Raw genomic sequence first — 92,089 nt, 5'->3', positions numbered from 1 at the left:
CCTTTGCTCTACCGACTGAGCTACTGAGCCAACTTCATTATGTAAATGGCGGTCCGGACGGGACTCGAACCCGCGACCTCCTGCGTGACAGGCAGGCATTCTAACCAACTGAACTACCGGACCATTTTATTGTGGGAATAATATTTGAAGCTGCGACCTTCGCGTTATGAACCCTTCAAGTTACCAGACTTCTTCACCCCGCAACGCTATAAATATTGCTTTAGATAATATATGGCGGTCCGGACGGGACTCGAACCCGCGACCTCCTGCGTGACAGGCAGGCATTCTAACCAACTGAACTACCGGACCATTTATTGTGGGAATAGTATTTGAAGCTACGACCTTCTGGTTATGAACCTTACAAGTTACCAGACTGCTCCATCCCGCAACGCTATAACTATTGCTTTAGATAATATATGGCGGAGGAAGAGGGATTCGAACCCCCGCGCGGTTTAACCCGCCTCCCGGTTTTCAAGACCGGTCCCTTCAGCCAGACTTGGGTATTCCTCCATATATATAATAAACCTTGTAGGACTCGAATCTATGACAGAACGATTATAATCCGTATGCTCTAAACAACTGAGCTACACCGCCAAAACCAAAATCCTATTGGGTTTAAATTAGTCTTGGGTTTAAATTAGTCATGGTGGAGCCTAGCGGGATCGAACCGCTGACCTCCTGCGTGCAAAGCAGGCGCTCTCCCAGCTGAGCTAAGGCCCCATTTTGTTATGAAAATGGTCGGGAAGACAGGATTCGAACCTGCGACCCCTTGGTCCCAAACCAAGTGCTCTACCAAGCTGAGCTACTTCCCGCAAAAAAATGGCGCGCCCGAGAGGAGTCGAACCCCTAACCTTTTGATCCGTAGTCAAACGCTCTATCCAATTGAGCTACGGGCGCATTCTGCAAAAACTAGTGCCGAGGGCCGGTCTCGAACCGGCACGGTAGTCACCTACCGCAGGATTTTAAGTCCTGTGCGTCTGCCAATTCCGCCACCCCGGCATATCACTTGGCATTGGAGCGGAAGACGGGATTCGAACCCGCGACCCCCACCTTGGCAAGGTGGTGTTCTACCACTGAACTACTTCCGCATAATAAGTGCGGGTGAAGGGAGTCGAACCCCCACGCCGTAAGGCGCCAGATCCTAAGTCTGGTGCGTCTGCCAATTCCGCCACACCCGCATGTTTATAGATGGTAAGCCATGAAGGACTCAAACCTGCAATCCTCGAGCTTCTAATTGATTAATTTCAAACTCTCTCGTTGACTGCTTTATTATTTTAATCTGTATTTATCTATATTTCAATAAGAAATATATGGAAATATTAATTTATTTTTCTTCCTATATCAAAAAGATTAAACATCTATGAATGCATTTATCCTACACAGGAATACAGGTTCTTTTATACGGTGTTAGAGCCCTTGTTTATAGCTATATAAACAACTCAAGATCCTTAATATCCCTTTTATTTTCAAATTATCTTAGAAGACATAACTATCATTTTACTGTTTGAAACGGAAAGAGTGATATTCCCAGCACCATTAGAAATATAGATACCAATTCTAGTATAAAAAATCTCCTATCTTCTCCATTTAACTTTTGAAGATCTAATAAATTGAATTTTAGCTTTTAGAGATTTTTACTCGCTTTTCCAATTAACTTTTACCTACTTAACAATGCCTTTAATGATTCTGATATCAAAAACCAAAAAGTTGCCGTGTATTTTCTTTAAAATATGTAGATATATTTAATTCATCTGGTCATAGATAATTGCTTTGAATATCTGTTTGAGTTCTTTTGATGTTTTTCCACGAAGCCATTCGACCTGGTCAATTGGCAGCGTAAGCTTAAGGGTGATCTTTTCATCAGGCATCTCGACTTTCCTGATGTCGGCAAGGGAAATCCCCTTATCAATGTCTGGAAAATCAATCTGGTTCTCATCGATATGGTCAATGCCCTGGTGCTCAAAGGGATCATCGATCACGCAATTCAAGTTCAACTGCGGTAGACGGCCAGGAATTGATTTTATGTACATGAATGAGCTGATTACTCGACTATCGCTCAGCTCAATTTCAGCGATAATGCTCTCGCGACTGCGATATTTCTTTAAGGCAACCTCGCTCACAATGATGTCGAGCTCCAATGAAAATCCGGATGAAGTTTCCAATATATATATCGCACTATTAAAAATATAGATTTCTTCACCGTCAAGATTCACCGTTTTTACGCCAACCATGTCATTCCCCTCCAAAGAGACCGTCGGGAACATTCCCCCACCCGGCTTATTTTCTTTTATTCTACTAAATCATGGTAGTTCCTCCAAGCGTAGCTTCTCGGCGATGGCAATGACATTCGGATGCTCCTTCAAAACCAAAGCGGGAAGGCCTCAGATATTTCGCCTTCAAATAGCTGTTTTACTATGGCACCTTCTTTTTACAAAAACAAACAGATGCATCACTCTGCTTTCCATGATGGTGTTGAACACCTTAGTGATTGCTTGCTCCGGCACATCTATAAAATTGGTGAAAAAACCGGCGTTTGCCTTGCGCTTCGATTCAGCGAACGATGTAGACTTACAATTCTTACTTGATTAAGAAACCGAATTACCTGCTTTATGCTTTAGAAAGAATTTATACATAGCTTAGAAGCTCTTATGCTAAAATTGAAATTGTATATCATTTATGAAAGAGAAGAAGGCATTTTATGAAGAAGATTATTACTATTAGCTTAGGTATATTATTGATTATTTTTGTGTTGGGTCTTACCGGCTTCTATTTTTGGTCCCAACAAACGTACAAAGCATCAGAAGAAGTTACATCATACATAAATCTAGATGACATTCAGACGGAAGAAAACTGGCTTGTGTTCGAACCAATAGAAAAACCAAAAAGCGGGATCATTCTTTATCCTGGTGCAAAAGTAGAGCCTGAAGCATATAGCTACTATGCCCAGGGTTTAGCGGATAAAGGTTATTTGGTGATTGTCCCGAAAGTTAACCTGAACTTTGCCATACTCGATATTAATCAGGCGGATCTAATTATAGATGAGTTCAGTGATATAACGAATTGGTATGTAGGCGGGCATTCACTTGGCGGCGTAGCCGCAGCATCTTATGCATACGATCATCTCGAAGATGTAAGAGGTTTAATCTTATTGGGTTCCTATCCGAGCGATTCCAATAATTTTTCAGAAACTGACCTCCCCATCCTCTCCCTGTATGCCGAGTTTGATGGGTTAACGACAACTGATAAAATAGCTGATACAAAACATTTGCTTTCGTCTGAAGCAACTTTATATGAGGTTAAAGGCGGAAACCATGCCCAATTCGGAATGTATGGAACGCAAGATGGAGACGGAAAATCCACGATTTCAGCAAAAGAACAGCAGGATGAAATAATAGAAGAAACGTTAAAATGGCTGACTCAATATCAAAGATAAGGGCCCAGTTTCTTTTAACACATCTGATACTGTAATAGCCCACCCGTTTTACGGGCGGGCTATTTTAAACTTTTATCTTTCATTTGAGGTAACCGCGCCTCACAAGCGCTATTATTTCTGACTATTTTAAATAAAACCCATAGTCTCTTCACAGATGTTTTTCAATTATTCAATTACACTACTAATAATCTCGAACCATTATTCCTTTTACTAGTATGATTCCCCATAGATTCAGATATTCGTTCTGAAACAGTAAATTTTGCAATTTAAAATCACCTACAAGCTCTAATTTAAACAGTAAAAAAGCTGTGCCAAAACAACTCATTTTTGACACAGCTTCTCTTTTAATTTTTCACAATGCGCTTGTACCCTGAATATGTTGCTATGAAATAACCGCCATATACAATAATCATAATTAACGCCGTAAACAAAGCCGGTATGAAAACGGAAGGTTGACCCATCATCAGAAGTTCCTGATTGACCACTTTAATTCCAAAAATCGAATGGATGATTGCTAAAGACAATGGCATCATGAAGTAAATAAATACCTGACCGAATATCGCCTTGTTAATTTCCTTACTTGTTACACCTATTTTTCTTAGCATGCTATAGCGCTCCATATTATCACTCGCTTCAGATAACTGCTGAAGCGCCAGTACAGCTGCACTTGAAATGAGGAACACAATCCCAAGATAAATACCAATAAAGACAATCATTGTAGACGATCCAATACTTTGGTCATACAACATTTGCTTAGTCATTACGTTGACATAAAAACCATATTTAGAATAAACTTCTTCATTTTGAGTTAAATGATAAAGCTCGTCTTCATTTACTTGACTATTACTACTGTAATTAACATTAGACAGTGACATATTAGGTGTCATACCTTCAATAGCTTGATCTGGAACAATCACGGTAAATGCAACTCTTCCTGGATAATCATTTATATATTGTACGTACTCTACTTGACGATTAACAATCGTATAATCCATAGCGTTCAATTGAATGGACTGATTTTCTTTAATATAGGCATTCACTGCATCAAAATAAGTCTCATCATCTGATATGAGGAGTACTTCTCCTTTATTAAACTTTTTCGGTTCAATGTCTTGCATTTGCAAAAGCTTTACATAATCAGATTCTTTCATCAATAAGATTTTTTTACGAGAGATTGCCATATCAAAGTATTGTTCTAACTCTGCATTTGCAAAAGGACGCAATAATTCGTTATACGTAGAATCCGCTTCATATAATTCAAAGGAACTATTTTCACCCATCTCATCCAAGTCCATACCCAATATTTCAATCGCTTGATCTATATTCTTTATTTGCGTATCTTCTTTTCCATACAGGTAGAATGTTGCATCATACGGCACTTGATTTACAAGCTGTTTTTCTCCCGCCGTCTTTATGCTAAATCCTGTTGATAAAACACCAATTGTGAAAAAGAGCATTAAGCAAATGATAGTCATGGATACAAAGGTTGTATTTACCTTGCTGCTTATTTGGCGTAGAACAAACATATTTAAGCCTTTAAAATATATAGTATTATTTCTTTGCAGCATATTAAGAGCAAATCCAGAAAGAGACATAAAAAACAAAAACGTTCCAAGTGACCCCAGTCCAACGCAGGTCCACGTGACAGTCAAACTTTCTGTTAAACCATACTTTAAAATAACAGTATAAGCGATCCCAAGAGTAATGAAGGATAAAACAAAGAACGCGATTGATGTTGATATTTTTCGGATCTTCAGGCTTTCATTTTTTCTAGCGGCTGTTAGCAAGTCGATGAGCTTATACTTCGAAATCACTAAACTATTAAAGATCATAACGAACAGAAAGATAATCCCAAAATAGCTCATTGTTTTGAACATCGCTTCACTGGAAAAGACGACTTCGAACTTAGTCATATCTGCCTTAAATAACGAAACCACTAGAACGGACAATCCTTGAGATATAAATATTCCCAGTAATAATCCGGCCATTAACGATAAAACACCTATAAAAAGTGTTTCCATTACAACTATTAACGATATACTATATTTACTCATACCTAGCGTCATATAAATTCCGAGCTCTTTTTTTCGTCGTCTGATTAAGAAATTGTTTGCGAATAAAATCAGAAACCCTAACACAATCGAAACAAAAACAGATACTATTGAAATTAATTGTGTTATCGATTGAATCGTTTCCGACTGACTGGCACTTAAACTAGACATAGCTGCCGAAGCTGAAATCGAATTAAAGCTATAAAATATACAGACTGCAAATGTTAATGTTAAGAAATAAATTGCATAATCCTTGAAGCTTCTCTTCACATTGCGAGCAGATAATTTAAATAACATTATTCGTGTCACCTCCGAGAAGTGTTACCACCTCAATGATACGGCCGAAAAATTCTTTCCTCGTATCATCACCTCTCACCAGTTCATTAAAAATTTCCCCATCTTTAATAAACAAGATCCGATGTGCATAGCTTGCTGTAAACGCATCATGTGTGACCATTAAAATTGTAGCCTGCAACTCCTTATTTAATTTCTCAAATGAATCTAGCAGTAATCGGGCAGATTTTGAGTCAAGTGCTCCTGTCGGCTCATCAGCGAGAATTAATGACGGGTTCGTTACAATTGCTCGGGCTGAAGCAACACGTTGTTTTTGTCCACCCGACAGTTGATATGGGAACTTATTTAATACCGCCGTAATCTCTAATTTATCGGCAACTTCATTTACTAGCTTTGTAATATCAGCCGGCTTACGACCTTGTATCGTTAAAGCGATCGCGATATTTTCAAACGTTGTTAATGTATCGAGCAAATTAAAATCCTGAAAGATAAATCCTAGCTCATCCCGGCGGAACTTCTCAAGCTTTCCAGCCTTTAATGTCGTAATATCCTGACCATTTATATGAATATGACCCGTTGTTACATGATCAATTGTAGAAATACAATTCAACAGTGTCGTTTTCCCGCTGCCTGAAGGACCCATAATACCAACAAATTCCCCTGGTTTTACATCAAAACTTATATGATTAATGACTTTTGACACATTTCCTTTATTACCATAGTATTTTTCTATATCTTTTACTTCCAGAACTGTATTCATAACAACCTTCTCCTCTCTTTTATGCTTTTAGTATATCCCCCCTACAGCAATACAAATATTGAAGTTGGTTGCATAAACCTTACATTTTTGAAACTTGCACTGGAGATTAATGGCGAAAACCACCATACAAATTCATACCACAAATCATTAATAATCTTATTTTCGTAATAAAAAAGAGCCTTTCTCTCAAGACTCTAATAAAACCAATTTACTTTTCGGGAAAATGATATTTACCTCGGTTCCTACATCCTTCTGTGATTTGATCGTAATCCCTAAATGCAGCTTATCTACCAACATTTTGCAAAGATATAGACCGATGCCTGTTGACTTTCTGTATATGCGTCCATTTTCTCCTGTAAATCCTTTTTCAAATACTCTTCCGACATCCTTTTCATCAATACCAATGCCATTATCAACAATATGAAGTATAAGATTATGCTCATGATTAGTCGTATAAATAGAGATGAAACTATTTTCTTTATAACAATAATTAATACTGTTAATGATTACTTGATTCACTATGAACTCAACCCACTTTTCGTCACTATAGACCACATCATCTATCTCTGATAACTTAAGCTGAATCTTTTTATGAATAAACGCTTTTGCATTTCGCTTAATTACTTTGGAAACACATTCTTTTAAACGAAATTCCTTCACAATATAATCCTTGCTGGCACTGCTGCTTCTCGCATAATACAAGGCCTGTTCAATATAATCCTCAATCTTCGTTAATTCCTCAGTTAAGCCAACAATCGGACCACCTTGATAATTCTCAATTATTAGCTTACTAGATGCAATCGGTGTCTTAATTTCATGGACCCACGCTTCAACATACTCTTGGTATTCCGATTGCATAGTCTTGTAGTGGTTGACATATTCATGCACCTGCTTGTCACTCGTCCGTAAAATGTCATATAAAATCTTTCCTTCTAAAAAATCAGGCTCATCCATAATTTCAGATAGCAAATATTTTTGATCAAGATTTTCAACATTTTCTATTACCCCATCATAAAAAGGTTTTTTCTTCATAAATTCAAGAAAATAAGAAGTAAGCAGCGGACCAAACCAGCATAACCCGACTATAACAATAACACCCTTTTGTATAGAAATAAAAGCTAAAAATAATGCTACCGTCATAAAAAGAAAAACATTAACCGTAATAAAAACGACTATTTCCTTTAAAAATGCCCACAATGTCATGACATGATATACCCCAATCCTCGTCTCGTTTCAATCGGGTTTTCCATACCGATTGCCTCTATCTTTTTACGAAGTCGAGTAATGTTAACAGATAGCGTATTGTCATCCACAAATAAATCAGATGACCATAGATCCTCCATCAGCTGTTCTCTAGAAACAATAATTCCATTATTTTTCATTAAACAATGTAAGATTTTTATTTCATTTTTTGTTAGTTCCTCTTTCTTGCCTTGATAGGAAATTGTCCCATTAGCCAAATGCAGCTTCAAATCCTTGTAAGTCATTACAGCACTTTCTTGTTTTGCATATGTCCTTCTTAAAATATTTTCAATGCGTGCCAACAAAATTTGCGTGTTATATGGCTTCGTAATGAAATCATCTGCGCCTATATTCATGCTCATCAATTCGTCCACTTCCGTGTCTCTGCTTGTCACAATAATAATGGGTACCTGAGAATATTTGCGGATTTCGCGACAAATATAATAACCGTCGTACACAGGCAAATTAATATCCAATAAAATCAAATGAACATCATCCTGACTTGCATAGTTCATGACATTTTGAAAATCATCCGGTGCTTCCACTTCATAACCATAATTTTTTAAAAATGCGGTTAATTCTCTACGAAGCGTCTCTGCATCCTCAATGATTAATATTTTTGCGTTTTGCATAGTGATCACCCCTTAACGAGCTTTTCAATTGTTCATTCTTGAGCAACAAAAATCCTGCACCCTACAATGAAGCTAGGCTGTATTTTATATTTAGTCAATAGCTCATTTTTCATTATATTACTTTGAATATTGGATTATCGTGTAGAAAAACCCAAATAAATGATGTTTATCTTATCACAAATCAGATAAGGTTTGGAATTCTGCAATTCAGGAAATGTCCCTGCTCCGTTACTGTAAAGTAACTAATATTTCACACAAATGATTATCAATCATTTGTGAAGTATATCTTTCTATAATTGGTTGTTCTCTAATGGATAGATTATTTCTTTCTATCTCCGAAAAAATATTGCCCCAAAAATTAACTGACTGCCTCTTTTGTATGATCAAGCAAGAAAACAGCATATTTCCCACCAGGAAATTTACCAACATGAGCTGGTTTTACCACATTAAAATCTTTATTTTTAACAACGCAAACTTCATAACGATATTCCTCTTTAGGAGTAATCTCTGGGTTATCTTACGGTATACCTAAAATTGTAGAATTATCAAATACTCCATTCAATTTTGCCGACTTTTTAATAATTAGAGTATGCTTTAATTAATCAGTTTCTTTGTCAACTGCCCGTTGATAAGCCTTTTTAATTCTGCTACATTTTATTTTAAAACTGGATTTCTTGTTGCTCCAAACATTTCCCAACCTATTTGTTCATTTACAAAAATAAAAGGAGAAACAGCATCTTTTGCCATTCTCCTTTTTATCATTTCATTCCTTGCATTTCTACTTCCGAATAAAGAGAAAGAGTGAATTTTCCATAAATTCGTCGGCTCAGCATCAAATAAGTCGTTAAGTTCATATCATTTAATTAAATTTCTTGCTAATCAAAACATTTTCACGGTATACACAAGGCTTTCTACCTGTATCTTGTTTAGCTCTTATGCAATTGCTAATAATCTTAATCAGAAAAGGACTTTGTATACTTAGGTAGCAAGTACCGGAATATCACCAACGCATGGACAATCCCAATTCCTGCAAAAAGAGCCCTCACAAACCATTCCTGCCAAAGCAGTAAGATACCATTCATATCGCCACCACCAAAAAATCCACAAAGTACACTCAAATATAGCGGATCAAGCAGTAGCATGACTAGTGAGGTATACCATGCGATGGTCCGGAAAACCTTTGATTTTACTGAACAGATTGGTTTACAAAATATAATAAGAAGCCAACTGAAAACAAGAGTTGCAATCGCACCCGCCAGACAGAAAATTCCCATCTGAATATCTGTCATCAGGGTATGATATACATCCACCTGAACCCCGAGACCCATGAAATTGATTTGCTTAAAAACCCCGTAATAAAAAGCTACTAGGAGGTGCGCCCCCTCATGGATGATATAGTAAATGATAATAGCCGCAATAATTCCAATATATTGTCTTACACTTCTGCTCATAATAGTCACCTATCTTACTTACCGTTATACTTTTATGAATGACAAATCTTTAAGCTGAACAATGCCTATTCTACAAACTCTTAGCCAATCATCAGCCTGTGATTGGCTAATGATCATGTGCATTGTTTTTTTCATTTGTATGTTAATTCACAAAGGTAGTATATTGCATATAGGCACCTAAAACAATACATTTTTCTATCTACACCTCTTTTTGCAGATTCACTAGAGTACTCTTTAAATATAACCACAATACCGTAACCCCAGTAATAGCTATAGCAATTATTAATCTAATCCAATTAGAAGAGATTGGTGTAATAAAAATTACTGGTAACGAACAAATGTTATTAAAGATAAACCCTCCTAATCCACTTTAAAAGGTGATTTAATAGCATACTAGAGCAGATAAACTGAAAATATTGTTAAAAGTGTCTCTACTAAAAAAGCCGCCCACTAAGGACAGCTCTTCTACTTATTTACCTCTAAAAAGAAGGATTTTTATTCTCCATATGTAACTTTCGGGTTACAGCTACAATTCTTTCTTTAGGAATATCCGGATGCTTGTCCTTGATTATCTTGACACATTCAACCCAATTGATTTCAGATTTTAACAAAGATGCGATTTCGTTTTTAATCATTGGATCTATTTGATAAATATCACTATCGGTTTCATCCGTTTCATTCTTTCCATCCACACTTTGGTCAATTTTATCAAACAGCAGCGAAGCAACAAGATGAATAGATATGATAATTATTTTCACAGTTGTAGAAAGATCGATGAGTGTAAAAAAGTAATCTAGTGCGCTAATAACTATATAACTACCAGCGAAAGTTAAGATACTCGCAATCAACTTATTGACAAAGATATCCTTATAAATGTCCGTTACGGCATGAAGAAAGCTATCAATAATAGTCCCCACTCCCATATCTATAAGACACAACAGAAAAAGAAACAGAATTAAATAGATTAAATTCTCATAATACTGGCCTGTAAAATGAATAATCAAAGCATAAATAACCATGAGAGGTAGAAACAAGAATAAAACAACCGTCATAAGTAAAGAAGTGGATAGAAAAAAATTCTTCACAAGTATAGACTCCAGTCTCCATAGCTCTTCTCCGTCTACGGAGGTTTTTGTTAAATTATAACAATTATTTCGCATAAAGTCAGCAACTGCATATGAATATCCTGCCTTTTCAGTTTTAGTTTCTACTTCCAGCTTAATCAAAATTTTGCGAGAGCCACCCACAGCCTCTACTAAAATAAGACTTTCACTTTAAGGACGACGTATCTCTACTTCACTTACGTTTAACACTTCAAAACTAATGCCATTCTTTCATTAGAGATAGGTGAATCTGATTAAGCACTCTCATCCTTTCCCAATAATTTTACGATGATTGTATCCTTCACAATGAAGGCCACTTGTCCCATGCATAAGTACTCGAATGTATCATAGATCCTGCCGGCACTGCGGGTTCCTTTTGCAACTGTCTGATAACTATTAGCCACATAACCAACCTTACCAATTGTATCGAGCTCGGCTTGAATTGCTTCATCATCATGCTTATTATCCAAGTCTTTTCTTAAGATTATCTTCTGACCAACCTTGAAAATATCCGCTCCAAAATAATGACAAACACCTACAACGGATATATATTTCTCTGCCATTTCTATCCCCTCCATGTGACACTTTTTATTACTTTACTCTCTATATATTTACGAATTTCACAAAAATAAGTTTCAGTGATCCCTTGTAGAAAGCCTTTTAGATTGTCACATAAAAGAGATAAGGCAGCTCACAGAGTCCATAATTATAAATATCAAATCTTGCTTAAAATAAAACCTATTTTGTAGCTCTTTCACCTACAAAATTAAAAGCCTTAGAAAATCAACGATTAATTGATTTCTATGACTTTTAACATTCCTATACCTTATTAATATGATTCTGAATTTAAATTTTATAAGAAATACACTTATTGGATTACTATTTTACTTAATAATATATACCAATTACTTTGTATAACTATAAGACTTTCTGTAACTTCAATTCTTTTTCAAGCGCCTCTAAACCTAGTTCTGTTACACCTGTATATTGTCCGTCTTTTCCTATTTCAATGACTGGCACGTAGCGGACACCATATTTTTCTTCTAAAATATCACGGCGATCATCATGTTCTGTCACATCAATCACCTTATAGGCGATTTTCTTTTCTGCGAAAAAATCTTTTACATCCTGACAATACGAACAACCATTTTTTGACCACAATAATACGTTTACATCACTCATTATCTTTCCTCCTTACAAAGTTTGCACAACGCCTTGACGCAAATGTGCCGTTAATTTTTTTTCTAATTGATTGGCCGATAATTCAATCAAAATAGTCACAACCCAATAAACAATTCCTACAGCAATAAACGATTCTAGGTATTTAAGATTACTGGATGCAATAATGTTCGCTGCGCCAGTAATCTCTTTAACCGATACTAGAAAAGCAATAGAGGAAGCGTGTAAGAACGAAATAATAATATTCGTGAGATTCGGTATAACCACTACAAAAGCCTGCGGTAAAATAATGCGCCTGTATACCTGGAATGTCGTCATGCCTAATGATATAGCTGCATCTATTTGCTGGGTAGTAACACTCATAATACCTGAGCGGATAATTTCAGATAAAAAAGCTCCTGCATTAAGCGTCAACGCAATAATAACGAAAATAACAATCGGCCAGCCATTAAGCGAAATGTCAAACCATTCCTCTGCGATGATTGGCATGCCAAAATAAATTAAGAATATGTGCAGGATAACTGGTGTCCCCCTATAAAACGAAACATAAAAATTCAAAATGGCCTTACTAATCTTCCAATCACTCAAGCGTACTAAAGCTACAATAATACCAATTATCGATCCCAATAGCAGCGGCACAAAGGCAATCAGGAAAGTCATGGGTAAAGCCGGCAAAATACTTTGCAGTGCTGTCCATATAAATGATATATCTAGTTGCATGCCTATCCCTCCGATACTGAGCCATGTATATGCCGGCTATAATATTTTTCAATCCGTCTAAATAGTCCTTCCAAAAGCAGCACAATAAGATAATAGATAATAGCTAAGCCAATATAAATTTCAAATGTCCGCATTGTTGCTGCAATCAAGGTTTCCCCTCTTCCCATCATATCCATCACACCAATCGAAAAGGCCAGCGATGTATCTTTCAAAGAACTGACAGAAGCACTGCCGATATTCGGTAAGGCGATGCGGAATGCCTGTGGCAAAATAATTCGGAAAAAAGTTTGACGTGATGACATCCCTATTGAGTAAGCTGCCTCTGTTTGGCCGTAATCAATTGACTTAACAGCTGCACGAAAAATTTCTGCGAATTGACCTGCATTGTTCAATGTATACGTAATGATCACAAATATCATGGCCTCCATACGAGATATGTCAATACCGAACAAGCCAACGACAAATGGCAGCCCATAGAAAATCAAGAACAATTGAATCAATATCGGAGTGCCACGAATAAACGAAATATATACCGTCGCAAACTCTTTAAGGATGGGAATGTTATATAGTTTTGTTACAGCAATCATCAGTCCGAGCAGTAATCCCAAGAGTATTGAGGATAAAAAGATTACTAGTGTAACGGGTAAATAGCTAAGTAAAGTCGGTATAAATTCCGCAATATAGTGGAATTCAATCATGGCAATTTGCCTCCATTTTATTAATCCTTCAGTTGATCGGAATAATCTTCATCAAACCATTCAACTAATAAATCTGAAATCGTACCATCTTCAATTAACTCTTTCACAGCTCCATCTATTTTCGCAGCCAGCTCTTTATCTTTTTTATTAAATAGAAAATAGATGTCCGTGTATAACAGGGCATCGCCAACTATTTTTTGCTGGGCATCTGCTTGTTCGTTATTGGCCTTTACAGAGAATGGGAAAGATAGCAGAGCATCAATACGTCCCGTTTTCAATTGATTGGTTATATCTGTATTTGTCGGAATATATAAGATTTCTGTATCTAAGTTATGCTCTTTTTTATATTGTTCAATAAATAGCGAAGCATTGCTTGTAGGTACAACCCCTACTTTTTTTCCTGCTAAATCGTCAATGGATTGAATATCTGTATTCTTTTTATTTACAACTACATGTGTTGGAATTGCGTTATAATGCTGTTCATTGAATAAGAATTTTTCTTCTCTCTCTTTATTTTTTGCCATGTTATGTGCAATCATGTCGATTTTACCTGTTTCCAAGTTCAATAAAAGATTTGAAAAATCCATCGATTCGAATTTGAAGGATACATCCTCGAGACGTTTATCAATCACACGCAACAGCTCAACATCGTATCCGGTTAATTTGCCTTTTTCATCAATATAGGCAATATCAAGCATATCGTTCCCTGTCCCGATAATAATTTCTTGAACTTTCTCTTTTGATCCACCCGAAGCATCATCGCTTCCGCATGCAGCCAGGACAATAACACTTATTGATATTAAGGTTGTTAGCCATGCTTTTTTCATTATCTTCATTTTATCTCCCCCATGTTCTTATTTATAATGTCACAGCATTACGCTTACTTAATAATTCGATTGACCGAAAACGTGCCTCTTCTTCCAAAATTGGTGTGTGAATAATGAATTCATCAATCCCACTTTCATGTAACTTATCGAGCTTTTCAAAAATATCTGCGGCAGTGCCAGCAATAGCAGGTGAAGAAACTGTTTCTACGGTGAATGTTTTACCGGTTTCTTGTCCAAAGCGTTCTGCACTCTCATGACTAGTCAATGTGAATTTACTGCCATCCTCTATATGGACACGAAAAAGATCCGTGTTTTTTAATAGATTTTTTGCTTGTTCCCTAGTATCGGCAGCAATAACGGCAATTCCAACAGCAAAAGTACCAGCCGGTTTACATTCCTTGTAGACACGGACAGCTTCAGCCAAATGTTCTTCATTGCTATTGATAAATTGTGCAAATGCATAGGTAATCCCTAATTGTGCGGCATATTCAGCACTGCTGGAACTGCCTCCAAGCAAAATCATTTCTGGCTTTATTTGCGGAGACGGTTCGGCAGCCAATGAATGGGCTCTATTTATATAAAACTGCAATTCTTTTAAACGGGTATAAAAATCATGTGGATCACTTAAGGCGTTATATTGAAGAGCTTTTGTTGCAATTGGCAAACCACCCGGTGCCTTGCCTACTCCTAAATCAACCCGTCCAGGGGCTAAGCTCGCTAATACATGAAAGTTCTCAGCAACTTTATACGGACTGTAATGTGTGAGCATCACTCCGCCTGAACCAATGCGGATATTATTTGTCTTGGCCAGTAAATGGGCTACCAGTACTTCTGGAGAAGATCCTGCCAATTCCTTTGTTTGATGATGCTCAGATACCCAGAAACGCTTAAACCCTTTTTCATCGGCAAATTGGGCCAGTTTAATCGTCCTTTGCAAGGCTTGCTCTGCCGTATCACCTTTCAAAATTGGGCTTTGATCTAAAATGGATAATGTATACATGTCAATCACTCCTTAAATCTCAAACGTTAGCTCTGGAGTCAATCGTTTTAGAAACTGTTTTGTCCGTGTATGTTTTGGATGATCAAATATTTGTTTTGGAGTGCCGGATTCAACAATGACGCCGCTATCCATGAAGATAATATGATTAGAGACCTCACGCGCAAAGTTCATCTCATGCGTCACGATAATCATCGTAATTCCCTCTTTCGCAATTTTACGGATGACTTGGAGCACTTCCCCTACCAGCTCCGGATCTAAGGCAGATGTAGGTTCATCCAATAAGAGGACCTGTGGATTCATCGCTAAGGCGCGAGCAATCCCGACACGCTGCTGCTGTCCTCCGGATAATGAACTTGGATAAGCATCTGCTTTATGTGATAAGCCTACTTTCTCTAAGAGATTGCGGGCCATTTCTTTTGCCTCTTCCAGATTGCGATTTTGTACGATGACCGGTCCTTCAATTATGTTTTCAATGACTGTTTTATGCTGGAACAAGTTATAATTTTGAAATACCATCCCCGTCTTTTTACGAAGTTCAATAATATTCTTTTTGGTGGCAGTTTTTACATTAAGGGACAGGTTATCTATTGTCACTGTACCGCTCGTCGCTTTATCCAAAAAGTTAATGCAGCGCAGCAGTGTTGTTTTGCCTGAACCACTAGGCCCTAAAATGGAAATAATATCACCTTTGTGGACCTCTAAATCAATTCCTTTTAAAACTTCATTTTTCCCAAACGATTTTTGAATGTTTTCCAGCTTAATCATCCTGTAACCTCCCTTGTGTTATACGGAAACATTCTTATATTTACTGGGTTTATTCGGTAAACCCAGATGTTCACGCAACGTATCTGTTTCATACTTGGTTTTATAATGGCCACGCTGTTGGAGAATTGGTATAACATGCTCAACAAAATCCTCCAATGAATGTGGGACATCCGCCAAGATCATAAACCCATCTGCTGCACCTGCTTCAATCCATTTAATAACTTCATCAGCAACAGCCTCAGCTGTACCAACAAAAGGCCCTTTCGGCGTTGCCTCACGAATAGCCACTTCATACAGCGTTAACTTTTCCTCTTTGGCATATTGTTTTATACGGTCTGTTACTGATTGGAAACTATTGCGGCCAATATCACCCAGCTCCGGAAACGGATCATGCAAATCGTATTGCGAAAAGTCATGATGGTCAAAATACCGACCCAAAAACGCGATAGCTTTCTCAGGAGAAACCAATTCAGCTACTTCCCTATACTTTTCCTCAGCTTCTTCTCTTGTTTGGCCAATAATAGGGGAAATACCTGGCAACACAAGCAATTGATCAGGATTCCGTCCATTCTCTATGGCAGCCTTCTTCAATTTTTGTGAAAGCTTTTTATTTTCTTCAATCGAAACGGCGTTAGCAAAAATGGCTTCTGCTTCCCGTCCGGCAAACGCAATTCCGGCAGGCGATGAACCTGCCTGAAAAATGACAGGCTCTCCCTGTTTCGACCTTTGGATATTCAGCGGTCCAGCTACAGAGAAATACTTGCCCTTATAATTTAATTTGTGCATTTTAGATGGATCAAAAAACTGGTCATTTTCAACATCATATGTAAATGAATCTTCTTCCCAGGAGTTCCATAACCCATGCACAACATCTAAATACTCTTTTGCTATCTCATAACGTTCTCCATGTTTCGGATGTTCCTCACTGGTTTTGCTGTAGTTCAGTGCTGTATTTTCCAAAGGTGTTGTAACGACATTCCATCCCGCTCGGCCGCCGCTTATTAAATCTAACGAAGCCAATTGACGGGCTACCGTAAAGGGTTCACTGTAAGATGTTGAAATCGTTCCTACTAAACCGACCTTTTCAGTTACCATGGCAAGCGCAGATAAAATAGTGATCGGTTCAAAGCGATTTAAAAAGTGCGGCAAAGACTTTTCATGAATATACAGCCCATCAGCAATAAATATGGCATCGAATAATCCTTTCTCAGCCACTTTAGCCTGTTGGACATAATAAGATAAACTGACGCTTTGGGATGGTTCAATTTCCGGATGCCTCCAAAGAGACATGTGCCCGCCTACACCATGGATCATAGCGCCAAAGTGAAATTGTTTGTTTGACATACCCACCAATTCCTTCAATTCAAATTTGTTTACTTGGTTTTATTTTTATCTTTGATTTTAAAGGAAATATTAGGCATAAGCAAGATTTAATTTAAAATATTCAGATAATTATTATGCTATTAAGTTCGAGTTCTGAATCGACGCACCAATTAATCCTGTTTCAGAACCAAAGTTGATGATGACACCAAAACCTTGCTCCTTCATTACGTTGAATGCAGTTTGGTTTGTTAAAATGGTTCCTTTTACATTAATATGTATACAAAATTAAAAAAGCCTTAGAGAATCGACAATGATTCCTGAGACTTTTAACGTTTCTTTACCTTTATTATAATTCTGAATTTAACTCCTTCAATTTATGAGAGTAATGCTTTTTTTGATTAAAGTATACATATTCTAGTCTCTCACAATAGCTTAAATCACCATCCATGATAGTCGTACCATCAAATACAAAGGAATCCAGTTTTTCTAAGTCCTTGATAAAGGATATTGAAGGAACACTACCACAGTCTAGTAAACGTATTTCTCTCAAGTCTTTAAGATTTTTTATTACATCAAAGTCTTGAATACTCTTACACTTCTCTACAGAAAAAATTTCGACTGGAGCAGTAAGAAATTGTAATGCAGTGATGTCAGTTAAATTTCTCATTCCATATAAAGAAACTTCCTTTAAACTCTTCATCTCTTCTATTCCTCTTAGTGTTTCTATATTGGCTTGAGATAAGGACAATTCTTTTAAATTTGCAATTTTGGAGAGCTCTAAAAGAGACTTTGATTGAGGTTTATAACTGAACAAATGAAGTCTGGTCAAATTCCGTAATTGATTAAAACCTATTGTCTCACTTGGTATCCAACCAGTCAGTTCCTTTAATTCTACTAACTCCCCAATATCTATCTTAACTTTTGGATTTATATCAAGGCTTAACAGCTTGAGATTTTTTAAATACTTTATGCCATCAAATTTATTAATAACGGTATTTGAAATATCCATCTTCTCTATAGAAGGACAATATTTTAGGAATTCAATATCCTTTTTGTAATAACTCCTGTCAATATGGATGTTTCGAAAGTTATGCATATTGATAACTTCAATTGCTTCTTCCAGATTGTCTGATGATACAATAACTGTTTCATCTTGATCATCTGGGTATTTTATTAGTTCTAGATTTCCAAGTTTTCTTTTTTTCAAAGTCACATTCCACCTTTCCTTAACTAAATATCTCCCCGTATCCTTTAACATGGTGAGGGTCAACTGGTACGCCCTTTGTAGGAATGAAGAAGCGACGGAAATTTTATTCCATTATATAAAAAAGATGACCATTCATTAGGTCATCTTATATTATTTCTTCTGTTGAGTCTCTTTCTAGTTTTGTGATTAACACTTTATCTACTCGAGCACGATCCATGTCCACAACTTCAAGTTGCAAGTCATCTACTTGAATGGTGTCTTTGATTTTTGGTATATATCCAATTTTATTTATAATAAATCCACCTAATGTGTGGAAGTTTTTACTTTGGTTAAGAATCGTAAAGTCTTCTAAATCAAAATACCTAATAAACGTATCAATCGAAACAAGACCATCTGCCAACCATGAGTTTCCATCTCTCTCTATAATTTGCGGCTCTTCTTCATTATCCTTTTCAGGCATTTCTCCAATAATATTTTCCATAATATCATGAAGAGTGACAAAGCCCTCAATTCCTCCATACTCATCGATAATAACGGCTTCATGCTGGCCGGATTTTTTCAATGTTTCCAATGCCCGATATACTTTCATTTGTTCTGGCAGAACAAGTGTATCTTTGACTGAATCCGCTAAAGAAAAATTCTCTCCTGCCACAATTCTTGATAAAAGATCTTTTTTATGAATGATTCCTTGAAAATCATCTAAACTTCCAATCCCAACAGGAAATTTGGAGTAATAACTTTCATTAATTTTTTTCATGTTTTCTTCAAACGAATCCTCTAAATCAATGTAAACAAGCTGCGCACGAGGTGTTAAAATATCACTAAGACGTTTGTCCCCTAAATAGAAAATTTGTTCTACCATATCCTGTTCTATTTCTTCAACAATCCCACTATGAACTCCTTGTTCAATTAATTGGGTTATTTCTTCTTCGGTTACATTCGGTTGGTTTGTGGGTTTTATTCTTAATAATTTTAATGCAAAATCAGTAGACTTACTTAAAAACCAAATAATTGGACGTCCAACTTTTGAAAAATAATACATTGGTTTTGCTACTGCACATGCTACTTTTTCTGGATTTCCCATACCAATCCGTTTTGGAACTAACTCACCAATAATTAATGATAAGTAAGTTGAAAGCCCTACAACCACGATCAGACTTAGCTCATTACTGAAAGAAGCAAGAACATTAATTTGTTCAATATAAACAGCTAGCTGGCTTGCAATAGTTGCACCACCAAATGCACCTGTAATTACCCCAATTAATGTGATTCCGATTTGAATAGTCGACAATAATTGATTTGGGTCATCCGCTAATTTCAAAGCATAACTAGCACTGGAATTCCCATCATCTCGCAATTTTTCTAGTCTATTCTTCTTAGATGTAACAATTGAAATTTCGGTCATAGCAAATATACCATTTGCTACGATAAGTATTAACAAAATTACAATTGAGGTCCAAATGCTGTCCAAAAAAATCTTCACCGTTCCTTTATTATATTTTTCAATTGGTATAACGTATACCACACACCATAGTCTATTTCCCTATTATGTTCAAAACAAAATAATACATTACCTTATATATCATTTAAATGTATCTTTTGCAGAATTATTTTATATATTTTTTAAATATCGCCTTTTTAGCAGCTTAAAATAAGACCTGCCCATATAGCTGCCTCTCATCTAAGTATCCATTACTTTATCCATCAATCCTATTGAATCAATTTGATTTCACGGGCTTGGAGGTTAGATACATTCTGGAATGGCCATCCCAACTCATCTATAAAAATCATCATTCTCTGCTTCAAATTCTTTAGTTTCGATTACTTGTTTATACCAGTAAGCGGATTTCTTAAGTGCTCGATTGCGGTTATCGTCTAAATTAATTTCTACTAAACCATACCGGTTTTTAAATGCATTCATTGGTGAAACATTGTCGGTGAATGCCCATAGCATATAGCCTTTACAGTTGGCTCCTTCTTCGATTGCCTTTAAGAGCCATTTTAAGTGTTCGCTTATAAACTCAATTCGGTAATCATCCTGAATGATTTGTTCTTCATTCTTAAATCTGCCTTCGTTTTCTACACCCATTCCATTTTCAGCAATAAACCATTCAATGTTTCCGTACTCTTCTTTCAATCTGACCGCCATATCAAACATAATTTGCGGGTAGATTTCCCAGCCACGATATGGGTTCATTTTCTTACCTACTAGCTCGTGTTTTTCATAATAGTACTCAGGGTGGAAAGGTGTTTCTTCATTCCATGCAGTTGTACGTGCTTTGACGCGGTGTGGGAAATATAGATTAATGCCTACATAATCAATCGTATTTTCCTTAATGAGCTGCAACTCTTCGGTTGTATGTTCAAAAGTAATATCATGTTTTTCCATCAACTCAAATAATTCCTGCGGGTACTCACCCTTAATGGCTGGATCTAAGAATACACGATTGAAGAATAGGTCATACATTCTAGCTGCTTTTTGGTCGTGTTCAGAGGAAGAACGAGCATATGTAACCTCTGGGTTTAGGATGGTCCCAATTTTGGCTCCTGTCTGATCCTTTAATCTCATTTCCTTAAATAACTTCACCACTTTAGCAGTAGCAAGCCCTTTATTATAGTTCCACTGCATCCATTTTTTTGTGTTCTGTTCATATGGCCAACGAATCGCATCTAAGTATATGCGTGTTTGAACTACAACTGGCTCATTAAATACGAACCAGTGTTTCACACGATTTCCATAACGTTCAAATACTTTTTCCGCATATTTTACAAATAGTTCAACCACATGCTTTGAGCCCCAACCGCCGTATTTTTCAAATAAATAAGCAGGCAATTCATAGTGCTCCAGACAGATCATTGGCTCTACACCATTTTTAATTAATTCATCAATAACGTTTCCGACAAAGCTTGCGTATTCTTCATCCACAATAGCATTCTCATAATCCACTAAAAAACGGGACCAATTAATCGATGTTCTAAAATGGGATAAACCAATTTCCTTCATATAACTGATATCTTCTTTATAACGCTTGTAAAAATCAGTTGCATAAGCAGGTCCATATCCGTTATGCCAAACATTCTTATTCTTTTTGTACCATAGGTCTAAATATGAATCCTGAGACTCTTTTTTATCGGTCCAGCCTTCAGTTTGCCATGCAGAAGATGATGCTCCTAAAATAAAGTCCTTTGGTAGCTTCCATGTTATTTTTTCCATCTACTATTATCTCTCCCCAGTTTTTCTATCTTGCAGGTTTCTAAATTTCCGATAGTCCGTCGCAGTCATTCCTGTCAGTTTCTTAAACACTCCCACGAAATACTTATATTCATGGAATCCTACTTGTTCGGATATTTCGTTTACCTTAAAAGGAGTCTCTGCAAGTAAGATCTTTGCTTCATCCACTCTTAATTGGTTAACGTATTCATTGAAATTAACGCTTGTTTTATGCTTGAATAGAGAGCTAAAGTAATTTGGGGTTATATTAAGGACCTCCGCTACTTCATGAACTCTAATATTCGTTCTGTAGTATTCATGTATGTATTCCTTCGCGTGATTGATTAACAAATCTTGTTTGTCAAAATTCTTCAGCTCAGATTGGTATTTACAGATGGAGGAAAGGTCCAGATAAAAAAGTTCTTTCAACAATTCGTATGAGTTATATTCATGAACATTTAGGCTCTCGCTGTAATAAAGATCCCATTTCCTTACGTTTTTCCCACTCAGAGACTTATAGTGATCCAAAATTTTATTAAGCATCTCTCTGCAAACCTGAACAACTTCATCCAGGAAAAATTCATGTATTATAAAGTATCCGAATAATTCATTCGTAAAAGTATGTAGGTCCAAATCTTTCATCTGGATAATAGCATCTATTAATTGCTCTTCAAGTTTAGTTGGGTAAGATTGAACGGTATCCCGTCTCAATTGATCTGAAACTACAAGGCTAGTACACTCCGTGAAAGCTAAATACCTTCCTTTATTTAGTAGTTCTGTTAGTACAATCATGAGATCCTCAACAGGAATCCACTCATCGCTCCAAACAAATTGAACGGGAAATCCATCATTTCGAGTCAAACTTTGTCGAATATCAGACGTCACTTTCCGACCATCATCACTATGAACACAGGTGACTAATATATTTTTTTCCGTAAAGAATGAATAAGAGGCAAGTCCATAATTTTGTAATTTCCTCTCAATGCTTTTCTCCCATCCACTTAAAAGCTCTTCATATTCCCCTTCTGATAAACTATTTATTTTTCGAATATAATTTTGATGCATACTAATAAATGGATAAATCATGAAGCCTTTGTAATCGTCTGATTTAACAGGTGAAGACCTCTGTAAATTTGTTACTTGTTGAAGGATCGCATTTCTCAATCCTATTTTGTCCCGTTCTTTTTTTTGCTGCCGCTTTTGCTTCATTTCGTTGGTTATATCTTTAACATTTTCCATGAGCTCATTAATATCAACCGGCTTAAGAAAATAATTATCTACACCCAATTTAATAGCTTGCTGGGCATATTCAAATTCTTCAAATCCACTAAGAATAATTGTCCGAATATGAGGATAGTTTGCATACAGAAAACGCGCCAGTTGCAGTCCATCCATTTTTGGCATCCTTATATCTGTAATAACAAGATCAATATCGCCATATTGTATGACCTTCTCGATGGCATCCTCTCCATCATGTGCTGTGTCTACTACTTCGACGTCAATGGTCTCCCAGGGAATCGTTAAACGCAGACCACGGGAAATAATAGGTTCATCATCCACTATTAACATTTTAAAAGTCACGAGTGTTCACCTGATTTCTCCATGTTTATGGGCTGCCAAAGTAGTGGCAGGATTAGTCTTACCAATGCTCCGGATTCAGCTTCTAACACCAGCAAACCATAAGGTTCTCCAAACGCAATCTCTAAACGTTCCTTTAGGTTTTTCATTGCATAACCAGTTTCTTGCGCACCTTTTTCGAAACCCTTACCATTATCAATCACATCAATCCATAACTGATCTTCCGCTTGATAACAGCGAATGGTAATGATTCCTTGCCTTGGTAATTCTTTAAAACCATGCTGGATGCAATTTTCAACTAGTGGCTGCATTAATTGTTTCATTATGTAAGAGCGTTTGATTTGCTCATCAATAAAAATGTAAAAAGACAGACGTTCTCCTAAGCGGCTTTTCTGTAATTCTAAATATGATTCAATATAGGCTATTTCCTCTTCTATTGTAACCCACATTTTACCATTATTTAAATTCATACGGAACACTTTTGAGAGTTGTTCAATTTGCTGACCTGTTTCCATTGCATTTTCAAGGCGTGCTGTCCATCGAATCATGTCCAATGTATTGTAAAGAAAATGTGGATCAATTTGATTCTGAAGCGCCTTTAATTCAGATTCCTTTTGTTTAATAGTCAGTTTGTATTCTGTATCAATATGTCTTTGGATTGTTTTGACCATTTTATTAAATTGCTTACCCAGTTGACCAATTTCATCATTTGTTGAAACACCCACATTCGCAGAGAAATCCCCCTTCTCAAGCTGGTGTGTTTGGCCAGTTAATTCAATTACTCTTTTTATATTAGAGCGATAGAATCCATAAAAAGCGATGATTCCACATACGAGAAGAAGAAAAATCATATTACGAATCGAATTTCGAACGGTATATAGTTCCTTGACTAAGTGCTCCTCATTTACAATCACGATAGATGTCCAATTTGTCCCACTCAGCTTTTTTTTAACAGCTTTGTAGGTATGGTTGTTTTTTGTAAAATCATAGGCTAGGTTCTCACTATGATTGACCCAATCGATAAAGGCAGGATCATTGTATTTTTTTCCTATTAACTCTTGATTTGAATGAAGAATAACTTCACCGGACTTTGACATGACCAGGTAATTACCTTGTTTTACTTCTAAATTTCTCTTAATTTTTTCCTGATCAAGACGGATTCTTACGATGCCAATTGGTTGATTAATCTTATTTAAATCGTTAATGACTCTAGAGAGGCTAATAACATATTTTTTCCCATCCCACCCACTTGTAACCCCATAGGTATCACTCCAAATGGGAGATCCTTTTCCGTCTATGGCAGCCTGATCTAACTTATCCTCGTTTCCAAAAACAGGTTCACCAAATGCCAGCTCCTCACCATTGCCTCCTTTTAATAAGATGGAGGATATATACTCATTTGACATCAATTGAAAAGTAAAATAGCCTTTTATCCCGTCCATACTACTTTTATCCGCAATAGGGATTTCATCTGTAGTTTTAAAAAATGTTCGAAAGTCCTCGCTGTAAATCATATAGGAGGACATACTTTCAACATCTCGTATGATGGACAAAAGGCTCTGTTCATCTTTTTCTAGTATTTCAAGGATATCCTCTTCCAGCTGTCTTTTAAGTACTTCCGTTGTTTGGTAGTAAATGAGAATTCCATAGCATACTGTTGGTAGTGTGATGAATACAAGGAATATAATCATAAACTTCTTTTTTAGGCCCCAATTTCGAATCATATTCATTTACCCTTTTACCGCACCAGCTGTCATACCTTTAACAATATTCTTTTCAAAAATCATGTAGAAAATGACAATTGGAATTAAAGACATCGTTAAACCAGCCATTTGGGCACCATAGTCGGTTGTAAATTGACCTGCAAAGTTTGCTAAACCTAGTGGCAATGTTTGAAGCTCTGGGTCATTAATTAACACTAGCGCAAATGAAAATTCATTCCAATTGTAGATGAAATTAAGAATGACAGTTGTAGCGATTGCCGGACGTGACATGGGCAGGATGATGGACCAAAATATTCTAAAAACTCCGCACCCGTCCATGATTGCCGATTCTTCAATATCCTTAGGAAATCCTTTCATAAAGCTTGTGAGAATAAAGATTGTAATAGGTAAATGAAAAGCGATATACGGAAAGAGTAAGGTGATGGGTGTATTCAATAGTCCTAAATTTTTCATTAGAATAAACATAGGTACTAATGTGGCATGAATCGGAATTAATAATCCAAAGATGAAAAACCCATATAACCACTTGCTCATCTTGAAATCAAATCGAGATAAGAAATAAGATGCTAAGGCCCCGATAAAAACCGTTAATACAGTTGCCGTTACAGTAATAAAAATACTATTTTTAAACAGGACACCCAAGTTAGCAATATCCCAAGCAGCAGTATAGTTTTCTACTATAAATTTTTTAGGAAACCCAAATTGGTTTGTTGCAAACTCCTTCTCGGATTTAAAGGAGTTGATTGCCATCCAAATAATTGGATACGCATTAATGATTGCAAATATGATTAATGCTATATAGATGCTTACTTTTTTGAAGCTTCTTTTCTTAGGTATTTCGTTTGTTTTCGCCACCTATACCCACCTCCTAAATCATTTTCTTTCCTAATACTTTGTTTACAATCGCTATTAAGATCAGACTAAAGAAGAAAATAAATACAGACACTGCACTACCATAACCATACTGTAATTTTGAAAATGTTTCATTAAACATATAGAGCGCCATAACATCCGTTGAATGTGCTGGACCACCATGTGTCATGACATAGATTAAATCAAATGTTTTTAAACTACCTGCAATACAAAGCGTAATTGCAACGAGAATGGTTTCCCATATCATTGGAATCGTAATCTTCCAGGTTGTTGCCCATTCTGATGCACCATCCATTTTAGCGGCTTCTAATACTTCAGTAGGTATATTTTGTAATGCGGCCAGAAAAATAATTAAGTATAGACCAACAAACTGCCAAACAACAACTACTAAGACAGATGCCATTGCCCACTTTGTATCTCCTAACCAATTTTGTGCGAGTGAATCTAACCCGATTGATCGTAGAAATTCATTGATTAATCCATTACGGGAATTGAAAATCAAACTCCAAGTTAAGGAGATCACTACGGTTGATAAAACAACTGGCAGAAACCCAATTGTTCTAAATAATTTTGCGCCCTTCATTTTACGGTTCAATAAAAGGGCAAAAAATAAAGCAAGTGGAACTTGGCCTAGCACAGAGACTAATACTACGTATATATTATTTTTGACAGAGTTCCAAAATAGCGAATCCGCAAATAGCTTTTTAAAGTTATCTAATCCTACGAAGGTCATTTCATTGAATCCGTTCCAATCCATGAATGAATAATAGAAGGATTGGAGAATCGGATAAATGGCAAAAACAATATATAGTAAGAAAGCAGGCAGTATACCTAGTATAAACGCCCCTTTAGTCTTCTTAGTTAACTTCATTTTCTTCCCCCCTAAACATTCACAGGTTACTTGCATGAAGTAACCTGTGAAAGAACTTATAGACGATTATTTACTTTTGTTTTCTTTTTGCATCTCTTCCGCTAATTGTTCAGGTATTTTGTCACCTAAGGTAATAGATTGCAAGCCATTGTTAATAATATCAGTAAGTTCAGGAGTTAATGTTGCATCATATACTGGCACTAATCCACCTTGAGCAAAGCTGTTAGCATCCTGGAATATTTGTGGAATGCTGTCATCCATTTCAACAGTAGCTGGAACGATAATATTCGCTTTGATTAAGCCTTGGTATAGTTCATCACCATAGTAGTATTTTAAGAATGTGAAAGCAGCCTCTTGCTCTTCTTTACTTAACTTGCTGTTAACGGCGATTCCCCCGCCAGCTGCCCCAGCAATCTTGGCAGGATCCCCTTTACCACCTTCAAATGTAGGGAATGGAGCTACACCAATGTTATCAATATTTTCTACACTGTCTAAAATTGGCCCAAGTGCCCATGAACCAGCAAAGTGGAGTGCTGCAGTTCCTTTAATGAATTCATTTCGTGATTGAGCTTCATCAAGGGTATTCATATCCTCATTAAATGCCTTTAATTTTGTTAATTCGTCGATTACAGATAAGGCATTGATAAATTGAGGATCCTCGAAGCTGCCATCTCCGTTTAATGTATTCTCTAAGAAATCACTTCCAGTAAAGCGATCAGCAATTGTAGAGATATAAACAGATTGCAATGGCCAGATTGCTTTGTTACCTAAAGAGATTGGAGTCGTTTCTTTATCATTAAGTGCTTTTACAAGTTTTTTAAATTCCGCATATGTTTTAGGAAACTCATCAAAACCTACATCTTGAAGAATGTCCTTATGATAGTAAATTAATCCTGTAATACTAATGTTTGAAGGGATTGCGTAATAATTATCATCTAACGCATAGTCTTGTAGAATGGCATCAGGAATGACCCCATCCCAGTTCTCAATGATGGGGTTTAAGGGAAGGATCGCTCCACCTTCAGCTAGAGGCTCTGTCCTCGCCCCAGGCCATACACGCATCATATCAGGTAATTGATTTCCAGCGGCTTGCGTTCTTAATTTTGTTTCATATTGATCATGTGGTATGGCCTCTACCTTAACCTGAATATCATCGTGTTCTTTATTGAATTTAGAAATAATGTCTTTGTAAAGTGTATTTTCCGGCCGATCCTCGGTCCAGTCAGTCCAAAGTGTAAGCTCAATTGCCCCGTCCTTCGTGGATTGACCTGCTTTTTTATCATCATCGCTACACGCAGCTAAAGCTAGCACCGTCAGTAACCCCATTAGGACTAAACCTAATTTCTTCATCGTCTTTTCCCCCTTTATCATATAAATTAAAGCGCTTACAAAATTCATTATAACGCTTACCTATTGATTGAAATATCCTACAAACCTATAAAAATATCTAAAATTCTTGGGAAAGGTGTTTGGGATGCTGAGGGTTAAGCATAAGGAGGGTTTCCTCATCCCCTATTTCAGTCTAAATGAGAAAGAGTGCTTGTACATCTTATACGGCCAAGGGTCTATAGACTCATTAAAAAGCGTCTTTCTAGGTTCTGTATAATCTCCAGTACTAATCTGCAACTGTAAGTTCGCAACTCCTCTATACACAACAGTCGTTTTGTTATAGAAGGATTTTCTAAGTTCTCAACCAAATTTAACTTTATACACAAAATGAAGAAACTGCTAATACAGAGGGTACTTTTAAATAATTATCTTTATAGAATGAAGGTATTTAAAAGAAAACGATTAATAGGATGTTGTACAAAAAATTCCCTAATTTGAAAGCTGGGCAGATTGGGTTCGCTATCAATAGTAAAGCAAAATGTATGGAACCTCAGAATTATTAATGATTCTATTAAAAATATGGATAGTTATCCGCAAGCGCTGCAGAGACTAGTTTTGATAACAATAATATCAATATATCTAAACAATTAGCAAAATCAAATAAATAACTTATAATATTAGTATAATACTGAGAGGTAAGGTGAATATATAGTGGACGAGAAAAAAAGATTAACCCACGATGCTATAATGAATGCCTTAGATTGGTCTTATGATAAAGCAATTAATGGCGGAATAGCTGGAATGGATACAGCCATAGAGTTAGCTGAAAGTTATTTACAAAAAAGTGGTACACTTGAACAAAAAGTTCAAAGTTTAATTAATTGGCAAAATACTAAAAGTGCCACAAGTGGCTTCTTAACAGGAGTAGGAGGACTTATTACTTTGCCAGTTGCTGTCCCTGCAAATATAACTAGTGTTATATTCGTACAAATGAGAATGGTAGCAGCTATTGCACATATGGGTGGATATGATCTAAAAGATGATCAGGTTAAAACTTTTGTTTATGTATGTTTAGCAGGAAACGGAGCTAAAGACATTCTTAAAAATACAGGTATTCAAATTGGTAGGAAGCTTGCAGTAACGGGTATAAAAAAAATACCTTTTGAGGTTATTAAAAAAATTAATCAAGCTGTAGGATTTCGTTTACTAACAAAGTTTGGAGAAAAAGGAGTCATTAATTTAAGTAAAATGGTTCCTGTAGCAGGTGGAATTATTGGAGGAACTGTAGATGCTTTTGCAACCAATACAATAGGTAACTTAGCCAAGAAGATGTTTATTCAAGAGCCTAAATCATATAATGATGACGAACCTGATATTATTGATATGTTGTAATAACCTTACCTTAATGTACATTTTAATGTTAGATAAATACTCGGTTTTCCAAGTAACGTATTCTACCTCTATTCTCTAATATTCATCATACAGAGGTAATATAATATGTATTTTTTATCTTCAATTATTACACTCTAGAATGCCAATGAATGACCTATTACCTTTCAATGGTATTCTTAATTTATAATTTGTTGAATGAACTCACCAATATAAACCTAAGCACAAGTATCCTAATATTCACAATTAGCATCTTCAATATTTTTAGGAAAATGAAATATTATCTCGATATCACGACCGTACTTAATATATTGTACATACTCAACGTTTTGAAAAGACAGATCAATAATATGAATATCTTTTTACAAAAAAATACTCCTCCCAAGGTAGGCTGATTTTAAACAAATCAACTCTCTTAGGCGGAGTATTTTAAACTTCTTTATTTCAACTATTAATATGAATCTGAGACGATACTGCGGAAATGGTTTCTTGATAGATTTTTTTTCTATTGGGATCTTCCAGAAAATGCATACTAATTAAATCGATGAGGTAAAGCGCGCTTAAATCAAGACCGGTCGACAGATAGGCATTGCGAACGGGATGGACGGTCCATAGTACTTCATCCGATAATTGCGTAAGATATGTATGGTCATAAGCCGTCAGAGAGATTAATTTAACATCTTTTTTCTTCGCTTCATTAACTGATGAAATTAACTCCCGGGTTTGCCCAGAACGTGAAATAGCTAATAATAAATCCCCCTTTTTTAATAAGGTACTTCTAATAATCATTAAATGTGGATCAGTTACAGCTTCACTGGCAAAGCCCATCCTACTCAATCGATAATTTAATTCCTGTGCGGCAAGTCCCGAACTTCCTAAACCATAGATAAAAATCCGCTTAGCATTTGTAACTAATTTGAGTGCTTTCATTATCGATTTGCGGCTGTTTAATCCTTCTATATCGCGGATTACATCCATATACTGACTTCTTATTTTGGAATCCATATCTTCCGCTTCTTCATGGTGCGTTTCTCTCGCCAGGTTCATTTTTAATTCCACGAAATTTTTACAGGATACTTTTCTACAGAATCGTGTAATCGTTGCAACGGATACATTCGTCTTTTCTGCTATTTCTTTGATCGTGCACTTGGAAGCTTCTGATGGCGAAGAAAGCAAATAATCAGCTAAGCCTTTTTCTTTATCGGAGAATGAAGAATATTTCGATTGAATTTCCTTCAAGAGCGTAACCATAGATGACTCCTTCCTCCTTAAGTTTGATCAGCAACCCTTCTTTATTTCTTCAACAAAGCGACTTGTTATTTGCTGCGGCCGAGTGATTGCTCCCCCGACTACAACGGAATAAGCTCCAAAGTCAAGTACCCTTCCCGCCATTTCAGGAGTGATAACATTTCCTTCAGCTATAACAGGGATTGAGACATTTTTTAAGACTGTTTTGATAAATTCAAAATCATTCTCATATAATTTACATCCTTTTGTCTCATTTGTATAGCCATAAAGGGTTGTGGAAACACAATCAAAGCCCAATCGTTCCGCATTCATTACATCTTCCAACGAGGAGATATCTGCCATCAACTGAACCCCTGGATAATACTCTTTTACATATGAAACTAGATCAGCTAATGTTTCTCCATTCGGACGTTCTCTTAGTGTTGCGTCCATCGCAATCATTTCACAGCCTGTCTCAATTAGTTCATTGACTTCTTGTTTTGTTGCTGTGATAAAAACTTCACTATTTGGATAATTTCGCTTTACAATTCCTACGACAGGTAAATCTACTTCTTTTTTAATCGCGATAATATCCGGTTTCGATTCTGCCCGAATACCAGCCGCTCCACCTTGCTTGGCAGCCAGAGCAAGCTTTGACATGATAAATGAGCTATGAAGAGGCTCACTCTCTTGAGCCTGACATGAAACTACAAGACCCTTTTTTATTTGTTCCAACATTTTTATTCACCTACTATTTCTGTTTTTCTACCTTGATGATTACAATTGGAGCACGATTCTCCAGCAGCAATCCAATTAACGAAACTTAAATAGTGGAGGTAGCTTAGCATTAATATATAGATTAAAGAAAGAAAAAACATAATACCGCTACAGCTCCACCTATTAACCTTTTAGGATTATTTAACGTTGTTTATCTCATTCTTTAAGATCTCTGCGAGGGCTCCATATACGACTTGAACACCCTTGCCTTTCTTAAAGAGTCCCTTTGCCTTTAGTTCATCTTTCCAGACGGAATCTTCTGCAACTTTATCGATATCCTTGACGGTTACTCTTAATCTAGTTATACATGCATCCACGTCCACTAGGTTTTCTCTTCCACCTAAGGCTGTGATTACATCCTCGATATCAATATCTTTTAACAAAGCATCTTTCTTCGTATATAACTTATTCTCAGAATCCTCCCCACGACCTGGAGTTTTTAGATTCAATTTTAGAATAAGTGTTTTAAATACAAAGTAGTAGATTAGTGCTGTTGGAATTCCGAGAATGAGAATCCAAATATAATTCGTTTTATCATTACCCTGCAATAGACCGAATAATGTAAAATCAATAATACCCCTTGAGAAAGTAACCCCTACCGATACATCTAAAGCATATAAAGCAGCATAGGAAATTCCCTCTAGGATGGCATGAATCCCGTAAAGTAATGGTGCTACAAAAAGGAATGTAAATTCGATTGGTTCAGTAATCCCTGTTAAGAAGGATGTTAAGGCTGCTGAAAATAGAATACCACCTACAATTTTCTTGTTTTTACTGTTAGCAGTATGATACATAGCAAGGGCAGCTGCTGGTAAACCAAACATCATTGGTAAGTATCCACCTGTGAAATACTTCGTTGCTTCAGCTGAAAATTTGGTAACAGTCGGATCAGCCAATTGGGCGAAGAAAATGCTTTGTCCACCTTGTATGATTTTCCCTGCAACCTCTAATTCTCCACCAAGTGAGGTGTACCAGAATAGTGGATAAATAGCATGATGAAGTCCAAAAATATTGAGAAGTCTCATCAGAGATCCATAGAAGAACATTCCGATCGGGCCTGTTCGTCCAAAGAATTCTGAGAAGGTTGAAATTCCAAGGTGGACATATGGCCAAATAAATGGAATTATCACCCCTACTACACTGATTGCAAATACTGAAATAATCGGAATAAACCTTACTCCAGAGAAAAACGAAAGTGCTTCTGGAAGCTGCTTGTTGTAATATCTATTAGCTAAAAAGGCTACTAATAAACCAACAATAATTCCTCCAAGCACGCCAATTCTAACTGTAAAAATACCAAGCTCGTATCCATATACGTTTGCCTGCTTTGCTGCTTCAACCGGATCTAGACCCTGAGATAAGAAATAGTCTACCGTTGTCGTCTCTGGTGTATGGCCCAGGAAACCTAGAATGGTACCAACAATAACATGCATGACAAGAAAAGCAATTGCTGCTGATAAACCCGCTGCGCCTTTTTCCTGTAATGCTAACCCCGAAGCAATCCCAACAGCAAATATCAAAGGTAAGTTAGCAAATACAATATTACCAATTGCAGACATGGTGCTTAAAATATAAAACAAGATTGTGCCTTCTCCTAGGATTCCTTCCAACCCATAGGTTTCTACCATAAGGGGGTTGGTAAAAGCTGCCCCAATACCTAGCATGATCCCCGCTATTGGCAAAACAGCAATAGGAATCATAAAAGCTTTTCCTAAACGTTGCAGTTTTTCAAACATTCTTATCCCTCCATTTTCAATCAAATATAAAACCCTTCGACCAAACATTTGTTACTTTTGAAAATTATTATCATAAATCACATTTTATGTAATTTATTATCTTCTATTATATGAGAGTACCAGATTAATATGCAAATAATTTTTAGAATTATTTTACTATATTGATAAATTTTATAATTTTTCCAAATTCCACATGTAATGTTCGTCCCTTTGGTAGATTATTTGTAGGGCAATAGATATGGATATAGGACTAGAAAGGAACTGAACTCAAAAAATATATGTATTTTGATTGGTTATTTTTGCTTTTGGTAAGATCACTGATTAAATTTGTCAGTAACACATTTCTAGGATCAACACTCTCGATAGTTTAAGAACATACGTTCACAAACTATACAAACAAACACCAGATGTTTATGATCCATCTGGTGTTTGTTTGAAAATATATTTTATTTCTCTCATTATGATTTATTTTTTTACTGCAGGTGGTCCAAATAATCCGCGCTGAAAATCGCGGAACGCCTCCCTGATTTCTTCCTGTGTATTCATTACAAATGGTCCACCAAGAGCTATTTCTTCCCGGATCGGAACGCCTGAATAAATCAATACTTTAGAACGAGATAATGCTTTTATTTTTAATTCACTTGAGTTAGAATCGGAGCCTTCCTCAATAAAGGATAGTGTAGCCGCTCCTGTTTTGGCTATATTTGTCTTACTTTCTCCGTACTCCATCTCACCCGCCAACATATACAAAAATGCATTATGATTCTCAGGCAAAACATGTGTGTATTCAGCCCCTTCACGGAGGCTAATTTCTGTCATCGTAATAGGAACCAAACTATTCATAGGTCCCGTTACCCCTGCAACATCACCTGAGTAAACACGAATGGAACCCCCTTCAACATTCACAACAGGAGCATCTTCTACATAGATGTTTTGATAACTTGTTTCTGTATGCTTCAGACTTTTTGGCAGATTCAGCCACAGCTGTAAGGTATGAATAAGATCATCGTCAAAAGCCTCTTCCGCATGCCTAGCTGCCCAACCAGCATTCATGTATTGGGCATCACCAGCATCCAAAATGCTATACCCTCCTGCATTATCTATATGTTCAAGCCTTCCATCAATAACATACGTTATAGTTTGAAAGCCTCTGTGGGGATGGTCGGAGAAGGTTCCACGCTTAAACCAGTCTTCAGCCATTAGAATAAACGGGGAAAATTCCTCATTCCTCTCAGGATTTAAAATCATTCCTTGTTGAACATGCGGGTATCCATTTTTGTTGTATACTGGATACCAAAAATCTTTTACTTCTCTCTGAAATGTTGATTCATTAGACATTTCAATACCTCCTTTTGGACTTTTAAACATATGAATAAATTTATTTTCGTGCAGCTTTAAACTACTTTACAAAATTTCAATTGGGTTTCTTTTTAGCTCTTATTAGAAACTTTGCAATTAATTTTTCAGGCTGTTTCCGTGTAGCATGAATTGGAATTCCTTAAAGAAGTCATCAACGATCATTTCAATAATCCCTAAGGCAGTTTCTTTTGGTAGGCATTTGGTTCTTGATTTAAAACCCCGAGCCCTTGTATTCTGTGATTGTTTCTTCACCAAATACTTTTACTGTAAACTCTTTTTTATTTCAGAATCATTACTTTTTCCCTTATTGATATCCCACTATCTTACCATTAACATATTACCATAATATTCCGATTTGTCGTCAGAATATCACTGTATAATCCGGTTTAAATTAGTGATTATAAACCACTGTGCTATACTTAGCCTACCATTTGATATTACTAGTTTCATACGTTTGTTACAGAGGCTCTATTCATTTCTTGAATTGAATAGGGCTTTATTTTTATTCTCAAAATTATTGATTAAACAAAAAATAGACCCTACTAATGTAGGGTCTATCTATTAGCTGTTATTAAGCTTTTTGAACGTTTGTAGCTTGTGGGCCACGTTGTCCTTGTTCTACTTCAAACGTTACACTTTGACCTTCGTCTAAAGATTTGAAGCCTTCGCTTTGGATTGCTGAGAAATGTACGAATACGTCTTCTCCACCTTCACGTTCAATAAATCCAAAACCTTTATCTGCATTAAACCATTTCACTTTACCTTGTTCCATAATTGTTGCCTCCTAGTGTGTTTCCACACAATGTGTTACTATCCTTGCTCAAAAACCTTAGACGAAAATCAAAATCGCTTCTCAATCTGAAAACGAACAAAAATAATTCTTCTTTAGAATAACAGATAAATTCTAAAATAGCAAATTATTAGACTTATACCTTCTATATCACACTAAACATGTGAGTTAATATTCTTCAAGGAGAAATGTTTACATTTGGTAATTTCAGGCGTATCACCAAATAAATCAATGATTCACTAGTGAACTGAGATAATTATAGTCATTGGCTCTCAGTCTTCTGTGAATTTTATTACTTAAAAACCTTCATTAACGTAAAACAAGGTAAACCATTAGATTTACCCTGCTCTCTTTAAACATTATACCGGTAAGCTTAAATCATTTTCTTAATCTTACCTTTTTTCTTCTATTATATTTGTTTCTCCAACGCATTTTTAGCAAGTAAGGTCAGCGTAGAATCATCCATAGGAGGATTATGCAGACCTGCCCGAACATCACGATAATATCTTTGCATTGGACTTTTCCGTTGCAGGCTTTGTGCGCCGACTATTCGCATGGCTGTATCGACAATCGAGATTGCTTGATTGGTTATAGCCGTTTTAACAGCTGCCAATTCAGGACCCATTTGTTCACGTTTCTCAGGATACTGCTCCCATCTTTGAGCAATAGAATATAAAAAGCTCCTAGACTGCATCAGCTCAAGCTCCATTTGACCAATCTTTGCCTGAATATGCGGCAGTTCAGAGATTGTGCCCTTTAAACTGTTTGGTGAATACGTTTTTGCAAATTGAATCGCATAGTTACGCGCTCCCATTGCAATGCCTAAATAACACGCAGGTATATGTAAAAGCCAGCCTGAAGCTTTTCTAGCAGAAGCTCTTTCCACAAAATCTTCTTCACGAAGCACTACATTTTCCATAAGTAAATCATGGCTGCCAGTTCCCTGCATCGAGATCATATCCCATGTTTCATCAATACTCACACCGCTCTGGTTTTTGTATACTTTAAACCAACCAATCGTTTCCTCGTCAGGAATCCATGCACTTACAAGAAAAATATCCAAAACCGGAGCCAGTGAGGTGTACGTTTTTCTTCCGTTAAGAATCCATTTATCTCCTTTTCTAAGAGCGATCGTCTCTGGTCTACCTCCCCTTGTTGGGCTACCTGTCGCTGGTTCAGATGCGGCACGATTAACCAAAGCTCCGTCAGCGATTTCGTTAAATAGTTTCTTTTTATTTTCTTCTGTCCATGTTTTATTTTCTAAGAGCTCCAGGATCACCATATTGTGCCACCCAATTGCTAGTGACGTTGAACCGCAATGCTGGGCGATGATCTCCTGGCCAAGCAAAAAAGTCGTTAACCCTTCCCCTGCTCCTCCAAATTCCTGTGGCAAGGTTAAGGTTGTATACTTCATTTTTTTCAAATCGGTAATATTCTCGGCTGGAAATGAGCGTTCCTCGTCATATTTTTGTGCTCTTACAGAAAACTCTTTTGCTACGTCTTTTAATTGCTGCAAAATAGTTTCTTGTTGCTTTGTTAAATATTCCTCCATGTTGCCAGCTCCCTTATCGAAAAAACTATTCTGGGTTGAATAGTATGGTTTATATGTTTATCATATCACTTTGCCGTTTCTATACCCATTACCAAACTATAATTATTCCCCTATTCCCTAAGCAAAACACCTATGCAAATGATCTATAACGTGCATTAACTAATTATAAAGAGAGGGGAGACTACATTTGAGTAATGAAAGTGATAAAGATTTTTTTGATTATGCTTCTGATCTAATTGGTGAACAAGTCCAGGTTATTACAGTTGAAGGTTCATATTACGGGGAATTAAAGGCGTTAAAGAGCGACTTTTTGTTGCTGCTTACCACAAATAGAGGTCAAACTAGCATAATAGCCATCCGCTTCAAGAAAATAATTGGCATTTCAAGAAACCTATACAAGGAAAGAAGACGTCCATTATTCTTCGGTCAACAATGGAACCAAGAGCAGGATCATACAGACGACCAATATGATGATCATGTAGAGGATCATTATGAACATTCAGCAGACAATGATCATGATGAGCATGAAAATCATGATTTTCATGACGAAAAATAATTCAAAAGAAGTAAGGACTCTGCTTTTACCTCCGCGAGTCCTTTCTTTGTTTTACTAATTGCCTTAGAGCAGACCTTAAATCCGGATAGATAAATGAGTATCCGGCTTCGATTAATTTTTTGGGTATCACCTTTTGCCCTTGCAGTATTAACGTACTCATTTCTCCAAGAGCTGTCTTCATGAAAATAGAAGGAATGGTTGTCCAATGCGGTTTATTAAGTACCTCACCCAGAGTTTTACCGAAATCCTCCATTCTCTTTGGATGCGGAGCGGTAAAATTCACCGGGCCATTTATTTGGTTATTTCGGATACAAAATAAAATTGCATTTGCCACATCCTCAACATGAATCCACGAATACCATTGTCGGCCTGAACCTAAATTACCTCCGACAAATAGCTTATAGGGCAAAATCAATTTTGGAAAAGCCCCTTCTTTGGCACCAAGAATTAGACCAAAACGGGCAAATACGACTCGCATTCCAAAATCTGTTACTTTTTGGGCTCCCTGCTCCCACTGAACAACAGTTTCCGCCAGAAAATTGTCACCTGCTTGTTTCCAGTCCTCATGATAGGTTTGTTCTAGAGATGGCTCATAACAACCAATAGCACTTGCATTGATTAAAATTCGAGGTTTAGGGTCAAGCTTTGCTATTATCCTATAGATCTCATTTGTAGCATTTATACGGCTTTTTAAAATTTGCTTTTTTCTTTTCTCCGTCCAACGACCAGAATTCAGGGATGTGCCAGCTAGATTAACAATAGCTTCAACCCCCTCCAATTCCTCTTCTGGTTTACTATATTCATTAAGCCATTCGACTGGTTTAACAGTTGACATTGTCAGCTTATTTTTATTACGGGTCAAAATATAAACCTCGTGACCTTCCCTGACTAATAATGCAGCAAGTTCCTTCCCAACAAAACCGCTACCGCCGGAAATCGCTATCTTCATCCTCCGCACCCCATTCATTTGCGACTATCAATTCAGAAAGACTTTTAATCTATTTTTGCTTACTTTTCTACTTCCCTCATATGAAAAAGATGTAAACATTATAATAAGCACAACGTGTTATTCTCTCTATAAGTCTTCCTTTCCTAAATAAAAGGGTTCCAGGATTTTTTCCTCAATGCCATCTTCAGAAATTTTAACACTATAGGCGGCGGCGTTCGGTCTGGAGCTCACTACTTTTACCAGCTCTCCATTTACATAATGAAGCCCTACTCCATCATCAGCAGCAATACCTGGATTTATTAATCTATCTTTAACCATTTGTAAATAGGCAGGTCTTCTATTCATTTCACCGTCGTAGTGAGGTGAATGACTCCCCTTTAATATCCCCAATGCCTTTATTGGTTCACGTGTATCTCCAAATGAATCGGTCAATCCTTCCTCATACCAGCAAATTGCACCTGCACTTATACCGCACAATAGGATTCCTTGGTCATAAGCAGTTTTCAGTATTCGATCCAATCCCCACTCTTTCCAGAGAATTAATAAGTTCTTCGTATTACCTCCACCTACATAGATAATATCCTGTTCGAGTATGTAATCCTGCAAATTTTTGGTTGGAGGCTTAAATAATGATAAGTGAGTTGGTTCGCACTCCTGCTCATTAAAAAAGGTATAAAACCTTTGTACATACCCGTCCGCATCCCCGCTGGCAGTTGGTACAAAGCATATTTTTGGCCTATTTACAGTAGCCTGTTTTAAAATATATCGATCCAATAACGGATTATCCGGTTCCATTGAGAAACCTCCGCCTCCTAAGGCAATAATCTGTCGCATAGCTCAATCCTCCCTTACTTTTGACGACCAATAACGTTCAGGCAAAACTTAGTCTATAAATAACGTTTAATATATGTTTGTTAACAGCGTTTATAATGAACAAATGCATAAAAAAGCCTTACTTAAGGCTTCTTTAAAACTTCAGTACTATTGATTTACCATCATCCTTAGAATGAATAGTTACTTGTTTTTGTACAGAGCGATTTTTTTCTAAATGGACATCATATGAACCAGGTTCTATGGTCAACTCATATTCACCTTTACTATTAGTTTGAACATTTAAGGGTTTCTTGTCTTGATTCTTAGAGTTTTTCTTAATCAAAATATCAGTTTCACCAAGTGCATGACCGGATGAATTCAAAAGGATAAATTTTATTTGAACATTTCTTCTGATATCCTCATCCGAGGAAGCAGTGATTTGTTTACTAGACGTGTGATTTAAATTCAAATCATGATCCCCAAAAGAATAGAAAATGGCATACAGATAAATCGAAAATACGATTACTGCATAAAATATGAGTTTAACCTTCGCCATCATATTCACATCTGATCGCCCCTTCATTCCCTTTAAAAAGTAATCATGAGCCTGCCTACTACCATTATATTTCCATCCTTAAGCTATCATTCCCTTCCAGTATTTAAAATTTGTTAAGAAAATACTAATAAGTGGCTCTAATAATCAGTTTGATAAACAGTATTGGAAGAGCAGAAAAAATGAACGAATTTGAACATTTAATTAGTCTATTACAACATGGAGCGATCTGGTCCATATTTACAACCATAGGATATTTATTTTTATTAGTTTGGTGGTTTTTGTTCTTATTCAAAAGTAAAAATAAAAGATAAATTATAAATTATAAATTATAAATTTACAAACTGGTTCAGAATCCCTTTTGATTCTTCTTGAAGAGATTGTATTAATTCTTTAACCGATACTTCCCTGCTTAATCTTGGGCTCTGCCCAGACCAAAGTGACATATATTCCTTATTATTTTGTTCACTTGCTACCCTTCTTATTTCTTTAGTTAATGTATTTTGATAAGGATAAGCCGGCAATTCATTTTCGTACTCTCTCATATTTTCCATGAATTTATTGTTAACACCCCGGGCTGTCTTACCAGAAAAGACCCTGGTTAATAATACATCTTCTTCTGATGCATTAAGAATAGCCTTCTTATGTAATGGATGTGCTCCACTCTCTTTTGTAGTTAAAAAAGCTGTGCCTAATTGAACTGCTTTTGCACCAAGACATAAAGCCGCTGTGACACCTCTTCCATCCATAATCCCTCCTGCAGCAATAACAGGTATGGAAACATTATCTACAACTTGTGGAATTAAAGACATTAACCCTATTAAGCTATCTGGATTCATAAATGATCCTCTATGTCCTCCTGCTTCGCTGCCTTGAACAACCACTGCATCCATTCCTATACTCTCAACTATTTGGGCTTCTTTTACATTTGTTGCAGTACCTATAACAACTGTTCCGACCTTTTTTAATTCTTTCACAATCTCTTTACTTGGAATACCAAATGTGAACGAGCAAACCTTCAATTTTTCTTTTAATACTATTTCAATTTGTTCATCGAATTCTGATTTAGTAGAAATCGACAAATCATCCTTTACTATCTGAAGTTCTTTTCGATATTGGTCTAATAAACTATTCGTTTTTAAAATTTTATCTTCTATTAATTCATGATTTTCAGGTACAAAAAGATTTATACCAAATGGATGTTTAGTTAACTTTTTTACATTATGTATGAATTCTCTTGTTTTATCTGCTGTTAAATAACCGGCTCCAATACTACCTAAACAATTATTATTTGAAACTGATGAAACTAGTTCCGGAGTGGTCACGCCTGCCATAGGAGCTTGTAAGATGGGATATTTAATCCCTAACTCTTGAATCAATTTATTCTCCATAACGAGTTCCCCCTCATTTTTTTGAATTTATAATAAAGTTTTTCCCCAGGATGTATTGTATTTTTTACTTTTCATTGCTAGGTTGCCAAACGTTGAATAACCTTGAATGGATATTGCAATAATTCTCTGATAAAACAAGAAATATTTAGCTTTTGTAGCTTCTTAACTGATTAATGCTAATATCAATTAACCGTTTGATAACGGTTGATAGGCCGTCCTATCCCGCCATACTGTAATACAATTTCTACTTTGTTTTGCTTTTCGAGATGTTCCAGATAACGACGAGCTGTGACTCTTGCAAGTCCAGTCCCTTCGGCAACTTCTTCTGCCGAGATTGGTTTCTTTTTCTCTTCGATGAATAGAAGTATTTTCTCCATTGTTGCCGGGTTAAGTCCTTTAGGGAGTACTTCCTTCTTCATTTTATGCCCCTGTTCAGGTTGGCTGCGCAAGAGACGGTCCAATTCATCCTGAGTCAACTCCTCTTTCTGTTTGAATTGCTCCCTGTATGCCTTATAGTTTTCGAGCGCTTGCTTCATTCGCTCAAAGGTGAATGGCTTCATGACATAGTCAAAAGCTCCAAACTGCAGAATTTCCCGAATTGTCTGCTGGTCATTAGCTGCCGTAACGACGATGACCTCTGTCGAAATGGCCTTTTCCCTGATTTTGCGGATAGTAGCAAGCCCATCCTGTTCAGGCATGAATATATCCATTAAAACAAGTTCTGGCTTCAAGATTTCTATTTGTTCAAGCCCCACCTTACCGTTCGGGGCAAAACCGACGACATGGAAGCCTTCTATTTTCTCAATAAACCCACGATTAACCTCGCGTACCATTGGATCGTCCTCAATTAGTAATACAGTAACTGTTTCCATTTCATTTCCCCCTTAAAAAGTAATGACAATGCTGGTCCCTTCACCAGGAGAACTATCCACTTCAATATTGCCGCCGCCTTTGGCGACAATTTCATGAATCAAGTACATCCCAATCCCATGTCCTTCTTCTTGTTTGGTGGTGTATCCATTTTTGAATAGATTATTGATGACGGCTTCATCCATCCCAATTCCATTATCCTCCACCAAAATTGATGTAGATTCATCCGTTTGGTCCAAGCTAATAGACACTTTACGCTCTTTTTGGATAGATTTCTGTACAGCCTCGAATGCATTTTCAATAAGATTTCCGATAATGACGACAAAATCATGATGGTCAAGCCCATTTGGAAAATGAGTCCAATTGCTGTTCTTATCTATTTCGACTTCGATACCTAGTTCTTTCCCATGGCTAACCTTACTTAAAAGCAAACCTGATAGATTGTCATCTTTAATGCGTTCATGTAGGAAATCAGTGAGCATTTCTTGTTCTTCTTTAGCTTGGAAGATATATTCAGTTGCTTTTTTATATTTACCAAGCTGAAGCAAGCCTGCGATTGTATGCATCTTATTTTTATGTTCATGATTTTGAACACGGAGAGCCTGAACAAAAGCCTTTACGCCTGTAAGCTCCTCGGCTAGCTTCTTCACGTCTGTCCTGTCCTGAAAGACTGCGACGGCTCCAATCGTTTTGCCCCTTACCTGAATAGGAATACGATTACTCAAAATGGAATGCTGGTTGACCAATAACTCCTTATTATAGACCGGGTGATTAAAATCAATGATTTCTGGCAATCTTGTATCAGGCAGAACATCATAAATATTCTTGCCGATTAGATTTTGCTTATCTACACCAAGGATACGATAGGCCTTTTCATTAAAAACCGTAATGGTCATATCATTATCAATAGCGATAATTCCTTCATGCATGGCATTGAAGGTTTCATTCCGTTCGGCATAGAGACGAGCTATTTCATGTGGCTCAAGCCCAAACATTTGGTTTTTAACATGCCGTGCCAGTGACCATGCTCCCCATGCGCCAAGTAGCAGCGAAAAACCAATAGCCAAGAAGATTTCAATCCTTGTCCCCCATACAATTTCCCATAGAGTTGGGGTCAGATATCCTGTGATAACCACCCCTACCTGATTATGTTCATCATCCATAATAGGAACAAATCCGCGCATAACTGTGCCTGCTTCTCCATTCGCTTTAGAGACATAGCTGTGTTCCGTAAACGCAGCATCCTCATCTGCCGTTTTTGACACTGTACCTATCATCCTTTTGCCAGGATGGGACAGTCGGATACGATTATTATTGAGCACAACAATATAATCAGCATTATTGATAACCCTAATCCGCTCAACAACTGGGTTTATTTCTTCCGCTCTGCTTTTGTCACCGCCTTCTGAAAGCAGCTTCCTCACCTCAGGCAATTCAGCAACCGTTCTTGAGAGGAGCAGGCTCCGTTCGCTGATTTCTGCCTCCTTCTTTTCCATGAAACTTCCGAGCACAAAGATACCTGCAACAGCAAAAGAACAGATAATGATGAAGAAAGTCATAGTCATAATCTTCCAATGGATAGATATTTGCTTCATGCCCAAAACTCCTCGAGTAACTTTTTTCCATTGTACCACCAAAAAACATGGTAGAATATTGAAAAGAATAATATGGCGGGGATATGATATGAAAAGTTTTTTAATAACAGCTGTTTCCATCATTGCCGTATTGGTGATATACATGGGGGTTCAGCATGATTTTGGGCAGAAAGCAAGCTTACCGCCTGATTTTGAACAAGAGGGCTTAAACGAACAAATTGTCATCAACTTTAGTCATGTTGTTGCCGAAAATACACCAAAAGGGCTCACCGCTGATAAATTTGCAACGCTAGTCGAGAAGAAGACTAACGGAGCTATCCAGGTAGAGGTATATCCAAACAGCACACTCTACTCAGATGGGGAGGAACTGCAAGCTTTGCAAAATGGCGATATCGAGATGATTGCTCCCTCCTTCTCAAAAGTGACAGATTGGATTCCCGAATGGCAAGTTCTCGATCTGCCGTATTTATTGAAGAATTATAAAGATATAGAAGAGATTTTCACAGGTCCCATAAAGGGAGAGCTATTAGGGATGCTTGATGAGTATGGTGTAAAGGGCTTGGCCTTTTGGAATAATGGATTTAAACAAATTACAACGGCCCATTCTCCTGTTAAACTGCCAGATAATCTTGAGGGACTTACTCTGCGTACCATGCCAAGTAACATGCTCAAAAGGCAGCTGAACCTTGTTGGTGCAGAGAACCGAAGCGCTTCCTTTGACCAGGTTTATAGTTTATTAGAAAGGGAGAAGCTTGACGGCCAAGAAAATACGATCTCTAACATTGATTCTAAGGGTTTCTATCAAGTGCAAGATCATATGATACTATCCAACCATGGTATTCTTGGATATGCAGTCATGATTAACAATGAGTTTTGGAACAGTCTTCCAAAGAATTTACAGCAGGCAGTCATCGAAGCAATGGACGAAGCGACAGCTTGGAACTTAACGCAATCCGAGCAAATGAACAGAGAATCCTTAGCGAAATTGGAAGCTTCCGCTGAGCTTGAAATCTATCATCTAAGTGACGAAGAATTACGGCAATGGCAGCAAACTTTCTTGCCACTGTATGATTACTATAAGACCCAATTCGACGAAAAACTATTAAAAAAGATTCAAGAGTCGATTGACTGATGAGGCCTTCCCCTACGGAAGGTCTTTCTTTTTCATATAGATTGGATGCTGATTAAAGAAATATGCTCATTCTTTCGATTAAGATAATTATCCTGGTGACCAAAAAGACCAAAAAGAACATTAAAACCATAATCCCACAATTCCTTCTTTATCCTTTAAGATAAACACAATAAATTGTAAGCGCTAACAATAAAACAGAAAGAAGGGTTGGCTTTGAAAATCTTTAAGAATCTAACTGTCCAAGTTGTCACCGGTATCATTTTAGGGATTATGGTAGGGGCAATTTTCCCTGAGTTCGGTGCCAGTTTAAAAATCCTTGCTGATTTATTCATAAAATTAATTAAAATGTTGATTGCTCCAATTATCTTTTTGACAGTAATCATTGGGATTGGAAGCATGGGCAACCTAAAGAAAATCGGGAAGATTGGCGGCAAGGCTTTATTGTATTTCGAAATTGTATCCACTCTTGCTTTAGCAATCGGTATTCTTGTCGTCAACTTTGTTCAGCCTGGAAGCGGGCTTAATACAGAGAATTTAAAAACTGGCGATGTATCACAATATACGGCACAGGCTGCTGAATCGGATCAGGGCTTCGGAGCATTCATTCTGAACTTGATTCCTGAGAATGTTGTCGGCGCCCTTGCTTCAGGGGAACTGCTTCCGGTCTTGTTCTCAGCAATTCTATTCGGACTGGCTGCTGCTTCTGTCGGCGAAAGAGCCAAACCAGTCATCACCTTCTTTGAAATAATAGCTGATATATTCTTTAAGATTGTCAATATGGTTATGAAAATATCCCCTATCGCCGCGTTTGCCGCAATGGCCTATACAATCGGAAATTTCGGTCTTGGATCGCTTGTTTCACTCGGAAAATTGATGGGCTCTGTGTACCTCACTATGTTTTTATTCGTCGTCTTGGTCCTCGGCTCAATTGCAAAATATTACGGTTTTAATATCTTTAAGTTCATGGCCTATATTAAAGAAGAGATTCTGCTGGTTCTTGGTACATCATCTTCCGAATCTGCCCTGCCGGGAATGATGCGAAAGCTAGAAAACTACGGCTGTTCAAAGCAAGTCGTCGGTTTGGTCATCCCTACAGGGTACTCCTTCAACCTTGATGGTACATCTATATATCTATCAATGGCCGCCATCTTTATCGCCCAGGCCTATGGGATTGATTTGACCATCTGGCAAGAACTGACCTTGCTTGGCATATTGATGCTAACCTCAAAAGGCGCTGCAGGGGTGACAGGATCCGGCTTTATCACACTGGCCGCCACTTTGGCTGCCTTCCCAATGATTCCGGTAGAAGGAATGGCGTTATTAATTGGTGTCGATCGTTTCATGTCTGAAGCACGTGCAATTACGAACCTAATTGGCAACGGTGTGGCAACTGTTGTTGTTTCTAAATCAGAGAAAGAATTCAATGCGGATTTTGTGCCTGATGAACAACCAAAGAGGTATGATGCCACTTCTCCTGCAGACAATCTATAAAACAAAGAGAAAGACAAGCCGTGCCTCCATCTGCCAGCTTGTCTTTCTTTTTAAATACTTTTTCTAATTTTCCATTCATATACGGATGATCAACCTGTGATACTTATTATTTTTCATTTTCAGGTTAATTTAATTATTGCTCTTAATCCATACCTGAGAAGATAGCTGCATAATTAAAAGACTGCCTATCTGACGTCCCGTCTCTGAAGAACAGTTAAATAAAAAAAACGCCGAATCAATCGGCGTTTCAGTAGTATATTCGATTTCCTTTTTCCTTCTGCTTTTTATAATACTTGTCGTATGCAACCAATGTTAAGACTGCTAGGATGGGATAACACAGTACCATGGAGTTGTATGAAGTGTATCCTGCAAAATTAAAATGGAATAGCAGGAAACCAATCGTATTAATGACAAGCAACCTCATTTTCAATGAATGGTTTTCTTTCATTTTCATAAAGAATAAGCCAAATAAAAGAATTGTAATCCCGATGGACATGGAAATATAGGAACCCAGGAACATTCCGAATGAATCAAAGAATACCACTGGTATCAATCCACTAAACATCACGGTCAAATAACAGGTTAGCAGCAAGAGAGAATATCTAACATATTGCATGGTTTCTTCCCCCTTATTGATTTAATAACTTCGTTTTCATTTCTCTGTTCATATCATCCAGCTTCGTTACAAACTCTTTACTGCTGGCGATAATCCTTCTGCTGGATGCTTCCTGGGTCTCAATAGCAGAATAAATATCCTGGTAAGCCTTTTGAAGCTTTTCAATCGAGATAGATGGATTCTCCAGGAGCTTCGTTGTTTTTTCTGTGTTTTCTTTTAGCATTTGCGCGTTTGCCAAAATCATGTTTTCTGTAGCTTCATTTACGTCATTGATTGCTGTAATGATTCTTTCCTGATTTTGCAGTGCCAAATGAATAGCAGATGTAACGGGAGCTAAGTTCTTAGTCGTATCAATTGCATTCCGAATGGCTTCTTTCAATTTATCATTATTTTTCTTGATAATATCAACAGAAGCAAGGGATTGCTGTAGCACATTTACCATAGAGCTCATATTCTTTGTTCGCACAATAATTTTCTCCTGTGCCTCCATGACAAGCTGCTGCTTATTCTGCCATTCTGGATCGTTCTTTTTATCCTCAATCATTTGGAAAAGATGCTGACCCATATAGATTTGTTTATCTAAGAGATAAATTTTTTCATGGACATCTTTTTTGATGACATCAAGCTCAGCATTATCCTCCTGAAGCATATCTCTTCCTCTAAGTAAGGACTGGACGATTTCATCAATATTCTTTTCCACTGTTTGATACTTTGCAATAAACTTTTCATTTGAACTCTTGCGCAAAAACTTTGGAACAATCTTTGCTATTCCTTTTGTCTGATAGGCATTTGGATTTAGGTCAGAAACCGCCTCGCGAAGCTTGAGCAGATTAGTTGGTATATCGTGATTGTCCTTGTTGTCCATCATGTCTTTGACTGGTCTGCGTAGACTGTTTAATGATTCCCCAGCCATACGTTGCTCATTGCCGCCGAAATTGCTTAAATGCTCTAGGACGGAGTCAATATTATGTGCATCCGTGTCAGATATTTTTTTGACGACCTGAGTTGCTTCATCATTTAATTTTTTCATATCTTCGGGATTTATGAATGATTGAATCGCTGTTTCATCAAATTCCCTATTTTGTTCACTCATCGGTTTTCCACCTCTTGTCCAACATTATTTTTCGTATCTTTGATCGATTGTAGTCAATGTTTTCTTTAAGTCAAATTCCCTTGTATTGTCAATATGTCTGCGAATTTGTGTAATTCGCTCCTGTATGATAATCAGTCGATTTAATGTATCATGTTCATACTTTTCTTGTTGTTTGGATTCCAATTGACTAAAGTCAGCTATCAGCTTTCGTAAATCTTTAATTATTGTCTCCTTAACCTGATGCTCATAATCAACATCAGAGATGAGATCCACATGCTCCAGTAAATAACCCAGGCTTGGGATAATTTGAGTAAAGGCATGATCAATCGGTGATGAGAGATAGTTTCTTTTTCTCGCATCTTCCAGCTCGTTTATAAGAGCAGTAAAGTTATTGTTATTTTGATATATCATTTTCATTTTTTCCGGCTGAAAACTCATAATGGCCCATCTTAAAAACAGGTCAATCTTTTCTAGATCGCTTTCTTTCTTTAATAACTGTTCAGAGATTTTCTTTTCTGTATAAACTCTCGATCTTGTATCGTATCGAACATCAAGTAAAGGCTGTTTGGTTTTAGCTTTTTGCGCATTAATCGTAATGTAATCCGGTCCAGCCAAGATAGATAGTATATTTGAATCCAATTCATATACATAATGGGCATAACGATCATCCAATTGAGTGCATACAAACTGGTCTTTTTGATTTTTACCTGCTATTCGCTTCATCACATTTGCCAAACGTTCCTGTTTTGGTCCTGCTGGTTTTGCGTCCTGCAGAAAAACTACAGCTGTAGCTCCTACCAATCCAAGAAGGATCATATAGAACATAAACAGTCACCCCTTTCTAAGGCAATTTTACCATACTATACATACGAACAAACAGACAGATAGTTTCAAAAAACATTGGTAATTTTCATTTCCTGTAGCACTTTTATCAAAAATAATGGATATCTCAAGAAAAACTATATTTATATATTATTTCTTTCCCTAAGCGAATATCTTAATTTAAAATTTCAGAATAGAAACTATTTTACACACCTAAAATATGGATTGTTTTGGTAAAATACAAATTGAAAGCTGACCCAAATCGTAAAACGGCCAATCGACGGCGAATTTCCATTAATTCACCTGTTAATTTGAAGGGTAAATTACATCTACATACGTACCACCAAGAAAGTATAAATTCAAACGAATAGAGGATGATAGCATGTATTTTTCATCAAAAAGAGACTTATGGATAACCGCTACCATTTGGTTATTCGCATTTATTTTTATTCTTTCACCCATTTTCTTTCCAGACCTTGGTGTTTGGATGACCCCTGAGTTCTTAGACAAGCAATGGATTAAAATCGTACTCTTAGTACCAGTTGGTTTTTGTTTAATGTGGATATGGCTTAAAACGGGATATACAATTGCGGAAAATCTCCTCACCATACACTACGGTCCATTTAAGAAGGAAATTAAGATTGATACGATTAGTAGTATAAGAAAAACCAGAAATCCTTTTACAGATCCTGCCCAATCTATGAATAAAATAGAAATTAATTTTACAGGATTTAATACGATTGCCATTTCACCAAAAAACCAAACTGAATTTGTTCGTCAATTATTAAAGCAAAATCCACATATAAAAACGGATTACCATTTTGAAAATCGTACGGAGAGTTAGGATAAGAATTAATAGATTAGCCTTTTTAAGTGCAATCTGCCTGCAGCGTCGGTCTAATACCATGAGCACATAAAAAACACCGGAAAACACCGGTGTTTTAATTAATTATCTATTTGTTGTCGATTAGCTTAAAAGGAAAATGCAGTTCAAAATTGGCTTTTCTTTTTTCAGGCTCTTTCTTAATCACTTCCCCTGTATTCAGCCAAGATGCTACATCAAAGTATTTCTTATAATCCGTTAGCTCATTTTGTAATTTGGTTTCTATGTGTTGATTTGAAAAACAAATCACATTGTCTAAATGTCCCATTGGCCTAGCCGTAAAACAAACTTTGTTTTTTAAAGGCAACTGATTGAACGTTTCAATACATTCTTTTCTGCACTGATACTGATCGCTGAATTTAAAAAACAACTGATCCCAATTTATGCGTTTAACTCTTTCATTCCAGTCATTTAATGCTGTCTGTTTATACTTATAGGAATAGAAATGGATCTCCACTTTCTGGTCCAACAGCCCAATGGGATAGATATCCGTTATTCCATCATATTTTGAATGGAGTGTAAATTTAAGGGGAGATTTCATATAATGCTCAAAGTTAGATAAAAGCTCAATATAGTCCGGTGCAAATATGAACATTCCAATAAATGGAGAGTTGTATTCCATACCTAAATCATCGTATACTTTCTTGCCCCAATCATTGTCTGAGACAATCGTGAAATGACTGTTTTTCACTTTCTTTTTCATATCCAGATGAAAACAATAACTAGATATCTTTTTCGTTATTTTTTGTAGATAACCTTCCATTTTATCTCCCCCTTTCTACATTATTATTACCTTTATTCCTTTTTTTAATGAAAAAATAACATCTAAATTATGGAATCTTACATTTCTCGCTAAAGATTTCCCAAATTATGCCGATATGTGATATAGCACCCTCTATGACATTTTATGATGGAGACATTTTTTAGTTACTCATTTTATCCTTAAATTTGTTTGGGATTGATTTAACTGGTCTTTGCAGTTGTCTGACAAAAATATATGCCATACAGCCTTGTAAAACTGAGGGAGAATAAAGGAGGATGTACATTTGCAAAATCAAAAGGCAAGCCATAAGCCATTGGTCTATAAGGGTACAACACTTTTATTATCTGCAGGATTTATCCTATATAGCGGGGATACATCATTAAAATTATTGGACACCAAAAAGGCAGAAGCATCTAGTGTTACGTATTACGAAACCACTTCTAATTTAAATTTACGAGTCAGTAATTCTACTAAAAGCACTGTACTCTTAACCATCCCTAAAGGGGAAAAGATTAGCTACCTTGCAAAAAGTGGTTCTTGGTTCAAAGTGAAATTTAACAATCGCACAGGATGGGTCAATAATAAGTATGTGAAGAAAGCTGAAAATATTACTTCTAGTAAAGCAATTGTGTCTGGCTATCAAACTACAGCTAATCTTAATTTACGATCCAAAGCGTCAACCAATGGGAAAATCCTGAAAACCATACCTAAAGGGAAAACCCTAACCTATATTTCCACTAGCGGTTCTTGGATTAAAGTAAAATATCAAACTACTACGGGCTGGGTTAGTTCAGATTATGTAAAAAAAATAAATGAGAAAGCTAAGGTTGAACCTGCTGTGGTGAAATCTGCTGTTGTTACCAGCAGTTCATCAGCCTACACAACGAAAGCTAACCTTAATTTACGATCATCCGCTTCAACAAAAGGAGCTATTTTAACGACGATTCCTAAAGGGAAATCCGTTACTTATGTTTCCAAAAGCGGTTCATGGTTCAAAGTAAAATATGGCGGTAAAACCGGTTGGGTCAGCTCCAGTTATTTAAAAGCTAACTCAGCTGCTGCTAAACCAACGAGCAGCACCCCTTCCGCTGTGGCAAAACCACAGCAAGAGGTTACGTACCAAGCAACAGCTAATTTAAATTTACGATCCTCTTCTTCCACAAAAGGATCTATTCTTACGACGATTCCTAAAGGGAAATCCGTTACTTATGTTTCTAAGAGCGGTTCATGGTTCAAGGTGAAATATAGCGGTAAAACCGGTTGGGTCAGCTCCAGTTATTTAAAAGCTAACTCAGCTGCTGCTAAACCAACAAACGGTACAGGCACACCATCTACCGTGGCAAAACCACAGCAAGAGGTGAAGTATCAAGCGACAGCAAATTTAAATTTACGTTCTTCTGCTTCAACGAAAGGATCCATTTTAACGACAATTCCTAAAGGGAAATCTGTTACTTATGTTTCCAAGAGTGGTTCTTGGTTCAAGGTGAAATATAGCGGTAAAACTGGTTGGGTCAGCTCCAGTTATTTAAAAGGTGTTACACCGGTTAAAAATGAGAGTCCCTCCCCTTCTGTTGAAAAACCAAAGGCGAATTTGACTTATCAAACTACTGCTAAACTGAATCTAAGAACTGAGGCTTCTACCCAGGGGTCCGTATTAACGCTTATACCAAAAGGAGAGAAAGTTACCTATCTATCAAAAAACAGTTTTTGGTTTAAGGTGAAGTATGGAAACAAAACAGGTTGGGTCAGCTCTGAATTCCTAAAGGAAACAACTGAAGATAAAAAAGAGGAAGTAAAGAATAAAGAGATTTATACGACAACTGCTAATTTGAAGTTTCGAATTTCAGGCTCTACCAGTGCAACAGTCATTACTACTATACCTAAAGGAAAGCAGGTTACGTATTTATCCAAAAAAGGGGCATGGTATAAGGTTTCCTTTAACTCACTTACAGGCTGGGTCAACTCATCCTACCTGGTAAAAGGAGCATCTACCTCCGATTCCTCTAATCCAATCAGTTCAGATTCCTATGTAACGATGGATTTAAGGACAAAATCATCCGTAACAGCTGCTCAGATTAATACGTATATTGCGAAAAATGCAACCTCCTCCAACAGTGTTCTATATAACAGGGGAAGCATATTTATTGATGCAGCAAACAAGTATGGCGTGAACGCTTTGTATCTTGCAGCACATGCCATTCATGAGAGCAATTTCGGTAAATCGACTATATCATTGGCAAAAAATAATCTGTTTGGTTACGGAGCCTACGATGCAGCTCCATTCGTGGGTGCTGTCAAATTTAATACAATCAAATCAAATATTGAATTTATTGCTCAAATGATGAAAGCAACGTATTTAAATGAAGGATACTGGTCCTATAAAGGTGCTTATCTTGGTTCTACCGTTAAAGATAGTAATGGGAATAGAATCGACAGCCTAAGCAGCGGGATGAATTTTTATTATGCGACCGATTCAAATTGGGGAAAAGCGATTGCCAAACATATGTCGGCAATGCTTGATTACAGTAACGAGGGTGCAAAAAATGCCAACCCGAATAAAAAGGTGCCAAGCAGACCCTCTTATCCTGATGCAAAAGATGTCTTTCCTACCGGTACTCTTGCTGTAGCCCATAAAACAATTAATCTGACATCAGCAGATAACACAGGTTCAACCGTTTATCAGACAACTTCAAACCTAAATTTGCGATCAAGTGCTTCAACAGATGGTTCTATTCTGCTCACCATTCCTAATGGGAAAACGATAACCTATCTTAGTGCAAGTGGTAGCTGGTGTAAGGTTCAATATAACGGAAAAACCGGCTGGGTCAGTTCTGAATATGTCACAAAAACAAACTCAGGATCTTCTGTCAGCATTCAAGCAGGAGAAACCTTTAATTTACTAGAAAAACATAACAATGAGTCTTTAAAAGTAAAATACAAAGTGAAAATGTATTATACATCCAGTTTTGGATTAAGCAGTTATTATAAATACATGTCCGTTAAAAATCTGGCGCGTGTGGATGCTACATCCTTAAATGTCCGTTCTGCTGCGAATACAGGCAGCAGTATAGTCGGTACCCTATCTAATTATCAATATATTGAGCTATCGGTTGATTCAAAAAACAATCCGGAAACCAGCAATGGATGGTATAAAGTGAAACTTTCAAATGGTACACAAGGATGGGTTTCCGGAATGCATATTATCCGTGAATTGAATAAATAATAGATTGTGAGATTGTCATATCTTAGTTTTTAGCCCAGAGATTCACTCTGGGCTTTTTTCTATAAGGATATATTTGTTTTGTCACAACAGCCCATTAGAAAACAAAAGGAAACATTCACTATTTATCCGCCCTTACGTTTTGTCCGACTCCTCATATATTAATTATAAAGATTTATATGGAGGTGGAAGTATGCAAAGAAGAAGAAGACGTGCAGGCAAAGGACTATGTTATCCAGGATATAATTGGTGCGGTCCTGGCTGTTCCGGTCCATGGGGACCTACTAATCAAGTAGACTCATGCTGCAAGAAACATGATGACTGTTATAAGAGATTTGGACCCACCAAACAGTGTGACGAGATGCTGTTAAACTGCCTTCAATCACAAATAAATCCTCGAACAAAAATGGGACGAGATGCTCGATTGTTTTACAATGTCATGCGCCTTAGGTATGATCTCCGATAATTTAATCAGAAACTATAAAAAGCCTCTCAAATCTTTTTGATTAGAGAGGTCTTTATTTTTACCTATACATTACATCAGTACTATTAGATCTGGAAATTTTATATTTAACTCCATATTTCCCTCAGCTATAATCACTCTTAAATATTATGTAAATTGCATTCCCTCTTGTTCTATTCTTTTTATTATGCCGTGTTGCTTTATCGGAATGTTTAATATCTATATATATGGGCAAAACATTTAATATACCTAGAGAAATGAGGCGGAATTTATGTATTTTGAGTTGAAAGAAACGAAACATCGCCCTTTCCCTTTACCGAAATCACCGTGGGTACTGACCCAGGTATGGAATGATATGCTATTTTTACATTATCAAATAGATCCCACCCTTCTCCGTCCATATGTGCCGGAGGAATTGGAGATTGATTTATATGAAGGAAAAGCATGGATTTCGATTATTCCCTTTAAGATAACTAAAATGAGAGCAAGAGGGCTTCCACATTTTCCATATCTTCATACTTATTTAGAGCTGAATGTACGTACATATGTTAAATACAAGGGTGTTCCTGGTATTTATTTTTTTAGTTTGGATGCTGATAAACTATTAGCCGTCTTGGGAGCACAAGTGGGCTTGGGCCTACCTTATAAAAAAGCACATATGTACTTTCAACAAGATAGGGATCAATTTTATTTTCAAAGTGTACGAGAAAGCAGTAAACAAACCTATCAACTCGATGTTCATTATGAGCGTAAACAGATTTTATACGAACCCCTGCCGGACTCTTTGGATTTTTGGTTATTAGAACGATACAGTATGTATAGTATTTGGGGCGATTTAATCATACGCGGAGATATTCATCACGATCAATGGAAAGTATGTATGGTTCATGCGCATATTTCAACTAATACTATGCTCGACTTTTTAGGAGATGAAACACTCGATCCTGCACCACAGCATATGCATTACTCGAGAAGAAAGCGATTTTTATTTTTCCCTCCAAAAATTGTGGGCAAAATTAAACACTCCACAGACAAATAATCTATACAATAGGTGTAATCTCGACTATATTATGTTAAACGAAAATATACTCTCTTTAGTCTGGTTAGATAAAAGTATTTAACTGAATTCTTCTTAATTCATTCTCCCTTTTATCATACCCATCAGTTGGGTAAATGATTGCTACCATAACTTACTCCTATCTTTTCGGTAAATTGGCTTTCTTTTGACTTCTTAATAATATTAAAATGTAAACTCCTATTAATCTATTCGTAACATTGTAACTATATAATGGTACTATAATAGTTTTCCAGAAGGATAGATGCTAAAAATGGACATAAAAGAGCCAACGAAAAAAACGAATTCAATAACCATACCTCCGGTGATTAAAGATTATATCGGAAATAAAACTACATTAGAAGATTTAGAGCAACTGAAGCATTTGGTTGCAAAAAGATATGCTGAACTTAAAGTACCCCGTCTCGATTAACGGGGTTTTTTATTTGCCTACATTCAACCTCTATTCATACTTTTCCTACTTAGTGTTTTCTCTTCATTTTTTCTATAATTCTTACCCCGTATTTTCCTATCCTAGTTCATCAAATCTGCACCTTAACTTCATTAAGATGTTAATCTAATGAAAATAAAAAGCTCTCTCCTAGGCTCATTCTGGCTATAGTATTCTCTCAGCCCTATATTTAATAGAAGAAACTCGATATTTTTTACTAAACGATATTTCTAACTTCAAAAAATTGAGGATTCAGAGTCAATACCTTTCTAAAAAACAATAGAATCATGACTTTTTACTTATATTGACTATAACTTTCAATTGAAAGATGAATCTAACCACCCTGTACTAATTGCCCTCTTTTTTGTAGTATATGGGAGAAATGATAGAAATTTAAAGGAGAGTGTCGAATGTCAAAATCCAATATTAATCGTTTCTTCGTCCCAGCCTTTCTCGTGTTCCTGCTCCTCTTACCGTTCATTCCTGCGGTAACACCCAAGGCAGATGGACCAATTACTGTAACAGAGGCAATAGCAAACAATACAGGCAATGCTACTGTTGAAGGCTATATCGTTGCCCATACGACAGGAAATAATAGCTACAATTTTGAAGCACCATTCAGCAGTGATTTTAATATTGCGCTAGCTGATTCACCCAATGAAACGGATAAAGAAAAACTGCTTCCTATCCAGCTCCCGGCTAAATTCCGAGCAGAATTTGGGCTTCAGTCTAATCCATCCATCATCGGGAGTAAAATTCACGTTACTGGAAATCTTGAGGCTTACTATACAGTGCCTGGATTAAAATCACCTACCTCCATTGTTTTTGCAGAAGAACATGATCCAACTCCGAAAGCTGCCGCTGCTGCGAGCTCAGTCTCTCCAGGACCAGTATCAGCTGGAACAGCTATTTCCTTAACTACAGAGACGGAAAACGCAACCATCTACTACACAACAAATGGGATGGAACCTACCATAGACAGCGAAGTGTACACGACCCCTATCATCATCGCAGAAAACACGACAATTAAAGCAATCGTCGTAGCAGACGGCTATAAAAACAGTGATATTGTATCACTAGCCTATTACATTGCCACTAGCGGTTTACAGATACATGACATTCAAGGTGCCGAGCACCACTCTCCATATCAGGATCAATATGTGGCAGATGTTGAAGGCATCGTAACTTATATTGCCGATGCTAACAACTTTTACATGCAATCTCTAACGCCTGATAAAAACCCTGCCACCTCAGAAGGCATACTTGTCTATAAAAGAAACCATGCTGCACAAGTTGGTAATACCATTAAAGCAAGCGGTCAGGTTAAAGAATGGGTACTTGAAGGTTATGCAGAAAAATTAACAACGGATTTACCGGTTACAGAAATCAATGCTACTAACATTACGATTGTAAATGACTCACAACCGCTCCCTAAGCCGATTGAGATTAGCCCGCTTAAAGGACAGCCAACACGAATCATCGATAACGACCAGTTCAGCAAGTTTGATCCATATCAGGACGGGATTGATTATTACGAGAGCCTAGAGGGAATGCTCGTAAACATTAAACAGCCGAAGGTTATTGCACCGCAGGATTATGGCGAACTATATGTAGTGTCAAAATATACTTTACTCAACACCCTGGCTAAAGGCTTGAGGATTTCAGAAAACGATTATAACCCTGAGCGACTCATCATTGATACTGGTGATTCAAGCTTTGTTACCAAGACAGGCGATTCATTTACTGGAGATATTCATGGTGTTGTAAGTTATGGTTTCAGCAATTACCGAATCTTATCTGATAAAGAAAATTTACCAGAGCTTAAAAACGGTAGCCTGAAACAAGAGGTAACGAAATTTAAGCAACATGCCAAAAAACTGACAGTCGCTTCCTATAACGTAGAAAATTTCTCCCCGAAGGAAAGCGACGAGAAAACTACTAAACTTGCAAAAGCCATTACTGACAATTTAAATCAGCCTGATATCATTGGACTTACTGAAATACAGGATAATGATGGTGCCACAAATAGCGGTAATACAGATGCAAGTGCAAGCTATCAAACATTGATTGATAAAATCAAAGAGTTGGGCGGTCCTTCTTATTCATTCACAGATATTGCGCCGGTTAATAATCAAGACGGAGGCGCTCCTGGAGCGAATATTCGCGTTGGATTTTTATATAACCCAGAGCGAGTGTCACTCACTCCTGCTCCAAAAGGCAGTGCGAATGAAGCAGTCAGCTATGAAGATGGCAAACTGACAGCTAATCCAGGACGAATTGATCCTGAAAATCCTGCTTTCGATAGTAGTCGTAAGCCTTTAGCTGCCCAATTCACCTTTAATGGGAAGGATGTTATCGTCATCGCTAACCATTTTAATTCAAAAGGCGGAGATCAGCCGCTCTTTGGAAAAAACCAGCCGGCTATATTGTCTAGTGAGGAGCAGCGCATTAGCATAGCAAATGTGGTGAATCAATTTGTAAAAGAAATCCAGTCCAAGAACAAGAATGCCAATATTATTGCTCTCGGAGACTTAAATGACTTTGAATTTACAGATACACTCAAAACACTGAAGGGAAGGGAACTGACGAATATGATTGATTTGATTCCCTCAATTGACCGCTATACGTATGCCTATCAAGGAAATTTACAAGTGCTAGACCATATCCTTGTTTCGAAACCACTAACATTGCGTACAGCTGTTGATATCGTTCACATCAACGCTGCCTTCATGGAAGAACACGGACGGGCAAGTGATCATGACCCTGTATTAATCCAAACCATGCTAAAATAATGCTCAATAAATTCTTGAGAAGGCGGTCCTAAAAGGATTGCCTTCTCTTCTTTTATGTAAGGCAGAGTTTTGAGATGATACGTCTTAGGTAACGCATATTATGAACACAAGAAACCCAATGGTACATATACATCGGGTTTGTCATCTCTTGGCACTTCATAAGTCAAGGCTTGTCTACTGTCTCCTATTCCTTTAATGGTCGGATCCTGAACAATACCAATCCAGCTAAAATAACCACAAAAATCAAAACTAATTGTGGTGTATCATCTTCTGCGACAGACGGCATGACTCCTATTAAACCGAGCAACTTATATATAAAGCTGGTGACTAAAGTAGCAAATGCAATAATAAGGTTGGGTTTTTAAAACGTACTTTCCAATTCATTCTATCACTCCATTAACTTAGTATGCCTAACTTCAAATATATTTAAAAGGCTGAATGCTGACAGTAAAAAGAAAATCCCTGCCCCCCAATTTAAGGACATTTCACTCGTGGCATAAGAAACAGCAATGATTAAATAAATTAAGGCGGATAACCCTAACCCAAACTTTCTCATTACATAACTATTAATAACCAGCCCAATAACCTTAATGGTAGCTGCAGAAAAGAAAATGAGAGCAAACAATGTCTCGCTTCCCAACTGACTTAAAGTTCCATATAACTCTGGCAATTGCTGAAACATATCATTGTTGAACATACATACCATAGCAAGGTAATAGCTCAATATACTAACTAGTGCCTCAAAATATGGTATAGACCTTTTCATCATCCACCCTCCTTAGTTCAGTTTTTGTATAGCAAACACAATAAAACCGATAACCGCTGGAATAGTTCCACCTATAACGGCAGCGGTCACAGTTCTTCTTAACCATACAGTATCTCCTTTAATGTCTTTTAGGGTTTCTAAAATACCAGCAATCTGTTGATCGTGTACAATTTGTGTACTACGCATTTGGTCCAACCGATCCTCCTGCTTGTCCATCCGGAGTTCATGTTTTTCAAAACGCACGTCCTGTTTATCAAATTGCCCTTCCGTCTGACGCTTGTACTCTTTGAACTCTTCTAACATATTCATCACCAACTGTTTTAACATGTAACCTTCACCCTCATCATATGCGAAGAATCTTTCTTTTGTGCCATAATTAGACTTTGTAACTATCATTTAATGTCTGAATAGTTGGCCAAGAGAATGGCTCACTTTACACGAGCATCACTTTAGGCAAAAAAAGAGGACTCCAACTAGAAGTCCCCTCATACTATGTGATTTGATCATACTTACCCGTGAAATAACTCAATGGTTTATTACTTATAATTGCATTCAAGTCTACATTACCAGCATATCCATCTACTATTCCTTTGTCTGTAAACTGCCATAAGTCGCAAGCATAGTCAGGTTTCCTGCTACTTGCTCGCATGCCATTGTTACGCCCATAAGAAGGTATCCAAACAGCATCAAAGTCTCTTATATCGATATTAAAGGATTTATAAAGATGATTGGCAATATATATCCCTACTTTCTTCACCCCAAGAGCTCTCAATTTCTTTGCATAGACCTTAACCCCTGCTCTCATATCTTTCATGCTCTTCTCCTCAACGTCAAGCCAGTAAACAGGCGGGCTAAATTCTTTAGTCCGGTTATAAAAATCAGTAGCCTCTTTCTCCATATCAGAGATCGAAATACCTCTTACCCACGCATAGGCATTAGTTGGTACACCACGCTTATTAAATTCCTTGTGATGAGTTTTATAATGTCTGTCGATTGTAGAAGATCCATACTGAGTACGAACAATAACTAAATCCACTTCCTTGGCTAGTTTGTCATAATTTATAGATGATGGTGGCTGGTGATGTGAAATATCTATAATTTTCCCCATTTTTATCAGTACCCCCTTTTATTAGAATATATAAAAAGAGCCCTGGAGGACACTTAAAATAAATTAAACGGCAACTATAGTTTTTGACAGAGGCGAGCAATTTTGCTGGGCATAAAAACTGACTCGCTTTTTTATATTAAATCCTTAAATGGTAAGACTTCTCCCCTTCCCTTAAGGGATTGTGTGCACTATATTGGCCGAGCATACACCTGGTTTCTGCTTGCCGTTTTTTATCCAACTAAGGCGATCTATAAAGGGCTTTTCGCTATGTCCTTCACAAAGTGGATGGGCTAATTTTTTCTCGCTATAACAGCAAACTTCTCTTTAGAGTGTATTCTTAGTTGTTTCTCCAGAAATTCATCCGCTTCCGGTTCCCATGGAATTCTAGCATCAGTTTTCCATGTGTATCTCATTTTTATCGCCTCCTACTTTTATAATATCAGTCAGAGGCGATTTATTAATAAGAGGTAAAAGTTTTTATAAAAAAGAGGACTTCCAGAGTGGAAAGTCCCTTTAATTTTAAATTTTCAGCTTTTCTAATTCGTTTAATTTTAAATGCAAAAGAAGAATTTTTTGATTCACTTCCTTAGATGATTCCACATGTTGAAGCAAATAGCGTAACCGCATGGTGTGGAAAATACACAAAAGTTTCTTCATATATAATCATCCTTTATCCGACTTACGTTAATAATAGCGTTGGTATATAACTTCAACAAGAGGCTCAAGATGCGGTTCATTTGTCATATACAAATAAGAGGAATCCCACTTAGGAACCCTCTTATTTATTCTTCTCATGTTACCGCATAGTATGTTCCAATTATACTTTAAATCCACGAAACCTTTCGCACAGGATATTCATTTCCTGTAACTATTTAATGCTATGGAACGAATCCATAAAAGAGCCGGATTGCCAAAGATACAATTCACGCTTTAAGGCATACTCATGCTGTTCTACTTCTAGAATCAGGAGCTTCGATGAAATACATCCAAGTACGATTGGGTCATGGATCCATTCAGATCACCGCTGATGTGTACTCTCGCGTCTCTAAGAAAATCGAAAAAGATACTATGGAGAAATTTGAAGATTTCACAAAAAGTTAAAATGTTTAGAGGCGGGGCAAAAGCGGGGTGAAAATTTGGACAAGCTAAAAACATGTGATTGCCCCACCAAATAAAAAACCCTTGACGCTAGCAGTGTCAAGGGTTTCAGCTATTAATACATTAGAAGATATTGTTCTCTCTCCCATGGATGAACTTGGGTTCTAAACATATCCCATTCAATCTCTTTTGCTTCTACAAAGTGTTCCAGGATATGATCACCTAGACCATTCATGATGACTGGGTTTTTTTGTAATTCTACTAATGCTTGATATAATGTAGACGGAAGATCTTTAATACCTTCTTCAGCACGTTCTTGTGCAGACATTACATAGATATTACGATCAATTGGCGCCGGAGCTTTTTTCTGATTTCTAATGCCATCAAGACCAGCGCTAAGTAATACCGCCATAGCTAGGTATGGATTTGCAGTTGGGTCAACAGAACGTACCTCAACACGTGTGCTCAATCCACGGGAAGCCGGAATACGGATTAGTGGGCTACGGTTACGAGCAGACCATGCAACATAACAAGGTGCTTCGTATCCAGGAACTAGACGTTTGTATGAGTTAACTGTTGGATTTGTTACTGCCGTGAACGCAGGCGCATGCTCAATGATACCAGCAATGAATTGATGAGCTGTCTCGCTCAATTCGATATTTCCTTTTGTATCGTAGAAAGCATTCTTTCCATCAGAGAATAAAGATAAGTTCATGTGCATACCGGAACCATTCACACCGAACAATGGTTTTGCCATGAAAGTTGCGTGCAAGCCATGTTTACGAGCAATTGTTTTTACTACCAATTTGAACGTTTGGATTTGGTCACATGCTGTAATCGCATCAGCATATTTAAAATCAATCTCATGTTGTCCTGGAGCTACCTCATGGTGGGAAGCTTCAATTTCAAATCCCATCTCTTCTAGCTCAAGAACGATATCGCGACGGCAATTTTCACCTAAATCTGTAGGAGCAAGGTCAAAGTATCCGCCTTTATCATTTAACTCCAAAGTTGGTTCCCCTGCTTGATCCAATTTGAATAAGAAGAATTCTGGTTCAGGCCCAAGATTGAAATCTGTGAAACCTAGCTCTTTCATTTCCTCTAACACACGTTTTAAATTAGCACGTGGGTCACCTGAGAAAGGTGTGCCATCCGGATTGTAAATATCGCAGATTAAACGAGCCACTTTTCCTTTTTCAGCAGTCCAAGGAAAAATTACCCATGTATCAAGATCTGGATATAAAAGCATATCAGATTCTTCGATACGAACGAACCCTTCAATGGATGAACCATCAAACATCATTTTATTTTCTAATGCTTTATCAAGCTGACTTACTGGAATTTCTACGTTTTTAATTGTTCCCAGAATGTCGGTAAATTGTAATCGAATAAATTTCACATTTTCATCTTTAGCTAACTTTCTAATATCATCCGCAGTGTATTTCCCCATCTTCCTTTTTCCTCCTTAAATAATAAAGCTTTTTATATTTTAATTTTTAATTAAAAAACCGATGCATATCACCAGATTGGTTGCTGCCTCTCGTTGTAAAGCGGCCAGCCTTCAAAATTTCATCACGCAATAATTTTCTTAATTGCGCATTGGTCAATTCTGGTTTTGTTTCTTCTTTAGAATGTTCATCTTTAGCAATTATTTCAGTTTCATTATAAATAGAAGGTTCAAGAATTTTTTTAATCCCAGCCATATTTATGCCTTGATCAAGCAATTCTTTAATTTCCAAAAGACGATCAATATCGTTTAACGAAAACATCCTTCGATTACCCTCTGTTCTGGCTGGATAAACCAATTTGTGTTCTTCATAATAACGGATTTGACGTGCAGTTAAATCGGTCAGCTGCATGACAATACTCATTGGAAAAAGTGGCATGGTTCTTCTGATGTTACCGCTCACCACTACATCCTCCTTCAATACCTCTTCTTGATATTGTTAGTTTATGCCATGTAAACTTCTTTGTCAATCATATGTAAGGTTTTCTGACATGGAATCTCTGGAGTAATGTATCATTTTAACTGCTTTACTTCTTTTACCCCAAACTCAGACAATTAACCTATTAATTTATAAATAAAAGCAACAAGCTGGTCCTTATTTTGAATTTCACATAAAAAAGCACTTCTATTTACACATTAATTCAACTCTTTTCCACTAAAAAGTATACCTACCTCTATGGAGCAAATAGACCAAGATACAGAAAAGATATTGCACAGACACACTAGAGGTGTATAGAAGATGCAGGAAAGCCACGGTATCCTACGCCTATCTTACATCTATCAAACACCTTTAATTAGGAATAGGTGTAACAAAGATGTAGCATAGCATCTATTCAGCACCTTCCAGACACCTTTGACCCCGCATAGGTGCGGCATAGGTGTGCCATGGGTACAGCATAACACCTATCCTCCACCCTTCAGACACCTATGCTATGCGATGCCATTCAATAAACAGCTAATATGATATAGATAAACAGAGTTCACTTTGAATCCCACTCTGCAAATAATCGGTTACTTGTAACTCACACTGACCATTTTTACTAATAAAAAACTCCCCTATTCCAAAAATAAGGGAGTTATTATTAGTTACTTTATTAATCCTTTTTCAATCATCTGATCAATTGCTTTGCAAATGGCTATTTTAACATGGGAGTACGTTAGTCCGCCCTGTACAAAAGCGGTATATGGCGGTCTTAACGGACCGTCAGCGGTTAATTCGATACTCGCTCCCTGAATAAACGTTCCGGCAGCCATGATTACATCATCCTCATATCCTGGCATATAAGCAGGATATGGTGTTACATGAGAGTTAATTGGTGAAGCAAACTGAATCTGCTGACAGAACAGCACCATCTTATCTCTGTCATGAAATTGGACTGATTGAATGAGATCTGTTCTTGGTTCGTTCCATGTAGGTGAAGGGTTAAATCCCCATTTTTCTAGCATGGCAGCTGTAAAGATTGCTCCTTTTAAGGATTGTCCAACAACATGCGGAGCCAGGAAGAATCCTTGGTACATTTCTAATAAACTGTACAAGGAAGCACCCGCTTCAGCACCAATACCCGGTGTTGTTAAACGATATGCGCATCGTTCTACCAAATCAGCTCTACCGGCAATATAACCACCCGTTTTCGCTAAACCGCCGCCAGGATTTTTAATTAAGGAACCAGCCATTAGGTCCGCACCAACCTCAGTAGGCTCCATTTTCTCAGCAAACTCTCCATAGCAGTTATCAACAAAGACAACGACATCCTGTTTGATAGCTTTTACAAACTGAATCATTTCCTTGATTTCTGCAATTTTAAATGATGGGCGGTTATCATAGCCTTTTGAGCGTTGAATTCCAATTACCTTCGTATTTGGTTTAATGGCTTTTGCTACTGCATCAAAGTCAACATACCCATCTTCCTTTAAAGCGACAGATTGATAGGATATTTGATATTCCTTTAAGGATCCTATACCACTTCCGCGTATGCCAACAATCTCTTCAAGCGTGTCATATGGCTTTCCAGTGATGTATAAAAGCTCATCTCCAGGGCGTAACACGCCGAATAAGGAAGTTGAAATAGCATGTGTTCCAGATATGATTTGCGGGCGGACAAGTGCCGCTTCGGCTCCAAATACATGAGCAAACACCTTTTCCAATGTATCTCTTCCCATATCATCATACCCATAACCTGTTGATGGATTAAAATGGGCATCACTAACCTGATTTTCCTGGAAGGCTTTCAATACCTTCGCTGTATTAAAGTCTACATTTTCTTCAATTTCTAAAAATCTTTCAGCAATCATTTTTTCAGTTTCCTGAACAGTTTCTTTAATTCTCTCACCGTTCTTTAATTGTTCAAACATGTTGCATTCCTACTCCTACTCATAATTTTTAATAATTCCCATGATTGCATGGTCTGCTAAAGCAAGTCCCTTTAGATGATAGGTCTCATTGCTTTCATGAAACTCGGTTGATTTAACGATTGTCTCATCCTTTAACCGGGCTATAATTTTCCCTTCATTAGCTGGAATCATTACGGAATATGGTTCCATAAAGCTTTCAACCAATTTTTCCATTTCTAAAAGGAGTTGTTGAATCCCTTCATCCTGACGAGCAGATATATGAATGGATTTTTCCTTGGATGTCGGTACAAATTCAGAATGGGCGGCATCTTTTTTGTTATAGACAATCAATTGAGGAATATCCTCAGCACCCAAATCCTCGATAATTTTTTGAACGGTCTTCTCATGATTATAAGCATCAGGATGAGAAGAATCCACTACATGTAAAATGGCATCGGATTCTGTCACTTCTTCAAGCGTGGATCTAAATGCCGCAACAAGGGAGGTAGGTAAATCCTGAATAAATCCAACAGTATCACTGATAAGGACCTTGTATCCAGATGGAAGAAGACATTCCCTGGTCATCGGATCAAGGGTAGCGAACAGTTGATTTTCCTCATAAGAATCCGCTTCAGCCAGACGATTAAATAAGGTTGATTTACCGGCATTCGTATATCCAGCCAATGCAATTTGGAAACGATTATTTCGTTTTCTGCGCGCTCTGTAACGTTCCCTATGCTTAACAACTGAATCCAACTGCCTTTTGATCTCATCCAAGCGACGTCGAATGTGGCGTCTGTCAGATTCCAGCTTGGTTTCCCCCGGTCCCCTCGTTCCAATACCGCCGCCGAGTCTTGATAATTCAGTACCTTGCCCCGCCAATCTTGGCAGCATATATTGCAATTGGGCTAACTCTACTTGCATTTGACCTTCGCGAGAACGCGCACGTTGAGCAAAAATATCTAAAATCAACTGGGTACGGTCAACGATTCTAGTTCCCAGCTCTTTACCTAGATTTCGTATTTGACTAGGAGACAATTCATCGTTAAAGATTACGACATCCGGTTCTAGCTCTTCAACTAATGCAATAAGCTCCTCGACTTTCCCTTTTCCGATATATGTAGCAGGATGAGGCTTAACTCTCTTTTGAGACACTAATACAAGAGCCTGCCCTCCGGCAGTTTCCGTTAGTGATTCAAGTTCCTCCATAGAGGATTCAAATCGACTGTCATCAATATCTTCACGCTGACAACCAACTAGTATAGCTTTTTCATATGTTTCTTCCATTATGTCACTTCCCTCAATAGTTCACTATTCTTCTTATCATACCAAAAAAATCACCCGTTCCAAACACTGTATTCAAATGATATGATAAATTAGCCAGATTTTAAATGATTATTTGAATTTTATTTAAGGAGAAAAAGAAAAAAGTATGACATGGGATGTATTAAGCATTATCGGAACAATCGCTTTTGCGACCAGCGGAGCCTTGGTGGCAATGGAAGAGGAATATGACTTATTTGGCCTTTATTTACTCGGATTTGTAACAGCCTTTGGGGGAGGTGCCATTCGCAATTTGCTGCTCGGGATCCCAATAATCCATATTTGGGAACAAAACGGATTATTTTTTATCGCATTCATTTCTATAACTATTGTTTGTTTATTTCAGCATTCGCTTTTAAAGCATTGGAACAGGTGGGGGAATTTTTTTGACGCTATCGGTTTAAGCGCATTCGCTGTACAGGGCGCTTTACTAGCAACGGAAATGAACTTACCGCTTATTGCGGTTGTATTTGCTGCTATCCTGACAGGAAGTGGCGGCGGTATCGTACGAGATGTCCTCGCAGGCAGGAAGCCAATACTGTTAAGATCTGAGATTTACGCAATTTGGGCAGGTATTGCAGGTCTCTTAATCGGCCTCGGAGCGATGACATCCAACCTTGAATTATACCTTTTATTTATTATTATTACCTTTTTACGAATGCTTTCTTATCTATACGAATGGCATTTACCTGTTGTTAAAAGAAGTTACTGATTAAGAGTTACTACATAAATATCCTACTAATCCACTTTCATAGATTCGTATTTATATAGGATAAATGATAAGGGCCTTGCTGTTTTCTTAGCAAGGCTCTTTAATCTGTATTGATGATTATCTTAAGTGCCATACTCCACAACTGGCATGAATCCTTTTACCTCATAATCAGAAATCTCTATAAATGAAAAATCATGACGATGAAAAATAGCTCTGATTTTAGAAGAGAACTCCCTCTTATACTCAAGAATGCGTTTTGTTGTTTCAAATTCCCATACACATAGTTTATTTTCTTCTATAAATAAGCCGTATTTGTAGGTAAGTGCAAAGGTAATTAAATTTCCTGTATCAAAAGGAATTTTCATCGTTTTTTCTTCTTCAAGCTGCTCGTTTAGTATTACTAACTCATTTCTCTCCAAGTTGATACAAGCATAGGGCTTATAACGAGTAACCAGAGGGTCATAGAGAAGATCATATTGGATAGCATTGTTATAAAAAGACTCTAAACCACTGAATGGAGATACACAGTTCAATATATTTACTCCAGCACCCTTTCCGTATACACCTTGATCTCCATATGTACATAGAACGCCATCTTTGTAAGGAAATAACTCATGAATATGTGAACCAACCTCAAATTCAGATACAAATTTACCCGTTAATGAATAAAAAGATAGAGTCGTATTGTATAAAAGACAGAAATGGTCTTTTGTGAATCGAATAATATGGTGACCCTTGGGAAGAGTTAAAATAAGTTCTCCGTTTAATTGAACCGTATTTTCACCGGTGTTTTTTAACAATACAATCAAATCTTCTTTTTTACAATCTGCATCAATTATTACCTGTTTGCTTGTAAATATAATTTCTTCTATCAAATTCATCTCGTTTAACCTTCTACTCTCATTCCACTTCTCGATCTTTATGGCAAGAGATTGTTAATATAAAATCTACCATTCCAACCTATGCAACTAACTAAAATTTACCACAAAATCTAAATTATTAATAGATTACTTAGACGTGGTAGTTCGTTAATTCCCTGCGTTTGATTTTAGTATTCTAACCTACTAATAATCACCATCTTAGAAATATTTCATTATGACTATTTCTCAAAAAAACAAATGCCCCAAAAGCTTTATGACAGCTTACGGGGCACTCATATTTATTCGTATCTCTTACTCAAATGTATCGAACACTAGGTCATCACTTCGGATGGTCATTAATTCCCGACGTTCATATTGATCCGACAGCAAAAGACGCATTGCCTGAGTTCTGATTGATTTTTCTATTACATTCCTTACATATCTACCATTGGAAAAGGATTTAAGATGTAGAACATTTGTTAAATAATATAGATGATCGCGCAGTTTTCTTTCCGCGTCCAGACTATAAACGTATTGCCTGGCACTTAACATTCGGTTCCCTATATCCATTAATTGATCAACCGTGTAATCCGGAAAATCAATGACAATCGGAAAACGGGATTGCAGGCCTGGATTCAAGGTTAAAAAATACTCCATTTCCCGTGAATATCCGGCAAGAATAAGAATAAATTCATGCTGCCGATCCTCCATATGCTTTACCAATGTATCAATCGCTTCCTTACCAAAATCCTTTTCACCACCCCTTCCCAAAGAATAGGCTTCATCAATGAAAAGAATACCCCCAATTGCCTTTTTGATTAAATCTCTCGTCTTTTGAGCTGTGTGTCCTATATATTCTCCTACAAGATCTGCCCGCTCAGCCTCGATTAAGTGGCCTTTGCTCAAGACATTCATCTTTACAAATAAATCTCCTATAAGCCGTGCGACCGTCGTTTTTCCAGTACCGGGATTACCTTTAAACATCATATGAAGCGCCTGTTTTTCAGCCTTAAGGCCAGCTACTTCCCGTTGTTTATTCACATAAATCCATGCATAAATTTCCTTTATAACTTTTTTCATTTCCTCCATGCCTACGAGACTATTCAATTCAGCTTCAATTTCTTTTAGGGCTATATGATGAGAAGGTATATCCTTTGGTAATGGAGGAACATTTAGAATCGGCTTAACCTGAGCCTTTGCTTGACCATTTTTCAATACAACATTAATTTGCCCATTATTTCTCACTCGCATTGGCTGTTGCTCCATTTGATCACCTCTTTAATGAAGCCGTGTCCCCCCTTTTTTACCTAACACATTCGACAAAGTGAAGGCAAAATAGACAAGGGCACCCCTGAAACTACAATATAAATTTATTTTTTACCAATAAAGGTGTGCCTGATTGTCACATACTGCGATTGCCCGGAAAATAATTATATTTCCTCTCCTTATTTATATTCCGGGCACCCTCCATACAGAATGAAAAAATCAGTTAAATAAAAAACAGACTCACCGTAGAGGGAGTCTGCCGTACTTATCCTTAACCTTCAAGGTCAACTTGTACATTTTTTTGAGGAGCAAATGTTGAAATCGCATGTTTGTAGACCAGTTGATGTTTACCCTCTGTTTCAATTAAGACTGTAAAATTATCAAACCCTTTTATCAGTCCGCGTAACTGAAATCCATTAAGTAAAAAGATTGTTACATATACATTTTCCTTACGCAATTGATTTAAAATTTGATCTTGAATATTGATTCCTTGTTTCATTTTTTTGCCTCCTCTTTTCTCTCTATAGTTTATCTATTCGCCTTTAAAGCGAGCATTCCTGCCACTTCAAGCGATATTTCTTCAGAAATTTTTTCGAAATCAGCCAAATTGGTCATATCGAACCAGTGAACATCCATCTTATTTCGGAACCAAGTAAATTGTCTTTTTGCAAACCGACGGGAATTCCGCTGTATTTCTGCTATGACATTTTCTCGTGTTTCAGTTCCTTCAATTAGTCCCTCAAATTCCTTATATCCAATTGCTTGCATGGATTGTGCATCTTTTAATCCTTTTGCATATAGTTTTCTGACTTCCTCTTCAAGACCCTGCTGCATCATTGCTTCGACTCGTTCATTGATCCTTTTATATAAAAGATCGCGGTCCATTGTTAACCCAATCAAAGCCACATCATATAATAATGTTCTCTCTGTGGATTGTTCCTGTTCACTGAAACGCTTTCCTGAATCATAAAATACCTCTAAAGCACGGATAACTCTTTTTGTGTTATTAGGATGTATTTTTTCAGCAGCAACGGGATCAATCTCAACAAGTGTTTGATAAACAGCATCAGGCCCTTCTTGTTCAATTCGTTCTTCCAGCTCTTTTCGAATATTAGGATTTGCTGTGGTTTCAGGGAACTGATAATCATATAGGACGGATTGAATATACAAACCGGTACCACCCACTAATATAGGAAGCTTCCCCCTATTCGTTATATCATTAATCTTCTGCTGCACTTCTTGCTTAAAATCATAAACATTATAGGATTCAGATGGTTCCCTGCAATCAATTAAATAATGAGGAATCCCTTCCATTTCGTCCTTTGTAACTTTAGCAGTTCCTATATCCATACCCTTAAAAATCTGCGCTGAATCGCCACTTATAATTTCACCATTGAACTTCTTGGCCAAATTGATTGATAATTTGGTTTTTCCCACTGCCGTTGGTCCAATAATCACGACCAATTTCTGTTTTTCCATTTATTCTTCACACTGCCCTATTCATTTTTTTCTTATCTTAACACAAATCATTATAATCTGAACATGAGCGAGTAACATCTAACCAGTATAGTCAGTTTGAATGGTCTTTATTCAAATCTTTTTTCATTCTTTTGTTATTTTAAAATAATTTTAAGAGGCCCTTTTACCTTCATATGGATAAAGGGGAAATCAAGATGGGCTCTATTTATACTAACCCTATAATTAAGGTGCTTCAGTAATCAATCATATAACACTTACCTGATCAATATTTATTATAGAGGTTTCATACATTTGAAAGCGTAAACGATATTACGCGCAACAAATTGCTGAGGATGGAGAAGGTATCTTACATATATAGAAATGAGGAGATTGTTTTCATGCTCCGGTTCATACAGGCGTTAACCGGCTTACTTACATTTTTCTTACTGGGTTATATTTTTTCATATAGGGTCTTCTCCTTGGTGCAATTACTTTTTGTTTATTTAATCGTCCTATTTTTAATAACCGGTATTAGAGAACTTTATAACTATAAGACTTTTATTGGATCCATGTATGTTCTTGTCTCGCTTCTCCTTTTCTTATTTTTTATCCACAGATGAAACAGCGAGTCCAATATAATCACTGGAATCCCGATTCCATAGGAAACTTACAAACCCATTTAATTGTTCATGTTGGAAAGTTCTTTCCACAAGGCTTACATTTATCTGTAAGATCCTGAATTTAAATCTACAATAGTTACTTTAAAATAGATTAATAATATAAAATCATTTCAATTTAACGGTATAATAGGTATTAATTGGGTTGTTTCTCTCCATGTAAAATTGCAAAATAAAAGCTAATTCTCATGATGTTTTTTTAAACTTTTGATGTAGTTTTACTTAACTTCAGTAAAGTGGTAACGATTATTTTAGAAGGAGTTCAATTCCAAAAAAATTGTTAAGGAAGTGATGGCTTTGGGAGAACAACTAAAGCTCGATAAAAACCAATGGGATGACAGTCATCGTCCATGGGCTCTCCCGAATTTACCTTGGACAATGAAGCAGACATGGAGCGATCTTTTATTTGCCCATTATCCAATTAAATATGAGGTATTACGAAAGTTAGTACCTGAAGTGCTCCCTTTGGATTCATATAATGGCATATGCTGGATTGGGGTTGTACCGTTTCGTATGTCGGGTATTAGACTCCGGGGATTACCCCCTATTCCAGGAACAGATCAATTTCCTGAGCTAAATGTTCGTACATATGTCATTCTCGATGGAAAGCCAGGTGTGTACTTTTTTAGTTTGGATGCTTCCAATTGGCTTGCTGTAAAAGGGGCTAGAACACTATACCACTTACCGTATTGGTACACTGATATGGAGATCCAGACTAATGATACAAACATTGAATTTAAAAGTAAGAGACTACATGACCATGAAATCGAGTTAGCCTGTAGCTATAGACCAATTTCAGAACCATTTCAGGCAGCTAAGGGGTCTTTCGAAGAATGGATGGCCGAGCGTTACTGCTTTTATACCTTAAATTTATCAGGAGTACCGCTTCGCTGTGATATTTTACATGACCCTTGGATATTACAAGAGGCAGAAGCAGAATTCAGTAAGAATTCCGTTCTATCCAAGCAAGGTATTGATATTAATGGTGAAATGCCTATATTTCATTTTGCAAAAATGATTGAGGTGCGTGCTTGGCCTTTGGTTCACCATTTCACTAATCGTTTTAGTACATAGAACAGTATAAGGTCTCAAATGCCATGAACTTAAAATACTGACTCCTTTATGCACAACTCCATAGAGCCAAATAAAAAGAGATTCCCTCATCCTTTGCTAGATGCTGAAATCTCTTTTTATGTTTAAATTGTTCCATTTTAGCTTTCTTTGTTTTCGTCATTCTTGTACACAAATCAATTGTATATAGGCCGCCACGTAGAGTTTCAGGATTGCGCTTGCCTTCTCTCTCCAATTTCAACCTATATTTTTTAGCCCGACTTTTACTCATAACTCTATACACCTCAATTTTTTACAGGATAGGATTAGTATACACAAATTTAGGGAAAAAGACATTAAGCAGCGTTTCTAATGAGAGGTCTTTAATTTATTTTCAAACCAATCACTGAAATGTTGTTAGTTGAAGAAATATACCTTAAAATGTAAACAAGTTGTCGTTTAGGAGGAATGAGTAATGGAAGAACAAAACAAAGGAATACATAAATATAAAAAATACATCGATTCAGCCAAAACCTATTTAAATAATACAAAAAAATCAAATGAGCTATTAGATGAAGCAACTACGAAATCAAATACAAACAAAAATGCACTGGAAGAGGTATGGGACAATCTTCAATTACTTATCACCATGTTTCGCTCTTGGGTAAAGGGTGATTATAAAGAGATTCCTAAAAAGTCGATTATTTCTATAATCGCAGCCATTATCTATTTTGTATCACCTATTGATTTTATCCCTGATTTTATTGTAGGTCTTGGTTTTGCTGATGATGCAGCCATTATCGGATTTACGATTAAGCAAATAACTGAAGATCTCGAGAAATTCAAACTATGGCAAGCGAAGCAAGAGCAAACTATTGATATTGAGTAATTAAAAAGGTGTCTGATCAGTATTATAGACTGATTTGATACCTTTTTTTGCTTTTCAAGGTTGATTTCTTGGGTCTGATACACATGTATTTGATGAAAATAATAAACTAAGCAGTTGGCAACATCCCATACAACTAATGGTAGCTGCTCATAAATTATATTCACGAAGATGACTATGACTACCTTTCAGGCACCTTTACCCCGGTATAGGTCGGTCATAGGTGCCTCATAGGTAGATCATAGCTCCTTTCCTCCATACTTCACCCACCTTTCATACACCTATACCCGGGTATAGGTTGGTCATAGGTGCCTCATAGGTGGAGCATAGCTGCTTTCCTCCATACTTCACCCACCTTTCAGACACCTTTACCCCGGTATAGGCCGATCATAGGTGCCTCATAGCTGAGATATAGCTGCTTTCCTTCATACTTCACCTACCTTTCAGACACCTTTACCCCGGTATAGGTCGGTTATAGGTGCCTCATAGCTGGGAGATAGCTCCTTTCCTCCATACTTCACCTACCTTTCAGACACCTTTACCCCGGTATAGGCCGGTTATAGGTGCCTCATAGCTGGGAGATAGCTCCTTTCCTCCATACTTCACCTACCTTTCAGACACCTTCACCCCGGTATAGGTCGGTCATAGGTGCCTCATAGCTGGAGGATAGGCCCCAAAAAAGCGCAGCTTAGGAGCTTTTTTGTATCCAAACTTATATTATAAACACAAAAAAAGCGGAGGAAAACGACTTGTTCCCCCGCTTAATTAAAGTTTAATGCATTTTTATTTACTTACTACATTACATAACCCGTTTAAACATTTTCTCCAGCTCATAAATCGAATAATGAACGATAATTGGACGGCCATGCGGGCATGTGAATGGATCATTTGTATGACGCAATTCATCCAGTAATGCACTGATTTCATCATTACGCAAATGCCGGTTGGCTTTAATTGACCCCTTACAGCTCATCATAATTGCCGCTTCCTCACGCAATTTCTTGATATCCACCTTTTTCATCGTTAATACTTGGTGGACCATTTCATCGATGATCGTTTCTTCCATGCCTGCTGGGAACCAGGTTGGATGGGCGCGGACAATATAACTATTTAATCCAAATGGTTCTAAAAATACTCCGACCGCTTCCAGCTCTTCTTTATGTTCTTCCAGCTTCACAAACTCATCTGTTGAATACTCCAGTGTCATCGGTACCAACATTTCTTGCAGTTCTTTGTTGACCTCTCCCACCTTATGCTTGAAGAACTCATACTTAATCCGCTCTTGGGCAGCATGCTGGTCAATCATATAGAGCCCTTGTTCATTTTGGGCCAAAATATACGTTCCATGCAGCTGTCCAATCGGATATAAAGGCGGAATTCGGCTTTCTTGCATGTCCTGATTGTCTTGAATCGGCTCTAATTCCTCTTCTTTTTGCTCTACGATCGTTCCGACACGTTCGGAACCCGCTTCTGAACTGATAAACGGTTCAGTTTCTACCTGTTCTTCTACTGATTCCCTTCCAGGCTCGTTCAACTCGATAGGACTAGGAGCCTCGAATTCCCGCTTCGGCTGTTCAATCTCAGGCGGATCATAAATCACTGAAAATCCTTCAGTTGCCTTTACCATTGGAGGAGTCTGCTTTGGCGGCTCAGGCCGCTTGGCTCTTTCCTCCGTAAACGTAAATTGAGCTTGTTCCGTTTTTGCTTTTTCCTCACGTTTAACAGGAGCGCCTGTCGGAATTAATGTCTCTTTTTTAAACGTATTCCGGATGGCCTCGCTAATTAATGTCATCAGCTCTTGCTCTTTACTGAAACGAACCTCCATTTTGGAAGGATGCACATTCACATCAACCAATAAAGGATCCATTTCAATATTGAGCATCGCAATTGGATAACGTCCAATAGGCAATAAAGTATGGTACCCTTCCATGACTGCTTTGGCGATCAAATAATTCTTAATAAATCTTCCATTTACCAAAATGGTCATATAGTTACGCGAAGCCCTCGTCATTTCCGGATGTCCGGCATAGCCTTTTATTGAAAAATCAAGTGTTGATGCTTCAAACGGCAGCATTTTTTGAGCAGTTTGTATCCCATATATCCCGGCAAGCACCTGAAGTGGATTGCCGTTGCCTGATGTTTGTAATAAGGTACGGTCGTTGTGAACCAGCTTAAACGATACATCCGGATGCGACAGTGCCAGCCTATTTACGACATCGGTTATATTCCCAAGCTCTGTATGAACGCTTTTAACATATTTCAGACGAGCCGGTGTATTAAAGAACAGTTCACTCACCGTTATATCGGTTCCTTTACGGCTTGAATAGGACTCATGAGTAAGGACCTTGCCGCCCTCGAGTAAAAGACGGGTTCCAGGTCCATCACCTGTTGAGGTCTTTAATTCGAATTTGGAAACAGAAGCGATTGAAGGCAATGCCTCACCCCGGAAACCTAGCGTACGAATTCTGAATAAATCGTTTTCGTCCTTTATTTTACTGGTCGCGTGCCTGTGAAAAGCATTGAGGGCATCGTCCTCTTCCATCCCTTCCCCATTATCAATAATGCGAATGGATTCTAGACCGGCTTCCGTAGCATAAATCTCAATTACCGTACTGTTAGCATCTATTGAGTTTTCCACTAACTCTTTTACAACAGATGCAGGTCTCTCTACTACTTCTCCGGCAGCGATTTTATTGGATAATAGATCATCTAACAGTACAATTTTCCCCATATCGTTCTCTCCTTCCTACTTTAATTTTTTCTGTAATGCATATAAGGCGTTTAAAGCTTCTAAAGGATTCATCTCTAATATAGATAAGGATTTAAGCTCTTCCGCTACCTTCCACTCTTTTGAGTGTCGGGATGATGAAGTCGTTTTTTCCTTTTTATCTTCTGTGAAAAAGGATAATTGCGCCTGTTCACTGACAATTTCAGCATCAGTTTCAGTTTTTACAGGCGGCGTAGGTTTTGGTTGCTTGTCCCCTTGTTCAAGGACGTTTAATATCTCTTGCGCTCGCTTAATCACCGTCTCCGGCATTTCCGCAAGCTTGGCAACATGAATACCATAACTGCGATCAGCAGGTCCATCGACTACTTTATGAAGGAAAATGACTGTGCCATTTTGCTCAATTGCACGAACATGTACGTTACTCAGCTTGCTGAGTTGATCAGCTAGAGCTGTTAACTCATGATAATGCGTGGAGAAGAGGGTAGCTGCACCAATATGATGATGAATATATTCTATGATTGATTGGGCCAATGCCATTCCATCATAGGTTGACGTTCCTCTTCCGATTTCATCGAATAGAAGCAAACTGTTTTCTGTTGCATTCGTAATCGCATGGTTCGCTTCAAGCATTTCGACCATAAAGGTACTTTGTCCTGATATCAAATCATCTGCTGCACCGATTCTCGTAAATACCTGATCGAATATTGGCAGGATTGCTTCGTCTGCAGGTACAAAGCAGCCGATTTGGGCCATAATCGCTGTCAAGGCAACCTGGCGCATATACGTACTCTTACCGGACATATTTGGTCCAGTAATTAATAAGATTTCCTTCTTTTTATCCAAGAAGCAATCATTCGGTACATATTCCTGTGCTTTTAAAACCTTTTCTACGACTGGATGTCGGCCATTTTTTATACTCATTTGACGTGTATGAGAGAATTGTGGTTTTACATAGTGGTAACGTTCACTAATAGTAGAGAAACATTGTAAAACATCCAATTCACTGATTTCCATCGCTAATTTTTGCAGACGAGGTATATAATCTTTAATTTGATCACGTAATTCACAGAACAAATCGTATTCCAGACCTGTACTTTTTTCCTCTGCTTCGAGGATGATTGTTTCTTTTTCTTTTAATTCTGGAGTGATATAACGTTCTGCATTTGCAAGAGTTTGTTTTCTGTCATATCGATCATCATTCAGAAGGTGGAGATTTGCCTTTGTTACTTCCAAGTAATAACCAAATACACGATTATAACCAATTTTTAGAGAACGGATACCTGTTCTTTCTCTTTCCTTTTGTTCCAACTGAGCGATCCAGGTTTTCCCGTTCTTGGAAGCATCGCGATAACGATCTAAATCTTCGTTATACCCTTCGCGAATAATGCCTCCCTCTTTAATGGAAATCGGCGGGTTCTCATGCAGCGCCTGCTCGAGTAAATCCGTCACTTCTTCACACGGATCCATCCGGGATGCGATTTCTTTAGCCGTATCAATAGGAAGCCTTCCAATCACATCAATAATAGCCGGTACTTGCTGCAGGGAACGCTTCAGCTGCAATAAATCCCGTGCATTTACATTGCCATAGGAAACACGGCCTGTTAAACGTTCCAAATCATACACTTCATGTAATAGCTCACGCAGCTCTTCCCGTTCAAAAAATTGATTCATAAATGTTTCAACCATCGATAACCGAGCCTCTATTTCAGATTCGCTGACTAATGGGCGTTCAATCCATTGCTTTAGTCTTCTGCCGCCCATGGCCGTCTTGGTTTCATCAAGAAGCCATAAAAGAGAGCCTTTTTTACCTTTTGAACGAATAGTTTCCGTGAGCTCTAAATTTCTTTTTGAATAGTAATCAATTTTTAAATATTGTTCCGTTTCATATAATTCAACTGGTTGAATATGTTCAATCGTCCTCTTTTGAGTACGCTGTATATAATTGAGCAAACGGGCTACCGTATGCTTTAGGTCTTTTTTCGGAAGCTCACTTACCAAATGGTTAAACTCTTCCTTCGGTTCCGAGTCGGCTTCATAAGAAATCGTGACAATCCCTCTGTCTTTTAATAACACTTCTTTTTCTTCACCGAAATCTGGCTGAACCACAACTTCTTTAGATCCTATAACGGAAACTTCATTTAACACATCTTTAAAATTGGAAAAATGGGTTACTCGATTTTCGCCAGTCGTTAAATCAATATGAGCCACTCCAAATCCCAAGCCATCTATGGAAGAAATAGTCGCAAGATAGTTATTCTCTTTTTCGGCGAGACTCTTTCCTTCCATCACCGTACCTGGAGTAATTAATTGGACAACTTCACGTTTAACGACTCCTTTTGCCGCTTTTGGGTCCTCTGTTTGTTCGCAAATGGCCACTTTAAAGCCACGATCTACCAGTGTTTCAATATAAGACTGCGCTGAATGATAAGGAACCCCGCACATGGGAATCTTTTGTTCTCCTCCACCATTCTTCGCTGTTAAGGTTATCTCCAATTCTTTTGATGCCTTAATGGCATCCTCAAAGAACATTTCATAAAAATCACCGAGACGGAAAAACAAGAATGCATCTTGATAATCTGCCTTTATACTCAAGTACTGTTGAATCATAGGAGTATAGGTTGCTACTGCCATTTTCCCAAAACCTTTCTTTCAATCAAATATATAATAGAAGTATTATATCATAGGAGCCAAGCTCATCTAACAACAAAAAAACTAGAGAGTTTTTCTCTCTAGTTACTTAATCCCGCTTGCTTTTGCTTTTTTTCCTGTCTGATTCATAGGAGCTGGACTCTTCACTGGATGACTCACTATGATCAAGGAAATCAGGATTAATTTCCTCCAGTTCGTCATCATCTACCTCAAGCTCCCAGCTTTCCTCATCGGTGTCTGCATTTTCCCTGATTGAAACAGTTACTTTTGTTTCACCAATAATCTCCACTAAAAATTCACGTTCAACATGAACAGAAATTTTTTCACCATCTGGAGTTATTAGACATTCAATACAATTCGGTTGTTGAACCACTTTGGCTATGACTTCATTATCATCATAGACTGTTTGGTCCCGATACTTTAATTTGATGGTATCTTTATACGGAACCTTTTCTGTTCTGACTTCTGTCTTTGTATTATTGCAATATGAATACCAAATATTGATATCATAATATCCTGCAATTTCTACCTTTTTACCATGTTTCTTAGCTTCGTACGTATGATTAATAATCCAGCAGCCCAGTATACTGGTAGGATCGTTGTCTGGACAAACCGTATGATTTGCCTTGGTAAACTTACGCCCCTTTGCCACTACTGCCTTCGTGATAATTTCTCTATATTGCGACATACAAGGTTACCCTCCTCAACCATTTTCATTTCATCCTATGCATGATAAATGTCTAGCGTGCAAATTAATTATCAGTTCAACAAGGATTGCATGCTACAGTTTATGCCCATGCTGAAGAAAGGTGACCTTGATTTAAAAATAGGAGCAAGTTATGCGGAATTCTTCTATAATAGTATGAAGAAGGATCCTGCTATTTACAGGATCCTAATACTTTCTTTAAACTGTTTTGTTTGTCGATCTTTTATACATATATTGCTGCCATTGAAAACGAATAAAGCAGCCTATACAAAATCCCATGATAGCAACGAATGATGCAATAGCAACCATGGCCGTAAATACATATCCAGCAATCATCCAATCAAGCATATAACTGATCAGGCCGCCTGCAAGACAAATAACAGCGATCACTTGATTAAATTGTTGCTGAGCCCACTCTTCCGGGATATAATCAGAAGTTATTTTTCTTAAAAATAATTTACCTGCTTGCATGATTGGATTGAATCCAAAGACTAAACCCATAATTCCTGCAAATAAAGGCAGTGCTAAAATCCATTCAACACCTGTTACCCAAGTAGCGACCACGCTAAGAAAAATCACCCATTGGTTTAAACGTACCAATGGTCTCGGAACTGTGCGGACCGTTTCTCCCATTATTTCACACCTCTCCAATATGTTTTATATGTTATTTTTCATCTTACTCTGTTTAACCATAAATGGGAAAGTATAAGAATTTAATTAAATTATATTTCTCATCAATACTTTTAGTCATTAATTGTATTTAGAGGAAGAATCATGAACCATTCTAATTGACAGCAAGGAAGTTGATAAAGGATAATAACTTTCCCATTCATTTTGTAAACGAACTAGTTCGATAGTAGATTTTTTATAAACTTGATAATTTTATACTCTAATTAAAAGAACATAAATAAGAATACCTGCTTCTTAATTGAGAATCTCCTTGCTGCCTCTCTTGCTTGCTTTATTTCTAAAGGTAAAACCCCTACCTGTAAGAGCTCTCTCACAATGAATTAAATAAGCATCCTTTCACTAAATCTCCTTTTATTTATAATTATTTTAAATAAATAGTAGTTTTTAATTGATAATATTATAAAAAATAAATATAATAGGTTTATCATACGAAAAAGGTGGTATAAATAATGTCCAAAAAATTAACAACTAGTTGGGGAGCTCCTGTAGGAGATAACCAGAATTCCATCACAGCTGGAAGACGCGGACCAACTTTAATTCAAGACGTACATTTATTAGAAAAATTAGCTCATTTTAACAGAGAACGTGTACCTGAGCGTGTAGTACATGCAAAAGGCGGCGGAGCACATGGTTATTTCGAGGTTACAAAGAATTTAACTGAATATACAAAAGCTGCTTTCTTATCTGAAGTTGGCAAAAAAACTCCTTTGTTCATTCGTTTCTCTACAGTTGCAGGTGAACTTGGTTCTGCTGATACATTACGTGATCCTCGTGGATTTGCAGTAAAACTTTATACTGAAGAAGGTAACTACGATATCGTTGGTAACAATACTCCTGTCTTCTTTATCCGTGATGCAATCAAATTCCCTGATTTCATACATACACAAAAAAGAGATCCAAAAACACATTTGAAAAACCCTAATGCTGTTTGGGATTTCTGGTCACTTTCACCAGAATCTTTACATCAAATAACGATTCTTATGTCTGATCGTGGTATTCCTGCTACTTGGCGTCATATGCACGGATTTGGTAGCCACACGTTCAAATGGACGAATGCTGAAGGTAAATCCGTATGGGTTAAATACCACTGGAAAACAGAACAAGGGGTAAAAAATCTATCTACTGATTTGGCTGCTGAGCTTGCAGGTACAAATCCAGACTACCATATCGAAGACTTACACAATGCAATTGAAGCTGGCGATTATCCTGCATGGAAATTATGCGTACAAATCATGCCGCTTGAAGATGCCAACACATATCGTTTCGATCCATTCGATGTAACAAAAGTTTGGTCTCAAAAAGACTATCCTTTAATCGAAGTTGGCCGCATGGTATTAGACAGAAATCCAGAAAACTATTTTGCAGAAGTAGAACAAGCTACATTCTCTCCTGGTAATTTTGTTCCTGGTATTGATGTATCACCGGATAAATTGTTGCAAGGTCGTTTATTCGCTTATGCAGATGCTCACCGTTACCGTGTGGGAGCAAACCATAATCACTTACCAGTCAACCGTCCTAAAGTTGAAGTAAATAACTATCAACGTGACGGCCAAATGAACCCAAGTATAAATGGCGGTTCTTCTGTCTACTACGAGCCAAACAGCTTCGGAGGTCAACAAGAATCTCCTGAAGATCAACAAGCAACATTTGAAGTGGAAGGCTATGCTGCAAGCACTTCTTATGATAATGATGATTTCTACACTCAAGCTGGTGATCTTTACAGATTGTTAAGCAGTGAAGAACGCGCTAACCTGGTTAACAACATCGTTGGATCTATGCAAGGTGTGACTGTACCTGAAATTATCGAACGTCAAATCCAGCATTTCTACAAAGCTGATCCTGAATACGGAACACTTGTAGCTGCAGGACTTGGTTTAACAGTAACTGAAGAAGTTTAATAGAATAGTTTAATACATTTTTACATTCTCAATTAAAAAAAGGTACTGCTACTTGCAGTACCTTTTTTATCTAAAACTCTATCTCCCCTTCTCATTTCTAAGCCATATTTTTCAACCAAGTAAGGACTCGAATAAAATGAAACGGCTCAAACCAGCTAATCAAAAAGAACACAATAAAAAAAGAACAGAGTGAAATGAATTTTAACCACCCTTCTTCCTGTTTTGCAATCGCCACAAAACTGAAGACTATTCTAACTAGAAAAGAAAGACTTCCTAAAAGAAATAAAAGTTCCACATGTCTTTCTATACCTGCGGATAAACCGAATAATATCAGCCCTGCTATCATCATTCCCATCGACCATAAACTGAATTTTCTCACCACTCCACCTCCATTCATATGAGTATCATTATTTGAAATAATATCACAAAACATTTTCCGTTTAGATTTCATTGATATTTAATAACTTGGAAATAAAGATCTGTAAATTTAAGAACACGATCTAATAACCTTTCTTCTTCATCTTGAACACATACACTATTTGATAAGGTTAATCAGATTTCTAAGGCTTAATTATTAAGCAAAACATTACAGATACTAAATAAATGTCTCTTAAAAGAATTGATTATTAATATATAGTTCAAATTTACCATTTATTTGAAAATTATGTCGATTGCCTCGAAAACTCATTTATAATCAGATATGAGGCCTATATCTTGGCCATATCAAACAAAAGGGGAGCGGTATATGAAGTTTCGATTGAAGTTTTCTCGTATGTTGGCCATTATGACAATGGTTGTTGCACTTGCTGGAACATTGGTTGCGCCGGCAGTCGATGCAAAAACATCTGATCGCCAGAATGAAGCACATTTTATTCAGGAACTGGGCGTTTCGTCCCAAAGTATGAAGAAACAGAAATCCATATCTAGAATTGATGCAGCTGCTCTGATGGCGCGTGCATTGAAACTCGATAGCCAAAAAGCTCCTAAGACAAGCTTTACGGATGTGCCAAAATCGTCCCAAAAAGCTGTAAACTCATTAGTCTATGCCGGTATTCTTGATGGGAAAAGCAAGAATAAGTTTGGCAGCTATGAACCTTTGACTCGTGGGGAGCTTGCTGTTTGGATTGCAAAGGCTTTCAATTTGAAAGGAAGCACAGTAACAAACTTCTCTGATGTACCTGCTAAACACGCTGAAAGAATCGGTTCTATCCTTCTATACGACATCGCTGAAGCTATTTCCGATACTGAATTTGGTTATAAACAAAAGGCTAGCTTATCTGAGCTTATTTCCATGCTGCAACTAGCCCTAAAAGCCCCAGATTATCAGTTGCGTGTTCTTCATGTGAACGATACACATGCTAATATTGAAAATGCACCAAGACAAATAACCGCAATTAATGAACATCGCAATGGAAATACGAATAATCTTCTTCTCCATGCTGGTGATGTATTCTCAGGCACCCTTTATTTTAATGAATTTAAGGGACTAGCCGATCTTGAATTGATGAATCTTGCCGGATTCGATGCTTTTACCTTTGGTAACCATGAATTTGACCTTGGCACTGAGACCTTGCTGCCATTCGTTCAAAGCGCTGAGTTCCCATTTGTGAGTGCAAATGTTGACTTCAGCGATGATGCCCTCATGAAAAGACTTCAGAATAACACCTATACTGCTAAACCACATGATGGAAAAATATACGACGGTATTATTAAAAATGTAAACGGTGAGAAAGTTGGTATTTTCGGCTTAACGACCGCTGAGACTACCAGTATCTCTAGTCCTGGTGATGTTAAATTCGAGGAATATATCAATTCAGCTAAAGCCTCCGTTAAAGCATTCAAGAAACAAGGTGTCGATAAAATCATCGCCCTTACCCATATTGGCTACAATGATGGCGGAGGAGACAATGACCTCGAGCTTGCTAATCAAGTCGAAGGCATTGATATTATTGTTGGCGGCCACTCTCATTCACAGCTGAACGAACCCGTCGTTATAGATAAATACAAAGAACCGACTATTATCGTCCAAGCAAACGAGTATTCCAAATATCTTGGTGAGCTTGATGTGAGCTTTGATAAAAAAGGAAAAGTTATCGCCTATGATGGCGAACTGATTAGCATTGATGCTAAGAACACAGAAGGATCTTATATCTTTGCTGAAGACCCGGCAGCAGCTCAAATCCTAGCGAAGTATAAGCCGATTGTTGACGCAAAGAAAAAACAAGTTGTCGGAACAACAGCCGTCGATCTGATTGGTGGCAATCCTGCTGCAAGGACAGGCGAAACAAATCTTGGCAACTTGATTGCTGATGGAATGCTCGATAAGGCAAAAGCCATCAACCCAAATACTGTCATTGCCCTACAAAATGGCGGGGGTGTCCGGACAACCTTAAAGGCAGGACCAATCACTTTAGCTGACGTTATGACAGTCCTCCCCTTCAGCAATGCACTCGCAATCATGGAAATTAGCGGAGCAGAATTGAAAACAGCTCTTGAACATAGCGTTAGTGCTGCTCCAAGCGCTAGCGGCGGATACCTGCAGGTCGCAGGCATTCGCTTTACCTATGATAGCTCTAAACCAGCAGGCACACGCGTGCAATCAGTCGAAATAAACCAGAATGGTGAATATACATCACTCGTAGATACACAGACCTACTTCGCTGCTACAAACATCTTCACTGCCAAAGGCGGCGATGGCTATTCTGTCTTTGCTGATATTTATGCAGATGGCCGCGTAAGCGAACCCGGCTTCGTTGATTGGGAGATTTTCTCTGATTACATCCAGTCCTTCCCTGAACAAACTGTTTCACCTAATGTAGAAGGTAGGATTATTGATTTAGCTAATTAAGATAAAGCTATTCGAGATAAGCAAATTAAAGGCATCAGTTTGAGACTGATGCCTTTTTTCAATGACTTTTACATTAATTTTGTTAACCTGATATAAGTTTTCTGATAGGACATGCCTTTTTACTTATTCCATAAATACCCATATTAACTTTATAATGGTGTAGGATGTTCAATATATTAAATTTATTAAGAGATAGGATGCGATGATTATGGATTATATTAATTATACTGAGATTATCTTGAGGTACGCTCTCCTGGCGTTTTCCTTTTTTTGCGTTTATGCAGTAACCAGGCAAGGGAGTAAAAGCGAGCGTTATGCAGCACTATTAATCTACCTAGCTACCTTTGGCTTGTATACGTTCTTAATTATTGCTGAAGTGATTACCCCCTCTGAAGATGCGAACATTGGATTAGGCTTTTCTATATTGCTAATGGGATTTGTGAGCATCGCAGGAATCATCTTAGCAGGCATCATCTACCTGGTGAGGAGAATTAAATCCCGTTAATCGATTTACATCACTATTATTTTTTCAGATTACTAGTTTATCTATTTAAGGTGCACTCAGCAGAAGATAGTAAATAACTAAAAGTATTGATGAAAAAATAAAAAGAACTATTAACTTGGATGATGCAAAAATAAAACCTGTAAAGAAGCGTGAAAAAAGAAGCTCCCACCCTTACTTGAAAGATACCCCCGGATAGTGGCACTTTTTTATCAGTGTCCGCTATCCAGAGTATCGTTCATGTTCTGAATGGAAGCTTCTTTTCTATTTTTTGTTTACCTTTTTAATTAATCAATTTCAGAGGAATCCCAATCCAAGAATGTCTTTTGAACAATGGATTGAACATTTTTACCTCCGCCATTATTTTGTACATCTTCTATTAACAGTGCCATGACAGCCTTCGGATTTTTTTGATCATAGGCTACGAATAACCCATTTTCAATACCTTCTTCTCCTTGTGTGCTTTTCAGCTCAGCTGTACCTGTCTTACCTGCTAATTCCAGTTTAGGTGTGTTTGCAGCCTTTCCTGTGCCGCTTGTAACAACCTTCCTCAAGTCAGTTTTCAATGTTTTAGCCTGTTCAGCAGTAATAAAAGAATCATGCCAAACGGCAGTTTCAGTATCAAGGTAAAGACGAGGCTTCATCAATTTTCCATCATTGACAATTGTACCGTAAATACTGGATAAATGAACCGCACTCATTAATACTTCTCCTTGACCATAGCCAGTATCAGCTAATAATTTACTGCTCTCCAATTTGCCGCTATTTGAATATTGTGATGCGCGGACTGGATATTCGAGCGGGAATTTTTCTTCGCCAATCCCTAATTCCTTAAATCCATTAATCAAATCAGTCTCACCAATCGAAAGAGCTGTCTGTGCGAAATAAATATTATCTGAGATTTGTAAGGCAGTTTGAAGATTAACAGGTTTTCCTGGATCGCTTACTCTTGTAATAGAGGCATTTCCCCATTCTTTCCCTTTAGACCATTTTAAGCCTTTAATATTCAGCTGTTTTTCTGGGTCAAGCTTACCCGTTTTTAAACCAATTGCTGCAATAATCGGCTTGATCGTTGAACCAGGTGAATAAGCGGCCGCAAATCGATTTAACAATGGCAGTTTTTTATCATTTTCCAGCTGACTATACTTCTCTGAGCTAATTCCCAGTACAAAGTCGTTTGGATTAAACGACGGAGAACTTACAAGCGCCAATACATCTCCTGTATTTGGATGTACCGCAGCAAATGTCCCCGCAGCTCCCTTCATATTTTGAAATGCTTGTTTTTGTAATTCACCATCCAATACTAACCTAAAGCTTTCCCCATCCTCTGCTTCTGTTTCAGCAATGACTATAGGGTCATCTTCGCGGTTAATATAAATCGTATTGCCATCTTTCGGGCGCAGTTTATCCTCTAATAATTGCTCAAGCCCTCTTTTGCCAATTATACTGTCATTTGAATAGCCCTTATCTTTATTTTTCTCTAGCTCTTCAGCAGTAATAGTACCTACATATCCTGTCAAATGGGCTGCACTTTCACCATATGGATATTCCCGAATCTCTTTTTCTTGGAAACTGACACCATTAATAACTTTTAATTTTTCAATCAGCTCTGTTTGGTTATTTTGGATTGTTTTAATTGGCACAAAATAACCTGGCTGAACCCAGCTTTGATTAAGCTGTTTATCAATATAGTCATTGCTAAGATTCAAAAATTTTGTTAACTCAGCTTTTTTGGATTCATCAAACTTCTCTGGTGTTATACCTACAGTTTGAGCAATTCCATTTATCGCAAGTCCATTTCCATTACGATCAAGGATTTCGCCCCTTTTACCAGTTGTCGTTTTAATCCCAATCTTATCGTCTGGCTGAAGTTCAGGGAAAATATAAGTTGTATCCCAGTCTACATACCAATTCTCTTCCTTATCCTTCGTTTCAAGCTTCATGGTTACTTCTTTTTCAAATTCAATCGGTCCTGCAAGAGAATTCATTTTTACTTGAATGGGAAGTGTTATACTTTTTTGATCCCTCTTCAGCTCTTTCTCATCCTTGAATTCGCTTTTAACTGATAAATCGGAAATCTCCAGGTCCTTATAGACCTTTTGATATCGATCGACATATTGTTCTTTTTTAAACTTGTCTTTGGCTGAGTCTGCTACATAGTTCGAATACATCTTATCAAATTTCTGATCGTTCCACAGGTTTATGTATTCCTTCAATCGCTCTTCTGGACTGACAGTTTCATTACAACCAGCCAAGATAAGAACCATTAATAACATTCCTATACTTCCCCATATGGTTTTTTTAACCTTCAACGTGAGAGCCCCCTTTCACATACAAGACTATTATACTAAACTAATCAATGATTTTCACAATGTTTCATCTTCAAAATAAAGCTTATAAACAATTTTACTAAAGCGAATAGACAAAAAAACCTTTTAAGTTTAACTACAAAGAGTTAATTTAAAAGGAATTAATTAGAATAAACTATTTATTTTTTGTGTATTTTAATTGAAGTTTCATGCTTATATTTTTTTATCAATTTAATAAAATCAGGAAGAGTCTTACAAATATGAGTAGGCTTTGTTCCATACAAGCTCGTTTGAACTGTGCTAAACCATTGAGCTGCGATGGTCGTTACGTGCGCTGAAGCTCCTGCAGCGATATCAGCCTGGCTATCTCCAACAACGATGACCTCAGATGGATCATTATGGAGTAAAAATAGTGATTTCTGTATCCCTTCAGGATCGGGTTTAGGTGCTTTAACTTCATCGCCAGAAATGGTCACATCGAAATAGTCGTATAGATTCAACAACTCTAGTGAGAGTGTTAATGATCTTCTGCTTTTTCCAGTAACAATTCCCAGATTTATATCCATGTCCTTTAAAACATCCAGCATTTCCTGAATTTCTGTTAAGTATTCAAACTCACGATTATGCCCTTTTTCATATAAATCATAAAAATCTTCTATGGCATGCTCCACCTTTTCCTTATTACGTAAATGATTTCTTATAATAACATCCTCAATGGGACCAAATAATTGAATAATCTCTTCATCAGTTAAACTTCTTTGATCATATTTATTAAACACATACCTAAAAGCTTCAAAACTAACAGGTAAAGTATCGGCAATAGTTCCATCAAAATCAAACAGAACGGTCTGGAGACTCACCGTGCCACTTCCTCTCTGTATTAGCCCTATCAATAGTTTATTACCCTTTTTGTAAGAAGGTTAATACAGAACTAAAATAAAGTTTTACTCCCATCAAATGAAAGCGCTTTAAATTTAAATAAAAAAATTATTTATCATATTCATAGGCTTTGTAAATCTCAGTTGCTTCTTCCACAGATATCTGAAATGAATCACTTGCCATTTTCATAAGCCGATCATCATAGACTGCCGGATTATAATTAGGAGCTGTACTGAGATGAGCTTTTGCTTTCTTAATATATGTATGTACGGCTTTTTGTCCAACAGAACTCTCAATCTTCACCTTTTCGTTTACCTTAATTGAACTTTCGCTAGCACTGCACCCTGTAAATAATAATGTTACACCTAATGCGATTAACATCTTTTTCATTATATGGACCCCCCTTCCATTTGCCTACTTCTAGTATAAAAGACTTATAGAAGGAACGTATATACTGTTTTTGAATTTGTCATATTTCATTATTTTCTAAATCAAATTTCAACACATCTCTTAACCCCTATCTTCGCAACAAAAAAGCCCCGAGCTTGGATGTTTATACTCTTAACATTAATAATCGGTTATTAAAAAATCAGCTCTCCCTCTAATAGTTATATCGCCAATTCTATCATTTACCAAATTTGTATAAATCCCTTTCTAGAGGGGTTCAAATGGCAATATTAGTAGATTCCTGATATTGACAACCAATTCTCTTCCATTCTTTTATATAATCGAACCCGTAATAAAAATTTTAAGGAGAGGAAAGATGAAGAAAAAAATCACATCAGTTATACTCACAACTACTTTACTGCTACCTACAGCCACCGCTTTTGCAGACTATCAATATACGGTTGTCTCCGGTGATACTTTATGGAAGATTGCTGTTAAAACAGAGACAGGAATCAGCGAACTTATTGCAGCCAATTCTCAAATTTCAAATATAAACTTGATTTATCCTGGTCAAAAGATCAATATTCCTACTCAAGACGATGTTAAGGCCTATGAGCAAGAAGTTATCAGGCTCGTCAATGTTGAAAGAGCAAAACAAGGTTTGCAGGAATTAAAATATGATTGGGAGCTTGCCAGAGTAGCTAGATACAAGTCAGAAGATATGAGAGATAATAATTACTTTAGTCACACTAGTCCTGTTTATGGTTCTCCATTCGACATGATGAAAAACTTTGGCATCAATTATAAATCTGCCGGTGAAAACATCGCAAAAGGTCAAACAACACCTGAACAAGTTGTAAATGCGTGGATGAATAGCTCAGGTCACAGAGCAAATATTTTAAGCTCGAAGTTTACTCATATTGGCGTAGGTTATGCGAAGTCTGGCCACATCTGGACTCAGCAGTTTATATCTAAGTAAAGAGAAAGCCTGTTTTGGCTTTCTTTTTTTCGTTTTCTAAACCTTCCTTTACTTGTCTTAGGAGATAAACTGACGGGAGAGGTGGGTTTGATACCCGGGGCAAAGGTGCTACATAGGTGTTCGATAGCTGCCTTCCTTCACCTTGGACGCACCTTTGCTCCGCCTTTGACCGGGGATAGCCGGGGCATAGTTGGTTATTGAAGTCTTAGCTAATTCGTTTTAAAAAACTTAATAAAAAAACAAACAGCTCTGTCATTATGATGACAGGGCTGTTTGGCCATGGATAAACGATAAACTATGCATCAGCGCTTCTTTTTATATCTTTTCCCCTTTTCTTGGAGCACAACCGTACTTAATGCTGGAATAATTACCTTATCACCTTTCAATTTATATATGGGTTTCGAGGAAGCCTCATTCGCATTAACGAGTACATTCCATACAGCGTTCCTTGGAAGTACAACTTCAACATCATTTGTGTTAGCATTATGTGCTACAAAATAGCTCTCATATTGCTTTCCTCTTGATGGTTCAGTAATCGTATAGACAATCGTATTTACCGGTGCATCCAAAAAGCGAATACTATCCTTTATTGCGCTGGCCTCCGTCATCCTGAATACTGGATGGTTTTTACGAAGATCTATCAACCCCGACATATATTTCACTTCATTCACAAATTCTGCATTCCGTTTCCAATCTAATTGATTAATTTCATCTGGGGATTTATAGCTATTATGGTCTCCATACTTAGTTCGCATAAATTCCTGTCCGGCATGAATAAATGGGATCCCCTGTGAAGTTAAAATGATAGACGAGGCCAGTTTATGTCTTTGTTTTTTCTCTTCATAACTTGCATTTGGATTCGTCAATTCCAACTTGTCCCAAAGGGTGTGATTATCATGTGCTTCTACATAAGTGATGACCTGTTCCGGATCACGGTATGTCGCCTGGTTATTATCATAATCAAGACCGGCCATGATGCCTTTTTTGATCCGATCTTCCATATTCAATTTTCCATTTACGAATCCATTATCCTGCTCTTCAAATACGCTGCCCTTCAGTCCATCTCGAATGTCATCATTGAAATGAGCAATGCCAGGCATTTTTTCAGCATTTTTCTGATTTGCCTTTATGTCAGCCGCAAGCGGAGTATTTAAATCCCAACCTTCCCCATGGATAATAAATGATGGGTCAATACGCTTCAAAGCCTTCCTTACATCATTCATTGTCTCAACATCATGGATTCCCATTAAATCAAATCGAAATCCGTCCAGTTTATATTCCTTCGCCCAATAGCTTGAGGAGTCGACGATGAATTTACGCATCATTCTTCGCTCGGAGGCAGTATCATTGCCGACACCGGTACCATTGGCCAATGTACCATCCTCGTTGTAGCGGTAGTAATAGCCAGGAACCAACTTTTGAAAGTTTGACTCTGCAGCATCATACATATGGTTGTAGACAACATCCATTACTACACGTAGGTCCTCCTTATGGAGCGTTTGGATCATTTGCTTCAGTTCTTTTATTCTCACTTTAGGTTCATAGGGATTGGTAGAATAAGACCCTTCCGGTACATTGTAGTTTTGTGGGTCATACCCCCAGTTATACTGTGGCTCGTCAAGCTTTGTTTCATCTACTGTTTTATAATCATAGATTGGCAAAAATTGAACATGAGTTACTCCCAATGATTGTATATGATCAAGACCGGTTGGAAGCCCATTTGGTCCCTTTGTACCTTTCTCCGTAACGCCTAAATATTTCCCCTTTTGCTTAATTCCGCTTTCTGACTGGATGGACAAGTCGCGTACATGCAATTCATAAATAATTGAACTCTCTGGATTCGCTAACTTTGGTCTCTTATGTT

General features: G+C 37.3%; 82 protein-coding genes, 9 tRNA genes and 2 pseudogenes (1 of these 93 running past the window's edge). 19 read left to right on the top strand and 74 right to left on the bottom strand.

Annotated features, from left to right (window positions below):
• Positions 1 to 46 precede the first annotated feature (46 nt).
• The 10 genes from AC4G3O_RS10995 to AC4G3O_RS10950 form a co-directional block, all read right to left on the bottom strand.
• Positions 47 to 123: transfer RNA gene (locus AC4G3O_RS10995), tRNA-Asp, on the bottom strand.
• Between the two features lie 109 nt (positions 124 to 232).
• Positions 233 to 309 (bottom strand) — tRNA-Asp (locus AC4G3O_RS10990).
• A gap of 108 nt (positions 310 to 417) precedes the next feature.
• A tRNA-Ser gene (locus AC4G3O_RS10985) sits at positions 418 to 510 on the bottom strand.
• A gap of 134 nt (positions 511 to 644) precedes the next feature.
• Positions 645 to 720, bottom strand: a tRNA-Ala gene (locus AC4G3O_RS10980).
• Between the two features lie 15 nt (positions 721 to 735).
• Positions 736 to 812 (bottom strand) — tRNA-Pro (locus tag AC4G3O_RS10975).
• 8 nt (positions 813 to 820) lie between these two features.
• Positions 821 to 897: transfer RNA gene (locus AC4G3O_RS10970), tRNA-Arg, on the bottom strand.
• A gap of 16 nt (positions 898 to 913) precedes the next feature.
• A tRNA-Leu gene (locus AC4G3O_RS10965) sits at positions 914 to 999 on the bottom strand.
• Positions 1,000 to 1,013: 14 nt separating this feature from the next.
• Positions 1,014 to 1,088 (bottom strand) — tRNA-Gly (locus tag AC4G3O_RS10960).
• Between the two features lie 8 nt (positions 1,089 to 1,096).
• Positions 1,097 to 1,178: transfer RNA gene (locus tag AC4G3O_RS10955), tRNA-Leu, on the bottom strand.
• Positions 1,179 to 1,742: 564 nt separating this feature from the next.
• Complete coding sequence (locus tag AC4G3O_RS10950; protein ID WP_491136177.1) at positions 1,743 to 2,231, bottom strand: hypothetical protein; 489 nt, start codon at positions 2,229 to 2,231, stop codon at positions 1,743 to 1,745.
• A 467-nt stretch (positions 2,232 to 2,698) separates the two neighbouring features.
• On the opposite strand from AC4G3O_RS10950, the gene AC4G3O_RS10945 reads away from it, so the two are divergent.
• Complete coding sequence (locus tag AC4G3O_RS10945) at positions 2,699 to 3,433, top strand: alpha/beta fold hydrolase (RefSeq protein ID WP_140461393.1); 735 nt, start codon at positions 2,699 to 2,701, stop codon at positions 3,431 to 3,433.
• A 344-nt stretch (positions 3,434 to 3,777) separates the two neighbouring features.
• Here AC4G3O_RS10945 and AC4G3O_RS10940 read toward each other — a convergent pair whose 3' ends face one another.
• From AC4G3O_RS10940 to AC4G3O_RS10825, 24 genes and pseudogenes are all read right to left on the bottom strand, one after another.
• Positions 3,778 to 5,781, bottom strand: coding sequence for an FtsX-like permease family protein (locus AC4G3O_RS10940; RefSeq protein WP_491136176.1), 2,004 nt, complete (start codon positions 5,779 to 5,781; stop codon positions 3,778 to 3,780).
• Positions 5,771 to 6,538, bottom strand: coding sequence for an ABC transporter ATP-binding protein (locus tag AC4G3O_RS10935; protein WP_491136175.1), 768 nt, complete (start codon positions 6,536 to 6,538; stop codon positions 5,771 to 5,773). Before AC4G3O_RS10935 ends, AC4G3O_RS10940 begins: the two co-directional genes overlap by 11 nt.
• A 186-nt stretch (positions 6,539 to 6,724) precedes the next feature.
• A complete protein-coding gene (locus AC4G3O_RS10930; RefSeq protein WP_491136174.1) occupies positions 6,725 to 7,741 on the bottom strand; it encodes a sensor histidine kinase in 1,017 nt (338 codons plus the stop codon).
• Positions 7,738 to 8,412 carry a response regulator transcription factor gene (locus AC4G3O_RS10925; RefSeq protein WP_139891068.1) on the bottom strand — a complete coding sequence of 225 codons (675 nt, stop codon included), beginning with the start codon at positions 8,410 to 8,412 and terminating at the stop codon, positions 7,738 to 7,740. The genes AC4G3O_RS10930 and AC4G3O_RS10925 overlap by 4 nt, the downstream gene beginning before the upstream one ends.
• Before the next feature lie 228 nt (positions 8,413 to 8,640).
• Positions 8,641 to 8,989, bottom strand: a pseudogene (locus tag AC4G3O_RS10920) (GyrI-like domain-containing protein); the annotation flags it as partial.
• A 376-nt stretch (positions 8,990 to 9,365) separates the two neighbouring features.
• Positions 9,366 to 9,863, bottom strand: coding sequence for a hypothetical protein (locus AC4G3O_RS10915; RefSeq protein ID WP_139891069.1), 498 nt, complete (start codon positions 9,861 to 9,863; stop codon positions 9,366 to 9,368).
• Between the two features lie 479 nt (positions 9,864 to 10,342).
• Positions 10,343 to 11,089, bottom strand: coding sequence for a hypothetical protein (locus tag AC4G3O_RS10910; protein ID WP_491136173.1), 747 nt, complete (start codon positions 11,087 to 11,089; stop codon positions 10,343 to 10,345).
• 131 nt (positions 11,090 to 11,220) lie between these two features.
• Complete coding sequence (locus AC4G3O_RS10905; RefSeq protein ID WP_491136172.1) at positions 11,221 to 11,529, bottom strand: HIRAN domain-containing protein; 309 nt, start codon at positions 11,527 to 11,529, stop codon at positions 11,221 to 11,223.
• A 355-nt stretch (positions 11,530 to 11,884) separates the two neighbouring features.
• Entirely contained in the window at positions 11,885 to 12,148 is a 264-nt protein-coding gene (locus AC4G3O_RS10900) for a glutaredoxin family protein (RefSeq protein ID WP_491136171.1), read from the bottom strand.
• Between the two features lie 12 nt (positions 12,149 to 12,160).
• Positions 12,161 to 12,865: an amino acid ABC transporter permease gene (locus AC4G3O_RS10895; protein WP_491136170.1), complete on the bottom strand. Its 705-nt coding sequence runs from the start codon at positions 12,863 to 12,865 to the stop codon at positions 12,161 to 12,163.
• Between the two features lie 2 nt (positions 12,866 to 12,867).
• Entirely contained in the window at positions 12,868 to 13,563 is a 696-nt protein-coding gene (locus AC4G3O_RS10890) for an amino acid ABC transporter permease (RefSeq protein ID WP_491136169.1), read from the bottom strand.
• A gap of 20 nt (positions 13,564 to 13,583) precedes the next feature.
• A complete protein-coding gene (locus AC4G3O_RS10885) occupies positions 13,584 to 14,399 on the bottom strand; it encodes a transporter substrate-binding domain-containing protein (protein ID WP_491136168.1) in 816 nt (271 codons plus the stop codon).
• A 22-nt stretch (positions 14,400 to 14,421) separates the two neighbouring features.
• A complete protein-coding gene (locus AC4G3O_RS10880; RefSeq protein ID WP_491136167.1) occupies positions 14,422 to 15,390 on the bottom strand; it encodes an LLM class flavin-dependent oxidoreductase in 969 nt (322 codons plus the stop codon).
• Positions 15,391 to 15,402: 12 nt separating this feature from the next.
• Positions 15,403 to 16,155, bottom strand: a complete 753-nt coding sequence (locus tag AC4G3O_RS10875; protein ID WP_491136166.1) for an amino acid ABC transporter ATP-binding protein — start codon at positions 16,153 to 16,155, stop codon at positions 15,403 to 15,405.
• 18 nt (positions 16,156 to 16,173) lie between these two features.
• Positions 16,174 to 17,499 carry an LLM class flavin-dependent oxidoreductase gene (locus tag AC4G3O_RS10870; RefSeq protein ID WP_491136165.1) on the bottom strand — a complete coding sequence of 442 codons (1,326 nt, stop codon included), beginning with the start codon at positions 17,497 to 17,499 and terminating at the stop codon, positions 16,174 to 16,176.
• Positions 17,500 to 17,610: 111 nt separating this feature from the next.
• Positions 17,611 to 17,751 carry a hypothetical protein gene (locus AC4G3O_RS10865; RefSeq protein ID WP_491136186.1) on the bottom strand — a complete coding sequence of 47 codons (141 nt, stop codon included), beginning with the start codon at positions 17,749 to 17,751 and terminating at the stop codon, positions 17,611 to 17,613.
• A gap of 73 nt (positions 17,752 to 17,824) precedes the next feature.
• On the bottom strand, positions 17,825 to 18,685 hold the full coding sequence (locus tag AC4G3O_RS10860; protein WP_491136164.1) for a leucine-rich repeat domain-containing protein: 861 nt from the start codon (positions 18,683 to 18,685) through the stop codon (positions 17,825 to 17,827).
• A gap of 145 nt (positions 18,686 to 18,830) precedes the next feature.
• Entirely contained in the window at positions 18,831 to 20,156 is a 1,326-nt protein-coding gene (locus tag AC4G3O_RS10855; protein WP_491136163.1) for a hemolysin family protein, read from the bottom strand.
• Between the two features lie 303 nt (positions 20,157 to 20,459).
• Complete coding sequence (locus AC4G3O_RS10850) at positions 20,460 to 21,899, bottom strand: glycoside hydrolase family 1 protein (protein WP_491136162.1); 1,440 nt, start codon at positions 21,897 to 21,899, stop codon at positions 20,460 to 20,462.
• Between the two features lie 6 nt (positions 21,900 to 21,905).
• Entirely contained in the window at positions 21,906 to 23,477 is a 1,572-nt protein-coding gene (locus AC4G3O_RS10845; protein WP_491136161.1) for a response regulator transcription factor, read from the bottom strand.
• The gene (locus AC4G3O_RS10840; RefSeq protein WP_491136160.1) at positions 23,474 to 25,198 is read right to left on the bottom strand and encodes a cache domain-containing sensor histidine kinase; all 1,725 of its coding nucleotides are present in this window, start codon (positions 25,196 to 25,198) and stop codon (positions 23,474 to 23,476) included. The genes AC4G3O_RS10845 and AC4G3O_RS10840 overlap by 4 nt, the downstream gene beginning before the upstream one ends.
• A 6-nt stretch (positions 25,199 to 25,204) precedes the next feature.
• Entirely contained in the window at positions 25,205 to 26,053 is an 849-nt protein-coding gene (locus tag AC4G3O_RS10835; RefSeq protein WP_491136159.1) for a carbohydrate ABC transporter permease, read from the bottom strand.
• 13 nt (positions 26,054 to 26,066) lie between these two features.
• The gene (locus tag AC4G3O_RS10830) at positions 26,067 to 26,942 is read right to left on the bottom strand and encodes a carbohydrate ABC transporter permease (protein ID WP_140461387.1); all 876 of its coding nucleotides are present in this window, start codon (positions 26,940 to 26,942) and stop codon (positions 26,067 to 26,069) included.
• A gap of 66 nt (positions 26,943 to 27,008) precedes the next feature.
• Positions 27,009 to 28,292, bottom strand: coding sequence for an extracellular solute-binding protein (locus AC4G3O_RS10825; RefSeq protein ID WP_491136158.1), 1,284 nt, complete (start codon positions 28,290 to 28,292; stop codon positions 27,009 to 27,011).
• 690 nt (positions 28,293 to 28,982) lie between these two features.
• Here AC4G3O_RS10825 and AC4G3O_RS10820 point away from each other — a divergent pair.
• On the top strand, positions 28,983 to 29,663 hold the full coding sequence (locus AC4G3O_RS10820) for an EcsC family protein (RefSeq protein WP_491136157.1): 681 nt from the start codon (positions 28,983 to 28,985) through the stop codon (positions 29,661 to 29,663).
• A 441-nt stretch (positions 29,664 to 30,104) separates the two neighbouring features.
• Here the strand turns inward: AC4G3O_RS10820 and AC4G3O_RS10815 are convergent, their stop codons facing one another.
• The 6 genes from AC4G3O_RS10815 to AC4G3O_RS10790 all read right to left on the bottom strand — a co-directional run bounded on the left by AC4G3O_RS10815 (position 30,105) and on the right by AC4G3O_RS10790 (position 37,101).
• Entirely contained in the window at positions 30,105 to 30,911 is an 807-nt protein-coding gene (locus tag AC4G3O_RS10815; RefSeq protein WP_491136156.1) for a MurR/RpiR family transcriptional regulator, read from the bottom strand.
• Between the two features lie 27 nt (positions 30,912 to 30,938).
• Positions 30,939 to 31,625, bottom strand: a complete 687-nt coding sequence (locus tag AC4G3O_RS10810; protein WP_491136155.1) for an N-acetylmannosamine-6-phosphate 2-epimerase — start codon at positions 31,623 to 31,625, stop codon at positions 30,939 to 30,941.
• A gap of 176 nt (positions 31,626 to 31,801) precedes the next feature.
• Positions 31,802 to 33,400, bottom strand: coding sequence for a PTS transporter subunit EIIC (locus AC4G3O_RS10805; RefSeq protein WP_491136154.1), 1,599 nt, complete (start codon positions 33,398 to 33,400; stop codon positions 31,802 to 31,804).
• 465 nt (positions 33,401 to 33,865) lie between these two features.
• Positions 33,866 to 34,738, bottom strand: coding sequence for a pirin family protein (locus AC4G3O_RS10800; protein ID WP_490551727.1), 873 nt, complete (start codon positions 34,736 to 34,738; stop codon positions 33,866 to 33,868).
• A 592-nt stretch (positions 34,739 to 35,330) separates the two neighbouring features.
• Positions 35,331 to 35,531 carry a cold-shock protein gene (locus AC4G3O_RS10795; RefSeq protein WP_050614125.1) on the bottom strand — a complete coding sequence of 67 codons (201 nt, stop codon included), beginning with the start codon at positions 35,529 to 35,531 and terminating at the stop codon, positions 35,331 to 35,333.
• Between the two features lie 427 nt (positions 35,532 to 35,958).
• A complete protein-coding gene (locus tag AC4G3O_RS10790) occupies positions 35,959 to 37,101 on the bottom strand; it encodes an acyl-CoA dehydrogenase family protein (RefSeq protein WP_491136153.1) in 1,143 nt (380 codons plus the stop codon).
• Between the two features lie 187 nt (positions 37,102 to 37,288).
• Here AC4G3O_RS10790 and AC4G3O_RS10785 point away from each other — a divergent pair, with 187 nt between their 5' ends.
• Entirely contained in the window at positions 37,289 to 37,657 is a 369-nt protein-coding gene (locus AC4G3O_RS10785) for a hypothetical protein (protein ID WP_140461381.1), read from the top strand.
• A gap of 25 nt (positions 37,658 to 37,682) precedes the next feature.
• Here AC4G3O_RS10785 and AC4G3O_RS10780 read toward each other — a convergent pair whose 3' ends face one another.
• The 6 genes from AC4G3O_RS10780 to AC4G3O_RS10755 all read right to left on the bottom strand — a co-directional run bounded on the left by AC4G3O_RS10780 (position 37,683) and on the right by AC4G3O_RS10755 (position 43,828).
• A complete protein-coding gene (locus AC4G3O_RS10780; RefSeq protein WP_491136152.1) occupies positions 37,683 to 38,606 on the bottom strand; it encodes a TIGR01777 family oxidoreductase in 924 nt (307 codons plus the stop codon).
• Between the two features lie 126 nt (positions 38,607 to 38,732).
• Positions 38,733 to 39,440 (bottom strand): Type 1 glutamine amidotransferase-like domain-containing protein, encoded by a 708-nt coding sequence (locus tag AC4G3O_RS10775; RefSeq protein WP_491136151.1) that lies wholly within the window; start codon positions 39,438 to 39,440, stop codon positions 38,733 to 38,735.
• 133 nt (positions 39,441 to 39,573) lie between these two features.
• Positions 39,574 to 39,984, bottom strand: coding sequence for a hypothetical protein (locus tag AC4G3O_RS10770; RefSeq protein WP_140461378.1), 411 nt, complete (start codon positions 39,982 to 39,984; stop codon positions 39,574 to 39,576).
• A 317-nt stretch (positions 39,985 to 40,301) separates the two neighbouring features.
• Entirely contained in the window at positions 40,302 to 41,363 is a 1,062-nt protein-coding gene (locus tag AC4G3O_RS10765) for an NAD(P)H-dependent flavin oxidoreductase (RefSeq protein WP_140461377.1), read from the bottom strand.
• Positions 41,364 to 41,545: 182 nt separating this feature from the next.
• A complete protein-coding gene (locus tag AC4G3O_RS10760; protein ID WP_066104175.1) occupies positions 41,546 to 42,235 on the bottom strand; it encodes a response regulator in 690 nt (229 codons plus the stop codon).
• Between the two features lie 12 nt (positions 42,236 to 42,247).
• Positions 42,248 to 43,828, bottom strand: a complete 1,581-nt coding sequence (locus tag AC4G3O_RS10755) for an ATP-binding protein (protein ID WP_491136150.1) — start codon at positions 43,826 to 43,828, stop codon at positions 42,248 to 42,250.
• Between the two features lie 88 nt (positions 43,829 to 43,916).
• Between AC4G3O_RS10755 and AC4G3O_RS10750 the strand changes: the two genes are divergently transcribed.
• Together AC4G3O_RS10750 and AC4G3O_RS10745 are read left to right on the top strand one after the other, a co-directional pair.
• The gene (locus AC4G3O_RS10750) at positions 43,917 to 44,960 is read left to right on the top strand and encodes a DctP family TRAP transporter solute-binding subunit (RefSeq protein WP_139891101.1); all 1,044 of its coding nucleotides are present in this window, start codon (positions 43,917 to 43,919) and stop codon (positions 44,958 to 44,960) included.
• Between the two features lie 213 nt (positions 44,961 to 45,173).
• Positions 45,174 to 46,451 (top strand): dicarboxylate/amino acid:cation symporter, encoded by a 1,278-nt coding sequence (locus AC4G3O_RS10745; RefSeq protein WP_066104184.1) that lies wholly within the window; start codon positions 45,174 to 45,176, stop codon positions 46,449 to 46,451.
• Between the two features lie 247 nt (positions 46,452 to 46,698).
• Here the strand turns inward: AC4G3O_RS10745 and AC4G3O_RS10740 are convergent, their stop codons facing one another.
• Genes AC4G3O_RS10740 through AC4G3O_RS10730 form a run of 3 tightly spaced genes read right to left on the bottom strand, consistent with a single transcriptional unit; the run spans position 46,699 to position 48,985 of the window.
• The gene (locus tag AC4G3O_RS10740; protein WP_066104187.1) at positions 46,699 to 47,067 is read right to left on the bottom strand and encodes a hypothetical protein; all 369 of its coding nucleotides are present in this window, start codon (positions 47,065 to 47,067) and stop codon (positions 46,699 to 46,701) included.
• Positions 47,068 to 47,080: 13 nt separating this feature from the next.
• Positions 47,081 to 48,160, bottom strand: a complete 1,080-nt coding sequence (locus AC4G3O_RS10735) for a toxic anion resistance protein (RefSeq protein ID WP_066104191.1) — start codon at positions 48,158 to 48,160, stop codon at positions 47,081 to 47,083.
• Between the two features lie 24 nt (positions 48,161 to 48,184).
• A complete protein-coding gene (locus AC4G3O_RS10730; protein WP_066104194.1) occupies positions 48,185 to 48,985 on the bottom strand; it encodes a hypothetical protein in 801 nt (266 codons plus the stop codon).
• Positions 48,986 to 49,364: 379 nt separating this feature from the next.
• Here AC4G3O_RS10730 and AC4G3O_RS10725 point away from each other — a divergent pair, with 379 nt between their 5' ends.
• Complete coding sequence (locus tag AC4G3O_RS10725; protein WP_066104197.1) at positions 49,365 to 49,826, top strand: PH domain-containing protein; 462 nt, start codon at positions 49,365 to 49,367, stop codon at positions 49,824 to 49,826.
• A 109-nt stretch (positions 49,827 to 49,935) separates the two neighbouring features.
• Here the strand turns inward: AC4G3O_RS10725 and AC4G3O_RS10720 are convergent, their stop codons facing one another.
• Entirely contained in the window at positions 49,936 to 50,628 is a 693-nt protein-coding gene (locus AC4G3O_RS10720) for a DUF1919 domain-containing protein (RefSeq protein ID WP_139891103.1), read from the bottom strand.
• Between the two features lie 283 nt (positions 50,629 to 50,911).
• On the opposite strand from AC4G3O_RS10720, the gene AC4G3O_RS10715 reads away from it, so the two are divergent.
• The 5 genes from AC4G3O_RS10715 to AC4G3O_RS10695 all read left to right on the top strand — a co-directional run bounded on the left by AC4G3O_RS10715 (position 50,912) and on the right by AC4G3O_RS10695 (position 58,608).
• Entirely contained in the window at positions 50,912 to 53,851 is a 2,940-nt protein-coding gene (locus AC4G3O_RS10715) for an SH3 domain-containing protein (RefSeq protein WP_491136149.1), read from the top strand.
• Positions 53,852 to 54,041: 190 nt separating this feature from the next.
• On the top strand, positions 54,042 to 54,314 hold the full coding sequence (locus AC4G3O_RS10710) for a phospholipase A2 family protein (protein WP_139891105.1): 273 nt from the start codon (positions 54,042 to 54,044) through the stop codon (positions 54,312 to 54,314).
• Between the two features lie 268 nt (positions 54,315 to 54,582).
• Positions 54,583 to 55,350 (top strand): YqjF family protein, encoded by a 768-nt coding sequence (locus AC4G3O_RS10705; protein WP_491136148.1) that lies wholly within the window; start codon positions 54,583 to 54,585, stop codon positions 55,348 to 55,350.
• Positions 55,351 to 55,639: 289 nt separating this feature from the next.
• Positions 55,640 to 55,798: a hypothetical protein gene (locus tag AC4G3O_RS10700; RefSeq protein ID WP_175354261.1), complete on the top strand. Its 159-nt coding sequence runs from the start codon at positions 55,640 to 55,642 to the stop codon at positions 55,796 to 55,798.
• A 428-nt stretch (positions 55,799 to 56,226) separates the two neighbouring features.
• Positions 56,227 to 58,608 (top strand): DUF8508 domain-containing protein, encoded by a 2,382-nt coding sequence (locus tag AC4G3O_RS10695; protein WP_491136147.1) that lies wholly within the window; start codon positions 56,227 to 56,229, stop codon positions 58,606 to 58,608.
• Between the two features lie 98 nt (positions 58,609 to 58,706).
• Here the strand turns inward: AC4G3O_RS10695 and AC4G3O_RS10690 are convergent, their stop codons facing one another.
• From AC4G3O_RS10690 to AC4G3O_RS10665, 6 genes are all read right to left on the bottom strand, one after another.
• Complete coding sequence (locus AC4G3O_RS10690; RefSeq protein ID WP_375138409.1) at positions 58,707 to 58,829, bottom strand: phage holin; 123 nt, start codon at positions 58,827 to 58,829, stop codon at positions 58,707 to 58,709.
• Between the two features lie 167 nt (positions 58,830 to 58,996).
• Positions 58,997 to 59,374: a hypothetical protein gene (locus tag AC4G3O_RS10685; RefSeq protein WP_066104215.1), complete on the bottom strand. Its 378-nt coding sequence runs from the start codon at positions 59,372 to 59,374 to the stop codon at positions 58,997 to 58,999.
• 12 nt (positions 59,375 to 59,386) lie between these two features.
• The gene (locus tag AC4G3O_RS10680; protein WP_066104219.1) at positions 59,387 to 59,701 is read right to left on the bottom strand and encodes a hemolysin XhlA family protein; all 315 of its coding nucleotides are present in this window, start codon (positions 59,699 to 59,701) and stop codon (positions 59,387 to 59,389) included.
• Between the two features lie 163 nt (positions 59,702 to 59,864).
• The gene (locus AC4G3O_RS10675; RefSeq protein WP_491136146.1) at positions 59,865 to 60,482 is read right to left on the bottom strand and encodes a glycoside hydrolase family 25 protein; all 618 of its coding nucleotides are present in this window, start codon (positions 60,480 to 60,482) and stop codon (positions 59,865 to 59,867) included.
• Positions 60,483 to 60,772: 290 nt separating this feature from the next.
• The gene (locus AC4G3O_RS10670; protein ID WP_257468928.1) at positions 60,773 to 60,895 is read right to left on the bottom strand and encodes a hypothetical protein; all 123 of its coding nucleotides are present in this window, start codon (positions 60,893 to 60,895) and stop codon (positions 60,773 to 60,775) included.
• 106 nt (positions 60,896 to 61,001) lie between these two features.
• Positions 61,002 to 61,139, bottom strand: a complete 138-nt coding sequence (locus tag AC4G3O_RS10665; RefSeq protein WP_180349899.1) for a hypothetical protein — start codon at positions 61,137 to 61,139, stop codon at positions 61,002 to 61,004.
• Positions 61,140 to 61,350: 211 nt separating this feature from the next.
• Here AC4G3O_RS10665 and AC4G3O_RS10660 point away from each other — a divergent pair.
• A pseudogene (locus tag AC4G3O_RS10660) lies at positions 61,351 to 61,583 on the top strand (tyrosine-type recombinase/integrase); the annotation flags it as partial.
• Positions 61,584 to 61,695: 112 nt separating this feature from the next.
• On the opposite strand, the gene glnA reads toward AC4G3O_RS10660, so the two are convergent.
• From glnA to hflX, 4 genes are all read right to left on the bottom strand, one after another.
• The gene (gene glnA / locus AC4G3O_RS10655; protein WP_491136145.1) at positions 61,696 to 63,030 is read right to left on the bottom strand and encodes a type I glutamate--ammonia ligase; all 1,335 of its coding nucleotides are present in this window, start codon (positions 63,028 to 63,030) and stop codon (positions 61,696 to 61,698) included.
• Between the two features lie 46 nt (positions 63,031 to 63,076).
• Positions 63,077 to 63,490, bottom strand: coding sequence for a MerR family transcriptional regulator (locus AC4G3O_RS10650; RefSeq protein ID WP_066104229.1), 414 nt, complete (start codon positions 63,488 to 63,490; stop codon positions 63,077 to 63,079).
• Positions 63,491 to 64,173: 683 nt separating this feature from the next.
• A complete protein-coding gene (locus AC4G3O_RS10645; RefSeq protein WP_139891110.1) occupies positions 64,174 to 65,439 on the bottom strand; it encodes a methionine gamma-lyase family protein in 1,266 nt (421 codons plus the stop codon).
• 15 nt (positions 65,440 to 65,454) lie between these two features.
• Complete coding sequence (gene hflX / locus AC4G3O_RS10640; protein WP_066104235.1) at positions 65,455 to 66,705, bottom strand: GTPase HflX; 1,251 nt, start codon at positions 66,703 to 66,705, stop codon at positions 65,455 to 65,457.
• A 145-nt stretch (positions 66,706 to 66,850) separates the two neighbouring features.
• On the opposite strand from hflX, the gene AC4G3O_RS10635 reads away from it, so the two are divergent.
• Positions 66,851 to 67,453: a trimeric intracellular cation channel family protein gene (locus AC4G3O_RS10635; protein ID WP_066104240.1), complete on the top strand. Its 603-nt coding sequence runs from the start codon at positions 66,851 to 66,853 to the stop codon at positions 67,451 to 67,453.
• A 122-nt stretch (positions 67,454 to 67,575) separates the two neighbouring features.
• On the opposite strand, the gene AC4G3O_RS10630 is transcribed toward AC4G3O_RS10635, so the two are convergent.
• The 4 genes from AC4G3O_RS10630 to miaA form a co-directional block, all read right to left on the bottom strand.
• Positions 67,576 to 68,334, bottom strand: a complete 759-nt coding sequence (locus AC4G3O_RS10630; protein WP_066104243.1) for a hypothetical protein — start codon at positions 68,332 to 68,334, stop codon at positions 67,576 to 67,578.
• Between the two features lie 291 nt (positions 68,335 to 68,625).
• On the bottom strand, positions 68,626 to 69,579 hold the full coding sequence (gene spoVK / locus AC4G3O_RS10625) for a stage V sporulation protein K (RefSeq protein WP_066104245.1): 954 nt from the start codon (positions 69,577 to 69,579) through the stop codon (positions 68,626 to 68,628).
• 271 nt (positions 69,580 to 69,850) lie between these two features.
• Positions 69,851 to 70,078, bottom strand: a complete 228-nt coding sequence (gene hfq / locus AC4G3O_RS10620; protein ID WP_066104248.1) for an RNA chaperone Hfq — start codon at positions 70,076 to 70,078, stop codon at positions 69,851 to 69,853.
• A gap of 29 nt (positions 70,079 to 70,107) precedes the next feature.
• Complete coding sequence (gene miaA / locus AC4G3O_RS10615) at positions 70,108 to 71,058, bottom strand: tRNA (adenosine(37)-N6)-dimethylallyltransferase MiaA (protein WP_491136144.1); 951 nt, start codon at positions 71,056 to 71,058, stop codon at positions 70,108 to 70,110.
• Between the two features lie 1,034 nt (positions 71,059 to 72,092).
• On the opposite strand from miaA, the gene AC4G3O_RS10610 reads away from it, so the two are divergent.
• A complete protein-coding gene (locus AC4G3O_RS10610; RefSeq protein ID WP_491136185.1) occupies positions 72,093 to 72,788 on the top strand; it encodes a YqjF family protein in 696 nt (231 codons plus the stop codon).
• 46 nt (positions 72,789 to 72,834) lie between these two features.
• Here AC4G3O_RS10610 and brfA read toward each other — a convergent pair whose 3' ends face one another.
• A complete protein-coding gene (gene brfA / locus AC4G3O_RS10605; protein ID WP_491136143.1) occupies positions 72,835 to 73,056 on the bottom strand; it encodes a ribosome rescue factor BrfA in 222 nt (73 codons plus the stop codon).
• A gap of 183 nt (positions 73,057 to 73,239) precedes the next feature.
• On the opposite strand from brfA, the gene AC4G3O_RS10600 reads away from it, so the two are divergent.
• Entirely contained in the window at positions 73,240 to 73,653 is a 414-nt protein-coding gene (locus AC4G3O_RS10600; RefSeq protein ID WP_066104258.1) for a YkvA family protein, read from the top strand.
• Positions 73,654 to 74,449: 796 nt separating this feature from the next.
• Here the strand turns inward: AC4G3O_RS10600 and mutL are convergent.
• From mutL to AC4G3O_RS10580, 4 genes are all read right to left on the bottom strand, one after another.
• The gene (mutL, locus tag AC4G3O_RS10595) at positions 74,450 to 76,381 is read right to left on the bottom strand and encodes a DNA mismatch repair endonuclease MutL (protein ID WP_066099697.1); all 1,932 of its coding nucleotides are present in this window, start codon (positions 76,379 to 76,381) and stop codon (positions 74,450 to 74,452) included.
• A 15-nt stretch (positions 76,382 to 76,396) separates the two neighbouring features.
• Positions 76,397 to 79,009, bottom strand: a complete 2,613-nt coding sequence (gene mutS / locus AC4G3O_RS10590; RefSeq protein ID WP_140461363.1) for a DNA mismatch repair protein MutS — start codon at positions 79,007 to 79,009, stop codon at positions 76,397 to 76,399.
• 106 nt (positions 79,010 to 79,115) lie between these two features.
• Complete coding sequence (gene cotE / locus AC4G3O_RS10585) at positions 79,116 to 79,715, bottom strand: outer spore coat protein CotE (RefSeq protein ID WP_066099703.1); 600 nt, start codon at positions 79,713 to 79,715, stop codon at positions 79,116 to 79,118.
• Positions 79,716 to 79,931: 216 nt separating this feature from the next.
• A complete protein-coding gene (locus AC4G3O_RS10580) occupies positions 79,932 to 80,366 on the bottom strand; it encodes a DUF4395 domain-containing protein (protein ID WP_491136142.1) in 435 nt (144 codons plus the stop codon).
• 503 nt (positions 80,367 to 80,869) lie between these two features.
• On the opposite strand from AC4G3O_RS10580, the gene katA reads away from it, so the two are divergent.
• Positions 80,870 to 82,321 (top strand): catalase KatA, encoded by a 1,452-nt coding sequence (gene katA, locus AC4G3O_RS10575; RefSeq protein ID WP_491136184.1) that lies wholly within the window; start codon positions 80,870 to 80,872, stop codon positions 82,319 to 82,321.
• Positions 82,322 to 82,418: 97 nt separating this feature from the next.
• Here katA and AC4G3O_RS10570 read toward each other — a convergent pair whose 3' ends face one another.
• Positions 82,419 to 82,700 (bottom strand): hypothetical protein, encoded by a 282-nt coding sequence (locus AC4G3O_RS10570; RefSeq protein ID WP_491136141.1) that lies wholly within the window; start codon positions 82,698 to 82,700, stop codon positions 82,419 to 82,421.
• 366 nt (positions 82,701 to 83,066) lie between these two features.
• On the opposite strand from AC4G3O_RS10570, the gene AC4G3O_RS10565 reads away from it, so the two are divergent.
• Positions 83,067 to 85,169, top strand: a complete 2,103-nt coding sequence (locus AC4G3O_RS10565; RefSeq protein WP_491136140.1) for a 5'-nucleotidase C-terminal domain-containing protein — start codon at positions 83,067 to 83,069, stop codon at positions 85,167 to 85,169.
• Between the two features lie 208 nt (positions 85,170 to 85,377).
• A complete protein-coding gene (locus AC4G3O_RS10560; RefSeq protein WP_140461352.1) occupies positions 85,378 to 85,674 on the top strand; it encodes a hypothetical protein in 297 nt (98 codons plus the stop codon).
• 284 nt (positions 85,675 to 85,958) lie between these two features.
• Here AC4G3O_RS10560 and AC4G3O_RS10555 read toward each other — a convergent pair whose 3' ends face one another.
• From AC4G3O_RS10555 to AC4G3O_RS10545, 3 genes are all read right to left on the bottom strand, one after another.
• Positions 85,959 to 87,983 carry a penicillin-binding transpeptidase domain-containing protein gene (locus tag AC4G3O_RS10555; protein WP_490558336.1) on the bottom strand — a complete coding sequence of 675 codons (2,025 nt, stop codon included), beginning with the start codon at positions 87,981 to 87,983 and terminating at the stop codon, positions 85,959 to 85,961.
• A gap of 176 nt (positions 87,984 to 88,159) precedes the next feature.
• A complete protein-coding gene (locus tag AC4G3O_RS10550; protein WP_140461351.1) occupies positions 88,160 to 88,840 on the bottom strand; it encodes an HAD family hydrolase in 681 nt (226 codons plus the stop codon).
• A 127-nt stretch (positions 88,841 to 88,967) separates the two neighbouring features.
• On the bottom strand, positions 88,968 to 89,249 hold the full coding sequence (locus AC4G3O_RS10545; RefSeq protein WP_148629626.1) for a putative periplasmic lipoprotein: 282 nt from the start codon (positions 89,247 to 89,249) through the stop codon (positions 88,968 to 88,970).
• A 373-nt stretch (positions 89,250 to 89,622) separates the two neighbouring features.
• On the opposite strand from AC4G3O_RS10545, the gene safA reads away from it, so the two are divergent.
• Entirely contained in the window at positions 89,623 to 90,225 is a 603-nt protein-coding gene (gene safA / locus AC4G3O_RS10540) for a SafA/ExsA family spore coat assembly protein (RefSeq protein ID WP_140461349.1), read from the top strand.
• 302 nt (positions 90,226 to 90,527) lie between these two features.
• Here the strand turns inward: safA and pulA are convergent, their stop codons facing one another.
• Positions 90,528 to 92,089, bottom strand: the 3' portion of a protein-coding gene (pulA, locus tag AC4G3O_RS10535) for a type I pullulanase (RefSeq protein WP_490558375.1). 1,000 nt of this gene lie beyond the right edge of the window; only the last 1,562 of its 2,562 coding nucleotides appear in the window; the start codon falls outside the window, past its right edge; the stop codon is at positions 90,528 to 90,530.

It is taken from the genome of Bacillus sp. z14 (2026), assembly GCF_058313575.1.
The sequence above is the reverse complement of the archived record's forward strand: the minus strand, read 5'-3'. Positions and strand labels throughout refer to the sequence as shown.

Bases quoted from the DNA above. Each gene is read 5' to 3' on its own strand.
- AC4G3O_RS10730 (WP_066104194.1), bottom strand. From the start codon at position 48,985: ATGTTCTATATGATCCTTCTTGGATTGGTAGGAGCTACAGCTGTAGTT.
- AC4G3O_RS10795 (WP_050614125.1), bottom strand. From the start codon at position 35,531: ATGGAACAAGGTAAAGTGAAATGGTTTAATGCAGATAAAGGTTTTGGA.
- safA (WP_140461349.1), top strand. From the start codon at position 89,623: ATGAAGAAAAAAATCACATCAGTTATACTCACAACTACTTTACTGCTA.
- AC4G3O_RS10700 (WP_175354261.1), top strand. From the start codon at position 55,640: ATGGACATAAAAGAGCCAACGAAAAAAACGAATTCAATAACCATACCT.
- brfA (WP_491136143.1), bottom strand. From the start codon at position 73,056: ATGAGTAAAAGTCGGGCTAAAAAATATAGGTTGAAATTGGAGAGAGAA.
- AC4G3O_RS10940 (WP_491136176.1), bottom strand. From the start codon at position 5,781: ATGTTATTTAAATTATCTGCTCGCAATGTGAAGAGAAGCTTCAAGGAT.
- AC4G3O_RS10815 (WP_491136156.1), bottom strand. From the start codon at position 30,911: ATGGTTACGCTCTTGAAGGAAATTCAATCGAAATATTCTTCATTCTCC.
- AC4G3O_RS10600 (WP_066104258.1), top strand. From the start codon at position 73,240: ATGGAAGAACAAAACAAAGGAATACATAAATATAAAAAATACATCGAT.
- AC4G3O_RS10905 (WP_491136172.1), bottom strand. From the start codon at position 11,529: ATGGCAGAGAAATATATATCCGTTGTAGGTGTTTGTCATTATTTTGGA.
- glnA (WP_491136145.1), bottom strand. From the start codon at position 63,030: ATGGGGAAATACACTGCGGATGATATTAGAAAGTTAGCTAAAGATGAA.
- AC4G3O_RS10930 (WP_491136174.1), bottom strand. From the start codon at position 7,741: ATGACATTGTGGGCATTTTTAAAGGAAATAGTCGTTTTTATTACGGTT.
- AC4G3O_RS10755 (WP_491136150.1), bottom strand. From the start codon at position 43,828: ATGAAGCAAATATCTATCCATTGGAAGATTATGACTATGACTTTCTTC.
- AC4G3O_RS10610 (WP_491136185.1), top strand. From the start codon at position 72,093: ATGAAGCAGACATGGAGCGATCTTTTATTTGCCCATTATCCAATTAAA.
- AC4G3O_RS10775 (WP_491136151.1), bottom strand. From the start codon at position 39,440: ATGCGACAGATTATTGCCTTAGGAGGCGGAGGTTTCTCAATGGAACCG.
- AC4G3O_RS10875 (WP_491136166.1), bottom strand. From the start codon at position 16,155: ATGATTAAGCTGGAAAACATTCAAAAATCGTTTGGGAAAAATGAAGTT.
- AC4G3O_RS10935 (WP_491136175.1), bottom strand. From the start codon at position 6,538: ATGAATACAGTTCTGGAAGTAAAAGATATAGAAAAATACTATGGTAAT.
- AC4G3O_RS10885 (WP_491136168.1), bottom strand. From the start codon at position 14,399: ATGAAGATAATGAAAAAAGCATGGCTAACAACCTTAATATCAATAAGT.
- AC4G3O_RS10890 (WP_491136169.1), bottom strand. From the start codon at position 13,563: ATGATTGAATTCCACTATATTGCGGAATTTATACCGACTTTACTTAGC.
- AC4G3O_RS10545 (WP_148629626.1), bottom strand. From the start codon at position 89,249: ATGAAAAAGATGTTAATCGCATTAGGTGTAACATTATTATTTACAGGG.
- AC4G3O_RS10725 (WP_066104197.1), top strand. From the start codon at position 49,365: ATGTATTTTTCATCAAAAAGAGACTTATGGATAACCGCTACCATTTGG.
- AC4G3O_RS10635 (WP_066104240.1), top strand. From the start codon at position 66,851: ATGACATGGGATGTATTAAGCATTATCGGAACAATCGCTTTTGCGACC.
- AC4G3O_RS10735 (WP_066104191.1), bottom strand. From the start codon at position 48,160: ATGAGTGAACAAAATAGGGAATTTGATGAAACAGCGATTCAATCATTC.
- AC4G3O_RS10765 (WP_140461377.1), bottom strand. From the start codon at position 41,363: ATGGAGAATAAATTGATTCAAGAGTTAGGGATTAAATATCCCATCTTA.
- AC4G3O_RS10925 (WP_139891068.1), bottom strand. From the start codon at position 8,412: ATGCAAAACGCAAAAATATTAATCATTGAGGATGCAGAGACGCTTCGT.
- AC4G3O_RS10680 (WP_066104219.1), bottom strand. From the start codon at position 59,701: ATGTTAAAACAGTTGGTGATGAATATGTTAGAAGAGTTCAAAGAGTAC.
- cotE (WP_066099703.1), bottom strand. From the start codon at position 79,715: ATGTCGCAATATAGAGAAATTATCACGAAGGCAGTAGTGGCAAAGGGG.
- AC4G3O_RS10945 (WP_140461393.1), top strand. From the start codon at position 2,699: ATGAAGAAGATTATTACTATTAGCTTAGGTATATTATTGATTATTTTT.
- AC4G3O_RS10630 (WP_066104243.1), bottom strand. From the start codon at position 68,334: ATGAATTTGATAGAAGAAATTATATTTACAAGCAAACAGGTAATAATT.
- AC4G3O_RS10675 (WP_491136146.1), bottom strand. From the start codon at position 60,482: ATGGGGAAAATTATAGATATTTCACATCACCAGCCACCATCATCTATA.
- miaA (WP_491136144.1), bottom strand. From the start codon at position 71,058: ATGGAAAAACAGAAATTGGTCGTGATTATTGGACCAACGGCAGTGGGA.
- AC4G3O_RS10740 (WP_066104187.1), bottom strand. From the start codon at position 47,067: ATGCAATATGTTAGATATTCTCTCTTGCTGCTAACCTGTTATTTGACC.
- AC4G3O_RS10645 (WP_139891110.1), bottom strand. From the start codon at position 65,439: ATGTTTGAACAATTAAAGAACGGTGAGAGAATTAAAGAAACTGTTCAG.
- mutL (WP_066099697.1), bottom strand. From the start codon at position 76,381: ATGGGGAAAATTGTACTGTTAGATGATCTATTATCCAATAAAATCGCT.
- AC4G3O_RS10670 (WP_257468928.1), bottom strand. From the start codon at position 60,895: ATGAGATACACATGGAAAACTGATGCTAGAATTCCATGGGAACCGGAA.
- AC4G3O_RS10850 (WP_491136162.1), bottom strand. From the start codon at position 21,899: ATGGAAAAAATAACATGGAAGCTACCAAAGGACTTTATTTTAGGAGCA.
- AC4G3O_RS10915 (WP_139891069.1), bottom strand. From the start codon at position 9,863: ATGAGCAGAAGTGTAAGACAATATATTGGAATTATTGCGGCTATTATC.
- AC4G3O_RS10685 (WP_066104215.1), bottom strand. From the start codon at position 59,374: ATGAAAAGGTCTATACCATATTTTGAGGCACTAGTTAGTATATTGAGC.
- AC4G3O_RS10695 (WP_491136147.1), top strand. From the start codon at position 56,227: ATGTCAAAATCCAATATTAATCGTTTCTTCGTCCCAGCCTTTCTCGTG.
- AC4G3O_RS10895 (WP_491136170.1), bottom strand. From the start codon at position 12,865: ATGCAACTAGATATATCATTTATATGGACAGCACTGCAAAGTATTTTG.
- AC4G3O_RS10705 (WP_491136148.1), top strand. From the start codon at position 54,583: ATGTATTTTGAGTTGAAAGAAACGAAACATCGCCCTTTCCCTTTACCG.
- AC4G3O_RS10790 (WP_491136153.1), bottom strand. From the start codon at position 37,101: ATGGAGGAATATTTAACAAAGCAACAAGAAACTATTTTGCAGCAATTA.
- AC4G3O_RS10710 (WP_139891105.1), top strand. From the start codon at position 54,042: ATGCAAAGAAGAAGAAGACGTGCAGGCAAAGGACTATGTTATCCAGGA.
- AC4G3O_RS10840 (WP_491136160.1), bottom strand. From the start codon at position 25,198: ATGATTCGAAATTGGGGCCTAAAAAAGAAGTTTATGATTATATTCCTT.
- AC4G3O_RS10830 (WP_140461387.1), bottom strand. From the start codon at position 26,942: ATGAAGTTAACTAAGAAGACTAAAGGGGCGTTTATACTAGGTATACTG.
- AC4G3O_RS10805 (WP_491136154.1), bottom strand. From the start codon at position 33,400: ATGTTTGAAAAACTGCAACGTTTAGGAAAAGCTTTTATGATTCCTATT.
- AC4G3O_RS10810 (WP_491136155.1), bottom strand. From the start codon at position 31,625: ATGTTGGAACAAATAAAAAAGGGTCTTGTAGTTTCATGTCAGGCTCAA.
- AC4G3O_RS10565 (WP_491136140.1), top strand. From the start codon at position 83,067: ATGAAGTTTCGATTGAAGTTTTCTCGTATGTTGGCCATTATGACAATG.
- AC4G3O_RS10880 (WP_491136167.1), bottom strand. From the start codon at position 15,390: ATGTATACATTATCCATTTTAGATCAAAGCCCAATTTTGAAAGGTGAT.
- AC4G3O_RS10750 (WP_139891101.1), top strand. From the start codon at position 43,917: ATGAAAAGTTTTTTAATAACAGCTGTTTCCATCATTGCCGTATTGGTG.
- AC4G3O_RS10780 (WP_491136152.1), bottom strand. From the start codon at position 38,606: ATGAAGATAGCGATTTCCGGCGGTAGCGGTTTTGTTGGGAAGGAACTT.
- AC4G3O_RS10950 (WP_491136177.1), bottom strand. From the start codon at position 2,231: ATGGTTGGCGTAAAAACGGTGAATCTTGACGGTGAAGAAATCTATATT.
- hfq (WP_066104248.1), bottom strand. From the start codon at position 70,078: ATGAAACAAGGAATCAATATTCAAGATCAAATTTTAAATCAATTGCGT.
- AC4G3O_RS10665 (WP_180349899.1), bottom strand. From the start codon at position 61,139: ATGAAGAAACTTTTGTGTATTTTCCACACCATGCGGTTACGCTATTTG.
- AC4G3O_RS10720 (WP_139891103.1), bottom strand. From the start codon at position 50,628: ATGGAAGGTTATCTACAAAAAATAACGAAAAAGATATCTAGTTATTGT.
- AC4G3O_RS10580 (WP_491136142.1), bottom strand. From the start codon at position 80,366: ATGGGAGAAACGGTCCGCACAGTTCCGAGACCATTGGTACGTTTAAAC.
- AC4G3O_RS10560 (WP_140461352.1), top strand. From the start codon at position 85,378: ATGGATTATATTAATTATACTGAGATTATCTTGAGGTACGCTCTCCTG.
- AC4G3O_RS10825 (WP_491136158.1), bottom strand. From the start codon at position 28,292: ATGAAGAAATTAGGTTTAGTCCTAATGGGGTTACTGACGGTGCTAGCT.
- AC4G3O_RS10760 (WP_066104175.1), bottom strand. From the start codon at position 42,235: ATGGAAACAGTTACTGTATTACTAATTGAGGACGATCCAATGGTACGC.
- hflX (WP_066104235.1), bottom strand. From the start codon at position 66,705: ATGGAAGAAACATATGAAAAAGCTATACTAGTTGGTTGTCAGCGTGAA.
- AC4G3O_RS10900 (WP_491136171.1), bottom strand. From the start codon at position 12,148: ATGAGTGATGTAAACGTATTATTGTGGTCAAAAAATGGTTGTTCGTAT.
- spoVK (WP_066104245.1), bottom strand. From the start codon at position 69,579: ATGGAGCAACAGCCAATGCGAGTGAGAAATAATGGGCAAATTAATGTT.
- AC4G3O_RS10800 (WP_490551727.1), bottom strand. From the start codon at position 34,738: ATGTCTAATGAATCAACATTTCAGAGAGAAGTAAAAGATTTTTGGTAT.
- mutS (WP_140461363.1), bottom strand. From the start codon at position 79,009: ATGGCAGTAGCAACCTATACTCCTATGATTCAACAGTACTTGAGTATA.
- AC4G3O_RS10870 (WP_491136165.1), bottom strand. From the start codon at position 17,499: ATGTCAAACAAACAATTTCACTTTGGCGCTATGATCCATGGTGTAGGC.